102 protein-coding genes, 5 pseudogenes and 1 other annotated feature (1 of these 108 running past the window's edge) are annotated in these 115,343 nt (G+C 48.0%); of the genes and pseudogenes, 62 read left to right on the forward strand and 45 right to left on the reverse strand.

What is annotated here, in order from left to right:
* On the forward strand, positions 1-509 hold a 509-nt coding region (locus ABLU86_RS02550; RefSeq protein ID WP_348795910.1), incomplete at its 5' end, for an MFS transporter.
* Positions 510-543: 34 nt separating this feature from the next.
* Here the strand turns inward: ABLU86_RS02550 and yegS are convergent.
* The 9 genes from yegS to yegD form a co-directional block, all read right to left on the reverse strand.
* Positions 544-1,437: a lipid kinase YegS gene (gene yegS / locus ABLU86_RS02555; protein ID WP_015365779.1), complete on the reverse strand. Its 894-nt coding sequence runs from the start codon at positions 1,435-1,437 to the stop codon at positions 544-546.
* Between the two features lie 257 nt (positions 1,438-1,694).
* Positions 1,695-3,056 carry a tRNA 5-hydroxyuridine modification protein YegQ gene (yegQ, locus tag ABLU86_RS02560; protein ID WP_015365780.1) on the reverse strand — a complete coding sequence of 454 codons (1,362 nt, stop codon included), beginning with the start codon at positions 3,054-3,056 and terminating at the stop codon, positions 1,695-1,697.
* A gap of 145 nt (positions 3,057-3,201) precedes the next feature.
* Positions 3,202-3,924 (reverse strand): two-component system response regulator BaeR, encoded by a 723-nt coding sequence (gene baeR, locus ABLU86_RS02565; RefSeq protein WP_015365781.1) that lies wholly within the window; start codon positions 3,922-3,924, stop codon positions 3,202-3,204.
* Positions 3,921-5,375, reverse strand: coding sequence for a two-component system sensor histidine kinase BaeS (gene baeS, locus ABLU86_RS02570; protein WP_015706068.1), 1,455 nt, complete (start codon positions 5,373-5,375; stop codon positions 3,921-3,923). The genes baeR and baeS overlap by 4 nt, the downstream gene beginning before the upstream one ends.
* Positions 5,372-6,787: an MFS transporter gene (locus ABLU86_RS02575; RefSeq protein WP_348795911.1), complete on the reverse strand. Its 1,416-nt coding sequence runs from the start codon at positions 6,785-6,787 to the stop codon at positions 5,372-5,374. The genes baeS and ABLU86_RS02575 overlap by 4 nt, the downstream gene beginning before the upstream one ends.
* A gap of 1 nt (position 6,788) precedes the next feature.
* Complete coding sequence (gene mdtC / locus ABLU86_RS02580) at positions 6,789-9,866, reverse strand: multidrug efflux RND transporter permease subunit MdtC (protein ID WP_108684148.1); 3,078 nt, start codon at positions 9,864-9,866, stop codon at positions 6,789-6,791.
* Positions 9,867-12,989 carry an MdtB/MuxB family multidrug efflux RND transporter permease subunit gene (locus ABLU86_RS02585; protein WP_015365785.1) on the reverse strand — a complete coding sequence of 1,041 codons (3,123 nt, stop codon included), beginning with the start codon at positions 12,987-12,989 and terminating at the stop codon, positions 9,867-9,869.
* Positions 12,989-14,233, reverse strand: a complete 1,245-nt coding sequence (locus ABLU86_RS02590; RefSeq protein ID WP_032708719.1) for an MdtA/MuxA family multidrug efflux RND transporter periplasmic adaptor subunit — start codon at positions 14,231-14,233, stop codon at positions 12,989-12,991. Before ABLU86_RS02590 ends, ABLU86_RS02585 begins: the two co-directional genes overlap by 1 nt.
* A 415-nt stretch (positions 14,234-14,648) precedes the next feature.
* Positions 14,649-16,001 carry a molecular chaperone gene (yegD, locus tag ABLU86_RS02595; protein WP_032710019.1) on the reverse strand — a complete coding sequence of 451 codons (1,353 nt, stop codon included), beginning with the start codon at positions 15,999-16,001 and terminating at the stop codon, positions 14,649-14,651.
* 136 nt (positions 16,002-16,137) lie between these two features.
* On the opposite strand from yegD, the gene alkA reads away from it, so the two are divergent.
* The 4 genes from alkA (at position 16,138) to asmA (ending at position 20,289) form a co-directional block, all read left to right on the forward strand.
* Positions 16,138-16,986 (forward strand): DNA-3-methyladenine glycosylase 2, encoded by an 849-nt coding sequence (gene alkA, locus ABLU86_RS02600; RefSeq protein WP_046883246.1) that lies wholly within the window; start codon positions 16,138-16,140, stop codon positions 16,984-16,986.
* 114 nt (positions 16,987-17,100) lie between these two features.
* The gene (gene udk, locus ABLU86_RS02605; RefSeq protein WP_015365789.1) at positions 17,101-17,742 is read left to right on the forward strand and encodes a uridine kinase; all 642 of its coding nucleotides are present in this window, start codon (positions 17,101-17,103) and stop codon (positions 17,740-17,742) included.
* A 90-nt stretch (positions 17,743-17,832) separates the two neighbouring features.
* A complete protein-coding gene (gene dcd / locus ABLU86_RS02610; RefSeq protein WP_015365790.1) occupies positions 17,833-18,414 on the forward strand; it encodes a dCTP deaminase in 582 nt (193 codons plus the stop codon).
* A 27-nt stretch (positions 18,415-18,441) separates the two neighbouring features.
* Entirely contained in the window at positions 18,442-20,289 is a 1,848-nt protein-coding gene (asmA, locus tag ABLU86_RS02615) for an outer membrane assembly protein AsmA (RefSeq protein ID WP_032714938.1), read from the forward strand.
* Between the two features lie 49 nt (positions 20,290-20,338).
* Here the strand turns inward: asmA and ABLU86_RS02620 are convergent, their stop codons facing one another.
* Positions 20,339-21,925, reverse strand: coding sequence for a TerC family protein (locus ABLU86_RS02620; RefSeq protein WP_032708715.1), 1,587 nt, complete (start codon positions 21,923-21,925; stop codon positions 20,339-20,341).
* Between the two features lie 855 nt (positions 21,926-22,780).
* Between ABLU86_RS02620 and galF the strand changes: the two genes are divergently transcribed.
* The 21 genes from galF (at position 22,781) to ugd (ending at position 48,789) form a co-directional block, all read left to right on the forward strand.
* The gene (gene galF / locus ABLU86_RS02625) at positions 22,781-23,671 is read left to right on the forward strand and encodes a UTP--glucose-1-phosphate uridylyltransferase GalF (RefSeq protein WP_015706060.1); all 891 of its coding nucleotides are present in this window, start codon (positions 22,781-22,783) and stop codon (positions 23,669-23,671) included.
* A gap of 446 nt (positions 23,672-24,117) precedes the next feature.
* Positions 24,118-24,747, forward strand: a complete 630-nt coding sequence (locus ABLU86_RS02630) for a phosphatase PAP2 family protein (RefSeq protein ID WP_045361559.1) — start codon at positions 24,118-24,120, stop codon at positions 24,745-24,747.
* A 932-nt stretch (positions 24,748-25,679) separates the two neighbouring features.
* Positions 25,680-27,113, forward strand: coding sequence for a capsule assembly Wzi family protein (locus ABLU86_RS02635; RefSeq protein WP_348795912.1), 1,434 nt, complete (start codon positions 25,680-25,682; stop codon positions 27,111-27,113).
* 111 nt (positions 27,114-27,224) lie between these two features.
* Positions 27,225-28,361: a polysaccharide export protein gene (locus ABLU86_RS02640; RefSeq protein WP_045361553.1), complete on the forward strand. Its 1,137-nt coding sequence runs from the start codon at positions 27,225-27,227 to the stop codon at positions 28,359-28,361.
* A gap of 2 nt (positions 28,362-28,363) precedes the next feature.
* Positions 28,364-28,798, forward strand: coding sequence for a protein-tyrosine-phosphatase (locus tag ABLU86_RS02645; RefSeq protein WP_045361550.1), 435 nt, complete (start codon positions 28,364-28,366; stop codon positions 28,796-28,798).
* A 15-nt stretch (positions 28,799-28,813) separates the two neighbouring features.
* Positions 28,814-30,979: a polysaccharide biosynthesis tyrosine autokinase gene (locus ABLU86_RS02650; RefSeq protein WP_046883245.1), complete on the forward strand. Its 2,166-nt coding sequence runs from the start codon at positions 28,814-28,816 to the stop codon at positions 30,977-30,979.
* A gap of 98 nt (positions 30,980-31,077) precedes the next feature.
* The gene (gene wbaP, locus ABLU86_RS02655) at positions 31,078-32,502 is read left to right on the forward strand and encodes an undecaprenyl-phosphate galactose phosphotransferase WbaP (protein WP_046883244.1); all 1,425 of its coding nucleotides are present in this window, start codon (positions 31,078-31,080) and stop codon (positions 32,500-32,502) included.
* A 12-nt stretch (positions 32,503-32,514) separates the two neighbouring features.
* On the forward strand, positions 32,515-33,678 hold the full coding sequence (locus tag ABLU86_RS02660; RefSeq protein ID WP_045361541.1) for a glycosyltransferase: 1,164 nt from the start codon (positions 32,515-32,517) through the stop codon (positions 33,676-33,678).
* Positions 33,665-34,672 carry a glycosyltransferase family 1 protein gene (locus ABLU86_RS02665; RefSeq protein WP_225526373.1) on the forward strand — a complete coding sequence of 336 codons (1,008 nt, stop codon included), beginning with the start codon at positions 33,665-33,667 and terminating at the stop codon, positions 34,670-34,672. Before ABLU86_RS02660 ends, ABLU86_RS02665 begins: the two co-directional genes overlap by 14 nt.
* Positions 34,673-34,717: 45 nt before the next feature.
* Positions 34,718-35,857, forward strand: coding sequence for a glycosyltransferase family 4 protein (locus tag ABLU86_RS02670; protein ID WP_045361538.1), 1,140 nt, complete (start codon positions 34,718-34,720; stop codon positions 35,855-35,857).
* Between the two features lie 339 nt (positions 35,858-36,196).
* On the forward strand, positions 36,197-37,060 hold the full coding sequence (locus ABLU86_RS02675) for an O-antigen ligase family protein (RefSeq protein ID WP_045361535.1): 864 nt from the start codon (positions 36,197-36,199) through the stop codon (positions 37,058-37,060).
* Positions 37,061-37,100: 40 nt separating this feature from the next.
* Complete coding sequence (locus ABLU86_RS02680) at positions 37,101-37,361, forward strand: hypothetical protein (RefSeq protein WP_155959290.1); 261 nt, start codon at positions 37,101-37,103, stop codon at positions 37,359-37,361.
* On the forward strand, positions 37,348-38,100 hold the full coding sequence (locus tag ABLU86_RS02685) for a hypothetical protein (RefSeq protein WP_052673312.1): 753 nt from the start codon (positions 37,348-37,350) through the stop codon (positions 38,098-38,100). Before ABLU86_RS02680 ends, ABLU86_RS02685 begins: the two co-directional genes overlap by 14 nt.
* A gap of 32 nt (positions 38,101-38,132) precedes the next feature.
* Positions 38,133-39,350, forward strand: a complete 1,218-nt coding sequence (locus tag ABLU86_RS02690) for a glycosyltransferase (RefSeq protein WP_045361532.1) — start codon at positions 38,133-38,135, stop codon at positions 39,348-39,350.
* A gap of 13 nt (positions 39,351-39,363) precedes the next feature.
* Positions 39,364-40,380, forward strand: a complete 1,017-nt coding sequence (locus ABLU86_RS02695; protein ID WP_045361529.1) for a polysaccharide pyruvyl transferase family protein — start codon at positions 39,364-39,366, stop codon at positions 40,378-40,380.
* A 14-nt stretch (positions 40,381-40,394) separates the two neighbouring features.
* Complete coding sequence (locus ABLU86_RS02700) at positions 40,395-41,864, forward strand: lipopolysaccharide biosynthesis protein (RefSeq protein ID WP_225526372.1); 1,470 nt, start codon at positions 40,395-40,397, stop codon at positions 41,862-41,864.
* A gap of 1 nt (position 41,865) precedes the next feature.
* Positions 41,866-42,858 (forward strand): glycosyltransferase family 2 protein, encoded by a 993-nt coding sequence (locus ABLU86_RS02705; protein ID WP_052673311.1) that lies wholly within the window; start codon positions 41,866-41,868, stop codon positions 42,856-42,858.
* Between the two features lie 170 nt (positions 42,859-43,028).
* Complete coding sequence (gene gndA, locus ABLU86_RS02710; protein ID WP_045361523.1) at positions 43,029-44,435, forward strand: NADP-dependent phosphogluconate dehydrogenase; 1,407 nt, start codon at positions 43,029-43,031, stop codon at positions 44,433-44,435.
* 215 nt (positions 44,436-44,650) lie between these two features.
* Positions 44,651-46,066, forward strand: coding sequence for a mannose-1-phosphate guanylyltransferase/mannose-6-phosphate isomerase (locus ABLU86_RS02715; protein WP_045361520.1), 1,416 nt, complete (start codon positions 44,651-44,653; stop codon positions 46,064-46,066).
* Positions 46,067-46,089: 23 nt separating this feature from the next.
* The gene (gene rfbK / locus ABLU86_RS02720; RefSeq protein ID WP_348795914.1) at positions 46,090-47,460 is read left to right on the forward strand and encodes an O9 family phosphomannomutase RfbK; all 1,371 of its coding nucleotides are present in this window, start codon (positions 46,090-46,092) and stop codon (positions 47,458-47,460) included.
* A 162-nt stretch (positions 47,461-47,622) separates the two neighbouring features.
* Positions 47,623-48,789: a UDP-glucose 6-dehydrogenase gene (gene ugd / locus ABLU86_RS02725; RefSeq protein WP_045361590.1), complete on the forward strand. Its 1,167-nt coding sequence runs from the start codon at positions 47,623-47,625 to the stop codon at positions 48,787-48,789.
* A 318-nt stretch (positions 48,790-49,107) separates the two neighbouring features.
* Here ugd and ABLU86_RS02730 read toward each other — a convergent pair whose 3' ends face one another.
* Positions 49,108-50,112: an NAD-dependent epimerase gene (locus ABLU86_RS02730; protein ID WP_045361515.1), complete on the reverse strand. Its 1,005-nt coding sequence runs from the start codon at positions 50,110-50,112 to the stop codon at positions 49,108-49,110.
* A 945-nt stretch (positions 50,113-51,057) separates the two neighbouring features.
* On the opposite strand from ABLU86_RS02730, the gene ABLU86_RS02735 reads away from it, so the two are divergent.
* The 8 genes from ABLU86_RS02735 to ABLU86_RS02770 all read left to right on the forward strand — a co-directional run bounded on the left by ABLU86_RS02735 (position 51,058) and on the right by ABLU86_RS02770 (position 58,555).
* The gene (locus ABLU86_RS02735; RefSeq protein WP_045361512.1) at positions 51,058-51,825 is read left to right on the forward strand and encodes an ABC transporter permease; all 768 of its coding nucleotides are present in this window, start codon (positions 51,058-51,060) and stop codon (positions 51,823-51,825) included.
* Positions 51,825-52,565 (forward strand): ABC transporter ATP-binding protein, encoded by a 741-nt coding sequence (locus ABLU86_RS02740; RefSeq protein ID WP_042896047.1) that lies wholly within the window; start codon positions 51,825-51,827, stop codon positions 52,563-52,565. The genes ABLU86_RS02735 and ABLU86_RS02740 overlap by 1 nt, the downstream gene beginning before the upstream one ends.
* An 11-nt stretch (positions 52,566-52,576) precedes the next feature.
* Positions 52,577-53,728, forward strand: a complete 1,152-nt coding sequence (gene glf / locus ABLU86_RS02745; protein WP_045361509.1) for a UDP-galactopyranose mutase — start codon at positions 52,577-52,579, stop codon at positions 53,726-53,728.
* A complete protein-coding gene (locus ABLU86_RS02750; RefSeq protein ID WP_045361505.1) occupies positions 53,725-54,615 on the forward strand; it encodes a glycosyltransferase in 891 nt (296 codons plus the stop codon). The genes glf and ABLU86_RS02750 overlap by 4 nt, the downstream gene beginning before the upstream one ends.
* Positions 54,616-54,620: 5 nt before the next feature.
* Complete coding sequence (locus ABLU86_RS02755; RefSeq protein ID WP_045361502.1) at positions 54,621-55,757, forward strand: glycosyltransferase family 4 protein; 1,137 nt, start codon at positions 54,621-54,623, stop codon at positions 55,755-55,757.
* A gap of 136 nt (positions 55,758-55,893) precedes the next feature.
* Entirely contained in the window at positions 55,894-57,645 is a 1,752-nt protein-coding gene (locus ABLU86_RS02760; RefSeq protein ID WP_045361587.1) for a glycosyltransferase, read from the forward strand.
* Positions 57,646-57,706: 61 nt separating this feature from the next.
* Positions 57,707-58,357, forward strand: coding sequence for a sulfatase-like hydrolase/transferase (locus ABLU86_RS02765; RefSeq protein WP_159082603.1), 651 nt, complete (start codon positions 57,707-57,709; stop codon positions 58,355-58,357).
* A gap of 66 nt (positions 58,358-58,423) precedes the next feature.
* Positions 58,424-58,555: a hypothetical protein gene (locus tag ABLU86_RS02770; RefSeq protein ID WP_262853835.1), complete on the forward strand. Its 132-nt coding sequence runs from the start codon at positions 58,424-58,426 to the stop codon at positions 58,553-58,555.
* A gap of 74 nt (positions 58,556-58,629) precedes the next feature.
* Here ABLU86_RS02770 and hisIE read toward each other — a convergent pair whose 3' ends face one another.
* From hisIE to hisL, 9 genes are all read right to left on the reverse strand, one after another.
* On the reverse strand, positions 58,630-59,229 hold the full coding sequence (hisIE, locus tag ABLU86_RS02775; protein ID WP_046883239.1) for a bifunctional phosphoribosyl-AMP cyclohydrolase/phosphoribosyl-ATP diphosphatase HisIE: 600 nt from the start codon (positions 59,227-59,229) through the stop codon (positions 58,630-58,632).
* A complete protein-coding gene (hisF, locus tag ABLU86_RS02780) occupies positions 59,223-59,999 on the reverse strand; it encodes an imidazole glycerol phosphate synthase subunit HisF (RefSeq protein ID WP_015365818.1) in 777 nt (258 codons plus the stop codon). Before hisF ends, hisIE begins: the two co-directional genes overlap by 7 nt.
* Positions 59,981-60,718, reverse strand: coding sequence for a 1-(5-phosphoribosyl)-5-[(5-phosphoribosylamino)methylideneamino]imidazole-4-carboxamide isomerase (hisA, locus tag ABLU86_RS02785; RefSeq protein ID WP_015365819.1), 738 nt, complete (start codon positions 60,716-60,718; stop codon positions 59,981-59,983). The genes hisF and hisA overlap by 19 nt, the downstream gene beginning before the upstream one ends.
* Positions 60,718-61,308, reverse strand: a complete 591-nt coding sequence (hisH, locus tag ABLU86_RS02790) for an imidazole glycerol phosphate synthase subunit HisH (protein WP_045412962.1) — start codon at positions 61,306-61,308, stop codon at positions 60,718-60,720. The genes hisA and hisH overlap by 1 nt, the downstream gene beginning before the upstream one ends.
* Positions 61,308-62,375 carry a bifunctional histidinol-phosphatase/imidazoleglycerol-phosphate dehydratase HisB gene (hisB, locus tag ABLU86_RS02795; RefSeq protein WP_047466033.1) on the reverse strand — a complete coding sequence of 356 codons (1,068 nt, stop codon included), beginning with the start codon at positions 62,373-62,375 and terminating at the stop codon, positions 61,308-61,310. Before hisB ends, hisH begins: the two co-directional genes overlap by 1 nt.
* Positions 62,372-63,433 carry a histidinol-phosphate transaminase gene (gene hisC / locus ABLU86_RS02800; RefSeq protein ID WP_348795915.1) on the reverse strand — a complete coding sequence of 354 codons (1,062 nt, stop codon included), beginning with the start codon at positions 63,431-63,433 and terminating at the stop codon, positions 62,372-62,374. The genes hisB and hisC overlap by 4 nt, the downstream gene beginning before the upstream one ends.
* Positions 63,430-64,734 carry a histidinol dehydrogenase gene (gene hisD, locus ABLU86_RS02805; RefSeq protein ID WP_348795916.1) on the reverse strand — a complete coding sequence of 435 codons (1,305 nt, stop codon included), beginning with the start codon at positions 64,732-64,734 and terminating at the stop codon, positions 63,430-63,432. Before hisD ends, hisC begins: the two co-directional genes overlap by 4 nt.
* 39 nt (positions 64,735-64,773) lie before the next feature.
* Positions 64,774-65,673 (reverse strand): ATP phosphoribosyltransferase, encoded by a 900-nt coding sequence (gene hisG, locus ABLU86_RS02810; RefSeq protein WP_015365824.1) that lies wholly within the window; start codon positions 65,671-65,673, stop codon positions 64,774-64,776.
* Between the two features lie 47 nt (positions 65,674-65,720).
* Positions 65,721-65,843, reverse strand: a sequence feature (His leader region).
* Positions 65,819-65,869, reverse strand: coding sequence for a his operon leader peptide (hisL, locus tag ABLU86_RS02815; RefSeq protein ID WP_009654477.1), 51 nt, complete (start codon positions 65,867-65,869; stop codon positions 65,819-65,821). It overlaps the preceding feature by 25 nt.
* 176 nt (positions 65,870-66,045) lie before the next feature.
* Between hisL and ABLU86_RS02820 the strand changes: the two genes are divergently transcribed.
* The 3 genes from ABLU86_RS02820 (at position 66,046) to plaP (ending at position 69,435) form a co-directional block, all read left to right on the forward strand.
* Complete coding sequence (locus tag ABLU86_RS02820) at positions 66,046-66,870, forward strand: SDR family oxidoreductase (protein ID WP_015365825.1); 825 nt, start codon at positions 66,046-66,048, stop codon at positions 66,868-66,870.
* Positions 66,871-66,906: 36 nt separating this feature from the next.
* Positions 66,907-67,788 (forward strand): LysR substrate-binding domain-containing protein, encoded by an 882-nt coding sequence (locus tag ABLU86_RS02825; RefSeq protein WP_045361488.1) that lies wholly within the window; start codon positions 66,907-66,909, stop codon positions 67,786-67,788.
* Between the two features lie 288 nt (positions 67,789-68,076).
* On the forward strand, positions 68,077-69,435 hold the full coding sequence (plaP, locus tag ABLU86_RS02830) for a putrescine/proton symporter PlaP (protein WP_015365827.1): 1,359 nt from the start codon (positions 68,077-68,079) through the stop codon (positions 69,433-69,435).
* Positions 69,436-69,546: 111 nt separating this feature from the next.
* Here the strand turns inward: plaP and ABLU86_RS02835 are convergent, their stop codons facing one another.
* The gene (locus ABLU86_RS02835; protein ID WP_015365828.1) at positions 69,547-69,858 is read right to left on the reverse strand and encodes a helix-turn-helix domain-containing protein; all 312 of its coding nucleotides are present in this window, start codon (positions 69,856-69,858) and stop codon (positions 69,547-69,549) included.
* 238 nt (positions 69,859-70,096) lie between these two features.
* On the opposite strand from ABLU86_RS02835, the gene fusA reads away from it, so the two are divergent.
* Complete coding sequence (gene fusA, locus ABLU86_RS02840) at positions 70,097-72,199, forward strand: elongation factor G (protein WP_042895686.1); 2,103 nt, start codon at positions 70,097-70,099, stop codon at positions 72,197-72,199.
* Between the two features lie 38 nt (positions 72,200-72,237).
* On the opposite strand, the gene sbcB is transcribed toward fusA, so the two are convergent.
* Positions 72,238-73,668 carry an exodeoxyribonuclease I gene (sbcB, locus tag ABLU86_RS02845; protein WP_046883234.1) on the reverse strand — a complete coding sequence of 477 codons (1,431 nt, stop codon included), beginning with the start codon at positions 73,666-73,668 and terminating at the stop codon, positions 72,238-72,240.
* A 173-nt stretch (positions 73,669-73,841) separates the two neighbouring features.
* Here sbcB and ABLU86_RS02850 point away from each other — a divergent pair, with 173 nt between their 5' ends.
* The gene (locus tag ABLU86_RS02850) at positions 73,842-75,023 is read left to right on the forward strand and encodes a site-specific integrase (RefSeq protein WP_108684154.1); all 1,182 of its coding nucleotides are present in this window, start codon (positions 73,842-73,844) and stop codon (positions 75,021-75,023) included.
* Here the strand turns inward: ABLU86_RS02850 and ABLU86_RS02855 are convergent.
* From ABLU86_RS02855 to ABLU86_RS02865, 3 genes are all read right to left on the reverse strand, one after another.
* Positions 75,004-75,180: an AlpA family phage regulatory protein gene (locus ABLU86_RS02855; protein ID WP_046883226.1), complete on the reverse strand. Its 177-nt coding sequence runs from the start codon at positions 75,178-75,180 to the stop codon at positions 75,004-75,006. The genes ABLU86_RS02850 and ABLU86_RS02855 overlap by 20 nt on opposite strands.
* 32 nt (positions 75,181-75,212) lie before the next feature.
* Positions 75,213-76,604 carry a DEAD/DEAH box helicase gene (locus tag ABLU86_RS02860; protein WP_046883125.1) on the reverse strand — a complete coding sequence of 464 codons (1,392 nt, stop codon included), beginning with the start codon at positions 76,602-76,604 and terminating at the stop codon, positions 75,213-75,215.
* 292 nt (positions 76,605-76,896) lie between these two features.
* A complete protein-coding gene (locus ABLU86_RS02865; protein ID WP_045361474.1) occupies positions 76,897-77,214 on the reverse strand; it encodes a VRR-NUC domain-containing protein in 318 nt (105 codons plus the stop codon).
* A 71-nt stretch (positions 77,215-77,285) separates the two neighbouring features.
* Here ABLU86_RS02865 and ABLU86_RS02870 point away from each other — a divergent pair.
* Positions 77,286-77,570 (forward strand): annotated as a pseudogene (locus tag ABLU86_RS02870) (replication protein); the annotation flags it as partial.
* A pseudogene (locus tag ABLU86_RS02875) lies at positions 77,567-77,686 on the forward strand (lysis system i-spanin subunit Rz); the annotation flags it as partial. The pseudogenes ABLU86_RS02870 and ABLU86_RS02875, both read left to right, overlap by 4 nt.
* Positions 77,687-77,725: 39 nt before the next feature.
* On the opposite strand, the gene ABLU86_RS02880 reads toward ABLU86_RS02875, so the two are convergent.
* Entirely contained in the window at positions 77,726-77,929 is a 204-nt protein-coding gene (locus tag ABLU86_RS02880) for a DUF6173 family protein (RefSeq protein WP_241866224.1), read from the reverse strand.
* Positions 77,930-78,307: 378 nt separating this feature from the next.
* On the opposite strand from ABLU86_RS02880, the gene ABLU86_RS02885 reads away from it, so the two are divergent.
* Positions 78,308-78,457, forward strand: a complete 150-nt coding sequence (locus tag ABLU86_RS02885; RefSeq protein WP_155959287.1) for a hypothetical protein — start codon at positions 78,308-78,310, stop codon at positions 78,455-78,457.
* A gap of 41 nt (positions 78,458-78,498) precedes the next feature.
* Here ABLU86_RS02885 and ABLU86_RS02890 read toward each other — a convergent pair whose 3' ends face one another.
* Complete coding sequence (locus tag ABLU86_RS02890; RefSeq protein ID WP_045361468.1) at positions 78,499-79,722, reverse strand: hypothetical protein; 1,224 nt, start codon at positions 79,720-79,722, stop codon at positions 78,499-78,501.
* A 106-nt stretch (positions 79,723-79,828) separates the two neighbouring features.
* Here ABLU86_RS02890 and ABLU86_RS02895 point away from each other — a divergent pair, with 106 nt between their 5' ends.
* Positions 79,829-81,199, forward strand: coding sequence for a right-handed parallel beta-helix repeat-containing protein (locus tag ABLU86_RS02895; protein WP_045361466.1), 1,371 nt, complete (start codon positions 79,829-79,831; stop codon positions 81,197-81,199).
* Positions 81,200-81,428: 229 nt separating this feature from the next.
* On the opposite strand, the pseudogene ABLU86_RS02900 reads toward ABLU86_RS02895, so the two are convergent.
* Positions 81,429-81,530, reverse strand: a pseudogene (locus tag ABLU86_RS02900) (DinI-like family protein); the annotation flags it as partial.
* Positions 81,517-81,675, reverse strand: a pseudogene (locus ABLU86_RS02905) (SOS response-associated peptidase); the annotation flags it as partial. The pseudogenes ABLU86_RS02905 and ABLU86_RS02900, both read right to left, overlap by 14 nt.
* 375 nt (positions 81,676-82,050) lie before the next feature.
* On the opposite strand from ABLU86_RS02905, the gene dacD reads away from it, so the two are divergent.
* From dacD to cobT, 7 genes are all read left to right on the forward strand, one after another.
* A complete protein-coding gene (gene dacD, locus ABLU86_RS02910) occupies positions 82,051-83,217 on the forward strand; it encodes a serine-type D-Ala-D-Ala carboxypeptidase DacD (protein WP_032715591.1) in 1,167 nt (388 codons plus the stop codon).
* Positions 83,218-83,368: 151 nt separating this feature from the next.
* A complete protein-coding gene (gene sbmC / locus ABLU86_RS02915) occupies positions 83,369-83,842 on the forward strand; it encodes a DNA gyrase inhibitor SbmC (protein WP_020078368.1) in 474 nt (157 codons plus the stop codon).
* 98 nt (positions 83,843-83,940) lie between these two features.
* Positions 83,941-84,999, forward strand: a complete 1,059-nt coding sequence (locus tag ABLU86_RS02920; RefSeq protein ID WP_020078369.1) for an FUSC family protein — start codon at positions 83,941-83,943, stop codon at positions 84,997-84,999.
* A 168-nt stretch (positions 85,000-85,167) separates the two neighbouring features.
* On the forward strand, positions 85,168-85,491 hold the full coding sequence (locus ABLU86_RS02925; protein WP_015365834.1) for a DUF496 family protein: 324 nt from the start codon (positions 85,168-85,170) through the stop codon (positions 85,489-85,491).
* 172 nt (positions 85,492-85,663) lie between these two features.
* A complete protein-coding gene (cobU, locus tag ABLU86_RS02930; protein ID WP_125992507.1) occupies positions 85,664-86,206 on the forward strand; it encodes a bifunctional adenosylcobinamide kinase/adenosylcobinamide-phosphate guanylyltransferase in 543 nt (180 codons plus the stop codon).
* Positions 86,203-86,943, forward strand: coding sequence for an adenosylcobinamide-GDP ribazoletransferase (cobS, locus tag ABLU86_RS02935; protein ID WP_059444281.1), 741 nt, complete (start codon positions 86,203-86,205; stop codon positions 86,941-86,943). Before cobU ends, cobS begins: the two co-directional genes overlap by 4 nt.
* A 27-nt stretch (positions 86,944-86,970) precedes the next feature.
* Complete coding sequence (gene cobT, locus ABLU86_RS02940; protein ID WP_348795917.1) at positions 86,971-88,029, forward strand: nicotinate-nucleotide--dimethylbenzimidazole phosphoribosyltransferase; 1,059 nt, start codon at positions 86,971-86,973, stop codon at positions 88,027-88,029.
* Between the two features lie 38 nt (positions 88,030-88,067).
* On the opposite strand, the gene ABLU86_RS02945 is transcribed toward cobT, so the two are convergent.
* Positions 88,068-89,177 carry an adenosylhomocysteinase gene (locus ABLU86_RS02945; RefSeq protein WP_032708694.1) on the reverse strand — a complete coding sequence of 370 codons (1,110 nt, stop codon included), beginning with the start codon at positions 89,175-89,177 and terminating at the stop codon, positions 88,068-88,070.
* Positions 89,178-89,376: 199 nt separating this feature from the next.
* Here ABLU86_RS02945 and ABLU86_RS02950 point away from each other — a divergent pair, with 199 nt between their 5' ends.
* Positions 89,377-90,114 carry an HPP family protein gene (locus ABLU86_RS02950; protein ID WP_015365839.1) on the forward strand — a complete coding sequence of 246 codons (738 nt, stop codon included), beginning with the start codon at positions 89,377-89,379 and terminating at the stop codon, positions 90,112-90,114.
* A 5-nt stretch (positions 90,115-90,119) separates the two neighbouring features.
* On the opposite strand, the gene ABLU86_RS02955 is transcribed toward ABLU86_RS02950, so the two are convergent.
* The gene (locus ABLU86_RS02955) at positions 90,120-90,860 is read right to left on the reverse strand and encodes a lipoate--protein ligase family protein (RefSeq protein ID WP_348795918.1); all 741 of its coding nucleotides are present in this window, start codon (positions 90,858-90,860) and stop codon (positions 90,120-90,122) included.
* A 13-nt stretch (positions 90,861-90,873) separates the two neighbouring features.
* Positions 90,874-92,193, reverse strand: a complete 1,320-nt coding sequence (shiA, locus tag ABLU86_RS02960) for a shikimate transporter (protein ID WP_020078374.1) — start codon at positions 92,191-92,193, stop codon at positions 90,874-90,876.
* 287 nt (positions 92,194-92,480) lie between these two features.
* Here shiA and ABLU86_RS02965 point away from each other — a divergent pair, with 287 nt between their 5' ends.
* The 4 genes from ABLU86_RS02965 to ABLU86_RS02980 all read left to right on the forward strand — a co-directional run bounded on the left by ABLU86_RS02965 (position 92,481) and on the right by ABLU86_RS02980 (position 95,800).
* The gene (locus ABLU86_RS02965; RefSeq protein ID WP_026612259.1) at positions 92,481-92,978 is read left to right on the forward strand and encodes a molybdopterin-dependent oxidoreductase; all 498 of its coding nucleotides are present in this window, start codon (positions 92,481-92,483) and stop codon (positions 92,976-92,978) included.
* A 10-nt stretch (positions 92,979-92,988) separates the two neighbouring features.
* Complete coding sequence (locus ABLU86_RS02970; RefSeq protein WP_020078376.1) at positions 92,989-94,905, forward strand: EAL domain-containing protein; 1,917 nt, start codon at positions 92,989-92,991, stop codon at positions 94,903-94,905.
* Between the two features lie 214 nt (positions 94,906-95,119).
* Positions 95,120-95,452, forward strand: coding sequence for a DUF1971 domain-containing protein (locus ABLU86_RS02975; RefSeq protein ID WP_015706013.1), 333 nt, complete (start codon positions 95,120-95,122; stop codon positions 95,450-95,452).
* A 9-nt stretch (positions 95,453-95,461) separates the two neighbouring features.
* Complete coding sequence (locus tag ABLU86_RS02980; RefSeq protein WP_015706012.1) at positions 95,462-95,800, forward strand: DUF1869 domain-containing protein; 339 nt, start codon at positions 95,462-95,464, stop codon at positions 95,798-95,800.
* Positions 95,801-95,848: 48 nt separating this feature from the next.
* Here ABLU86_RS02980 and ABLU86_RS02985 read toward each other — a convergent pair whose 3' ends face one another.
* Positions 95,849-96,739, reverse strand: coding sequence for a LysR substrate-binding domain-containing protein (locus ABLU86_RS02985; protein WP_020078378.1), 891 nt, complete (start codon positions 96,737-96,739; stop codon positions 95,849-95,851).
* A gap of 131 nt (positions 96,740-96,870) precedes the next feature.
* Here ABLU86_RS02985 and ABLU86_RS02990 point away from each other — a divergent pair, with 131 nt between their 5' ends.
* From ABLU86_RS02990 to ABLU86_RS03015, 6 genes are all read left to right on the forward strand, one after another.
* Positions 96,871-97,458: a hypothetical protein gene (locus ABLU86_RS02990; protein ID WP_046883130.1), complete on the forward strand. Its 588-nt coding sequence runs from the start codon at positions 96,871-96,873 to the stop codon at positions 97,456-97,458.
* A 575-nt stretch (positions 97,459-98,033) separates the two neighbouring features.
* The gene (locus ABLU86_RS02995; protein WP_032454839.1) at positions 98,034-98,762 is read left to right on the forward strand and encodes a hypothetical protein; all 729 of its coding nucleotides are present in this window, start codon (positions 98,034-98,036) and stop codon (positions 98,760-98,762) included.
* The gene (locus ABLU86_RS03000) at positions 98,762-99,373 is read left to right on the forward strand and encodes a TIR domain-containing protein (RefSeq protein ID WP_061069973.1); all 612 of its coding nucleotides are present in this window, start codon (positions 98,762-98,764) and stop codon (positions 99,371-99,373) included. The genes ABLU86_RS02995 and ABLU86_RS03000 overlap by 1 nt, the downstream gene beginning before the upstream one ends.
* Positions 99,374-99,414: 41 nt before the next feature.
* Positions 99,415-99,927 (forward strand): TIR domain-containing protein, encoded by a 513-nt coding sequence (locus ABLU86_RS03005; protein WP_071888387.1) that lies wholly within the window; start codon positions 99,415-99,417, stop codon positions 99,925-99,927.
* Position 99,928: 1 nt separating this feature from the next.
* On the forward strand, positions 99,929-101,122 hold the full coding sequence (locus ABLU86_RS03010) for a toll/interleukin-1 receptor domain-containing protein (RefSeq protein WP_094948193.1): 1,194 nt from the start codon (positions 99,929-99,931) through the stop codon (positions 101,120-101,122).
* Entirely contained in the window at positions 101,119-101,937 is an 819-nt protein-coding gene (locus ABLU86_RS03015) for a hypothetical protein (RefSeq protein ID WP_032454852.1), read from the forward strand. The genes ABLU86_RS03010 and ABLU86_RS03015 overlap by 4 nt, the downstream gene beginning before the upstream one ends.
* A 151-nt stretch (positions 101,938-102,088) precedes the next feature.
* Here the strand turns inward: ABLU86_RS03015 and ABLU86_RS03020 are convergent, their stop codons facing one another.
* The 7 genes and pseudogenes from ABLU86_RS03020 to ABLU86_RS03050 form a co-directional block, all read right to left on the reverse strand.
* Positions 102,089-102,973, reverse strand: coding sequence for a restriction endonuclease (locus ABLU86_RS03020; RefSeq protein ID WP_022065025.1), 885 nt, complete (start codon positions 102,971-102,973; stop codon positions 102,089-102,091).
* 16 nt (positions 102,974-102,989) lie between these two features.
* Positions 102,990-103,133 (reverse strand): annotated as a pseudogene (locus ABLU86_RS03025) (IS30 family transposase); the annotation flags it as partial.
* 426 nt (positions 103,134-103,559) lie between these two features.
* Positions 103,560-104,222, reverse strand: coding sequence for a hypothetical protein (locus ABLU86_RS03030; RefSeq protein WP_071888388.1), 663 nt, complete (start codon positions 104,220-104,222; stop codon positions 103,560-103,562).
* On the reverse strand, positions 104,216-104,707 hold the full coding sequence (locus ABLU86_RS03035) for a TIR domain-containing protein (protein ID WP_022065023.1): 492 nt from the start codon (positions 104,705-104,707) through the stop codon (positions 104,216-104,218). The genes ABLU86_RS03030 and ABLU86_RS03035 overlap by 7 nt, the downstream gene beginning before the upstream one ends.
* 21 nt (positions 104,708-104,728) lie before the next feature.
* Positions 104,729-105,760 carry a nucleotide kinase domain-containing protein gene (locus tag ABLU86_RS03040; RefSeq protein WP_032454841.1) on the reverse strand — a complete coding sequence of 344 codons (1,032 nt, stop codon included), beginning with the start codon at positions 105,758-105,760 and terminating at the stop codon, positions 104,729-104,731.
* Entirely contained in the window at positions 105,750-106,307 is a 558-nt protein-coding gene (locus ABLU86_RS03045) for a hypothetical protein (protein ID WP_032454842.1), read from the reverse strand. The genes ABLU86_RS03040 and ABLU86_RS03045 overlap by 11 nt, the downstream gene beginning before the upstream one ends.
* A complete protein-coding gene (locus tag ABLU86_RS03050; RefSeq protein ID WP_348795919.1) occupies positions 106,304-107,350 on the reverse strand; it encodes a thymidylate synthase in 1,047 nt (348 codons plus the stop codon). The genes ABLU86_RS03045 and ABLU86_RS03050 overlap by 4 nt, the downstream gene beginning before the upstream one ends.
* 958 nt (positions 107,351-108,308) lie before the next feature.
* Here ABLU86_RS03050 and ABLU86_RS03055 point away from each other — a divergent pair.
* Complete coding sequence (locus tag ABLU86_RS03055; RefSeq protein WP_032454844.1) at positions 108,309-109,256, forward strand: zincin-like metallopeptidase domain-containing protein; 948 nt, start codon at positions 108,309-108,311, stop codon at positions 109,254-109,256.
* A gap of 195 nt (positions 109,257-109,451) precedes the next feature.
* Here ABLU86_RS03055 and mobC read toward each other — a convergent pair whose 3' ends face one another.
* From mobC to virB10, 5 genes are all read right to left on the reverse strand, one after another.
* The gene (gene mobC, locus ABLU86_RS03060) at positions 109,452-110,198 is read right to left on the reverse strand and encodes a MobC family replication-relaxation protein (protein WP_032454845.1); all 747 of its coding nucleotides are present in this window, start codon (positions 110,196-110,198) and stop codon (positions 109,452-109,454) included.
* A gap of 9 nt (positions 110,199-110,207) precedes the next feature.
* On the reverse strand, positions 110,208-112,067 hold the full coding sequence (locus ABLU86_RS03065; RefSeq protein WP_032454846.1) for a type IV secretion system DNA-binding domain-containing protein: 1,860 nt from the start codon (positions 112,065-112,067) through the stop codon (positions 110,208-110,210).
* Positions 112,068-112,765: 698 nt separating this feature from the next.
* Positions 112,766-113,068 carry a TrbM/KikA/MpfK family conjugal transfer protein gene (locus tag ABLU86_RS03070; protein WP_061069977.1) on the reverse strand — a complete coding sequence of 101 codons (303 nt, stop codon included), beginning with the start codon at positions 113,066-113,068 and terminating at the stop codon, positions 112,766-112,768.
* Positions 113,069-113,127: 59 nt separating this feature from the next.
* Complete coding sequence (gene virB11 / locus ABLU86_RS03075) at positions 113,128-114,147, reverse strand: P-type DNA transfer ATPase VirB11 (RefSeq protein WP_032454847.1); 1,020 nt, start codon at positions 114,145-114,147, stop codon at positions 113,128-113,130.
* Positions 114,137-115,343, reverse strand: partial view of a VirB10/TraB/TrbI family type IV secretion system protein gene (gene virB10 / locus ABLU86_RS03080; RefSeq protein ID WP_032454848.1) — the 3' portion only. 101 nt of this gene lie beyond the right edge of the window; 1,207 of the gene's 1,308 nt are visible here — the last part of the coding sequence; the start codon falls outside the window, past its right edge; its stop codon occupies positions 114,137-114,139. Before virB10 ends, virB11 begins: the two co-directional genes overlap by 11 nt.

Consider the following 115,343-nt stretch of genomic DNA (forward strand, 5'->3'; position numbering starts at 1 on the left):
GCTTCACCACTTCCGAATGGCTGCAGGTGTGGGCGGCGTTCTTCTTCACCACCATTTTCTCCAACGTCTTCTGGGGTATCGTGGCGGAGAAACTGGGCTGGATGAAAGTGGTGCGCTGGTTCGGCTGTATCGGCATGGCGCTGTCGAGCCTGGCGTTTTACTACCTGCCGCAGCACTTCGGCCATAACTTCGCCATGGCGCTGGTGCCGGCCATCGCGCTGGGGATTTTTGTCGCGGCGTTCGTGCCGATGGCGGCGGTGTTCCCGGCGCTGGAGCCAGAGCATAAAGGGGCGGCGATTTCGGTCTACAACCTGTCGGCCGGGCTGTCGAACTTCCTCGCACCGGCGATTGCGGTGGTGCTGCTGCCGTATTTCAGCACCATCGGCGTGGTGGTGGCCTATACCGCGCTCTATCTGCTGGCGTTTTGTCTGTGCCCGTTTATTCGCGTCGATCAGCCGGGCTTTGCCCGTAAGGCAAGCGGCGTCAGGGAAGGGGTAGAATATTCATAACGTTGTCAGGGCGGGTATATCCCGCCCTGATGTTTTAACGCAGTAACATACAGTCCGGCGGCAGACGGCAGCGTAGCGCCTCGCCGAGGATTTCCATACGGAAAGATTTGCCGCTCAGCGGTTCGCCATCCAGGTTGAAGGTCATTTCATGGGCGGCGGTGACTTCAAACCACGGCGATACGCCGTCGATCAGATTTGGCGAATTATCGGGATTAGCGAGGGTGCTAAACAGCGCAGGCAGCAACTCTTCGCCGGTGAAAATGCGCAGATGCAGTAGCCCGTCGTTAATTAATGCCTCAGGACACAGTTGCTGGCCGCCGCCGGCCTGACGGCCATTGCCGATGCCGATAACCAGCGCGTCACCCTGCCAGTGAAAGTTCTCGCCGCGAATTTCGCAGCGGTCCGGCTTCAGGGTATCCATGCGGGTCAGGCCGTGAATCAGATAGGAGACGCCGCCGAGCGCGGCTTTCAGTTTTTCCGGCGTTTCGGTGGTGATACGGGTGCCAAAGCCGCCGGTGGCCATATTGATAAAACCGGCCTCGTTGTTAACGCGTACCACATCAATAGGGACGTCGCGCCCGGCTATCGCCAGCTTCAGCGCGCTGGCTAAATCCTGCGGGATGCCGACGCTGGTGGCAAAATCATTGGCTGTGCCGAGGGGGAGTAATCCCAGCGCCATGTTGCTGCCGCGCTGAACCAGCGCGGTGGCGACTTCATTAATCGTACCGTCGCCGCCGCCGGCAATTACCGTCGCCACCTTGAGCGTTTCGGCTTCCTCGACAAAACGAATCGCATCGCCTTTTTCCCAGGTTACGCGGACATGTATCTCGATACCTTCTTCGCGCAGAAGATTAACGGCTTCGCGCAGTTGTGGCTCATTCGCGCCTTTACCGTTGAGAATTAATAAGCTGGCTGGAAATTGGGTCATCCTTTATCGCCTCATTCTTTGTCGTCATCCTCAGTGTATCGCATGAATGGCATCATGGAATAAGAAAGTCGGGAAAATGGGATGCATAAAAAATAAGCCCGCGTAAGGGAGATTACGCAGGCTAAGGAGGTGGTTCCTGGTACAGCTAGCATTTATGGGTTATGTTTTTCAGCGAAATGGATGATACCTGCTTCGAACGAAACGGTATGTGATCCGATTCTAATATCCATACATAATGAAAAAATAACGCCAATAAACTAATTTTTATGCGGATTGCGCGTCGACTCGCCGTTAAAATTACGCATCAGCAACCCATACTCCAGCGCCATATCCTCCGGCAGCGGCAGCCAGACGATATAACCGTCTCCCGGCGCGACCGGCATTGCTTCGCCTTTGGCGTTCTCCATATGTTCGAGCGTAAAATTGACATTACCTTGCGGAGTCATGACCTCCAGGCTGTCGCCGACCGAGAACTTATTTTTCACCGCCACTTCGGCCAGATGACCCTGACGCTTGCCGGTGAATTCGCCGACAAACTGCTGGCGTTCGGAAACCGAATAGCCGTATTCATAATTCTGATAGTCGTCGTGGGTGTGGCGGCGCAGGAAGCCTTCGGTATAGCCGCGGTGGGCCAGACCTTCCAGCGTCTCCAGCAGACTGGTGTCGAACGGTTTACCGGCGGCGGCGTCGTCGATCGCTTTACGGTACACCTGGGCGGTGCGGGCGCAGTAGTAGAAGGATTTGGTGCGGCCTTCAATCTTCAGCGAGTGAACGCCCATCTGGGTCAGACGCTCAACGTGGGCAATAGCGCGCAGATCTTTGGAGTTCATGATGTAGGTGCCATGCTCATCCTCAAAGGCGGTCATATACTCGCCCGGACGTTTGGCTTCCTCAATCATAAATACCTGGTCGGTTGGCGCGCCGATACCGAGAGTCGGTTCAACGTTCTGCACCGGGATAGGTTCATGCTTGTGGACGATATTACCCACGTCATCTTCTTTGCCTTCCTGGACGTTGTACTCCCAGCGGCAGGCGTTGGTACAGGTGCCCTGGTTAGGGTCACGCTTATTGATATAGCCGGAGAGCAGGCAGCGGCCGGAGTAGGCCATGCACAGCGCGCCATGGACGAAAATCTCGATTTCCATCTCCGGCACCTGGCTGCGAATTTCGGCGATCTCGTCCAGCGACAATTCGCGGGAGAGGATCACGCGGGTCAACCCCATTTGCTGCCAGAATTTCACCGTCGCCCAGTTGACGGCGTTGGCCTGTACCGACAGGTGGATCGGCATATCAGGGAAGTTTTCCCGCACCAGCATGATTAAACCAGGATCGGACATAATCAGCGCGTCCGGGCCCATTTCCACTACCGGTTTGAGATCGCGAATGAACGTTTTCAGCTTGGCGTTATGCGGCGCGATGTTAACCACCACATAGAATTTTTTCCCCAGCTCATGGGCCTCATTGATGCCGAGCTGCAGGTTTTCGTGGTTGAATTCGTTGTTGCGGACGCGCAGTGAGTAACGCGGCTGGCCGGCGTAGACCGCATCGGCGCCATAAGCGAAAGCGTAACGCATATTTTTCAGCGTTCCCGCCGGGGAAAGAAGTTCCGGTTTAAACATGATTTTCTCGTTCTGATGACAGGTCAGACTCGCCGCACCAGGTACGGCGATTCGGGGGAGTGTCCCCACATTAAGGGCGGGCATTGTAGCGCTGTGGAAAGAGGGAGTAAACCTTCGCGCCTCTCTGCGCTAAGAGGCGCGATGATCAAGCCATTCTACAGGCGTCGGCTTCCCAGCGATAGCCAACGCCGTAGACGGCGCGAATAAACGACTGCTCCGCGTCCAGCGACTCCAGCTTACGGCGCAGGTTTTTAATATGGCTGTCGATGGTACGGTCGGTAACTACGCGATAATCGTCGTACAGATGATTGAGCAGTTGTTCGCGGGAGAAGACTTTACCCGGCTCCTGCGACAGCGTTTTTAATAGCCGAAACTCGGCGGGAGTCAGGTCCAGCATTTTTTCGCGCCACGAGGCCTGGAAGCGACTTTCGTCAACAATTAGCGGACTTTGCGCATCCAGAGCCTGCAGATCGCGCTGTGGTTTACAGCGACGCAGGATCGTCTTCACGCGGGCCACGACTTCACGCGGGCTGTACGGTTTGCAGATATAGTCATCGGCGCCGATTTCCAGCCCCAGCAGGCGATCGATCTCCTCGATTTTGGCAGTGACCATCACAATCGGTATCTCGGAAAATCGGCGGATCTCGCGGCACAGGGTCAGGCCGTCGGTGCCCGGCAGCATTAAATCCAGCAGGATCAAATGCGGGGGCGTCTGGCGGACGTAGGGTAGTACCTGATCGCCATGCGCAATGAGCGTTGGCGCATAGCTCGCAGCTTGCAAATAGTCGATCAACAACTGACCGAGTTTGGGCTCGTCTTCCACGATTAAAATGCGCGGCGTGTTTTCATCAATAGGTAATTCGCTCATACATCCCTCGATAAATCCTGTTCCAGAGGTAACTCTACTTTAATGCTAACCCCGCCAAAAGGCGAATGACCGGCGTTCAGGCTGCCGCCGTGGGCGGCGACGATATTCATACAGATTGCCAGCCCAAGACCGGATCCACCGCTGGCCCGGTTGCGTGAGCCCTCGGTGCGATAAAAACGCTCGCAGAGCCGCGCCAGCTGCTCGTCGCTAACGCCGGGGCCGCTATCGGCGAAATCGAGCGTCAACATGCGACCATTTTGTTTGGCGTCAATCTGCAGGCGGCCGCCGCTGTCGGTATAGCGTAGGCTGTTTTCCAGCAGGTTATTGAACAGCTGCATCAGACGATCGCGATCGCCGAAAACGATAGCGTTATCCGGCAGCGAGACGCCGATGGTCAAGCCGCGGCTGGCGAAACGTTCGCGGAACGCCCCTGCGGCGACCTCCAGCAGCGCAATTAAATCCACCGACTCTTTCTGGTAGGCTAACGCGCCTTCATCGGACATCGACAACTGATGCAGATCGTCCACCAGCTTGGTAAGCGTGCCGACTTCCGCCTGCAGCGAAGAGATCGAATCCGGGGTGAATTTACGCACTCCGTCCTGAATAGCCTCCAGCTCGCCGCGCAGGACCGCTAGCGGCGTGCGGAGTTCATGCGAAATATCGGCCATTAAATCGCGGCGCATCTGTTGGTTACGCTCAAGCGTACTGGCAAGCTGGTTAAAATCCTGCGCCAGACGGCCCAGTTCATCCCCGCCGGTGACCGTGACGCGGGTAGAGAAATCGCCCGCCGCCAGCTTATGGGTGCCTTCCACCAGCCGTTTGACCGGCGCCAGCAGCCCGCGGGCCAGCGGGAAGGTGGCCAGCGCGGCGAGGAGGGTGGCAAGGGCGACAATCAGCCAACTGGTGCGTTTTTGCTGGCGGTCGAAATTAATATCCGTGTTGCGCGTGAGCCGCTCAACCGGCGAGGCGATCACCGCCCCGACGGTCACGCCGTCGACGACAATGTTTCGGCGGGTACCGTCCTGCGGGACCGGCGCCCGCGGGCCTACCAGCACGCGCCCTTGTTGATCGACAACCCAAAATTGCGTGCGCCAGCCGTGCGGCGGCATATCGGGCCGCGGGCCAGGGCCGGGCATTGGCCCTGGCTCGCCATGCGGACCCGGCCCACCCGGTGGACGTTCGTCGTTATCGCGCTCGAAGGTGCGCAGTAACTGGAAGATAAAACGATCATTGTTGCGCAAAAATTTCCAGTCGCCGTGCTGCTCGTACTGTTCACTCAGCGCGTCGCCGAGCATCGTTAGTCGTTGTTCATTACCGCGTTTAATATAGTCGATAAAGCCGCGCTCAAAGCTGATGCGCACCGCCCAGTGCATGCTAATCAGCAGCACGATACAGGTGGCGAAAATAGCCAGGAACAGCTTACCGGTGATACCCGGGCGCCAAAGTTTCACGATTCACTCCTTTTGCGTCGGCGGATGACGGTATTGCTGCCGACATCGTTCGGTACACGGGAAAAGATGAGCGCCGGGAGAGCGATAATCACCGCCATGCTCAGATAGGTGTAGAGGAAAATCTGATCGACAGCTGGCGCATCGGCGCTGATATGCTGCTGGCCGTACATGCCGAGCAGTAGCCCGGCGATGGTCACGCCGATGCTCATCGAGAGTTGCATGACCATTGAGAGCAGGCTGTTACCGCTGCTGGCCAACTCATCAGGCAGGTCTTTTAGCGTCAGAGTATTCATCGACGAGAAACGGCTGGAGTTAATCATGCCCTGCAGGAACAGCACCAGCGGCAGCAGCCAGTACCAGCCGGCCAGTGCGACGGCCATGAACAGTAAACTCACCAGCGCCAGGCCGAGCGTCGCGAAAACCAGCACGCGGCGATAGCCAAAGCGATTCACTACCTGCACCACGATGCGTTTCATCCCCATGCTGCCCAGCACCATGGGGATGATCATCAGCCCGGCGTGGAACGGCGAGAAGCCGAGGCCAATTTGCAGGAATACCGGGGTCATAAACGGTAACATCCCGCTACCGATACGCCCGGCGAAGCTGCCGCCAAGACCGAGCGAGAAGGTTTTGTTGCGAAACAGATTGAGGCTAAATAAGGCGTTAACGTTGCCACGGGCGTGCCACAAATAAAAAACTATCGCCATTAGGCCAGCGGTGACCAGCACAGCGAGCAGCAGCGGCGAGATTCCGAGCCCTTTTTTGCCGTCAAGCGCCAGCGTCAGGGCGGCCATTCCCACCGCCAGCAGAATAAAACCAAGAATATCAAAACGCCGGGTCTGCAGGGTGTAGTTCGGCATCAGGCATAATGTGGCGATAGCGCCGATGATGCCAACCGGGATGTTAATCAAGAAAATCCAGTGCCAGGAGGCATATTCGACCAGTACCCCGCCAAGCGCCGGGCCGAGCAGCGGTCCAACCTGGCCGGGCAGGGTGACGAAGGTCATCGCCGCCATATACTGATCGCGTGGAACGATTTTCATCACCGTTAGCCGCCCGACCGGCACCATCATCGCGCCGCCGACACCCTGCAGCACCCGGGATATCACTAACTGATCGAGAGTGCTGGCCTGGGCGCAGAACAGCGAACCGGCGGTAAACAACACAATGGCGCTGAAAAAGATATTGCGCACGCCAACCCGGTCCGCCAGCCAGCCGCTGGCCGGCAGCATGACCGCCACCGTAAGCACATACGAGACCACTACCATATGCATGTGCAGCGGGCTTTCCCCAAGGCTTTTGGCCATCGAGGGCAGGGCGGTGTTGACGATGGTGGTATCCAGCGACTGCATAAAGAAGCCGAAGGCCACAATCCATAACTGCCAGCGTACGCTGGCGGGCAGATCTGTCATCTTATTCGCTTACCGGTTGAGCAGGCTTGCGCGTAAAACGCAGCCGCAGACGATCAAAGAACAAATAGACCACCGGGGTGGTGTACAGCGTCAGCAACTGGCTCATGACCAGACCACCGACAATGGTGATCCCCAACGGCTGCCGCAGCTCTGAACCATCCCCGCCCGATAGCACCAGCGGCAGCGCGCCGAATAGCGCCGCCAGGGTGGTCATCATGATCGGGCGAAAACGCAGCAAACAGGCCTGGAATATCGCTTCTTCCGGCGGAAGATTGCCGGTACGCTGCGCTTCAAGGGCGAAATCGACCATCATGATGGCGTTTTTCTTTACGATGCCAATTAATAGCATGATCCCTATCAGGGCGATTAGGCTGAATGGGGCGCCAAATAATTCCAGCGCCAGCAGCGCGCCAACCCCCGCTGACGGTAGGGTTGAGAGAATGGTTAACGGATGCACGTAGCTTTCATAGAGGATCCCCAGCACGATATACACCGTGGCGATGGCGGCGATAATCAGGATCACCTGTGAGTTCATCGTCTGCTGGAATACCTGTGCGGTGCCGGCAAACGATCCTCGCACGCTCGACGGCACGCCAAGCTGGGTCATCGCCCGGTCAATGGCGTCGCTGGCTTCCGACAGCGATTTGCCGGTCGGCAGGTTGAAGGAGATGGTCGAGGCGGCCGATAGCCCCTGGTGGTTGACCGAAAGCGGTGCGTTCGCCGGTTGCCATTTGGCGAAGTATGACAGCGGGATGGGTTTACCGTCGTTACTAATGACAAACATTTTCTCCAGCGCGCTAACGTCCTGGGTATAAAGCGGATCGACTTCCATCACCACTTTGTACTGGTTCAAAGGTTGATAGATGGTCGAGATCTGCCGCTGGCCGAAAGCGTTGTTTAACAGGCTGTTGGCATCCTGCACGCTGACGCCCAGGCGTGACATGGTGTCGCGGTCGTAGACCAGATCCATCTCCGCGCCGTTATCTTGCTGATCCGAGTTAACGTCAGCCAGTTCCGGCAGTGCCGCTAGCGCCTTGCGGATTTTTGGCTCCCATTCACGCAGCGCCGACAGATCGTCCGATAACAGGGTGTACTGATAGCTGGCGTTCGACTGACGTCCGCCAACGCGGATATCCTGCACCGCCATCAGGAACAGATTAGCGCCGGGCTCTTTCGCCAGTTTTTTCCGCAGCCGGTCGATGATTTGCTGCGCCGTTTCGTGGCGTTGGTCGCGCGGTTTCAGGGTGATAAACATCATACCGCTATTCACCCGCGAGCCGCCGGTAAAACCGGTCACGTTATCGACCGCCGGATCCTCGCGGATGATCTTCATAAAGTCCTGCAGTTTGCCGCGCATCGCCTGGAACGAAATACTCTGATCCGCCTGAATGCCGCCCATCAGCACCCCGGTGTCCTGCTCCGGGAAGAAGGTTTTCGGAATGGCGATATACAGCCACACGCTGAGCGCCATCGTACCGAGCAGCACCAGGCCAGTCAGGCGACTATGCTTCAGCACCCATTTTAACGATTTGCCATAGCCGCCCTGAATAGTGACCAGCAGGCGGCCAAAGCCACGCTTGCGCGTTGGTTCATGAGGTTTGCCGCTTTTCAGCAGCCAGCCGCACATCATTGGCGTCAGCGTGAGCGACACGGCGAGCGAAATACCGATCGCTACCGATAGCGTGACGGCGAACTCGCGCAGCAGACGACCCGGCAGGCCGCCCATCAGCAGCAGCGGTAAGAACACCGCCACCAGCGACAGGCTCATCGACAGCACGGTAAAGCCGACTTCACGGCTGCCCTGTAACGCGGCCTGCAGCGGTTTCATTCCCGCCTCAAGATGGCGGGAAATATTCTCCAGCACCACGATGGCGTCATCGACAACGAAACCGGTGGCGATGGTCAGCGCCATTAACGACAGATTATTGAGGCTGAAGCCGCACAAATACATCGCGGCAAAGGTACCGATTAACGATACCGGCACGGCGACGGCCGGGATGAGCGTTGCGCGCCCGGAGCGCAAAAACAGAAAGACCACCAGAATCACCAGCGCGACCGAAATCACCAGCGTTTGTTCGACCTCTTCCAGCGAAGCGCGGATGGTGGGCGAACGATCCTGCGCAATCTGTAAATCAATGGCGGCGGGGATGGTACGCTGTAGTTCCGGCAGGCGGGCGCGAATGCTATCAACCGTCTGAATGATGTTGGCTTCCGGCAGCTTGCGGATCATCAACAGGATCGCCGGTTTGGCGTTGGTCATCCCGGCGTTACGCACGTCCTGCACTGAATCCGTCACTTTTGCCACGTCGCCAAGGCGTACCGCCGCGCCGTTGTTGTAGTGGACGATCACCGGCAAATATTCCGCCGCGGTTTTCAATTCATCGTTGGTCTGCACCTGCCAGCGGTGGGTCTTATCTTCCAGCGCGCCCTGCGGGCGACGCACGTTGGCGTTATCAATGGCGCTGCGCACGGCGTCCAGTGAGACGCCCTGGTTAAATAGCGCCTGCGGGTTAAGGTCGACGCGCACCGCCGGCAGTGAGCTGCCGCCGACGTCGACATCGCCGACGCCGTCAATCTGCGCGATGGTTTGCGCCAGCTGGGTTGACGCGAAATCGTACAACTCGCCTTGCGAATAGGTATCCGAGGTGAGCGTCAGGATCATGATCGGCGCATCGGACGGGTTAGCTTTGCGATACGTGGGGCGGCTGGGCATCCCGCTCGGCAGCAGACTTTGCGCGGCATTAATCGCCGCCTGCACGTCGCGGGCGGCGCCATTAATATCGCGATCGAAATTAAACTCCATGATGATGCGGGTACTGCCAAGCGAGCTCGACGAGGTCATTTCATTGACCCCGGCAATGCGCCCCAGCGAGCGTTCCAGCGGTGTTGCCACCGACGAGGCCATGGTTTCCGGCGAGGCGCCGGGCAGCGAGGCGCTAATCATGATCACCGGGAAATCCACCTGCGGCAGCGGTGCGACCGGCAGCAGGCGGAATCCGAGGATCCCGCATAGAGTAATCGCCAACGAGATAAGAATCGTCGCCACCGGCCGATAAATGAAGAGAGCGAAGAACTTCACTTACGCCTCCTCTTCACGGCGCGGGAAGCGGCTCTTCATATACAGCGATAGCCGGTCGAACAGCAGATAAATCACCGGCGTGGTGAATAACGTCAGTACCTGGCTGAGCATCAGACCGCCAACCATACCAATCCCCAATGGGCGACGCAGCTCGGCGCCGACGCCGGTACTGAGCATCAAGGGCAGCGCACCAAGCAGGGCGGCGAGGGTGGTCATCAGAATCGGACGGAAGCGCAGCAGGCAGGCCTGATAAATGGCTTCGCGCGGCGGCATTCCCTGCTCGCGCTCGGCGGCGAGGGCAAAGTCAATCATCATGATGGCGTTTTTCTTCACGATACCAATCAGCAGAATGATGCCGATGATGGCAATCACATCCAGCTCGCTACCGGCCAGCCATAGCGCCAGCAGCGCCCCGACGCCAGCGGTCGGCAGGGTGGAAAGAATGGTGATGGGATGAATGAAGCTTTCGTACAGCACGCCGAGGACGATATACATGGCGACGACCGCCGCGACGACCAGCCAGACGGTGCTACCGAGCGCCGACTGGAACGCGAGCGAACTGCCCTGGAACTGGGTGCGGATGTCGCTTGGAAAATCCAGCGACTGCTCGGCTGACAAAATAGCCTCTACCGCTTCGCCGAGGGAGTAGTTATCCGGCACGTTGAATGAAATGGTGGTCACCGGGAACTGATCGAGATGGTTCACCGACAGCGGGGTAAAACGCTGCTCGACGCTGGCGATGGATTTCAGAGGCACGATACCGCCATCGCTGCTGGTGAGGCGGATATTATCAAGAGCCGCTAGCCCCGGCGTCGCCTGGGTGTCGTGCTCCAGTACCACACGATATTGGTTGGCCTGGGTATAAATTGTCGAGATCAGCCTTTGGCCAAAGGCGTTATACAGCGCGTTATCGACATCCGCCATGGAAATACCCAGCCGGCTGGCGCTATCGCGATCGACATTAATATAAGCCGCGAGCCCTTTATCCTGCCAGTCGCTGCTGACGTCGGCAAGCTGGGGTAAGGATTGCAGGCGCGACAGCAATTGCGGCACCCAGTTGCTCAGCGCATCAAGCGAGTTAGCCTGCAGGGTAAACTGATACTGAGTGCGACTGACGGTGGTATCGATAGTCAGATCCTGCGTTGGCTGGAGATAAAGCTCAATACCCGGTACGCTAGCCACCGATTGCTGCAGACGGCTGATGACCGTTTGCACGCGATCGTCGCGTTCATCCAGTGGTTTGAGGTTAATCTGCAGACGCGCGCTGTTCAGCGCCGGATTGGTGCCATCAACACCGACGAACGACGTCAGGCTTTCAACCGCCGGATCTTTCAGAATCAGATCGGATACCTGCTGCTGGCGTTGCGCCATACTGGCGAACGACACCGACTGCGGGGCCTGTAACGTGCCCTGAATAATGCCGTTATCCTGGATTGGGAAGAAGCCTTTCGGGATAAAGACCCACAGCAGAATCGATAACGCCAGGGTGCTTAACGCCACGCTCAACGTTAGCCATGGGTGGTTTAGTACCCGGCTTAGCCAGCGGCCATAGACGGCAATCACCCGCTCGAAGAAACGCTCGCTGGCCCGCGAAAAGCGGTTTTGTTTGCGCAGCGATTCGTGGCTTAACATCCGCGCGCACATCATCGGCGTCAGGGTCAGCGAGACCACCGCCGAAATCAGAATCGCCACCGCCAGGGTAATGGCGAATTCACGGAACAATCGCCCAACGATATCACCCATAAACAGCAGCGGAATCAGTACGGCAATCAGCGAGAACGTTAATGAAATAATCGTGAAGCCGATTTCCCCCGCGCCTTTCAGCGCGGCGGCAAGCGGTTTCTCACCTTTTTCAATGTAGCGGGAGATGTTTTCGATGACTACGATGGCGTCATCGACCACGAAGCCGGTGGCGATGGTCAGCGCCATTAGCGTCAGGTTGTTAATCGAAAAATCGAGGAACACCATAACCGCGAAGGTGCCGACCAGCGACAGCGGCACGGCGACGCCGGGGATGATAGTCGCCGGGACATTGCGTAAGAAGAGATAAATGATCATCACCACCAGCGCGATGGCCAGCAGCAATTCGAACTGGGTATCGCTGACCGACGCGCGAATATTGGTGGTGCGGTCAGAAAGCACCTGTACCTTAACGGATTTAGGCAAGCTCTCGGTCAGTTGCGGTAGCATCTGGCGGATGCTGTCGGCAGTGGCGATGATGTTCGCTCCCGGCTGACGTTGGACGTTCATCACTATCGCCCGCTGCTTATTGGCCCACGCCCCCAGCCAGGCGTTCTCGGCGCCCTGTTCGATGGTCGCGATATCGCCAAGACGGATCGGCGCGCCGTTCTGATAGGCGATAATCAGCCGACGGTAATCTTCCGCCGACTGCATCTGATCGTTGGCGGAAAGGGTGACCGCGCGGGCCGGGCCGTCAAGGCTACCTTTTGCTGAATTCACGTTGGCGCTGGTAATGGCGGTACGCACGGTTTCGCTGGTCAAACCTAACGCGGCGATCGCCTGGGCATTGAGCTTAACGCGCACCGCAGGACGTTGGCCGCCGGCCAGCGTCACCAGGCCGACCCCGGAAACCTGAGATATCTTCTGCGCTACCCGAGTTTCCACCATATCTTCAACCTGCGTCATCGGCATCGCGCTGGAGGTCACGGCCAGGGTCATGATCGGCGGATCCGCCGGGTTCACTTTGCTGTAAACCGGCGGGTTGGGTAAATCAGACGGCAGCAGGTTGGTCGCGGCGTTGATGGCCGCCTGCACTTCCTGTTCGGCGACATCCAGCGCCAGGGTCAACTGGAACTGCAGAGTAATGACCGACGCGCCGCCCGAGCTTTGTGAAGACATCTGCTTAAGGCCGGACATCTGGCCAAACTGGCGTTCCAGCGGCGCGGTAATCGATGACGTCACCACATCCGGGCTGGCGCCGGGGTAGAGCGTTACTACCTGAATGGTTGGGTAGTCAACTTCCGGCAGCGCAGAGACCGGCAGGAAGCGATAGCCGATGATACCGGCCAGCAGAATGGCGACCATCAATAGCGTTGTCGCCACCGGACGCATAATAAACAGTCGGGAAGGGCCGCCCGTACTGCTTGGGGGTAATACTTGCATCAGGCGCCCGCTCCGTTTTTACCACTCGGGCGGGTGGTAGGTTGTTCCTGCACGGCGCTGTGAGCTTCGACGACTTCGACCTTAGCGCCTTCCGTCAGGCGATCGATACCATCGGTCACCACCCGGTCGCCCGCTGACAGCCCGGCGTTAATCACCACTTTTTGGCTATCCTGAATACCCGGCGTGACCGTATGTTTACTGACTTTATTCTCACTGTTCAGCACCCACACGAAGTGCCCCTCGTTGCCCATTTGTAGCGCGGCGGTGGGGATCACTACCGCATCCTGCTCGGTATCCACCAGCATTCTGGCATTGACGAACTGATTCGGGAACAGCGCGTCATCGAGGTTATTAAAGCGCGCTTTAAGCTTAATGGTGCCGGTGGTGGCATCGATTTGGTTATCGAGGCTCAGCAGGCTGCCTGTACTGATCTTCTGTTTATTGGTTCGGTCCCAGGCCTCGACGCTCAGCGTTTTACCGGCTTTCTGCGCCTGTACCACGGTGGCGATATCGCTTTCCGGCAGGGTAAAGACCAAATCGATAGGGTGGGTTTGCGTGAGTACGACAATGCCGGTGGTGTCGCCACTGGAGATTTGGTTGCCGATGTCGACCTGTTTCAGGCCCACGCGGCCGTCAATCGGCGCGGTGATGCGGGTCCAGTCCAGCTGCAGTTGCGCACTGGCGACGGCGGCCTGATCGGCTTTAACCGTACCGGCGGATTCGACCACCAGCGACTGCTGGGTATCGAGCTCCTGACGGGAGATAAGATTGGTTTTCACCAGTTGTTGATAGCGAGCGAGATCGCGGCGTGCGTTTGCGAGGGTAGCGTTATCTTTGGCAAGCTGCCCCTGCGCCTGGGCCAGCGCGACCTTGAACTGGCTGGGATCGATTTGCGCCAGCAGATCGCCGGCTTTTACCTGCTGACCTTCCTGGAAATGGATACTCAGTAACTGGCCGTCAACCCGACTGCGCACGGTCACGGTGTTCGCCGCGGTGATAGTCCCCAGGCCAGTAAGGTAGCGGGGGACGGATTCGCTGGTGGCGGTCGCCGCCTGCACCGGGGCCAGCGCCGCGCCGAAGCGGCCATGGCGCGCCCCGGCAGGCGCTTTTGCTCCTTGTTGACTTGCGCCAGCAGCGCCTGCGGTTGTCTCTTCGGAACGATCGTGCCAGAACCAATAGGCGGCTCCCGCCGCCAAAATTACCGTCAGGACCATTCCCCAACGAAGTGTGTTACTGCTTTTCATTATTTTGCTATCTCATTCTGAAGCTTTCGCTGAATGATACTAGTTTAGTAACGGAACGCCCCGCAAAAATGGAGGAATTATGAAAAGCGCGTATGGAAAGGTCTGAATTGGCGGGCTTTCACGAGGAGGCTCGCAAAGCCGAACGCTGAAAAGAAATGTGTCAGACGCGGCATGGTAACGTCAGCTTGATTTAGCGGAGGCTAAATACAGGAAAGCCCCTCCTGAGGAAGGGGCCTTAAATAAGGAAAGGGTTATGATGAATCTACTCATCATACTGATAGTGCTGTTACTGATAAGTTTCCCGACTTACTAACAGTGTATCAGGGGGAGGAGAAATCCTCCCTTACCCTTCATCCTGCAAGTTAGGACGAAAAAGCGGCAAAGTCAACTCAGGTTACCGAATGGCGCTCGCGTTTCAGGCGAAAACCACCTGCGCCCAGCGGGCAAGCCCGGCGGTAACGGAACCAAAATCATCGCCGCCGGCGATCGGTATTCCCGGCAGCTGTGCGGCCAGCGCCTTTTTAATTAACGGCGATCGTGCGCTACCGCCGGTGAGATAGATAACGTCCGGGGTTTCATGGCTGCTTTCCAGCGCTAACTTTACCTGCTCCATGATGCGAGCCAGCGGTTGATTGAGCGCCTCTTCCAGCCCCTGCTGGCTGATAGCGGTAGCCAGCTCATCGCTAATAAACGGCAGTTCGGCGTTGAAATCCGGCTGAGCGGAAAGGGCGATTTTGCTCTCTTCCGCGCTGCGTACCAGGCGATAGCTCAGGCGCTGGCGCCAGACTTTAAGCAGCAGTGCGACCTTGTCGGCATCGCGAGCGTCGCGCAGCAGGTCATTGAGCATACGTCCGTTGGCGGCGCTGTAAAAATCGCTCTGCGCCGGGACGTCGTTAATCGCCACCGCATTCCACCAGGGCAGTACCGGCAGCGCAATGCCTTTTTCTGTTTCACCGCCCATGCCGAGTAACGGCATCAGGCATTTGAAGGCCAGGGCGATATCCAAATCGTTACCGCCGATACGGCAGCCGCTGTGGCCCAGCAGGCTATCCTGACGGTCGGCTTTCTGCCGCCATTGCGGCCCCATCAACAGCAGTGAGCAGTCGGTGGTGCCGCCGCCGATATCGACGACCAGCACGCGTTTTTCATCATTGAGCGTGGCTTCAAAATCTAACCCCGCCGCAACGGGTTCAAACTGAAACACGACATCGTTGAATCCTGCTCGCGTCGCCGCGCGTTCGAGAATACCCTGTGCCTGAGCGTTAGCGTCATCGCCGCCAAGACCCTGGAAGTTAATTGGTCGACCAATAACCGCCTGGGTAATCTGTTCACTAAGCTGCGACTGCGCCTGCTGTTTAATATGTAGCATCATCGCGCAGACCAGATCTTCAAATAACGCGACCTGCTGGGGTTTCAGGCCATTGGCGCCAAGAAACGATTTTGGCGACTTAACGAAGTAGACCTCTTCCGGATCGTCAACGTATTGATGCAATGAGGCGAGGCCGAACTGGACGCTGTTGCCCAGGACTTCGATATCTTCATCACGGTTATAATTAATGGCGCGTCGTAGTAGCGCCTGATTTTCTGCGCCGTCGGCCGGGACATTATGATGGCGGTATAGCCATTCGCTGACCGCTTCGCGCGTCGGGGCGCAAAGCATTGATGGCAGCAGCGGGCTACCGTTTTCCAGCGTTAAAAGCCGTGGCGCATTATCCTGCATGACGGCGACCGAACAGTTGGCGGTACCATAGTCAAAACCAATAAACATGACCTGAAAAATCCCCATGCCAGTGAAGAAGGGGGGCGACTTTAGCGGATTGCCGCCATGCCGACAACTGGAATTTAAAAGCAAGGCGCAGCAGGCTTAGAGCATCTATGCTTGTCGCGATTAATAAGGAGAGTGCATGACATTATTATCCTGGCGAGCGCCCTATGACTGGCAATGGATGTTCGCGTTTCTCAGCGCGCGTGCGGTGGCGGGAATTGAAACCTTCCATGAAGATCAATATACCCGCAGCTTCAGTTTAGATGGGCATCGTGGATTGATTACCGTTAAACCGGATGAACGCAGCCAGGGGTTCCAGGTTACGCTTTCTCATGGGCTGTTACCGGTAGCAGACCAGTGCCTGGCGCGTGTAGCGCAACTGTTTGATTTAGCATGCGATCCATTTGAGGTCACGCAAACCTTAGGCAAACTGGCGCAGCCGCGACCAGGACTTCGCTTGCCGGGGGCGCTGGATGCGTTTGAACAGGCGGTGCGCGCGGTATTGGGGCAACTGGTGAGCGTAGCGATGGCGGCGAAGCTGACGGCGAAAGTGGCCGCGATCTATGGGGAAGCGTTAAGCGAAGCGCCTGGTTATGTTATTTTTCCCGAACCGCAGAAACTGGCGCAAGCCGACCCTTTGGCGCTTAAGGCGTTAGGGATGCCGCTTCGCCGCGCGGAAGCGTTAATTCACCTTGGCAAAGCGGCATTGAGCGGAGAATTGCCGTTGACGGCGCCTGCTGATATGGCAAGCGGCATGAAACAATTGCAGAGTCTGCCGGGCATCGGTCGCTGGACGGCGAATTACTATGCGCTGCGCGGTTGGCAGGCAAAAGATATTTTTCTGCCCGATGACTATCTGATTAAACAGCGTTTTCCCGGAATGACGCCTGCGCGTATCGCGCGCTATGCCAGCCGCTGGCAACCCTGGCGCTCCTATGCTTTGTTGCATATCTGGTACACCGAAGGCTGGGCGCCGGACGAGGAATAGGCGTACAGGGCGCATATCACTGGTATCGCCGCCCTGAAATCCCTATAATTGCCGCGTTTGACGGTCAACCGTCACCCTCCATCTACATCCAGGTTAATCAGGTCGCAAAAATTTATGACTGATACGTCTCATCAGTGCGTCATTGTAGGCATCGCCGGCGCATCGGCTTCGGGCAAAAGCCTTATCGCCAGCACACTTTATCGTGAATTACGTGAACAAGTTGGCGATGAGCATATTGGCGTTATTCCAGAAGACAGCTATTACAAAGATCAAAGCCATCTGTCGATGGAAGAGCGTGTAAAAACCAACTATGACCATCCAAGCTCAATGGATCATAGCTTGCTGTTCCAGCATTTACAGACGCTGAAAAGCGGCCAGCCAATTGAATTGCCCGTGTATAGCTACGTTGAACATACGCGTATGCCGGAAACTATTCATATTCAACCGAAGAAAGTGATCATTCTCGAAGGGATCCTGCTGTTGACGGATGCCAGACTGCGCAATGAATTAAACTTCTCTATTTTCGTCGATACCCCGCTGGATATCTGTCTGATGCGCCGCATCAAGCGTGATGTTAACGAGCGTGGCCGTTCCATGGACTCGGTGATGGCGCAGTATCAGAAGACGGTGCGGCCAATGTTCCTGCAATTTATTGAACCTTCCAAGCAATATGCTGACATCATTGTCCCGCGCGGCGGTAAAAACCGTATTGCCATCGATATTCTGAAGGCCAAAATCAGTCAGTTCTTTGAATAACACGTACTAATTGTGTAACGTGCAAAGAGAATTCCAATTGCCCTTATTCCCGGAAAGCGTAAGGGCTAGATGCCTTAAAGGAGAAAGCTCATGCGTCTGTGTGACCGAGATATAGAAGCCTGGTTGGATGAAGGGCGCCTGGCAATCAGCCCGCGCCCGCCGGTGGATCGAATTAACGGCGCCACCGTTGACGTTCGCTTAGGCAATAAATTCCGTACCTTCCGCGGTCATACGGCGCCGTTTATTGACCTGAGCGGCCCGAAGGCGGAAGTGAGCGCGGCGCTGGACCGGGTAATGAGCGAAGAGATCGTACTGCCGGAAGGCGAGGCTTTCTATCTTCATCCAGGAGAATTAGCGCTGGCTGTGACTTATGAGTCAGTAACGCTTCCGGCTGACCTCGTCGGCTGGCTTGATGGCCGTTCGTCACTGGCGCGCCTTGGGCTGATGGTACACGTCACTGCGCACCGTATTGATCCGGGTTGGTCTGGCTGCATCGTGCTGGAATTCTATAATTCCGGCAAGCTGCCGTTGGCGTTGCGCCCGGGAATGCCCATTGGCGCGCTGAGCTTTGAGCCGCTTTCGGGCCCGGCGGCGCGGCCATATAACCGCCGTGAAGATGCCAAATATCGCGACCAGCAGGGCGCGGTAGCGAGTCGAATCGACAAGGATTGATAAAGTTAGCGGCTTATCGAGGATGCCATGAGACGAATTCTGACCACGCTGATGATCTTGTTGACCGTCATTGTTGCGGGGCTCGCTGCGCTGGTGCTACTGGTCAACCCTAATGACTTCCGCAACTATATGGTGCAGGAAGTGGCGGAGCGTAGCGGCTATCAACTGAAGCTTGACGGGCCGCTGCGTTGGCATGTTTGGCCGCAGCTGAGTATTCTCTCCGGTCGTATGGCGCTGACGGCGCCAGGTGCTTCCGAACCGGTTGTGCGTGCCGATAACATGCGGCTGGATGTTGCGCTGATGCCGCTACTTTCTCACCAACTGCAGGTGAAGCAGGTGATGTTGAAAGGCGCGGTAATTCAGCTTACCGCGAAAACGGAAGCGGTGCGTAACCAGAACGCGCCGGTGGTGCCACATGACAATACGTTGCCGCAGGCGCCGCAAGATCGCGGATGGTCCTACGATGTCCGTAAACTGCAGGTGGCCGATAGCGTCCTGTTCTTCCAGCATGAAAATGGCGAACAGGTCACCGTGCGCGATATACGCTTACAGATGGAGCAGGATGACAACCATCTGGCGACGGTAGATTTCTCCGGCAGGGTCAATCGCGATCAACGTGACTTAACGTTGTCCTTTACCGCCCAGGTTCAGGGCGGCGATTACCCTCACTCTTTGAAAGCGGATTTTTCGCAGCTTAACTGGCAGGTACGTGGGGCGGAGCTGCCGCCGGACGGCCTGAGCGGGCAGGGAAGTCTGCAAGCCAGCTGGATCGAAGAAGCGAAAAAACTCGATTTCAACAATCTCAATCTCACTGCTAATGGCAGCGCAATTACCGGCAGCGGTAGTGTCGTACTGGGGGAGAAACCTGACTGGGCGCTAAACCTGCAGGCGACCACCCTGAATCTGGATAGTTTGCTTGCGCAAAGTGCGACGGCCAATGAAGGGAATGTCGATCAGCGTGGACAAAGCCAGCCGAGACAGCTACGCCCTGTGATTGCTGATAGCGATATTCAGCAGGATTATCATAGTTTGCTTGGCTTTAACGGCCAACTGGCGCTGTCGGCGGACCAGGTGCAGTGGCGTGGTATGCGATTCAGTCAGGTGAAGAGTGATATCACTAACCAGCAGGGGCTGCTGACGGTGAAACAGCTGGAGGGTAGTCTGGGAGAGGGACGTCTCTCGTTACCAGGGATGCTGGATGTCAGAGGCAACACTTCGCATGCCGCTTTCCAGCCGCAACTGGATAATGTGGAAATAGGTACCATTTTGCAGGCGTTTAACTACCCAATTAACCTGACGGGGAAATTATCCCTGAAAGGTGATTTCTCGGGGCCGCGCATTGATGCAGAAGACTTCCGTCGCAACTGGCAGGGGCAGGCACAGCTGCAGATGAAGGACACGCGGACCGAAGGGCTCAATTTCCAGCAGTTAGTACAGCAGGCCGTGGCGAGGAGCACTAATGTACAGGCGCAGGAAAACTTCGATAACGCGACCCAGCTTGACGCATTAAGCAGTGATTTGACCCTGAATAATGGCCAAATCACGCTTAACGGCTTGCAGGGACAGTCGGCAATGATGGCGTTGACGGGGCAAGGTAATCTGAATCTGCAAGCAGAGGATTGCGACATGCATTTCAACGTGCGGGTGTTAGGCGGTTGGAAAGGCGAAAGCAAGCTTATTGACCGTCTCAAGCAGACGGCAATCCCGCTACGTATCTATGGCAAGTGGCAGTCGCTAAGCTATAGCCTACAGGTAGATCAGATCCTGCGTAAGCAGTTGCAGGACGAAGCCAGACAGCGTTTGAATGAGTGGGCGGAACGCAACAGTAATAGCCAGAACGGCAAAGATGTCAAGAAACTGCTTGATAAGCTGTAATCATTAAGGCGCCGCGAGCAACTCGCGGCGCCTTAATCCTCAACTTCATTCACACTTCATAATCTAATTCATCTTCTACTTCAACCGGCGGGATAATCTGTACTTTCTGCACCCTGTGGCTTTCCACCTCCAGAGTACGCAGCGTATAACCGCCGATTTTCACTTCTTCGCCAGCGGCAGGAATGTGCTGCAAATATTCCATCAATAATCCGGCTATTGTGTGATATTCACGTTTATCATCCAACGGCAGCGGAACGTACTGAACCAGATCTTCCAGCGGCATATGGCCGTTAGCGGTCCAGCTGCCATCGGCGTTTTTGTGAATGTCATGACGAGCATCGATCTCCTCGACTTCATTAGGCAGATTACCCGCAATGGTTTCCATAACATCGCTGATGGTTACCAGGCCTTCAACGGAGCCAAATTCGTCAACCACAAAAGCAAAGTGCGTCCGCGCCTGGCGAAACTGCTCCAGCGCCGGGAGCAACGGCAAGGTTTCCGGAAAAATAAGCGGTTGGCGTAGCAGAACGTGTAAATCCAGCGGCTCATTGCGTAACGACTGCTGTAGCAGGTCGATAACATGAACAACCCCCAACAGATCTTCGTTATCGTTGCCGCCGGTGACGACAATACGGGTATGCTGGTTTTTCTCCAGCAGCGCGCGAACTTCCTCTTCAGGCGCGCTTAAGTCGATGTGCTCAATATCATGACGTGAAGTCATAATGCTGCTGACGGTACGTTGATTCAGATTCAGTACGCGCTCAATCATTAAGCGTTCCTGCGGATTAAACAACGGACTTTCGCCCTGGTCGGCGACCATGGTTGCCGTCTCGGCATCAAGCTCAGCATTCTCTTTGCGCCCGCTTAGCAGATTCATCACGGCTTCAGTCGTCCGCTGTCGCATGGTCAGATTGGCTGAGAGGAAACGGCGGCGATTGAAGATGGCCAACTGGTTGAACGATTCGATCATCACCGAGAAACCAATAGCGGCATACAGATAGCCTTTCGGGATTGGGAAGCCAAATCCTTCGGCGATCAGGCTAAAACCGATCATCAGCAGGAAACTCAGGCACAGAATGACGATCGTGGGGTGGCTGTTGACAAAGCGTGTGAGAGCTTTGCTGGCCATTAGCATCAGCGTAATGGCAATGATGACCGCAGCCATCATCACCGCCAGATGATCAACCATACCCACTGCGGTAATGACCGAATCCAGCGAGAAAATAGCATCAAGTACAACTATTTGCGCCACCACGCCCCAGAACTTCGCGCCTTTACGCTGGGTGGGGTTATTACTGTCTTTTCCTTCCAGTCGCTCATTAAGCTCAACGGTGGCTTTAAATAACAGGAACAATCCACCGAATAACATGATCAAATCGCGGGCGCTGAAGCTTAAGTCATGCCAGCTGAAGAGCGGTGTCGTGAGGGTGACTAGCCAGGAAATTGACGCCAGCAGAACCAGACGCATCACCATTGCGAGGAGCAGGCCGGTAACGCGAGCGCGATCGCGCTGTGCCGGGGGCAGCTTTTCGGCAAGGATCGCAATAAATACCAGGTTATCTATCCCCAGAACCAGTTCGATAACCACCAGCGTAATGAGACCAGCCCAGATCGAGGGATCGGCAATCCATTCCATAATCACTTAGAACCTTTACAACATAATCGTATGATCTATCGATCATGGATAAGCGCCAGGTAAAATGCAACGATTTATCGCGGCAACGCGCACCAGTCTGGCATATCAAACGAAAGCGGTAACGTAATTAACCACTGCTAAATATCGGGTGTTTAAGATCGATCTGGGCTGATTTGGAATTAATAAGAAATCCCTGTAATTACTGTGCGGTAATAGCAGGGATAAGGAGGGGTTATTAACAGCGGGTAAAGTCAAAATATTGTCGTATTTTTCACCAAAATGTTATTAAGGGGAATATTCCTACTGAATTCCGTAGCTTGTCAGGACCTGCGTTTAATAAGACCCTTAACATGGCTCAATGTTGCATAAAATCAGCAGTATCAGCGATGGTCAAGGGGTTAATCCACGGGTAAGAAGGTTAGTTAGCGAAGCTTTTGTCCAAAGTTTAGACGATTTTGCTGATTGCTATCGCCAAATTGCTCGTTCGCATGGGATTTGACTTTTTCTGTAGTGGCTTACCACGGTGATTTTTAAGAAAGAAGGTGTTAAATCTGCAAAGTAAGTAGCTTATCGCCAAGAGCATTGGTCAATTATTATTGTTTAATAACAATGGATTAAGCGTTTTTCTTGCTCTGTTTATTCGAAGGCCGATTGACCAGGACAAATACGTGAGAATTTTCTTAAAGCGACCTGTCAGCTAGCATTTTTTGCGTGTATTCTTGGACTAAGAGAGTAATTTAGGATTTTGGTTAAAGTCGTGCGCGACACGATGCTGTACCATCACAAACAAATGCCAGTGACATCAACGTTCTGACAAAAATTCGAAAGTTTATAACCATATAGGTGGATGAAATAATGGTGAGTTTGAAAGCAATTATTCCGGTAGCAGGGTTAGGGATGCATATGTTGCCTGCTACTAAAGCGATACCGAAAGAGATGCTGCCGATCGTTGATAAGCCGATGGTTCAGTATATCGTCGATGAGATTGTCGCCGCCGGAATCAAAGAAATTGTGCTGGTCACCCATTCATCTAAGAATGCTGTAGAAAACCATTTTGATACCTCCTATGAGCTGGAAGCGCTACTCGAGCAGCGTGTTAAGCGTCAACTATTAGCCGAAGTTCAGGCGATTTGTCCGCCAGGCGTAACGATAATGAACGTTCGTCAGGGCCAGCAACTGGGCCTGGGGCATTCTATCCTCTGTGCGCGCCCGGCCGTTGGCAATAATCCGTTTGTTGTGGTGTTACCAGATATCATTCTTGATGGCGCAAGCGCCGATCCGCTACGTTATAACCTGGCGGCAATGGTCGCGCGTTTCAATGAAACCGGGCGCAGCCAGGTTCTGGCCAAACGAATGCCTGGCGATCTCTCAGAATATTCCGTCATTCAAACCAAAGATGGCTTGAAAGTGGAAGGAGAGATTGGCCGTATTGTTGAATTTATTGAAAAACCAGACGAACCACAAACGCTCGACTCTGACCTGATGGCCGTAGGACGTTATGTGCTGTCTGCTGATATCTGGGAAGAACTCGAGCGTACTGAACCTGGCGCCTGGGGTCGTATTCAATTAACGGACGCTATTGCGGCACTGGCAAAGAAACAGTCCGTCGATGCCATGTTGATGACCGGTGAGAGCTACGACTGCGGTAAAAAAATGGGTTACATGCAGGCTTTTGTGAGTTACGGCTTACGTAACCATAAAGAAGGGACCAAATTCCGCGAGAGCATCAAGAAGCTGCTGGCGTGAAACTGAGCGCTTAATTCGAGCGAGAGCTGGCGTGCAGATAACAGCAAGATGTTTGGTGTCGCGCCAGCGTAACAAGATCCAACTGAAATGAGACCGAGGTTATTAGCATTCGGTGCGGTAAATGCAATGAGATTTTCATCTCAGTTGAATCTTATCAAGTATGTGGATTTGATGGCTTATCGATGATGGGCAGGGCGTGAGCCGGGCATTTGGTCAGATGAGTTAAAATAATGCTTAGCTGATAGTTGCTTAGTGTGAGCTTTCTTAACGAAATGTACGCAACAAAAGCTAGCGATGCGAAATAAAACTTGACTGAGATCATGTTTACCCATTAAACAACGGTGATACATGCATAAAAACGTAATGTTAATGGATGAATATGCCCATAGGGAGATCATGGATAAGATACAGGGAAAAGGGATGTATCGTCAGAGGATGAAGCGTAAATGAACTGGCAATTAGTCTCTTTTTTTGGCGATAGTACCGTGCTACTGCCTAGTGCAGTGGTGCTGTTTGCGGTGCTGGCGCTGCGTAAAGCATCCCGGACGCTGGCCTGGCAATGGGCGTTGCTTTTTGGCATTACGGGTACTGTCGTGTGTATTTCAAAGCTGGCTTTTATGGGCTGGGGTATTGGCATACGGGAAATCGATTTTACCGGTTTCAGCGGACATACCGCACTTTCTACCGCTTTTTGGCCAATCCTTTTATGGCTGTTAACCTCACGGGCGCCTTTCTCCGTCCGCTGTAGCGCCGTATTCGTAGGTTATGCCCTTGCTGTCATAGTTGGCTATTCCCGTTTGATGATTCATGCACATTCGGTATCGGAAGTGGTGAGTGGATTTATCCTCGGAGCCTGCGGGAGCTTGATTTTTCTGCTGTTGCAATGGCGTGCGCATTCATCGCGCACTGCGCAGATCTCATGGACAGGCGTGCTGAGTATGGCAATCATTCCCCTCGTGCTGTTAAACACCGGGGCTAAAGCGCCAACACAATCGCTGCTGGGGGAAGTTGCAACCATGATCGGCCCATTTGACAAACCGTTCACCAGAGCCGATCTGCATAAGCATATATATTAATCATGCAATTCGACCAAGCTGTACATTATCAGCTTGGGGTGATTGGTATGATAAAATGCCAGACTGCGGACAATTAAGGGATAATAGAATCGTGGCTTTCATAAAGATGAAACATAATAATGTTAACAGAATACTTGAAAGCACGAACTATCATGATATTGCGGCTAGGATGATTCTTAAATCAAAACGGAATTTCGGAAATCAGAGTTATCTTTCTGGAACCCATAAACGAAGTGGGTAATGATGGCTATCATATTTTGTAGTTGACTGTTCTATAGTTGTTTTTTTGCATTAAACATGCGGATTATTTTATTTTCTTTATAATCATGTGGTTACGTATCCATACTGTTGCGGTGGTAATATCATGCCGGATGGGGAAAGAATCCATCAAATAATCTTATTAACGGATGAAATCCTGCCGGGGAAAATGAAAAATATCATCTTAACAGGTCTGTGTGGTTAAATTTATACTGCCATTTGCAGGAAGAATCTCGTAAACTCGGGGCGGTAAAAATAATAGTTGTGGTTAATTAACCAACAACAGGACGTAAAGAAAATTGCTGGATAAGAGGTACAGTGCGTTGGTAGCTGTTAAGCCAAGGGCGGTAGCGTATCCAGTTCCCCGGTCCTCCTCGTATTGAAAAGGCCTGAGTCAATCAGCCCTACGCCGAGCTACGTCATCGACATCTGATCATGTGCACATTATTGAGGCCGTGAAAGTAGCCTTGGCAACCAATATCGCTTACATTATGAATGCGTTAAGTTCACATCCGTTTACAGCAAACCGCTCGTACTTTGAGGATGTTGTCTATCGAGGCAATGGATCGCTGTTGTAAAAAATAGGCTTGTCGAACTCATAAGCTCCTGATTCTTAAAAATCCCCATTGCCGTACCCACCTGGTGGGAAGGGACTCGTAAATGGAACTTGAACAATGATGAAAATTGCTCGTATCGCACTTGCTTTGGGTCTGGTTGCATCAGTTAGCTCACAGGTATATGCAGCTGGATTGGTGCAAAATGATAATGAACTGCGTAACGATCTGGCATGGCTTTCCGATCGTGGGGTCATTCATCTCAGTCTTTCCACCTGGCCGCTCAGTCAGGAAGAAATCACTCGAGCGTTGAAAAAAGCAAAACCTTCATATTCCTCTGAACAAGTCGTACTGGCGCGCATTAATCAGCGGCTTTCTAATCTGAAGGCGGATTTTCGCGTTAGCGGCTATACATCGACTGACCAACCAGGCACGCCACAGGGCTTTGGTCAAAGCCAGCCGGCAGATAACTCGCTATCTCTTGCTTTTAATAACAGCGGTGAGTGGTGGGATGTGCATCTGCAGGGCAATGTTGAAGGCGGCGAACGTATTAGCAACGGTTCACGTTTTAATGCCAATGGCGCATATGGCGCCGTCAAGTTCTGGAACCAGTGGTTATCATTCGGTCAGGTGCCGCAATGGTGGGGGCCGGGTTATGAAGGCAGTCTAATCCGCGGCGATGCAGCCAGACCGATGACCGGTTTTTTAATGCAGCGCGCAGAGCAAGCTGCTCCGGAGACATGGTGGCTACGCTGGATTGGTCCGTGGCAGTATCAAATTTCCGCCAGCCAGATGAACCAGTATACGGCAGTGTCGCATACCAAAATCATCGGTGGTCGTTTGACCTTCTCACCATTCCAGTCGCTGGAACTTGGTGCCTCACGCATTATGCAGTGGGGTGGGGAAGGGCGACCAGAATCGTTTAGCAGTTTCTGGGATGGGTTTACCGGACAGGATAATACCGGTACTGACAATGAACCAGGTAACCAACTTGCAGGCTTCGACTTTAAATTTAAGCTTGAACCTACATTAGGGTGGCCTGTCAGCTTCTATGGCCAGATGATTGGTGAGGATGAAGCAGGTGGTTTACCTTCGGCAAATATGTATCTGGGCGGTATCGAAGGTCATCATGGCTGGGGCAAAAATGCGATTAACTGGTATGTGGAAGGTCATGATACCCGTTCCAATATGAATCGGACCAATTACAGCTATACCCACCACATTTATAAAGATGGTTATTATCAGCAAGGCTATCCTCTAGGCGATGCCATGGGAGGGGATGGGCAGCTGTTTGCAGGTAAAATCGAATTGGTTACTGAAGATAATCAGCGCTGGAGTACCCGTCTGGTGTATGCAAAGGTGAATCCGGAAAATCAGTCTATCAATAAAGCGTTTCCTAACTCAGATACGCTAAAAGGTATACAGTTGGGTTGGAGTGGCGATGTTTATAAATCTGTTAGATTGAATACTAATCTTTGGTACACGAATGCCGATAACAGCGATAGCGACGATGTTGGTGCCAGCGCAGGGATAGAGATTCCATTTAGTTTATAGGCTTGATGCTGAGAAGAATGCAGAATCTATTGATTATTAACGACTAATCAATAAGTACTCATACAGCGAATCAGTAATTGACATAATTTGGTTTATTGATGATGTGACATTATGAAGAAAAAAATTGTTAGGGTTTCAGCAGTGGCGGTGGCAATCAGCTTTTTGACAGCTTGTACTATTGTTCCGGGTCAGGGGTTGAACAGCTTACGCAAAAATGTAGTTGAACTTCCGGATAGCGATTACGATTTGGATAAATTGGTTAATGTATATCCGATGACACCGGGTCTTGTAGAGAAGCTTAGACCTGAAACTGTTCTTGCGCGGCCAAACCCGCAGTTAGATCAATTACTTAATAGCTATGAGTATCGAATTGGAGTAGGTGATGTATTGATGGTCACCGTTTGGGATCACCCTGAGTTAACAACGCCCGCTGGCCAGTACCGTAGCGCAAGTGATACCGGTAACTGGGTGAATTCAGACGGTACTATTTTCTATCCTTATATTGGTAAAGTTCAAGTTGCTGGAAAAACGCTCAGTCAGGTAAGGCAGGAAATTGCTAATAGACTGACAACTTATATTGAAAGCCCGCAAGTAGATGTCAGCATTGCCGCTTTTAGATCACAAAAAGCCTACGTGACAGGTGAAGTTACAAAATCCGGTCAGCAGCCGATTACAAATATACCGCTCACTGTAATGGATGCGATCAACGCTGCAGGTGGCTTAGCTGCAGATGCAGACTGGCGTAACGTAGTTCTTACTCATAATGGTAAGGACACAAAAATTTCATTGTATGCGTTAATGCAAAAAGGCGATCTCACTCAAAACCATCTTCTTTATCCTGGGGATATTCTGTTTGTCCCACGTAATGACGACCTGAAAGTGTTCGTGATGGGAGAGGTTGGCAAACAGAGTACGATGAAGATGGATCGCAGTGGCATGACATTGGCTGAAGCTTTAGGTAATGCTGAAGGGATGTCACAATCATTAAGTGATGCTACCGGTGTCTTCGTAGTACGGCAGTTAAAGGGTGATAAAGAAGGCAAGATCGCAAATATATATCAGCTAAATGCTCAGGATGCTTCCGCTATGGTCCTTGGCACTGAATTCCAGCTGCAACCCTATGATATTGTTTATGTCACAACAGCACCATTGGTGAGATGGAATCGTGTCATTTCACAGCTTGTCCCTACTATCTCCGGGGTACATGATATGACAGAAACTGTTCGATATATCAAGACTTGGCCATAATTATGTTTGATTCAATATTAATTGTTTGTACAGGAAATATATGCCGCTCGCCAATAGGTGAACGTTATTTACAAAAGGCATTCCCTGATAAAAAAATAGGCTCTGCAGGCACAGGGGCTCTAATTGACCACGAAGCTGATAGTAGTGCTATAAAAATTGCTGCTGAAAATGGTTTGTCTTTAGAAGGACATAAAGGAAGACAATTTACTTCTTCACTTAGCCGTCAATACGATTTAATTCTAGTAATGGAAAAAGAACATATAGAGCAAATCGATCGTATTGCACCAGAGGCAAGAGGGAAAACTATGCTTTTTGGGCAATGGATTGGGCAAAAAGAAATCCCTGACCCGTATCGTAAAAGTGAAGAAGCATTCTCTTCAGTGTATCAATTGATAGCGCAAGCCGGTTTAAGCTGGGTTGAAAAGCTAGGCAAATAATTCAGGAATTATTACATGTCTCCAGTAATAAATAAAACCAATACAAAGGATGCAGATGAGGTAGACTTAGGCCGTTTGATTGGCGAGTTTATTGATCATCGGAAGCTAATAGTATCTATTACAGCATTATTTACTCTCATAGCTTTACTTTATGCCTTATTTGCAACTCCTATTTATCAGGCTGATTCACTTATTCAAGTTGAGCAAAAACAAGGTAACGCGATTTTAAGTAGCTTAAGTCAAGTTCTACCTAATAGCCAGCCAAGTTCTGCACCAGAAATTACTTTGCTTCAATCTAGAATGATTCTAGGGAAAACAGTCAATGATCTGAACTTACAAGCGAAAATAGTTCAGAACTATTTCCCTATTTTTGGGAAAGGCTGGGCAAGACTGATGGGAGAGAAAACAGGGACGATTTCAATTAGTCGTTTGTATATTCCGAATGGAATTGAAGATTCTGTATCGGAATTGGAATTGAAAGTTGAAGATAAATCACATTATATTGTGGATTTCGAAGGTAAAAAAATTAGAGGTGAAGTCGGGAAACTTCTAAATGAGGATGGAATTTCGCTTAAAATTGACAATATAGATGCGCAGCCGAATTCTGAATTCACGATATCGTATATTAGTAGATTAAAAGCAATATCAGAAATTCTAAATACTTTCACAGTAACCGATGAAGGTAAAGATACAGGCATGCTAAGTCTGTCAATGACAGGTGAAGACTCTACTCAAATTGTAAAAATATTAGATAGCATCAGTAATAACTATCTGGCACAAAATATCTCGCGCCAAGCGGCGCAAGATGCTAAAAGTTTAGAATTTCTTAATTTACAACTGCCAAAAGTTAGAGCTGAGCTTGATGTTGCCGAAGATAAATTAAATTTATACCGGCGTCAAAAAGATTCTGTTGATCTGTCGCTGGAAGCAAAATCAGTACTTGAGCAAATCGTTAATGTAGATAATCAGTTAAATGAATTAACATTTCGTGAGTCTGAAATATCTCAGCTTTATACCAAAGAACATCCAACATATAAGGCTTTGATGGAAAAACGGAAGACATTAAAAGATGAACGAAATAAGTTAAATGAGCGAGTGTCTGCAATGCCGAAAACGCAACAAGAAATATTGCGGCTAAGTAGGGATGTGGATTCTGGACAAGCCGTATATATGCAGTTGCTCAACAGGCAGCAGGAACTAAACATAGCAAAATCAAGTGCTATTGGTAATGTTAGAATTATTGATAATGCGGTCTCCTTGCCTAAGCCTGTAAAACCTAAAAAAGTAATTGTATTATTATTAGGATTCATAGCGGGATTAATGGTGTCTGCTGGCATCGTACTCCTCAAAGTGTATTTAAGAAGAGGGATTGAAAGTCCTGAACAATTAGAGGAGATTGGCATTAATGTTTATGCTAGCATTCCGGTATCAGAGACATTTTCACGATCGATTAGCTCTAAAGCTATCCTGAAAAAAACACAAAGAACTGAAAATACAAAATTTCTTGCAGTCGAGAATCCTGCTGATCTTGCAATAGAGGCAATACGAGGATTAAGAACGAGTTTACATTTTGCGATGTTAGAGGCAAGAAATAATGTGTTAATGATTTCTGGGGCAAGTCCTAATGCAGGTAAAACCTTTGTTAGTTCAAATTTGGCTGCAGTGGTTGCGCAAACAGGTAAAAAAGTATTATTTATCGATACTGATATGCGAAAGGGATATGCGCATAAATTATTTGATGTAAATAACGATAGTGGCTTATCTGATTTTCTTTCAGGACGAAATGAAATAGAGAAAATAATTAAAACAATTCCTGCAGGTGGGTTTGATTTCATATCAAGGGGAGTAACTCCACCAAATCCTGCTGAATTACTGATGCACCGTAATTTTGGTGCACTTATTGATTGGGTCAGTAAAAAATATGATATTGTAATATTAGATACACCTCCAATCTTGGCTGTTACGGATGCGGCAATTATTGGGAACTATGCAGGAACAACACTTTTAGTGGCTCGTTTTGAACAGAACACTGTTAAAGAAATTGATATAAGTTCCAAACGTTTCGAACAAAGTGGAGTTCAGGTTAAAGGGTGCATATTAAATGGTGTAGTCAAAAAAGCTAGTAGCTATTATGGTTATGGCTATAACCATTATGGATATTCTTATAAAGAAAATAAATGATAAACTTAAGGAGTCGGACTAATGGTCCGGCTTTCTTAATATTTACCAGAATGATTATTTATTAATTGAAAATTGCGTTATATACATGAGAGGGAATTATGGCGCTTCTCAGTAAAAATCTTCTAGTTAGTTTTACATTGGCAATATCAGATTTCATAAGTTTCACTATATCAATATACTTGGCTTTAGGTGTTATGATGTTAACATCTAATTCTGGGGGGGGGATCGTTAATGAGCAAATTGAAGGCTGGTTGTTACTTCATTTTATTTTGGCATTATGCTGTATAGCATGGTATTCAATGCGTCTAAGACATTATTTTTATCGAAAAACGTTTTGGTTCGAGTTGAAAGAAATACTTAGAACGTTAATTATATTTGCAATCATAGAGATTGCAGTACTGGCTTTCACTTCATGGTCTTTCTCAAGATATCTTTGGGTATTTACTTGGGCCTTAATACTTTTTCTTGTGCCAACTTGTAGAATGTTAACTAAAAGAATACTTGATACTTTTGGTTACTGGAAGCGTGATACTTGGATTATAGGAACTGGACCAAATGCTAAGGAGGCGTATAAAGCAATAAGCAGCGAACGCAATCTGGGGTTAGTAATTGTTGGATTTATTGAGTGCTCAGGTAATTATAATATGAGAAACACCATTGATGGCATCGTTGTATTGCCAGATGACCTCAAATGGCTTGAGACTAAAGATAAGAAAACACAATTTATTGTTGCTGTTGAGTCTAATCAAAGCGATATAAGAAATACCTGGCTACGTAATTTCATGATAAAAGGTTATCGATACGTATCCGTTATCCCAACATTGCGAGGGGTGCCGTTAGATAGCACTGACATGTCATTTATTTTTAGTCATGAAGTGATGATATTTCGTGTGCAGCAGAATTTAGCCAAATGGTCATCAAGAGTATTAAAACGTGCATTTGATATAATTGGTTCGATAATCATAATAACGATTCTATCGCCACTATTAATTTATATTTGTCAGCGAGTTAGAAGAGATGGAGGACCAGCAATATACGGGCATGAACGTATTGGTAAGGGTGGTCAGTCTTTTAAATGCTTAAAATTTAGATCTATGGTGATAAACTCAAAAGAAGTTCTAAAAGAATTACTTGAAAGCGATCCACTCGCAAGAGAAGAATGGGATGCAACATTTAAGCTAAAAAATGATCCAAGAATTACAAAAATAGGAAGTTTTTTAAGAAGGACTAGCCTTGACGAATTGCCTCAACTTTTTAATGTATTAAAAGGGGAGATGAGTTTGGTCGGTCCGCGGCCAATTATCATGGACGAGCTTGAAAGATACAATGATGAAGTTGAATATTATCTGTTAAGCAAACCGGGAATGACAGGCCTCTGGCAAGTAAGTGGACGTAGCAATGTTGATTATGAAACAAGAGTGTATCTTGATGCTTGGTATGTGAAAAATTGGTCCATGTGGAATGATATAGCTATATTGTTTAAAACAGTAACGGTTGTCCTAAAAAAAGATGGTGCATATTAAGTACAGAACATTATGAAGAAAATCCTAATCGCATGTCGCGGATATTATCCTCATATTGCTGGTGGCGGAGAGATATCTACAAAAAAACTGGCTGAAGAATTATCCAGTCTTGGATATGATGTTCATGTTCTAGCCGTTGATTGCAAAGACAAGGATGATTTGATAGAAAATGTTAAAGTTAGTAGAGTAAAGTTTAAAAATATTTACTGGTCTATGGGAAAGGAAAAGCATAACCCACTCGCAAAGTTAATTTGGCACATAATAGATTCTAACAATATTTTCTTTGAAAGCAAACTGACAGAATTATTAGAACGAATAAAACCTGATGTCTTAATAACTAGTACAATCGAGGATGTATCCTCAATTATCTGGCGGGTAGCGTATGACCTTCGTATTCGGACATTACATATACTTCGCAGTTACTCTTTACTTTGCAAAAATGCGAATATGTATAAAGAAGATAATTGTATCTCCCAATGTGCCAGTTGCAGAACATTAACTTTGATGAAAAAGACCAATTCACAGTATGTTAATGATGTAGTTGGAATCAGCAAATATGTACTAGAAAAACATATTGAAAATGGTTATTTTCGAAATGCAAAATCTCATATAATATATAATATGTGCATAGATGAGATTGTCGAAAAAAGGAAGTTGAATGGTTTTCAATCACCACCAATTAAACTTGGGTATTTAGGGCGAATTCATAAAACAAAAGGCATAGAACTTATCATAACGGCAGTTAGTAAGCTAAAAAAAGAACAAAAAGATAAAATAATAATATGTATAGCTGGTACTGGAGAACCTGACTATATAAATGAACTTAATATGTTATCAGTGAATTTCGGTTTGAATATTAAATTTTATGGGAATGTAAAACCTACACTGTTTCTAGATGACATGGATATGCTTATTGTTCCATCGAAATGGAACGAACCATTTGGAAGAGTTATTGTTGAAAGTTTAGGTCGAGGGGTCCCTGTAGCCGGGAAAAAGGTAGGTGGCATTCCTGAGTTATTAAATGATAATAAAGATTTTTTATTTGACATAGCGGAAGAATTAACTGAAATAATAAATTTATATTTAATTGGAAATATTGAGTTCAATTTTCAGTTAGAAAAATTTGAAACGAAGAATATACTTGAAATATGGGGGCAGGTCCTTGATAAAGATTAAATTTAAAGACCAATTTTTATATGATGAAAGATGGATTGGCGAACATGGAATTGGCAGGTATGCCTATGAAATACAGAATAGAATAAAATTTAATAACACGATTAAAAGTAAAGTGAAACCAACCAGTCCGCTAGATATTTTTGTGACACCTTGGTATTTACTGTTCAATAGTTTGATATATATTACCCCCGGTTTTAATGCCCCTTGGTTTTTCGCCAAAAGAACAATTATAACAATACATGATTTAAATCATATTGATATTAAGGGTAATGATAGTGTTTTGAAATCACTATATTATAACTTAATACTAAAAAGGGCATGTAAAAAGTGCATCGCCATTTTTACTGTTTCTGAATTTTCAAAAAAACGAATCGTAGACTGGAGCGGCATATCACCTAAGAAGGTGGTAGTAGCAGGCAATGGAGTATCAAAGGGGTTTATTCCAACGGGAGAGAAGTATTTACCAGGCTATAAATATTTTTTATGTGTGAGTAATAGAAAAGAGCATAAAAACGAAAAGCGTTTAATTGATGCATACTGTCGATTAGAAAATAAACATGATGTGAAGTTATTATTTACAGGTAATCCAACCGATGAGATGATTGATTATATTAAATCAAATAATGCACAAGAAAATATAATATTTACTGGATATATTGACGAAGCCGATTTCCCAAAATACTATCGTGGTTCGATTGCTTTACTCATGCCATCGTTATATGAAGGGTTTGGATTGCCTGTCATTGAAGCAATGGCATGTGGGGTTCCGGTTTTGGCGTCTAACACTACCGCATTGAATGAATTGGCGAGAGGTTATGCCATTACAGTGGACCCATTTTCTATCGGAGAAATCACGGCGGGGCTTAACTCACTTATAACTGATGATGTTTTGAGGGAGGAGTTGGTTATAAAAGGATTGCAAAGAGCAAAAGAATATTCATGGGATAATACAGTCGAAATAATTATTGACGAGATTAATAAAATTAATTATTAAGGTTGTTAGAATAGTATTGATTTTATAAAATAGGTGGTTAGTACAATGATAAATAACATCAGCATCGGCATTGTTGCCGATTGGTTTGTAACTTATGCTGGCTCGGAAAAGGTTGTTGCAGAATTTTTAAAGGTATTTCCTGATTCCGATTTATATGCTGTTGTAGATTTTTTAAGCGCTGAAAATAAGACGCGATTTAACAATAAACCTATTCAAACGACCTTTATTCAAAACCTACCAAAAGCAAAAAAATATTATCAAAAATATCTTCCCTTGATGCCTTTGGCAATTGAACAATTAGATGTATCTCAACATGACATTATTCTTTCAAGCAGTCATGCTGTTGCGAAAGGTATCCTTACAGGACCAGATCAACTGCATATCAGCTATGTCCATTCTCCGATCAGATATGCATGGGATTTACAGCATCAATATTTAAGAGAAGCTGGTCTTGAGTCCGGTGCTAAAGCCATGTTGGCAAGATGGATGCTACATAAGATTAGGATGTGGGATACTCGGACATCGAATGGCGTGGATCATTTTATTGCCAATTCAAATTTTATTGCTAAGCGAATTAAAAAGGTATACGGAAGGGATGCAGATGTCATTTATCCTCCGGTCGATGTTGATTCGTTTGAATTAGAGCAGTTCAAAGAAAACTATTATATGACAGCATCACGATTGGTACCCTATAAGAGAATTGATTTAATTGTTGAAGCATTTGGGTACATGCCAGAAAAGAAATTAATTGTTGTAGGTGATGGGCCAGAAATGGCGAAGATTAAAAGAAAAGCACAAAAAAACGTTGAGATCTTAGGGTATCAAAGCGATTTAGAAATGCAAAACCTAATGCGTAAGGCTAAAGCTTTTGTTTTTGCCGCTGAGGAGGATTTTGGTATAACTCCTGTGGAGGCACAAGCATGTGGTACACCGGTAATAGCATATGGTAAAGGAGGTGCACTTGAGACTGTGCTGGATGTTAATCATTCAAAAACTCCAACTGGTATTCTTTTTGATAAACAGAATTGTGATTCGATCATTGAAGCTGTAGAAAATTTTGAAAATAGCAAAGACTGTTACCATCCGGAAGATTGTCGTAGGAATGCTATGAGGTTTTCTGTTGAGAGGTTTAGAATGGAAATAGAAAATTATGTGATGTCTAAGCATTCTGCATTTATAAAGTAATTGTGGGATTTATGATGAAAATCAATAAAGTTCAAGTTATTTCCTTTATATTCTCTCTATGTACCAGTGATTGATCTAATCAGTGTGATGGGGTTCCGGTTAACTTTAATACCATTGATCATTTATGGCATACTTATTTTAATTAATAAACGGACGATTGATAAAAATATTTGGTATGTACTGTTTTTTTTCCTATTGTGCACCCCTTCTTTATTTTATACTTATGACATAGGGAAATCAGTAGGTTATCTTTTTTTGATTATCTTTAATTTTATTTTTATATCATGCGTATTTAAGTCTCTAGCACAGGAAGATTATTATCAAACTTTACAGGGGGTTATGAATTCATATCGAGTTCAGATTGTCATTGGTGCAATTCTCAATATTTTACATATTCAGGAACGAGCTCATGTTTTGTACTATGAGCCATCCTATTTTGCAATTTCATTAATTCCCTATGTGGTTTTAGTATTAGCATCACTATTAAAACAGAATCATTCGTTGCCAACTCCTGCGGCAAGACCATTAGATTTGTTTTCATGCTTAGTCGCAATTGTTACAACTAAAAGCGCGAATTTGATACTGATTTTTCTGATCGGGTTTTTAATTTTATCATTGTATGGTAGACGAAAATTATTAAAAGTGGTGGTAACCTTAGTATTTGCCAGTATTGCATTTATGTGTCTATACTTTTATGCGAAAGAGAATAATGATTTAATTGCAATTACATTTAAAAACATTTTTATGTCGGATAATGTCACTCAGGCTCTAATCGAACGCGCAGGAAACCATTGGTATAGAGTTGAAATGGCTTATGATGTAGCTTTGCAACATTTTTGGGGGGTTGGGATTGGAGCATATACGGAGTTCACGCTTAATAACAAAAGCTCATACCCGTACTATAGTTCACTTCCTTGGTATCTGAATCCATTTGGGTTGCCTGCGATAAGTCTGTATATTGAAATGGCAGCTACGTGTGGATGGCTAGCGTTAATAGTGTGGCTTGCATGGCATTATAAAATGCTTTTTTCTAAACATGTATCTTCAGCAAAGGGAAGTGTAATATTTTTTTCTCTCATTATCTCCATGTTAATCTTAATCATAGAGTCAAGTTTCATGCGTCCCTACTATTGGGCATTGATTGGGATTTGTTTAGCCCATTCAGACAAAAAATACTTTCCTCGACGTATGAGAAATGACTGAATAAATGTGCAAATTGTTTAGGTATTTATTAGGATTGAATATGAATAAAGTCTGGTCTTTTATACTTCTCTTGCCTTCTTTATTGTTTATTTCAAAATTTAGCATGGCATATGAAGTTGGAGTGGAAATTCATCCTGATGGCTACTATGGAAATTCTGATTCAATATTGAAGCTTATACAAAAGTATCATTTCACTTCGTTTCGAGTTGATTATAGATGGGATGTGATTGAAAAGGAAAAAGGAGTGTTTACTCCTCCTCAGAATAAAACAGAAAAAATCATAATGGATGCAAAAGTATAATATCAAACCCCTCGTTATATTAGGTTCCGGGAATCGCTTATATGGAGGAGGTAAACCGAAAACAGAGGAGAGTATTGCAGCTTACTGCAATTTTGCAGGCTGGACAGCCAGGCATTTTAAAGGACAAGGTGTTATTTATGAAATTTGGAATGAATGGTCTAATCGTAAAGATAAAGGTGCGAATGACATCGATTCGGCAAAGGCCTATGTTAAATTGGTAAAGTATGCGTCTGCATGTATAAAGCGTTCTGATCAGTCTGCAACTATTATTGCTGGTTCCTTCAATCCACTTGATTATATTGACTTGGATTGGGGGGTTGAGATCGTTAAAGAAGGTATTTTAAATTATGTTGATGGGCTTTCAATCCATCCTTATACTTGGGGAAGCAAGAGAGCCTCTCGAGCAGAATTTAATATTCATCTACTAGATAAGACACATGATGATCTGTTGAGAATTTCTGGTTCTAACAAGAATATTGATTTTTATATTACAGAAATTGGATTCCCAACCAATAGTGGCAAGCCTGAATATAGTGAGGAGTTTGTGGCGTCCTTTGCGTATAAATATATTATCATGGAAAAAAGAATGAATTATATTAAAGGCGTGTGGTGGTATGATTTTATTAATGATGGGAATAATATAAAATATAGAGAGTATAACTTTGGTATTCTTAATCGAGATCTCTCAGAAAAAAGTATTGCACCAGCGATACGCAGTGCTAATCAACAAATAAGATAAAATTCTTATTTTCTTCTGTAATAGGAATTTATATGAAAGTCGTTTTTTTTGTTTTAAAATTTCCAGTATCTTCTGAAACTTTTATTCTTAATCAAATTGATTACTTTATCAATAGAGGTATTCAGGTCGAGATTATATCCGTATTTCCTGGCGATGTAGGAGTTAATCATGCAGTCATGAAGAATAATGACCTTATGTCAAGGGTAAGGTATCTATTACCAGCCGAACCAAAAGGGAAAAGTAAGCGGATTTTATCTAGACTTTCGGCATTAAAGAATATATTAAAAAAACGAACAATAGTGAAGAGTTTAAATTTCAATAAGTATGGTTATTATTCTAAAACTTTATTAATCCCTCTAATACTTTCGCATAACAATCAAAATATCACTGCTGACTATATTATTTCTCATTTTGGCACAACTGCATCTCTACTTAATCAACTCAAACGCCTTGGATTTGTTTCCGGTAAAACCGCGGCGGTTTTTCATGGTAATGAGATCTCACAATTACGTGTTTTAAAATTATTTAATAAAGACTATGTACAGTTGTTTAAGTACGCCGATTTTATTTTTCCAGTTAGCAATTTATGGGCAACCAAAATAAATAAAGAATTTAAAGTCTCTTCTAAGTTATCTGTTGTTCGCATGGGGATTGATATAAATAAATTTACCTATAAACAACATCAACCTATTGGAGATAAACTTAAGTTAGTTACTATCGCACGTTTAACGGAAAAAAAAGGAATTGAAACTTGCATTAAGGCCTGTTCAGTTTTATTAAGCATGGGTGTTGATTTTGAATATCATATTATCGGTGATGGTCCTGAAAAATCAAAACTAACGAACCTATCCCATTCCATGGGTCTTGGGAATAGTATCTTTTATCATGGCTTGCAATCTCAGGAGGTAATATCTAAATTCCTTGATGAGTCTGATATATTTTTATTGCCCTCTATAACTGCTTCTGATGGGGATATGGAAGGCATACCTGTTGCCTTAATGGAAGCTATGGCAGTAGGACTTCCTGTGATTTCGAGTTATCATAGTGGCATTCCCGAGTTAATCGATGATGAAATATCCGGATATCTAATTGATGAAAGAGATTATAAATCGTTAGCTAGTAAAGTAATAAAAATTAAAATGCTCGATCATGAGCACATTCTTAGAATCACCCGAAATGCCAGAAGTAAAATAGAACGCGAATACAATCGCGATAATTGTTATTCTGAGTTGGTCTCATATCTCAAGTAATTATAGGAAAAACATGAAGCTTTATTATTATTATTCGTCAAAAGGAAACTTTGGAGATGATTTGAATTCATGGCTCTGGGATGCCTTGATACCAGACTTCTTCGATAATGATGAATCTGTTAGATTGTCTGGTATAGGAACTATTATTACATCAAATATGCCAGTGGCAAAACAATGGATTATTTTTTCTAGTGGTGTTGGTTATGATTACCCCCCGATAGGATTTGGGTCGGATTCATGGGATACTATTTGTGTCCGAGGCCCCTTGAGTGCTCGTGTGCTTGGGCTTAATCAGGATAAGTACATCACTGATGGAGCTGCTTTACTACAAACACTTAGTGAGTTTACACCTCTTACTGAAAAAGAGAGATCAGGAATTATTTTTATTCCACACCATCACGCTTTAATTACCGGAAAATGGGAAGAAGTATGCAAACGTGCAGGGATAGAATTTGTTAGTCCTGAATGGGACTCTAAGCTAGTTATTCACAAAATTCGAAGTGCTAAGCTTGTCTTGGCTGATGCTATGCATGCTGCAATAATTGCCGACGCTATGCGGGTACCTTGGGTCCCATTAATTACATCTAATCAGATAAATACATTTAAATGGCTTGATTGGACCCAAACGATTAAATTACCTTATCTACCGACTGTTTTGGGCTCAAGTTCATTGAGAGAATCCATTCGTGACAAAGGGCTGCGGTTATATGGTGAAAAATATTATCAATCTGATGCAGATGTTGAAACCGCAATCAAATGCTTCTTAGCTCAACGCGATTTAAAAAATAAACGATGGTGGAAACATTACCATAATGCTACCCGTTTACTTATCTATCGCATTCCTAATAAAACAGTAGAATTGGTAGAAAATAATTTCAAATTTAATTTGAATGATAAATTTATGGAGCATGCAGTTGATGTACTATCAAAGGCATCAGCTCAGCAAGGTTTTTTAAGCAGTGAATGTGTTTTTAATGAAAATCTATCCAGACTCGTCGAAGGTTTAGATAAGATTCAAAAGTATCGCTAATTGGAGTCTTTAGGTTGAATAAAGAAAACGCTCAACGCCGTCCATCCGTGATGACTGGTGCAATATGGTCGGTGTTAGATAACATGGCTGGGCAAGCCATTACTTTTGTCATCTTTATAATTTTGGCAAAAATGCTTACACCCGATATTTACGGAATGTTGAGCGTTTCTTTGCTTGTAACTCAGTTTTTTAAAATGACCATATTTGATAGTATTGCAACATCTATAGTTAGGAAAAGTAATCCGTCAAATATTGATTATAATTCTGCCTTTTTCCTTTGTTTTGTTATTTCCATCCCTTCTTTTACTGTCGTTTATTTTATATCACCAATAATTGAACAATATATGCATATAGAAGGGTTAACTACTGTCATAAGATGCACTGCAGTAATAATTATTTTAAGTGGAGCGAGCCGTATTCATGAAGCTTGGCTCTCGCATAATATGCTTTTTAAATCTCTAGCATTAAGATCGATTTTATCGATTACAGTTGGTGGATGCGTAGGGTTGTATTTGGCGTATCAAGGATATGCTGTTATGAGTTTAGTGGCACAACAAATAGTAACTGCATCTATCTCTCTTGTTATCTTATGGTGGAAAACCCCATGGAAGCCGGAATTTAAGATTTCAAAAAAATCTTTTAAAGAATCTTTTGATTTTTCCAAACATGTTGCATTGAGTAACTTTACGAATTTTTCAAATCAAAATAGCGACGTTTTTTTTATCACGTATTTTCTTGGTCCCGCAGCCGCGGGAATATATTCCGCAGGTAAAAGGATTGTAAATACTTTAAATCTTGTCTTATCATCAGCTTTAATGAGAGTATCTCTTCCAGCATTTTCAAGATTCAAGGATGATATTGACGTTTTGTCTAAAAAATATATAAAAATGTCATATTTTACTGTGGTGATCACGGCACCTGCATTTATAGGATTGGCTGTTTTAGCAAAAGATATTACCATTCTCCTTTTAGGGGATAAGTGGATAGCCTCAGTCGAAATTATGCAAATCGTCAGTGCGGTAGGTTTCGTTACTTCGATTGGTTATTACAATCATTCCATTATGTTCGCCCGTGACAGACCTGACAGGCAAGCTAGGCTAACAATGCTTTATGCTATAAGTAATATAATAGTGTTTTTTATTTTCGTAAGGTATGGCTTGATTGCAACGGCCTTGGCCTTTTCAATAAGGACAATAGCGCTTTATCCATTATCAGTATGGTGTGCATGTGATTTACTTAACATAAAACTAAGAATGTATGTAAAAGAGTTAGCGCTCCCGGTAATCTGTGCATTGTTAATGGGTGGGATTATGGTGTGGTTAAATGATAATTATTTCCAGATAGTCGGTTGGGGAACATTGATTCTAAAAATAATCATCGGCTTTGTTATTTACTTGTCTTTTACTTTGCTTCTCTCTCCGAAGTCAAAAAAACAAGAAGTTTTAAATCTTTTTAAATCAATAGGCTCAAGAAAAGGAATGTGAGATGGTTGGTTCATTAGATAACCCTTTGATTAGTGTATTGATTCCTTGTTATAATGCCGCTTCATTTATCAGCAAGGCTCTTTTGTCTGTGAAGAATCAGACATATAAGAATATTGAATTGATAGTTGTGGATGATTTTTCAAGTGATGATTCCGTTGTTATTGTTGAGAAATTCATAAACAATTACCCTGAGCTAAATATAAAACTATTTACTAATGAAAATAACAAAGGTGTTTCTTATACTCGTAATAAACTAATCTCTAAGTCCTTAGGCGATTATATATTATTTTTAGATTCTGATGATTTTATTGATGATGATGCTGTGGAATATTTATATAATATTATACGTGATAATGACACAGATATCGCTCAATGCTTGTATTATAGCGAGGATGTATCTGGGGCACCTTCAGGTATAACTAATGATTTTTATATGGATGGTTTTCTTACAGGAAGGGATGCTGCGTTTGCTATGCTTCAAAATAATATTACGGGGTATTTATGGCACAAAATGTTCCGTAGTGAAATAATTAGAACGGTTCATTTTGATGCTAATCTCAAAGTTTTCGAAGATTATGAATTTATTATGACTGTATTTTTGAATGGCGCGAGTATCGCATTCGGTAGTCAAAAAAAATACCATTATATTCAAAGAAGTGGTTCACTAACCAAACAGTCGCTCCAAAAATATTTTGACCGTGTGGAGTATCTTGACAGAACAGATGCGTTAATAAGATCTCATTTAACATCAGAAAATGATAGGGTTATACTAACGAATCATAAAATAACGGTTCTTTCTAATGTTTATATCAATTTAATAAAGAATGGAGCCTCTAAAGAAACAATCCATATGCTATTAATGAGATTTAAGAGTTTCAGCATACATCATATACTAAATCTCAAAGGAACTAAGTCGAAGTTTATTTTCTTCCTATGTAAGTACTTTCCTGCGGGCTTGTCTTGTTTGGTTAATGCTAAGAATTCCATTAAATAAAAATATATTTTTTTGATTTTGTTTGATATTTAATGAATGAGATGTTCTATTTAATCTCTAAAAATTACCATTTATATTAATAACTAGTGATCGCATTGCCATTAAGTTAGTATTAGAATGTATCTAATCTGTGAACTTGTCGCAGTGATCATATAAGACAGGAGTATGTAATGTCCAAGCAACAGATCGGGGTTGTCGGTATGGCAGTGATGGGGCGCAACCTTGCGCTGAACATCGAAAGCCGCGGTTATACCGTCTCCGTTTTCAACCGCTCACGTGAAAAGACTGAAGAAGTGATTGCCGAAAATCCCGGCAAGAAACTAGTTCCTTACTACACAGTACAAGAGTTCGTTGAATCCCTCGAAACGCCTCGCCGTATCCTGTTGATGGTTAAGGCTGGAGCTGGCACTGACAGCGCTATTGATTCGCTGAAGCCTTATCTTGATAAAGGCGACATCATTATCGACGGTGGTAACACATTCTTCCAGGACACCATCCGTCGTAACCGTGAGCTGTCTGCTGAAGGTTTTAACTTCATTGGTACTGGTGTTTCCGGTGGCGAAGAGGGGGCTCTTAAAGGACCTTCCATCATGCCTGGTGGCCAGAAAGAAGCCTATGAACTGGTTGCTCCGATACTGAAGCAGATTGCTGCGGTTGCTGAGGATGGCGAACCTTGTGTCACTTATATCGGGGCTGACGGTGCTGGCCATTATGTGAAAATGGTTCATAACGGCATCGAGTATGGCGATATGCAACTGATTGCAGAAGCCTATGCGCTGCTGAAAGGTGGTCTGGTGCTGTCCAATGAAGAGCTAGCGCAAACCTTCACCGAATGGAACGAAGGTGAGCTGAGTAGCTACCTAATCGACATCACTAAAGATATTTTCACCAAGAAAGATGATGAGGGTAAATATCTCGTTGATGTTATTCTTGATGAAGCTGCGAACAAGGGGACCGGTAAGTGGACCAGTCAGAGCTCTCTGGATCTCGGAGAACCTCTGTCTCTGATCACGGAGTCTGTATTTGCTCGCTATATCTCTTCTCTTAAAGACCAGCGTGTAGCGGCATCGAAAGTGCTGAGCGGCCCGCAGGCTCAGCCGGCTGGTGATAAAGCGGAATTTATCGAGAAAGTGCGTCGCGCGTTGTACCTCGGTAAGATTGTCTCCTATGCTCAGGGTTTCTCACAGTTACGTGCCGCCTCTGATGAATATCACTGGGATCTCAACTACGGTGAGATCGCTAAGATTTTCCGTGCTGGTTGTATCATTCGTGCGCAGTTCCTGCAGAAAATTACCGATGCATACGAGCAAAATGCCGGGATTGCTAACCTGCTGCTGGCACCATACTTTAAACAGATTGCTGATGATTATCAGCAGGCTCTCCGTGATGTGGTTGCTTATGCTGTGCAGAATGGTATTCCGGTACCGACCTTCTCTGCAGCAATTGCCTACTACGATAGCTATCGCTCCGCAGTTCTGCCAGCTAATCTGATTCAGGCTCAGCGTGATTACTTTGGTGCTCACACCTACAAGCGTACAGACAAAGAAGGTATTTTCCATACTGAATGGTTGGAATAATATTATCTGTTACAGTCAGGCCATTTGGCCTGACTGCTTTAAATATATCTTCCATTTTATTAATTGATTAAAATATTCCCTTTCTAAAAACATATCTAATCTTTAATTTTAAATAATTACCGTACTTATTAACTCGTACACCTATATCAGTCTGCTTCTGGCCTCGGTAATTTACTGAGCGTTAAATAACTGAGCTTTAACTAAAGGATATTAATATGTTACTTCCGGTGATAATGGCTGGTGGTACCGGCAGTCGTCTCTGGCCGATGTCCCGCGAGCTTTACCCGAAACAGTTCCTTCGTCTGTACGGGAGGAATTCCATGCTGCAGGAAACCATCACCCGACTCTCGGGCCTTGAAATTCATGAGCCGATGGTTATCTGTAACGAAGAGCATCGCTTCCTGGTGGCAGAACAGTTGCGCCAGCTGAACAAACTGACGAATAACATCATCCTTGAGCCCGTCGGTCGCAATACCGCCCCGGCCATCGCGCTCGCGGCTCTTCAGGCTATGCGAAATGGTGACGACCCGTTGATGCTGGTGCTGGCGGCTGACCATATTATCAATAACCAATCGGTTTTCCACGATGCTATCCGTGTTGCCGAACAGTATGCCGATGCAGGCCATCTGGTAACTTTCGGCATTGTGCCGAATGCGCCTGAAACCGGTTACGGCTATATCCAACGTGGTACGGCGCTAAATGAAGGTGAGCATACGCCTTACCAGGTTGCCCGTTTTGTGGAAAAGCCTGACATGGAGCGTGCTCAGGCTTATCTTGCCTCTGGTGAATACTACTGGAATAGCGGCATGTTTATGTTCCGGGCGAAAAAGTATATCTCTGAGTTGGCCAAGTTTCGTCCGGATATCCTGGAAGCCTGCCAGGCCGCTGTGAGTGCAGCCGACAACGGCAGTGATTTCATTAACATCCCGCATGACATTTTCTGCGAATGTCCTGATGAGTCAGTTGACTACGCGGTGATGGAGAAAACTGCCGACGCGGTGGTGGTCGGTCTCGATGCCGACTGGAGCGACGTCGGCTCGTGGTCCGCCCTGTGGGACGTCAGTCCAAAAGATGAACAGGGTAACGTACTTAGCGGCGACGCGTGGGTGCACAACAGTCAGAACTGCTACATCAACAGTGATGAAAAACTGGTGGCCGCTATTGGTGTGGAGAATCTGGTGATTGTCAGTACCAAGGACGCGGTGCTGGTGATGAACCGCGATCGCTCTCAGGACGTTAAGAAGGCTGTTGAATTCCTGAAAGAAAACCAGCGCAGCGAGTACAAGCGACACCGCGAGATTTACCGTCCCTGGGGCCGCTCCGACGTTGTGGTCCAAACACCCCGTTTTAACGTTAATCGCATCACAGTGAAACCGGGCGGCGCCTTCTCGATGCAGATGCACCACCACCGCGCCGAGCACTGGGTGATCCTCGCCGGTACCGGGCAGGTGACGGTTAACGGCAAGCAGTTCCTGCTGACCGAGAACCAGTCCACCTTTATTCCCATCGGCGCTGAGCATTGCCTGGAGAATCCGGGACGCATTCCGCTGGAAGTACTGGAGATCCAGTCGGGGTCTTACCTCGGTGAGGACGACATTATCCGTATTAAAGATCAGTATGGTCGTTGCTAATTTTTTTCGGGACAAGATGCAGAATGACACAGTTAACATGCTTTAAGGCTTATGACATCCGTGGTGAGCTTGGTGATGAGCTAAACGAGGACATTGCCTACCGTATTGGCCGCGCCTACGGCGAATTTCTGAAACCCGGGAAGATAGTGGTGGGGGGCGATGTGCGCCTCACCAGCGAGTCGCTGAAGTTGGCGCTGGCCCGAGGGCTGATGGACGCCGGCACCGATGTGCTGGATATCGGTCTGAGCGGTACCGAAGAGATCTACTTTGCCACCTTCCACCTCGGGGTGGACGGAGGTATCGAGGTGACGGCGAGCCACAACCCGATGAACTACAACGGTATGAAACTGGTGCGCGAGAACGCGAAGCCCATCAGCGGCGATTCCGGGCTGCGCAATATTCAGCGCCTGGCGGAGGAAAACCAGTTCCCGCCGGTGGCCCCGGCACGTCGCGGGACCCTGCGCCAGATTTCGGTGCTGAAGGAGTACGTTGACCACCTGATGGGTTACGTGGACCTGGCGAACTTCACCCGTCCGCTGAAGCTGGTGGTGAACTCCGGCAACGGGGCGGCGGGGCATGTGATTGATGAGGTGGAGAAACGCTTCGCGGCGGCCGGGGCGCCAGTGACCTTTATCAAGGTGCATCACCAGCCGGACGGCCATTTCCCGAACGGTATCCCGAATCCGCTGCTGCCGGAGTGCCGTCAGGACACCGCCGACGCAGTGCGCGCGCATCAGGCGGATATGGGGATTGCTTTTGACGGCGACTTCGACCGCTGCTTCCTGTTCGATGACGAGGGGGCGTTTATTGAGGGGTACTACATTGTCGGCCTGCTTGCGGAAGCGTTCCTGCAGAAGCAGCCGGGGGCGAAAATCATTCACGACCCGCGCCTGACGTGGAACACGGTGGACATCGTGACCCGTAGCGGCGGCCAGCCGGTGATGTCGAAGACCGGGCATGCGTTCATCAAAGAGCGGATGCGCCAGGAAGACGCCATCTACGGCGGCGAGATGAGTGCGCACCACTACTTCCGCGACTTCGCCTACTGCGACAGCGGGATGATCCCGTGGCTGCTGGTGGCGGAGCTGCTGTGCCTGAAGAACAGTTCGCTGAAATCGCTGGTAGCGGACCGCCAGGCGGCGTTCCCGGCGTCGGGGGAGATCAACCGCAAGCTGGGGAATGCGGCGGAAGCGATCGCCCGCATCCGGGCGCAGTATGAGCCGGCGGCCATCGACATCGACACAACGGACGGGATCAGTATTGAATATCCTGAGTGGCGCTTTAACCTGCGAACGTCCAACACGGAGCCGGTGGTGCGTCTGAACGTTGAGTCCAGAGCAGATGACACGTTAATGAAGGTAAAAACTGAAGAGATCTTAGCACTACTCAAATAATGCGCGAGCTGTGATAGAAGCCATAAGGTTAGACTTTTAATGTATTATTGACCTTATGGCTTATTCTTGACATCCCTCTGGTCAGAGCGTAAAAACGCCAGCAGCATTTTTAATTTTGTGGCTTTCCGCCATTATCCAGTTAACTTATTTAAGTGTGATCGAATGAAAATTACTATTTCCGGTACAGGTTATGTTGGTCTTTCGAACGGTATCCTGATCGCTCAGCACCACGAAGTGGTCGCATTGGATATCGTACAAGCTAAAGTTGATATGCTTAACCAGAAGATCTCCCCGATTGTTGATAAAGAAATCCAGGAGTATCTTACAGATAAACCACTTAACTTCCGCGCCACTACGGATAAGTATGATGCTTATCGTGATGCTGATTATGTTATTATCGCTACCCCGACCGACTATGATCCCAAGACAAACTATTTCAATACGTCTACTGTCGAAGCTGTTATTCGCGATGTTACTGAGATCAATCCTCAGGCGGTAATGATTATAAAATCAACAATACCGGTTGGTTTTACTCGCGACATCAAGGAGCGTTTTGGTATCGACAACGTCATCTTCTCTCCGGAGTTTTTGCGGGAGGGGAGGGCTCTATATGACAATCTGCATCCGTCGCGCATTGTTATCGGTGAGCGCTCTGCACGTGCCGAGCGTTTCGCTGAACTTTTAAAAGAAGGGGCGATCAAGCAGGAAATTCCGACTCTGTTTACCGACTCCACGGAAGCTGAAGCGATCAAACTGTTCGCTAACACCTACCTGGCGCTGCGGGTGGCCTATTTCAATGAGCTTGACAGCTATGCTGAAAGTCAGGGGCTGAATAGCAAACAGATCATTGAAGGGGTTTGCCTGGATCCACGTATCGGTAACCACTACAACAATCCGTCCTTTGGTTATGGTGGTTACTGCTTACCGAAAGATACCAAGCAGCTGTTGGCGAACTATGAGTCCGTACCGAACAATATTATTTCTGCAATTGTCGATGCCAACCGTACTCGTAAAGATTTCATTGCTGATTCTATTCTGGCTCGGAAACCAAAAGTTGTCGGTGTATACCGCTTAATTATGAAGAGTGGTTCTGATAACTTCCGGGCATCTTCCATCCAGGGAATCATGAAACGAATTAAAGCTAAAGGGATTCCTGTTATTATTTATGAACCTGTGATGAAAGAAGAAGATTTCTTTAATTCGCGGGTAGTACGTGATCTGGATGCTTTCAAACAAGAAGCCGATGTCATCATCTCTAACCGAATGGCCGATGAGTTGATGGATGTACAAGACAAAGTGTATACTCGTGATCTCTTTGGTAATGACTGATTAACCTTCTTTAAGATGGTAGAACGCTCAATGGTACAACTTAGCGTTCTGCCATCACATCCTCTTCCTTTGTGACCTTTCCTGTGTCCTCCTGGCAACAATCCTGAATTGCAAAAAGAAATGAGTAGTAATGTCGAAAAGTTCTGCTGAACGACATCGAAATAGCATAATTCGCGGCATTCTGACTAAAAAATTACATGCTTGCTATCTGCAAAGAATTTAAGGAAGGGCAATGAAGGCCAAATGAATATTGCATGAATCATTCTTATGTAACAAAGCCGCTAATTGAATAGAGCGACTTTGTTACTGAAACGGTCCTCAGGATTTATAGTAAGCTTTATACCACTCGACAAAGTTCTTCACGCCTTCCTTTACTGATGTTTGCGGTTTAAAGCCAACCAGATCATACAGCGGCTGCGTTTCAGCGCTTGTCTCCAGTACATCGCCCGGTTGCATTGGCATCATATTTTTCTTCGCTTCCATTCCCATAGCCTCTTCCAGGGCAGTAATGTAATCCATTAACTCGACCGGCGAACTATTCCCAATGTTATATACGCGGTAAGGTGCTGAGCTGGTTGCCGGTGAGCCAGCTTCAACCGTCCAGTTTGGATCTGGCTGCGGAATGACATCCTGAATACGAACAATAGCTTCGACGATGTCATCAATATAGGTGAAGTCTCGCTTCATTTTTCCGTAGTTGTAGACGTCGATACTTTGACCTTCGAGCATGGCTTTCGTAAATTTGAACAATGCCATGTCCGGGCGCCCCCAGGGACCATAGACGGTAAAGAAACGTAGCCCGGTTGTCGGAATACCATACAGGTGCGCATAAGTATGTGCCATCAACTCGTTGGCTTTTTTAGTCGCCGCGTACAGCGATACCGGATGATCCACCGAGTCGTCAGTTGAGAACGGCATCTTACGATTTAAGCCATAAACAGAACTGGATGATGCGTAGACCAGATGCTCAACTTTAGTATGACGACAACCTTCGAGGATATTCAGGAACCCCATCAGATTAGCGTCAGCATAGGCATGTGGGTTTTCCAGCGAATAACGTACCCCTGCTTGCGCAGCGAGGTGAATGACTCGATTAAACTTCTCTGACGCAAAAAGTTGCTCCATGTTTACCCGGTCAGCGAGATCAATTTTATAAAAACTGAACAAAGGTGTTTTCAGGAGATCCAGACGCGCTTGTTTGAGGCTAACATCGTAATAGTCATTCATGTTGTCGATGCCAACAACCTCATGACCAGACTCCAGCAGGCGCTGACATACATGGAAGCCGATGAAGCCTGCAGCTCCAGTGACTAAAAATTTCATTCATATCCTCCAGGAACGTTATGTCCCACTACTTATAAGCACCTATTGTACACAGGGCGGATGCATGGATCACCTTGTTTACTTGATGCTTAGGAAAGGGCCTGGAGGAAAACGTTAAAAGCCAAACATCAGGGGATTGTGGTCTTATATGAGAGTGAAAATCACTCACATTGGTGTACGTATGTATTTAGTTGTAGCTGGATGTTTAAATAGAGTTGGACATAACGGTAGTAAGCATCTCCTTTACCTGTTGATAGTGCTTTTTCTCTTTTATTCTCATAGCCCGGGGGTATACTATGCTGCTGTTTCATTCACATGGTGTCCGTTTAAGAAGCTTACATTGCAACTTTCTGATTCTATTACCATAATAGGCTGATATACAGCCAAGGGTGATGCTGGGTTCCAGTAGGATAACTCAAGTGGAGTTACGCCTCTAAGAGGGTGTTATGTGGCCTGAAATGAGACAAACCTGATGGAATGTCGACTCTAAAACATAGAGAGTGACTGCTTTCTGAGTGGGAGTAAAATTTCTGCTTGGGATGGAGTGAAACCATGAACTTCTGCTACAGCATTTTAGATGTAAGCCTATGAGGTTTATGGTTTTTTTTAAAATCAAACTTATTCTACGCGTTTTGGTTGCGATAGCCAATGGCGGTAGCGTGTCCCTGATTAGCTGAATAGATAGCCATAGGCGTTCATGATGATACATCGTAGCCAAATAGTTTACTCCGTAACATATACAAAGTAGTGCCTGGTACTATCGCAGGTTGTTGAGTGGTCTATAGCTAGCGAGAAGTGTTTATCTATACCATAGATATAAACACTGCACTGTGCCAGGGTACTTTGTTATGATTATGTTGATATGATAGCTATGCACTTTTTCCTTCTGAAGTGACAGAGGAAATTATGGTTGCGTGGTAAATTTCTAAAAAATGAGTGCAAATAATGAAGTTTAATTTAGGATATTTATTTGATTTACTTATTGTAATTACCAATAAAGATTTAAAAGTGCGCTACAAAAGTAGCATTTTTGGATATTTATGGTCTATTGCAAACCCTTTATTGTTTGCGATGATTTACTATTTTATATTTAAAATGGTAATGAGAGTTCAAATTCCAAATTATACCGTTTTCCTCATTACCGGTTTGTTCCCATGGCAATGGTTTGCAAGTTCGGCAACAAATTCATTATTTTCTTTTATATCAAACGCACAGATTATTAAGAAGACGGTATTCCCGCGGTCAGTTATTCCTCTAAGTAATGTGATGATGGAAGGGTTACATTTTTTATGTACAATTCCTGTGATTGCAGTTTTTCTCTATATTTACGGGATGTCACCATCTCTTAGTTGGCTTTGGGGTATTCCTGTTTTGGCTGTCGGACAGATTATTTTTACATTTGGATTTGCACTGATCTTATCCACCTTAAATTTGTTCTTCCGTGACCTGGAGCGATTTGTCGCCTTAGGTATTATGCTGATGTTCTATTGTACTCCGATACTCTATAATTCTGACATGATTCCGCAGCAGTTTAGCTGGATTATTGATTATAACCCACTGGCAAGCATGATCATAGCCTGGCGGGATCTTCTTATGAATGGTAATCTGGATTACATGCATATTACTTATCTATATTCTTCTGGCATTGTTGTTTTGATGCTCGGAGTGTGGGTCTTTAATAAATTAAAATACCGATTTGCAGAGATTTTGTGATGACAACCGTTATTGAATTTTGCAATGTAACCAAAGAGTACCCCCTTTATCATCATATTGGCTCTGGCATTAAAGATTTATTTTTTCACCCTCGTCGGGCATTTAACTTACTTAAAGGGCGTAAGTATCTGGCGATAGAAAACGTATCATTCAGTGTGAACAAAGGTGAGTCTGTCGCATTGATTGGTAGGAATGGAGCCGGTAAAAGTACTACCCTTGGTCTCGTTGCTGGCGTGCTAAAGCCAAGCAAGGGTGAAGTAAAAGTTGTTGGGCGAGTGGCTTCGATGCTTGAACTGGGAGGTGGTTTTCATCCGGAACTTACTGGCCGTGAAAATATCAAATTAAATGCCACGTTGTTGGGGTTGCGTAGAGCAGAAGTTAACAAGAGGCTCGATAAGATTATCGAGTTTTCAGAGTTAGGTGAGTTCATTGATGAGCCTATACGTGTATACTCCAGTGGCATGCTGGCGAAACTGGGTTTTTCTGTTATAAGTCAGGTTGACCCGGATGTATTGATTATTGACGAAGTTCTGGCAGTTGGTGATATTGCATTTCAACGTAAATGTATTGAAACAATCAATGAATTTAGAAAACGTGGGGTAACGATCCTGTTTGTTAGCCACAGCATGAACGACGTTATGAAAATTTGCGATAAAGTAGTGTGGGTGGAAAATCACCGGTTGAAAGCTATCGGTGAGGCAAGCTCGATTGTTGATGAATATGTAGCCTCGATGGCTTGATGGAAAAACGAATGCAGAAGAATGTTCTTATTGTAGGCGCAGGATTTTCTGGCGCGGTTATTGGTCGCTTATTGGCTGAAGCTGGTCATAAGGTCACAATCATTGACAGCCGGCCACATGTCGCTGGTAACTGCTATAGTGAGCGGGATACTGAAACCGACGTTATGGTTCATACATATGGCCCTCATATTTTCCATACTGACAATGCTGAAGTATGGGAGTACATCAACCAATACACCGAAATGATGCCTTATGTGAACCGTGTGAAAACGACGGTAAATGGGCAAGTATTTTCCTTACCAATCAACCTACATACCATCAACCAATTCTTCCACACCACTTGTTCTCCAACTGAAGCTCGCAAATTGATTGATGAGAAAAGTGATAAAACAATTAAAGAGCCAGCAACATTTGAAGAGCAGGCGTTGCGTTTTGTGGGCAAAGAATTATATGAAGCCTTTTTTAAAGGTTACACCATAAAACAGTGGGGAATGTCACCATCCGAACTCCCTGCTTCAATTCTTAAGCGCTTGCCTGTCCGCTTTAATTATGATGATAACTACTTTAATCATAAATATCAGGGCATGCCAAAAGACGGCTATACGGTGATCGTAGATAAGATACTGGCTCACGAGAATATTTCAGTGTCTCTAAATACACGGTTTAATGAACAGTCCCGTAATGAATATGACCATGTCTTTTATAGTGGTGCTTTGGATGGTTTCTATAACTATGATATGGGGCGCTTGGGTTATCGCACGTTAGATTTTGATGCATTCCGCACCGAAGGTGATTATCAAGGCTGTGCAGTCATGAATTATGGTGAGCAAGAGGTTCCTTATACTCGTATAACCGAGCATAAATACTTTGCTCCATGGGAAAATCATGATAAATCAATCTGTTACCGTGAATTCAGCCGCTCATGTGAACCCGAGGATATCCCGTACTACCCAATTCGCCAGGTAGGGGAAATGGAGATGTTACAAAATTATCTCGATCGTGCTGAACAAGAAGCAAACATTACTTTTGTTGGTCGTCTGGGTACTTACCGTTATCTGGATATGGATGTGACAATTGCCGAAGCTCTGGAAACTGGTCGTACTTATCTTAAGTCTTTAGAGCAGAATTCAGTTATGCCTGTATTTACGGTTAAAGTCAGATGAATGTTGTTGCTCTAATCGTCACTTATAATCGGTTAGATAAGTTAAAAACAACAATTGAGGCAACGCTGGCGTTGCCTTTTCAATATATCGTTGTGGTTAACAATGCGTCAACTGATGATACTCAATCCTATCTTGATTCTTTTTGTGATGAACGGATAATAGTTTTACATCGCGAGATAAACAGTGGTGGGGCTGGCGGTTTTAAATACGGAGCGCGATGGATAACCGAAAACCTGAGTAGTGATTGGGTTCTTTTTTACGATGATGATGCTTACCCATATACTGATTTTTATGATAATTTAATTGGATGGCAAGTGCAGCAAGGAACGGTGTACTGCTGTAAGGTATTAGATACAGAAAATAACGTTTGCAAGATGAATGTACCATGGAAAAAATATCCACATGGGATTCTTGAGAACATTGCCTATCTACGACAGCCTGAAAAATTCATTCCAAATGGTCAATCCAAAGAAAACGTATCGAGTGTATCATTTGTCGGAATGCTAATCGATGTTAAACTGCTAAAGTCGTCAATTGATTATATTTATGATGATCTGTTTATCTATTTTGACGATGTTTATTTTAGCTATCAATTAAGGCTCAATGATATACCAATAATATATGTTCCTGAGTTGATCATAACACATGATGTAGATACTAGCACTAAGCCTGTACCCTCCTGGAAATTATATTATTTAGTAAGAAATCTAATCCTTTCGAGAGTACTGTTCCCAAAAAAATCACCATTTTCGAGGATTGATATTTTATTGAGGGTGTTTAAGTACATCTTGATAGGAATCAAAAATCCTGACCCTAAAAAAGCCATCGGTGGTATAATAAAAGGGATTAGTGATGGAGTTAAAGGACGCAGAGGTCAAGGTATTTAACTTATATGAAAAGAAAACTTTGCTACTTTGTTAACTCTGCCTGGTATTTCGAACTCCATTGGGTTGATAGAGGTGTTGCAGCAATTAAAAGTGGTTATGAAGTATATGTGATTGCTAACTTTTCTGATGCTGCAACAGTTCAAAGATTGAGTTCTTTGGGCTTTCACTGCATCAATACTTATATTGATGAGAAAAATATTAATCCATTAGTTTTTATAAAAGATTTTTTGGTAGCTAAAAAAATTCTTGATAAAGTAAAACCAGACATATTACATTGTATAACAATAAAGCCTGGGGTCATCAGTTGCCTATGGGCTAAATATAATAATGTTGGTTTGGTTTATAGTTTTGTTGGCTTAGGGCGTGTATTCGAAAGTAATAGAATTATTTTTAGAACTTTAAAAGTAATAGTTACAAAATTATATCGCTATCTTTTCAATAATATAAATTATAAATTGGTGTTTGAACACCGAAACGATCAACATAAAATGCTATCGTTGCTGCACTTACCTAAAAATAACAGCATTGTAATTGATGGTGCAGGCATAGATATATCTTATTTTAATTTTAAAACCCAAAAAAAAGATAGCCCAGCAACTATTTTTTTTGCTGGACGAATGCTTAAAAGCAAAGGTTTGAATGATCTAATCCAAGCAAAAAATTTATTAAAGCAACGGGGAATCGATTGTATTCTAAAAGTGGCAGGAATCTTGGTAGATAATGATGAAGATGCCATTAGTCGTAAACAAATTCAGCAATGGCAAGATCAAGATGATATCGAATGGTTGGGAACTCGAACAGATATCAAAGAATTGCTTGAAGCGGCGCATGTTGTTGCATTACCATCACTTTACCCAGAAGGAATCCCGCGAATATTATTAGAAGCCGGGGCCGTAGGTCGGCCTTGTGTCGTCTATGATAATGATGGTTGCAATGCTTTGATAGTAGACAACTATAATGGATTCGTTGTAGAGCGAAGCAATGTCAGCAAACTGGCTGATAAAATTAGTTTATTGATCACAAATCCCGATGAGCGAAATCGCATGGGGAAAAATGCCAGGCAAAATATCGAAGACCGTTTTACGTCAACAATGGTTATTGAGAAAACGCTCAAAGTCTATCAGGAAATATATAATGAGTAATCACTTTTCGATATTAAATGTTGCGTATGTATTTAGAAGCGGAATACATTTAACACCATTATATAATTTGTTCTAGAATGATTTAATTGTTTTATTTTAATTTATGAAACAAGGCAATGAGATAATAAGAGGCATCATGAGATTATTGGTTCAGGATATTATAGTTCCTAGCATTGGGTTGTGTACTGATGAGTCGTTATATTACCGTGCAGGAGAGCGGGTTTTTGCTGACTTAAACAGTAAAGAAATTCACGTTCCTAAAAATGCGGTGATTAGTTTTGATTCCTTCTTTAACTCTCTTAGTGTGAAGAAATGGAAAGAAAACACAACCATTGATAATCTTTTAGTAACATATAAAGTTCGTGGGAAAGGTTGCCTTTACATCAATCACTTTAACGATAGTAAAGATGAAGTTTTAGAGCAAATTATTATCGATAATGATGAAGGCGAAGTGCAATTTTCACTGAGTGGATTACATACCGGCTATATCTACTTAAGATGGCGAGCATTTGAAGAAAGCGTAATTGAATCCTTTTCATTTTATACCTCTTCACCTTGTAAAGACGTCAAACTCGGGTTAGTTATAACAACGTTTAATCGTGAAGAACAAGTTGTTAAGTCGGTCAAACGTATTCGTGATGAATTGTTAACTGATCCACGCTATGTAAATAAAATACAACTATATTTAATTAACAATGGTAATGATGTTGATGGTATCGATTATCCTGAAGTAAATATAGTCAAAAATAAAAACCTTGGCGGTGCCGGTGGGTTTTCTCGAGGCTTGTGTGAGTTAACGGACGAAGGCACTTTTACACATTGTATATTTATGGATGATGATGCAGCATGTGAAATCGATTCAATTCGACGTACATTTGCACTTCTTTCTCTGTCTAATGATGATAATCTGGCTGTATCGGCTGCTATGCTCTATGAAGAAAGGCCAAGAATTGTGCATGAAGCCGGTGCTGTAGTTTTCTGCGATGGTATTTTTCATCGCCCGGCAAAGATAGGCTTAAATGTCTCTGAGCGCTCAGGTATTATTAGTTTTGATGAAGAAGAGGCTTTGGGATATGGAGCCTGGTGGTTTTATGCGTTTAATATAAAGAATACTAAATACTATCCATTCCCTTTCTTTGTCCGGGGTGATGATATGCTATTTGGGCTAATGAACGATAATCATAAGATTATCACTCTCAATGGTATCGCATCCTGGCAGATGGATTTCAATAGAAAACTGAACCCGCTAGTCTTTTATCTTAGCTTCCGAGCTATGTTTATGAGTTCCTGCCGAAAAGTTACCTGGCGTAATAGAATTATGCTCTCAGCATTTTTCATGCGTGAAGTTATAATTCTATCGATGGCTAACCGCTACGAAAGTGCGCAGGCTGTTGTACAAGCTTACAAAGACTGCATGAGTGGGATAGATTTTTGGGAAAATAATGTTGATTGCGCTGAAGTACGAAAAAAGATAAATCAACTTACCGTCAATGAGAGATTTAATATACCTTCAAGTGATTTGTTGAGAATTGAAACGGATTCTTTTTTGTATATAAAAGAAAATAAGCTGCATAAAGCCTTGAGATACTTGACATTAAATGGTCATCTTATTCCTCAATGTTTCTTTAATAAAAGAGCGCGTTTAATACCTGAAACACATAAAAACCCGACTAATATGGTATTTATGCGGAATGATGTTTACTATGTTTCGCAAATGAATGGTTCAGCAATGAAATTGTCGCATTCAAAAGCGAAATTTTTCCGTGTCGTTTTAAATGCAAGTTTACTTAGCTTTAATACGTTATTTTCCTTAAAGAAACGACTTGAGTCTTATCAGTCTGAAATTACCCGCTTGACGACTAAAGATTTTTGGAAAACTAAGTTTTAAAATATGCCCCAATTGTTTACAATTGGGGCATATTTTTATAGTTAACAGCCACGACCAGTGGGTGTGGCTGTTAACTAACTTAGATCAACCCGATGGAAAAATCTGCGTCGTTAACAATGTGCATTCACCGGCTGCGCAAACACGACTTGCTGTACCAATGCTAGTTTCTTTCGAAACGCCTTTGCAGCGTGGTAATTTATTTAAGTATAAGAATCTTATCGAAATGGCAGAGTTGCAGGGGTACCATACATATTGGTTCGACTCTCAAATGCAAAACAATATGTGGAACAAACCCTTTGGCTATCTGGCTAAATACGCGGAAGTATTGCAAACTCCTGAAGAAAATAATACCCGTTTCCCAATTAACGAAGGGCAGGACGAAAAACTATTACCTGCAATCAAGCATTACTTTAAAGAATCACAAGAGAGAAACTTTTACGTCATTCATTTGATGGGCAACCATTTACCTTATTCTACTTGCCGAGGTGATGGGGGTAACCCGATGGTTGATGATTATGATGCGTCTATTTATAACGTAGATGATACCTTAAAAAGTATCTTTACTCTCGCGGATACCTATCTTAAAGATTACAAATTGGTTTATGTTTCTGATCATGGTGAAGTGGTGGGCCAGGGCCATGGCTTCCCTTCCAGCGACAATGAAATGTATAAAATCCCATTGCTGAAGAATGATGCTTCCTGGTGCGCGTAGGCTGAACAATTACGCAATAATAATCATTATTTTTCATCAGATTTAACCAAGCTTCTGGTTTTAGAAATGATGGGTTATTCTGTCTCCGACCAACATTTGCGGGATGCAGTAAAAAACTCTGATTTCGTGCTGAATGAAAAAGAGGATGCTATCCGTTTCTCTGAATTAAGAGATGTGCCTTTACCGCAACATCCTTAATCGTCTGTTAATACATTAACTCTGGTTTAAATGTTGATCATATTAAACCAGAGTAATTTTCTACCTGTTACATTTTACTTATGTCTCGCCCTTAAATTCTCAATCACTTCCCCTAAATTCAGCCCCTGGTCCTGCAACAGCACCAGCAGGTGATACATCAGGTCTGACGCTTCATTCTTCAGTTCAAACTTGTCATTTACCGTCGCGGCCAGCGCGGTCTCCACGCCTTCTTCCCCCACTTTCTGCGCAATACGTTTGGTGCCGCTGGCATACAGTTTCGCAGTGTAGGAACTTTCCGGGTCTGCATGTTTGCGCTCGGCCAGCAGTTGTTCCAGTTGATAGAGGAACAGCCACTGGTGTCCGGTTTCCCCGAAGCAGCTTGACGTTCCTTTGTGGCAGGTCGGGCCTATCGGGTTGACCAATACTAGTAAGGTATCGTTATCGCAATCCGGGGTGATGCTGACCACATTAAGAAAGTTGCCGGAGGTTTCGCCCTTCGTCCACAGGCGCTGTTTGGTGCGCGAGTAGAAGGTCACTTTGCCGCTTTCTTGCGTTTTCACCAGCGCGTCCTCATTCATATATCCCAGCATTAACACTTCGCCAGATTCAGCGTGCTGTATGATGGCCGGCATCATGCCGTCGGTTTTTTGCCAATCCAGCTGTTCACTCAACATACCCTGATCTCCACGCCCTGGGCTGCCAGGAACGTTTTTAATTCGCCAATATTAATAATCTGTTTATGGAATACGGAAGCGGCGAGAGCGCCATCGACGTTGGCGTCGCGGAAGGCCTCAAGGAAGTGCTCCATGGTTCCGGCGCCGCCGGAGGCAATCAACGGAACGTTACACACTTCACGGACCTTTCTGAGCTGATCCAGATCGTAACCGTTGCGCACGCCGTCCTGGTTCATCATGTTGAGGACGATTTCTCCCGCTCCGCGTTTTTGTACTTCCTGCACCCAATCCAGCGTCTCCCATTGGGTGACGCGAGTCCGGCTCTCATCGCCGGTGTACTGATTAACGTGATATTTACCGGTTTGTTCATCAAACCAGGTATCGATACCTACCACGATACACTGCACGCCAAAGCGATCGGCGAGACGGGTGATTAACGTCGGATCCGCAAGCGCAGGCGAGTTAATTGAAATTTTGTCGGCTCCGAAGGAGAGGATCTGCGCTGCGTCTTCCAGAGACTTAATCCCGCCCGCGACGCAGAATGGAATATCAATCACTTCCGCCACGCGCGAAACCCAACTTTTATCGACTACCCGGCCATCGCTGGAGGCGGTGATATCGTAGAACACCAGCTCATCCGCGCCTTCATCGGCATAGCGTTTTGCCAGCGGCACAATATCGCCGATAATTTCGTGATTGCGGAACTGTACGCCTTTCACTACCTGGCCGTCGCGGACGTCAAGGCAGGGGATTATCCGTTTTGCCAGCATTGGATAGCCTCCGTTACGTTGAATTTACCTTCCAGCAGCGCGCGGCCGACGATCACGCCGCGAACGCCGGTTCCGCGCAGCGCGGCAATATCGTTGAGACCGCCGATCCCACCGGAAGACTGGAACGCCACCTGCGGATAACGCGCGCAGACTTCTTCATACAATGAGACGTTGGAACCCGCGAGAGTGCCATCGCGGGAGATATCGGTACACAGCACATGTTGCAAGCCGACCGGCAGATAGCTCTCCACCAGCTCTTCCAGAGTGACGCCAGAGTTTTCCTGCCAGCCGCTCACCGCCACCTGTTTATTGCCATCGGCATCAATGCGTACGTCCAGCGCCAGTACCAGATGTTCGGGGCCAAAGCGTTTAAACCAGGCTTTGACCACCTCCGGCGATTTTACCGCCGTTGAACCGACCACCACGCGCGCCACGCCGGCGTCAAGCAGTGCGGCAACGTCTTCTTCTGTACGTACGCCGCCGCCGACCTGTACCGGTACCGTAACGCCGGCGACTAAGGTCTTAAGCAGCGGAATCTGGCGTTTTGCCGGATCTTTTGCTCCGGTCAGATCGACCAGGTGCAATACTTCCGCGCCCTGATCTGCATAGGATTGCAGGCGTGGTAACGGATCGTTGCCATAGTCGCGTTGCTGGCCGTAGTCCCCCTGATGCAGGCGCACCACGGTACCGTCAATTAAATCTAAAGCTGGAATGATCATTACATCTCCAGGAAATTTTTCAGCAGCTGCGCACCGGCGCTACCTGAGCGCTCAGGGTGGAACTGTACGCCAAAGAAGTTATCTTTCTGCACCGCTGCGGTGAAGGCCTCGCCGTAGTTGCATTGCGCGATAGTGTACGGGTTGACCGGCATGGCGTAGCTATGGACGAAATAGAAATAAGCGCCTTCTTCAATGCCGCGGAACAGGCGATCGCCGGCTTTGGCATACACCCGGTTCCATCCCATATGCGGCAGCGGCAGTCCGTGATCGGTCATTTTCGGCACCTCTTCATCAATAATGCCCAGCAGCTCGACGCCGTTTGTCTCTTCGCTGCGCGCACCGAGTAACTGCATGCCGAGACAGATCCCCAGCACCGGCTGGGTACAAGCTTTAATAAGCTCAATGAGCTCACGTTCGCGCAGCTGATCCATCGCAGCCTGCGCGGTGCCGACGCCGGGCAGAAAAAGTTTATCGGCGCGTAGAACAACATCCGGCTCGCGGCTGACCACTGGCTCATAGCCGTGGCGGCTCACCGCAGATTTCACCGAGTTGAGGTTGGCGCACCCGGTATCGAGGATTACCACGTTCATCACAATACCCCTTTTGACGATGGCAACGTGTCGCCCTGGACCCGAATGGCCTGGCGCAGCGTACGACCGAAGGCTTTGAACAGGCTCTCGACGCGGTGATGATCGTTTTTACCTTTGGTTTTCAGGTGCAGTGTCACCGCCATGGTATAGGAGAGCGAACGGAAGAAGTGTTCGACCATCTCGGTGCTCAGGTCGCCAACGCGCTGATAGGTGAAGTCAGCTTTATATTCGAGGTGCGGACGGCCAGAGATATCCAGCGCGCAGCGCGCCAGGCACTCATCCATCGGCAGCACAAAGCCAAAGCGGTTAATGCCGCGCTTATCACCCAGCGCCAGCTTCAACGCTTCGCCTAACGCCAGGCCGGTATCTTCTACGGTGTGGTGATCGTCGATGTAAAGATCGCCGCCGACGTTAATTTCCAGGCGAAAGCCGCCGTGGGTGGCGATCTGATCGAGCATGTGATCGAAGAAACCAACGCCGGTGTGGATCTTACTGCCGCCTTCACGGTCCAGCCAGACTTTAACGTCAACCTGGGTCTCTTTGGTGATGCGCTCAACGTGAGCATAGCGGTCGCGACGGGTCAGCTGTTCGCAGATGGTCGGCCAGTTCAGCGTTTCACTGTTATAGCGCAGGCCGGTGATGCCCATGTTATCCGCCAACTCGATATCGGTGGCGCGGTCGCCGATGACATAACTGTGGGTTTTATCCATCATGCCGTCTTCCAGCCACGGCAATACCAACTGGGTCTTCGGCTTACGGCAGTCACAGTTATCGCCAGGCATGTGCGGGCAGATCAGGACGTCTTCGAAGTTAACGCCCTGCGAGGAGAAGACCTGCATCATCAGGTTGTGCGGGCCGTCAAATTCCTCCTGCGGCAGGCTTTCGGTACCAAGGCCGTCCTGGTTGGTGATCATCACCAGCTTGTAACCTTCCTGCTGCAGCTTAAGCAGCGCCGGGATCACCTGCGGCTCGAAGGCCAGTTTTTCAAACCGGTCTACCTGAAAATCAACCGGCGGTTCAGAGATAAGCGTACCGTCACGGTCAATAAAGAGAAACTTCTGGGTCATACATTCTCCGCAGTCAAAGCGTCAATCACGCGCTGGCTCTCTGCACGGGTACCGATAGTGATACGCAAACAGCCGCTTAATGAGGGTTGTTTATTTTGGTCACGTAAGATAATGCCCTGATCCCACAAAGATTTAAACACCGCGCTGGAGGCGGTTATCCGCGCCAGCAGGTAGTTGGTCTCGGAATCGAACACCTGCTCGACGCAGGCGATGCCGCGCAGCGCATTGACCAGGTATGCGCGTTCATCCAGGATCTGTGCCACGCGTGCGCGCATAGCGGCAATGCCTGCCGGGCTTAATGCCTGGGCGGCGATATCGGCAACCGGCGTCGAGAGCGGATAAGGTGCGATGACTTTTAGCAGTACATTAATTACCTCTGCGTTAGCCAGCGTAAAACCGCAGCGCAACCCCGCCAGCGCAAAGGCTTTCGATAAGGTGCGCAGGATAACCAGGTGCGGGTATTCATTTAGCCAACCAGCGAGCGACGCCTGCGGGCAGAACTCAATATAGGCTTCATCCGCTACCACGATAGCTTTACCGCGCGTCATTTCCAGCAGGACGCGGAAATCTTGCGGATTGATTATCTGCCCGGTTGGATTATTTGGGCTGCAGACAAACACCACTTTCACGCCGGTGAGATTCGATTCGATACCCGGTAAATCGAGCTGCCAGTCGGCGAGCGTCGGCACCGTGCGGCACTCAACGCCGATAGTTTCGGCGCTGACGCTATACATACCGTAGGTAGGCGGGCAATAAAGGACCGCGTCCTCGCCGGGTTCGCAAAAAGCGCGGATCAATAACTCGATACCTTCGTCAGCCCCGCGGCTCACCAGTACCTGCTCTGGTTTTACGCCGGCATAGTGCGCGTAGTTTTCGATAACCGCTTTCGGCTGCGGCTCCGGATAGCGGTTCAGCGTCTGTTCGGTTAGCTGGAATTCCACGGCGGTGGGGAATTCGTTGGCGTTCAACCACACGTCGCCTTTTCCCCCAAGACGGCGGGCGGATTGATACGGCGTCAGCGCGCGAATATTGGCGCGGGCTAAGTCTTCAATGCTCATGCTTGCTCCTTAAGGGCGGCTACGCGCAGCGTTACGGCGTTTTTGTGGGCGGTCAGCAGTTCGGCTGCGGCCAGGATCTCGATAGTTGGGGCGAGGGCGGCGAAACCTTCGCGCGTCAGCTCCTGTACGGTCATGCGCTTTTGGAAATCCGCCAGACCGAGGCTGGAACAGGTCGCGGTGTAGCCGTAGGTCGGCAGCACGTGGTTGGTGCCGGAGGCGTAATCACCTGCCGATTCTGGCGACCAGTCGCCGAGGAATACCGAACCAGCGCTGGTAATGCCGTCAACCAGTTCACGGGCGTTGCGGGTCTGGATAATCAGGTGCTCCGGACCGTACTGATTTGAGATCTCTACACATTGTTCGAGATCGCGAGCGACAATAATACGGCTGGCGGAAAGCGCTTCACGTGCGGTTTCGGCACGCGGCAGGGCAGCCAACTGACGTTCAACCGCTGCGGCGACCCGGGAGCCCATGTCGGCGTCGGGGGTCAGCAGGATAACCTGGGAATCCGGGCCATGTTCCGCCTGGGAGAGTAAATCGGAGGCGACGAAATCCGGCGTCGCGCCGCCGTCGGCAATCACCAGAACCTCCGACGGGCCGGCAGGCATATCGATAGCCGCGCCGTCGAGGCGCTGGCTGACCTGGCGCTTGGCCTCGGTGACGAAGGCGTTGCCAGGGCCAAAGATTTTTGCGACTTTCGCTACCGATTCGGTGCCGAAGGCCATTGCCGCGATAGCCTGCGCGCCGCCGACGTTAAAGATATTACGCACGCCGCACAGCTGCGCCGCATAAAGAATTTCATCGGCAATCGGCGGCGGCGAACACAGCACCACTTCCTGACAGCCGGCAATGCGCGCCGGCGTTGCCAGCATCAGCACCGTTGAAAACAGCGGCGCCGAGCCGCCCGGAATATATAAGCCGACAGAGGCGATAGGGCGGGTAAGCTGCTGGCAGCGTACGCCGGGCTGGGTCTCAACATCGACAACCTGCAACTGCTGCGCGTTGTGAAAGGTCTCGATATTGTTGACCGCTACCGCCATCGCTTGTTTGAGTTCGTCGCTGAGACGCGAGCCGGCAGCGGCAATTTCTTCGTCAGATACTTTCAGCGCCGTGACGGTGGTTTTATCGAATTTGGCACTATATTCGCGTAAAGCGGCATCGCCATTCTCTTTAACGTTGCCGAGGATCCCGGCTACCGTTTTGCTGATGCTCTCGGAAGCTGAAATCGCCGGGCGCATTAATAGTTGTTGCTGTTGTGCGGCGCTGCAGCTATTCCAGTCGATAATGGTATTGAAGCTCATGGTCATTTCCCCTGTTTGTCCCGTATGCGGATAGCTGGATTACTCCATCATCTTCTCGATCGGCAGCACCAGGATGGAGCTGGCGCCCAGCGCTTTCAGTTTTTCCATGGTTTCCCAGAACAGAGTTTCGCTGCTGACCATGTGCATCGCTACCCGCTGTTTATCGCCCGCCAGCGGCAGAATAGTTGGTCGTTCGGCGCCCGGCAGCAGCGCCACCACTTCCTCCAGCCGTTCGGTCGGCGCGTGCATCATGATGTATTTCGATTCGCGGGCCTGGATAACCCCCTGAATGCGGGTCAGCAGACGGTCGATCAGCTGCTGTTTCGCCTCGTCCATCTCGCCGTCACGCTGGATCAGGCAGGCTTTGGAACGATAAATAACTTCAACTTCGCGCAGGCCGTTAGCTTCAAGGGTTGCGCCGGTAGAAACGAGATCGCAGATGGCGTCTGCAAGGCCTGCGCGCGGGGCGACTTCGACAGAACCGTTTAGCAGACAGGATTTAAAGGAGATACCTTTCTGATCGAGATAGCGTTTTAACAGGTGCGGGTAAGAGGTGGCGATGCGTTTGCCGTCCAGCGCCGCCGGGCCATTCCAGTTTTCATCCACAGGTGTCGCAAGCGACAGACGGCATCCGCCAAAGTCCAGACGACGCAGGGTAAAGTAGCGCGGGTCTTCGCCCTGCGCACGGCGGCTCAGCAGCTCTTCTTCCAGTACGTTCTCGCCGATAATGCCAAGGTCGACAACGCCGTCCATCACCAGCCCCGGAATATCGTCATCGCGAACGCGCAGAATATCGATCGGCATGTTTTCCGCAAGGGCGATCAGACGCTGGGTGTGCAGGTTGACTTTAATGCCGCAGCGGCCAAGCAGTTCGCGTGAATCTTCACTCAAACGGCCGGATTTCTGAATAGCTATGCGTAAACGGGTGTTGTCTAACATTGTTGTTTTCCTCTGAATACCTGTCTGAATCTGTCCGAATTCGGTCCAAAAAAAAGCCCCCGGAAGTGAATCTTCCGGGGGCTCTCTTTGCGTTCATGCACCACTGGAAGATCCAAACGTCTTCCAGCACACATCGCCTGAAAGACTAGTCAGGATGATGGTGATGATGGTGGTTTTTAAATTGAACGCTGTTCATAAAATTCTCTTTGAATGACTATGCATTTGATGTCTTTTAACCTAAACCAGTTGCGGCGCATAAAGCAAGCCCTTTTTTCCATCATTAATTCATTTCATATTCGTCGAACAAATTGTCAGGTCTCGCGGGCTAGCGTAGCCTAGTATCAGCACAGCGAATGAGTCAGGAGCCAGGGTATGAAAAAGGTCGCGATTGTCGGGTTAGGGTGGCTGGGCATGCCGCTTGCGTTGTCATTGCGCGCGCGCGGTTGGCATGTCACCGGCAGTAAAACGACGCAGGACGGCGTGGAGGCGGCGCGGATGTGCGGTATTGAAGGATATCCGCTGCGTCTTGAACCCCAGCTGATCTGTGAGGCTGAGGATCTGGACGCGATGATGAACGTCGATGCGCTGGTTATCACGTTACCTGCGCGGCGCACGGGCCCCGGGGAAGATTTTTATCTACAGGCGGTGCAGGAGATTGTTGATACCGCGCTCTCGCGGCATATTCCACGCATTATTTTTACCAGTTCGACCTCGGTTTATGGCAATACCGAAGGGACGATGAAGGAAAATTCGCCGCGCAATCCACAAACCGCCAGCGGCAGGGTACTGAAAGAGCTGGAAGACTGGCTGCATGCGTTGCCGGGCACCTCGGTGGATATTCTGCGTCTCGCCGGGTTGGTTGGGCCATCGCGCCATCCGGGCCGTTTCTTTGCCGGTAAATCGGCACCGGATGGCCAGCACGGGGTCAACCTGGTGCATCTGCAGGACGTTATTGCCGCGATTGAGCTATTGCTTCAGGCCCCGAAAGGCGGACACATCTATAATATATGTGCGCCGCAGCATCCGGCGCGCGGCGTCTTTTATCCGCAGATGGCCCGTGAACTTGGGCTGCCGTTACCGGTATTTACCGATAACCCGGAAGGCGGTAAAGGCAAAATCATTGATGGCAACCGGATCTGCTATGAGCTTGGCTTTGAATACCAGTACCCCGATCCGCTGGTGATGCCAATGGAGTAATCGCCAGCAGACGATCGCGTACCGTAAGGGGGGGCGATGAAACCACTGCTGGATGTTCTCGTTATTCTTGATGCCTTAGAAAAAGAGGGGAGCTTTGCCGCGGCTTCGGCAAAGCTCTATAAAACCCCCTCGGCGCTGAGCTATACCATCCATAAATTAGAAAGCGATCTGAATATCCAACTGCTGGATCGCAGCGGTCATCGGGCGCGCTTTACTTGCACCGGGCAGATGCTGCTGGAGAAAGGACGTGAGCTACTCCATACCGCTCGCGAACTTGAGCTGCAGGCCATCAGGCTACATCAGGGCTGGGAAAATACCCTGACCATCAGTGTCGATATGACTTTTCCTTTCTCTCTTTTAACTTCACTGATGGAACAGTTTTATCAACAACGCAACGTGACCCGTTTGCAGTTCACTAGCGCTGGTGGTTGGGATGCTCTGGCGGCAGGCGAGGTCGACATGGTGCTGGGCGCGCTTAACGAGCCGCCAACGCTGGTGGGTTATGGTTTTAGTCTGCTTGGCGATGTGGATCTGTGTTTTGTGGTCGCGATTAATCATCCGCTGGCGCAGGCTAAGGAACCGTTGAATTTGCGGGTGTTACAGCGATATCGGGCGATTATTTGCAATGCCGGGTTGCTGCAAAGCGAAAAGCAGGAGAGTGTGACGGTTTATGATATGAATAGCCTGCTGGAGCTGGTATGCGCCGGGCTGGGCTGGGCTTACCTGCCGCGCTATCTGGCAGAGGCCTTGCTGGAGAAGGGAAAATTGGTCGAGAAACGTATTAGCACACCCGCGCGGCTGCATCGGGCATGGATTGGCTGGAATGAAGACGTTTTTGGCCTTGCCGCGCAATGGTGGTTACAAGCGATATTAGCAAATAGTGCTATTCGTCAGATCTACAATACTAAAATAGTATGAATATTAGGCGGTTAGAATTCTTAGCCTATTAATAAACCTTTCAACATCTTGTCATTAAGCCAGAAGTTGTTGCAAAATACGCAGCCTGAAAACCAGAGACTAGCCGACGCTTTTTTTAAAGTGTCGGTTATTTTTTTGGTCGAAAGACACATCATTCAATACCAAGAGGCCGGGCTTCGTACCGGATAGATATTTACTAAAAACCGACAGTCGTTGTCGCTGAGGAATAGAAAGAAATGGGGCAATTTTTTGCTTACGCGCTGGCCTTCGCCGTAAAAGGGGATAACTATGTCGCATAACGCTACTCCAAATACCTCTCGCGTGGAATTACGTAAAACCCTTACGTTAGTTCCGGTTGTAATGATGGGCCTGGCCTATATGCAGCCGATGACGCTGTTCGATACGTTTGGTATCGTCTCTGGTATGACCGACGGTCACGTGCCGACGGCCTACGCCTTTGCGTTAATCGCTATTCTTTTTACTGCGCTGAGCTACGGGAAGCTGGTACGCCGTTATCCTTCCGCGGGTTCCGCGTATACCTACGCCCAGAAATCCATTAGCCCGACCGTAGGCTTCATGGTGGGTTGGTCCTCTCTGCTCGACTACCTGTTCGCGCCGATGATCAACATCCTGCTGGCGAAAATTTACTTTGAAGCGCTGGTGCCTTCGATTCCATCGTGGGTGTTTGTTATCGCGCTGGTCGCGTTCATGACCGCCTTTAACCTGCGCAGCATCAAGTCCGTCGCCAACTTCAACACCGTTATCGTGGTGCTGCAGGTGGTACTGATTGCCGTGATCCTCGGCATGGTGGTGTATGGCGTATTTGAAGGCGAGGGCGCCGGTACGCTGGCCAGCAGTCGTCCGTTCTGGTCCGGCGATGCGCACGTTATCCCGATGATTACCGGGGCGACGATTCTCTGCTTCTCATTTACCGGCTTTGACGGCATCAGCAATCTGTCTGAAGAGACCAAAGATGCAGAACGCGTTATTCCGCGCGCTATCTTCCTGACTGCGCTGATTGGCGGCCTGATCTTCATTTTTGCCACCTACTTCCTGCAGCTGTACTTCCCGGATATCTCGCGCTTTAAGGATCCGGATGCCTCACAGCCTGAAATTATGCTGTATGTGGCAGGTAAAGCCTTCCAGGTAGGCGCGCTGATCTTCTCCACCATCACCGTGCTGGCTTCCGGTATGGCGGCGCATGCTGGCGTTGCGCGTCTGATGTACGTTATGGGCCGTGATGGCGTATTCCCGAAAAGCTTCTTCGGCTACGTGCATCCGACCTGGCGCACCCCGGCGATGAACATCATCCTGGTTGGCGCGATCGCGCTGCTGGCGATTAACTTTGACCTGGTGATGGCGACTGCGCTGATTAACTTCGGTGCGCTGGTGGCGTTCACCTTCGTTAACCTGTCGGTTATCTCGCAGTTCTGGATCCGCGAGAAACGCAACAAGACGCTGAAAGACCACTTCCAGTATCTGTTCCTGCCGATGTGCGGCGCCCTGACCGTTGGCGCGCTGTGGGTTAACCTGGAAGAGAGCTCGATGATCCTGGGTCTGATCTGGGCCGGTATCGGTCTGATTTACCTGGCGTGCGTAACCAAAAGCTTCCGCAACCCGGTACCGCAGTACGAAGACGTTGCGTAATTACGCTTTATGATAAGAAAAGCCGGAGGGAAACCTCCGGCTTTTTTGTTTCTGGCGTCCGCTGCTTTTCCCCGCTGGCGACTGTCGCTTTGCCGGGGGCACAGGGATGGCTTACTTCTCCTGTCGCATCACATTAAGCAGCGTATCCAACAGCCCTGGAAAACGGGCATCCAAATCGTCGCGGCGAAGCGAAATGAGATTTTCCCGCCCCTGAGGACGTTGCCAGATCACGCCGCTGTCGCGCAGCACCCGCCAGTGGTGAGTCATGGTGGATTTCGCGATATCTTCTTTGCGCAATGCGTTACAACTCTGCTCGCTGCCGTCGGAGAGCGTGCGAATGATTTCCAGCCGCAAGGGGTTGCCCAGGGCAAAAAGAACATTTTCGAGGCGAATTTGTTCACGTTCGGGGTGATTGGCGATCATAATATTCCTGTGTCGGCGGTTGTGCTGTTCACGCGAACAGCAACCCGTATCGGCGGCTGGCGGCTACTATACCCAAACTCCTTTTCTTGCGCCACGCGCGCCGTCGCAAGCTGACCGATAGCAGTGATAGTAAAAATAGTTCGAGTATACTCGTACAGTTGTACTATTATAGATGCCGTAAACCTAACCGCGGCAGATTTAGCCGCTCATTGACAGTCAAAATGACTAAGGACGCATCATGCCCCGACCCATCCCCCTCGAACGTTATCGCAACATCGGTATCTCCGCGCATATCGATGCCGGCAAAACCACCACCACTGAGCGCATTCTGTTTTACACCGGAATGAGCCATAAGCTGGGTGAAGTACACGATGGCGCGGCAACTACCGACTGGATGGCGCAGGAGCAGGAGCGTGGGATTACCATTACTTCCGCAGCGGTAAGCTGCTTCTGGCCCGGGATGGACCGCAGCTTTGAGCCCCATCGTATCAATATCATTGATACCCCGGGGCACGTGGACTTTACCATCGAAGTAGAACGTTCGATGCGCGTGCTGGACGGCGCGGTGATGGTCTATGACTCGGTCGGCGGCGTGCAGCCGCAGTCGGAGACCGTCTGGCGGCAGGCTAATAAGTATCACGTCCCGCGGTTGGCGTTCGTTAACAAAATGGACCGCCCGGGCGCCGATTTCTTCCGCGTGGTGCAAATGATGATCGATCGCCTGAAGGCCAATCCGGTGCCGATTGTTATCCCCATTGGCGCCGAAGAGCATTTCACCGGCGTCGTCGACCTGATAAAGATGCGGGCCATTCTGTGGGATGATGCAACGCAGGGGATGACGTTCAGCTATGCGCCTGTGCCTGATGACCTGCTGCCGACGGCTCAGGAGTGGCGGGAAAAAATGGTTTCGGCCGCGGCGGAAGCCAGTGATGAGCTGATGGATAAATATCTCGAAAGCGGCGAACTGAGCGAAGCAGAAATTGTGGCCGGGCTACGTAAACGCACGGTCGGCGGCGAAATCCAGCCGGTGCTCTGCGGCAGCGCCTTTAAAAATAAAGGCGTGCAGCGGATGCTCGATGCGGTCGTTGAGTTAATGCCGTCGCCGCTGGATATTCCGGCGATTCAGGGCATTGATGATAAGGGGCAACCGGCGGAGCGTCACCCGAGCGACGATGAGCCGCTGTCTGCGCTGGCGTTTAAACTCATGACCGATCCCTACGTCGGCCAGTTGACCTTTATTCGCGTCTATTCCGGGACGTTGAAAAAAGGCGATGCGGTCTTTAACCCGGTGAAGGGCAAGAAAGAACGTATCGGGCGCATCGTGCTGATGCATGCCAACGATCGCCACGAAGTCGACGAGCTGCATGCCGGTGATATTGCCGCCTGTGTTGGTCTAAAAGATGTCACGACGGGCGATACGCTGTGCGATCCGGATGCGGTCATCACTCTTGAGCGCATGGAGTTCCCGGAACCGGTCATTTCGCTGGCGATTGAACCGAAGACCAAGGCCGACCAGGAGAAAATGGGCATTGCGCTACAGCGGTTGGCTTCCGAGGATCCGTCGTTCCGCCTGCATACCGATGAAGAGTCCGGGCAGACGATTATCTCCGGGATGGGGGAGTTGCATCTGGAGATTATCGTCGACCGTATGAAACGCGAGTTCGGCGTTGAGGCGAATATTGGCCGTCCGCAGGTTACCTATCGGGAAACCATCCGTAAAACGGTGAAGGATGTGGAAGGTAAATTTGTGCGTCAGTCCGGCGGTAAGGGGCAGTATGGGCACGTCGTGCTGACCCTGGAGCCCTTGGCGGCGGGGAGCGGCTTTGTGTTTGAAGATGCCACTAAAGGCGGGGTCGTACCGCGTGAATACATCCCTTCTGTGGAAAAAGGGCTGCGTGAAGCGATGGGCACCGGCGTGCTGGCGGGCTATCCGGTTGTCGACGTTAAAGCGACCCTGACGTTTGGTTCGTATCATGACGTCGACTCCTCCGAAATGGCTTTCCGTATGGCGGCGATTTTCGGCTTTAAGGAAGGGGCGCGAAAAGCGGACCCGGTGATCCTGGAGCCGGTGATGCACGTCGAGGTGGAGACGCCGGAAGAGTACGCTGGCAATATTATGGGCGATCTCTCTTCCCGTCGCGGAATGGTGCAGGGGATGGAGGAGCGTTTCGGTAGCCAGATTATTCGTGCCGATGTGCCGCTGGCCGAAATGTTCGGTTATTCCACCACGCTGCGCTCGATGTCGCAGGGTCGCGCGACCTATAGCATGGAGTTCCATCATTACGCAGAAGCGCCGCGTAACGTGGCCGACGACATCATCGCCAGCCGCGCGAAAAGTTAAGTCAGTACTCCCGGGCTACGGTGACGGCCTGGCCCGGGTTAAACGATTTCCTGCGCATATTGCCACAGCGCTTTCAACAGGGCTTGTTTTTCACTATCGTCAGCATACTGTTGATACATCACCTGCAGTTCATCGGCATAGGCCTGCAAAAACTCCGGCGTAAAGACGTTACGGCGGTGCTCTAACCAGCGCTGCTGTTCGTTTTCATCAAGCGTACCGGGGAAGTTACGCGCGCGGTAGTTAAACAGCAGGCGCTCAATGCGTTTATCCGCAAACGTAATATCCAGCGCTGGCAGGTTACGCGGTTCGGTTTCCAGCACTATCTTCATCGCCGCGCGATCGGCATCGCTAAAGAATCCGTTGTACAGTTGGGCGTCAACATTATCCGATGGCACGAACGGTTCGGCTTCGGCATACAGTGCTACCACTTTCTCACGTACCTGCGGATTTGCGCGCAGCAGTTGGGCGTTCTCCAGGCAGTGCTGAATATTGATACCTAAACGGTCGGCATCCTGCGGACGCAACGTATTGGCCTGCGCCAGCACCGGGCATTTATTTAAATGCACCAGCTTAATTGGCGCTGCCGGTAAATCGCCGAGTTCGTCTCGCGGAGTATACAGGCGCTCGCGCAATGTATCGGCGTCGAGCTCCAACAACGGCGACATATCCCCCGCCAGGTCAACCATAATCACCGCATTGCGGTTATCCGGATGCCAGGCCAGCGGCGCGACCAGGCTAGTGTTGCCGCGGGCGGCGCCGAACATACCGGAAACGTGGACCAGTGGTTTCAACTGCGGCACGTCGATTAACGTCGCCAGCTTGCGTTTATTTCGATGACTGTACAGATAGTCAAACAGGCGCGGCTGATGGGTCTTCACCAGTTTCGCCATCGCGATAGTGGCGTACACATCGGCCATCGCATCGTGGGCATTGCTATGCTCTATGCCATTCGCGACGGTCAGATGCTCAAGGCGGAAGCTTGGCAGACCATCTTCATTTTCAGGCCAGTTGATACCTTCCGGGCGCAGGGCATAGCAGGCGCGCATCACATCCAGCAGGTCCCAGCGCGAATTATCATGCTGCCAGCTCCAGGCGTACGGATCGTAAAAGTTGCGGTAAAAAATATTACGGCTGACTTCATCATCAAAACGGACATTGTTGTAGCCGACGATACAGGTTTTCGGCACCGTGAACAGATCGTTGATGCGGCGGGCGAAAGCGGCCTCGTTGTCGCCTTTGGCCAGCGCTTCCTGTGGCGTAATTCCGGTAATCATCACCGCCTGTGGTTGCGGCAGGTAGTCGTCCGCAGGCTTGCAGTAGAAGACTTCCGGTTCGCCAATGACATTCAGATCGCTATCGGTACGGATGGCGGCGAACTGCGCCGGCCGGTCGAGCGAAGGGCTGGTACCGAAGGTTTCGTAGTCGTGGAAGAGGAATGTGCTCTGTATGATTTCGTTTTTTACTGTCACCTGATTTATGCGCTCGATGTTATATGTATTTGATTTTGGTTTGTTTTAACGTCTTTATTGCCTTTATTTGATAACTTTTGTACACCGCTAAACATGTCGATTACACCAGTACATGCGATATTGAGTACAGGATAAGTACATAAATCATCATTTAGCTGAGTACAAAATACAGAATAGCAATTAGCGACACAAAACTGCGTTCTCTCTATGGTAAACCATATTCGGGCCCGGCTGAAATCACTGATTCAGACGGGCTTGGGATCCGCATAACGCCTAAAGGGGTAATCAGCTTTCAGTTCCGTTTTCGTTGGGACGGCAAACAGCATCGTCTGGGGCTTGGACGTTACCCATCCTTAACGTTAAGAGACGCACGCAACAAGGTTGCCGATTTGCGCGAGGCAGTTGATAAAGGGATTGACCCCCGGATCATGGCCGGCGGGCCACGCGCCCAAAACAAGCCCACTGTAAAAGAGTGCCTGGACTACTGGAAGGAAAACTACGTTGATATCTCGTTGAGGGAAAAAACGCAGGCGCTCTATAAATCGACTGTCATTAAACATATGAGCGACGCTTTTTCGGGAGTTCCTGTCGAAGATATCCCCGTGCGGTTATGGGTGGAGCGGTTCGCCGAAGAGGAGCGTATTAACCCACGGCGTGCCAGGCAGCTGCTGATTCAGTTACGAACGGCGATAGGGTGGTGCGTTCGTAGGCAGTTTGTCAGCGCGCCTGAGCTGATGCTCCTGCAGCCTAAGGATATCGGTGTTAAGCCCTCAGTCGGTGAGGTGACGCTAAGCTACAATCAGCTTGCAAAAATCTGGCTGACCATTGAGCGCAGCCGTGGTTCAACGTCGAACCGGTTGTTGCATCAGTTATTAATGCTTTATGGCGCAAGAAATAGTGAGATACGGGATTCGGTAAAGGGTGAGTTTAACAGGGAAGAGGGGATTTGGCTGCTTCTAGCCGAAAGGAGTAAGACCAAAAAAGTTGTCAGACGACCGATTTTTGACGCAGCGGATACTTTGCTGAAAAAGGCAGAAATGACCTACGGAAACATTCTTTTTCCCGGGCCTGATCTGACTAAGCCTATGTCCATCGCCGGTGCTAATCGCTTCCTGAAAAGAATCGAGGTTTCACTGGGTATTGGCGAATTTACAGCCCATGACTTTCGTCGCACGCTGGCAACTCGCCTTTCTGAAGAGGGTGTAGCCCCGCATGTTATCGAGAAGATGCTGGGGCATGAGCTTGGTGGCGTCCTGACTGTGTACAATAAGCATGACTGGATAGCAGAACAGAAAGACGCCTACGAGCTGTACGCAGAAAAGATATTCTGGCATATCAAGAAGATTTCGGGTTGATACCGCCATTTAAAATCCACGCTTCCACCTCAGACAGCAGGTATTGTTTGGGGTGGGTGCGTATCGGTTTTGGGAAATTATAACGCTCGGTATATTTCCATATGGTCATACGCGATGAAATGTGCATCATCTGCATCACTTCTTTCTCGGTTATCATTTCAACGCTGGCCACTAACCACCTCCTACGGCCTACTGGCCTCTTTTTTTCATGGCATCGAGCAGGATATCCTGCACTGTACGTTTTGAATTGCGCCGTTCCATCACCATTTCATCCATAGTGCCGGCGGCGATAAGGTGGTGTATGAATACCGGGCGGTTGTGTCCGGCCTGAATTTGCCGGGTTGGCCCGATACGTTCGATAATTTGCTGGTAATGCTCCAGAGCCCACCAGTGCGAGAAAAACACCAGTATGTTGCCGCCGTCCTGCATGTTCAGTCCGTGGCCTGTGCTGGCGGGGTGGGCGAACAGCACCGGTGTTTTTCCGGCGTTCCAGTCGCGCAGCGTCTGCGGATCCTGGTCAAGATGGCGGCTGCGGGGGAACGCTTTGAGTAGCCGCTCTAGGTCGTGCTTCCAGTGGTAGGCAACCAGCACCGGTGCGCCAGCTGCTTCAGCGAGTATGCTGTCCAGCGCCTGCAGCTTAGCGTCGTGAAGTTCTGACCAGTTCCCGGCGTCGTCGGTGTACACCGCGCCGCTGGCGATTTGCAGGCACTTCACCGTCTTTGCCGCAGCGTTCGGCGCTTCGATGCCTTCACCGTTCAGCTCGAGGAACATTTCCTTTTCCATCTCGCGATACTGCTGGCGCGCTTTTGGTGGCATGTCCACGCGGATCACGTTATGGATGGGCTCTTTGATATCGAACCAGTCGGCGGCATCCAGCGAGATAGTCACATCGGCCAGCGCGCGCTGTATTTCGTCCTGCGAATGCGCGAACGGCTCCAGCTTTGTCCAGCTCTGGCCGGGGAACTGTATCGAGTTAAACCAGCGGGAGGTAAACGCGCCGTACGTGCGCCCGAGGCGTTGCCCCTGATCGACAAACCACGCTTGCCCCCACAAATCCACCAGGCCATTCGGCGCCGGCGTGCCGGTGAGGTTCATCCAGCGACCTACATGCTTGTGTGCCACTTTGCCGAGCGCCGCCGCGCGCCTACCTCCGCCACGCAGCCGGAACGATTTAAGCCGGGTGCTTTCGTCAGAGATGATGGTAGCGAACGGCCAATGGCCGCCGAGTTCTTCGGCCAGCCACACCAGATTGTCGTAGTTGATGGTAAACACGCTGGCGTTGCAGTTTGCGAGCGCCGCAGCGCGCGCTTTGGCGGTACCGACAATCGGCTGCACTTCGATGTTACGCAGGTGGCCCCACTTTACAGCCTCATCAGGCCATGTGCTGGCTGCCACGCGCAGTGGCGCCAGTACCAGCGCCGGCTGTGTTTCTGCTCCGCACATGAAGAGATCTTCCAGCGCGGTCAGTGTCGCCACTGTTTTACCCATACCCATACCCGCCCAGATGTTGCAGCGCTCGATATCGATTTCGTGATTGATGATGAGATCTTGGTAGGGGCGTGGCTTAAAAGCTTTTGTCATAATGCTTTTCCACTTTAAAAGGATGTAACCGTATGAAACTGATTACACAGAGCTTAACTCCTGAAGAATTTTTCGCCAACGGGGACGCTTGAATATGAGGTTGATGCCAACGAAGTTGACGAGGGAAATCCTAACTTCCATCAACTACCAACAATTAAACCGCTTTTGTTAAAGGGTTTCGAATTACCTCCGGCGCACGTCTTCCACGACCCGAAAGCCCGTGCACAAATGCTTTTGTATGCGGGTGCTTGGACCAAAATTATCGTTAGGGTTTATGATACCGGCGGGAAAATTATCTATACCCAAATATCTCAAGATTTATATCGAGTTGTTTGTACACTTTAAATAATCCCCTCATATCTTTGCTATCCAGCACCACCACGTTAAAGCCCAGCGCGCGCAGTCGTTCATGCTCGCGCAGCTGGTCGGCATGTGGTGCTTTACCGGGGGCTTTGCATTCTACGAAAACGATACGGCCACCGGGCAGCAGCACGATGCGATCGGGAACCGAACGGCGCCCGGGTGATACAAATTTGTAAGCAATCCCGCCGGCGGCTTTCACCGCAGCGGCGAGGTGCTTTTCGATAATGCTTTCGCGTTCGTAGGCCATCAGCTCTTACCCTGCCCGGTGGCTGGCAGCGGCATCCACTCGCTTACCGGAATCCTGCCATCCTGCGCTAGCTGCTGGGCGACGTTTCACCGCGACGCTGGCGTGCTAACAGCAATAAATGCCTGTACCTGCTGGGTGTGGAAGGTGATTTCCGCAAACGCATTCACCGCCTCGAGGGCGATCTCGGCATTATCGAGCTGCTGGCCAACGGTCAACAATTCGTTGCCTGCGGTACGCACAGCAGCGGCGCCCGTATCGAATGGGATAACGTGCTGCCGGATGATCCGCCGGCGGTGACGACTGACCAGCTCGAAACGCTGTGGCAGCAGCTGGCCGACGTGCTCCCTGTATCGGTCCCCGACTTGCTGACTCCGCTGAGCGGGATTATTTCATCCTCAGAGAGCGAATCGTCACCATCACCGCACAAGTGAACTACTTGCAGGAATACATTCGAACACAGTGCTACCGATAAACTTGCGTGGGAAGGCCTTCTTAGAAGGCCATGTGCACCTTAATTTTTGCTTTTAAATGTGTCGTATTCTGGCCAGTCTGCGAATCCTATAGGTCTCTTTGCTTCATCCGGATTAAGCCTTTTTTTCTTAATAAGCAATATGTTAATCTGATTGACGTGTTGAATTAACTCGACTGGACTTCCATCTTCAAGTTGCCCGATAAAAGAATGTTGATAATGGAATGCAACTCGGACTCTCCACAGTCAGATGGTCAGCGGCTTACTTTAAGCAATTCTCTATTAATAATACCGGGTTGGTTCCAACGTCAGTCGCCACTTTAAACATTGCTTCATCATCATCACCAGTAAACAACATTTATTCACGAAATGCTGTAACCGTGGTATCTGATGAAAATTATAAATCAGACATCCATGAGTTATCAGAGCAGGAAATAAAGTGTGCAATACAGTGCGGAACGCTATACAGGAAGTACAAACTTAAATCAGCAATAATAGAAAAGGGGGGAGGAAAATGCAAGATATCATATCGGTGCAATAGCTCAGGATGTTAAGGATTGCTTTGAAGGGAATGGCCTTGACTGGAGAGCATATGGTGTCATTACATACGAGTCATGGAATAATGTGATTCCACAAGAAGCAGAATATGATGAAAGTGGGAATATAGTTAAAGAAGAAGTGGCAGGACAAAGCGCAGGAGAGATTTATATGCTTAGATATGATGAATTTAACTGCTTTGTTATGGCTGGAATCATTGCTTCTTTGAATAAATAGATACAGAAGGAGGCCAATGGCCTCCCTCTCAGTTGTCATTATTAATTTACCATTCGATCTCTTTCGCCAGTAATATAGGTATAGGAAAATACAAGGCAGAACATAAACGAAGTTGTGAATAGATGAATACTGGAAAGTGTGTAGCTAGTAAAAGCCCACATGACAATTATCGTAAGGAGCAGCAACTTGTTATTATTCTTTTTATTAATAGAGATGAAAGCCATCCATACGAAAGAGATAATGAATGCAGCAAACGAGAATATACCATAAGCTACAAGTGTTAATCTGAATTCGTTTTCAATGTATGCCTCCCCTCCAACACCAAATATCCTGAGCATTGGGTCATGCTTCAATACCTTTTCAAGCATGTCAAATTGCGCAGCTCGCATTTGAAGAGTGTCAAGATTACTGCTTGATGCCATCTCAGGGTGAAGAAGTTGCTCTATCTTAGTATTCAAAACATATAGCATGTCTGTGAAGAACTCAGGATTGGAGTAATATTGCTTTATAACTAGTGCAGCTATGAATGGAATCATAATGGCAACATATGTAAATGTCTTTCCTGGTTTCTTTATTATCGAAAGAGCACCAATGACAACCATCGTTACAATTGCTGTTCCCGTATTCTGTGCAACAAGACCAATTAGCAATGCTGCCATCTTAATGTTAAATAAAAATACACTTTTCTGTTTAACCAAAAAGATCAAACAGAAAATTGAAAAGCATATCATTTGACCGTCCATTGTAGGATAGCCAACCCCCATCCTACCCCAGTCCCTAAAATTCTCTTTAAAAAGAGGGGCCCCATGCAAATAAATTGGAATCGTTATTATTGAATATATTGCAGCCAGGTTAATCATCAGGCCAATTCCTTTAGTGGCCGATTCTTCATCATTTCTGATAAAACATATCATTGATAAGAAAATTATTGAGAATATTATGTGCTTGTATACGGCTGAGTATTTATTCTCAAAAACATTTATAGGGCCAACATTATATGTTGTTATATCTATAGATAATGTTATTGGTATGTTTATTATCGCCAGAGCGGAAATTATTAAGTAAGGAGCGACAAGGGCCACATCTTTTCTTTTGCATAGCCTCAATAAAGGTATAGAACTTAAAATAAAAAGATTTAGGAACAATTCCCTGAATGGAGATATGAATCCAGAGATAACCAGATTACTCCTAACGCCATCAAAGACAATAAAAAATACAAGGAAATAAAATATCCATTTTTGGACTTTTCTTAAACTAATTGTCATTTTAAGAACTCATGAGATCCATTAGTGTCATATCGTGCAATATATGTAATATATAGTAGTATATCAAGAAAAATGCATGGCATGATTGGAACAAGTTGGGGGCTATATGGATGGGTTTACACGTAGACAAGTGGTGATTGGGTTGGCTGCAGGATCTGTAGGGGCACTCATTCCTGCCAGATTCGCGTTAGGTGGCGGTAGGGATGTGGCGTGGCTAAAAGGTATTGATGCTTCTGGTGTGCCGGTAGATGGTGGAGGGGCAACAGTTTTGGTTAATGAGCCGCTAACCCTTAGAGGCGGTCATTTTGTGAACATAAAATTCGTTCCTGCACCGGGGTATTTTGGACCGGGCCCTATTTTTCAAGCCAAAGACGGAACTGTCATTCATGAAAATGTTTCTGTTAATGGCTTTGCTGGTCCTGGGTGTAAGATATTGAGCAATAAGCAAAAAGGTAACAGTTTTATTGCCATTGGTGAATGTTCATACAGTGACAACGGTAGAAAGAGCTTAACCACACTCTCTAACAGCGTAGATTTACGTCTTACTAATCGCCTGGAAGTAGTTGACGCAAGTGCTTTCAAGCCTGGCCAATATATCTGGCTTGGCGATGGTAAGTTTAAGATTAAAAAAATTGATAAAAACTCATTGTTCCTTGAATCTGGAGAGCTTCCTTATCTTATTGGTGCAAAAGTATTCAATGGCGGCTATGATCGCTGCATGCCTGGGCAGAGTGTAATTGGCGATGCAGACGATCGAAATGGAATTAGGATTGGTAATGGTGGTTATGCGTGGAACATAGATACTTCTAACGCAAAAATAACAGCTAGCAATAATGCCTGGTTCGGACTTTTCCATCATTCAAAAAAATACTATGGCAAACAATTAATTGAAAATATCACTTCAGAAATGAATGGATACTGTAATATCGGCATGGGCTTCATGAATGAAGGCACTATAAAAAATTGTATTTCAAAAAATGCAGGAAACAACTGTATAGATGTCTTTGAAAGTAAGGGTGCAGTTGACGTAACAAAAAATGTTGTTTCTGGCGCTGGCGTTGATGGTATTTTTGTTGGTGGTGATGGGCAAGTGGCAAGAGTATATGATAATAATGTTAGTGATTGCCGTAGAATCGGAATCCTGATCAATGCACGACATAACCCAATATCAAATGTCTTTGTTAAAAATAATGCTGTAAAAAATTCGGGGATGAACTCTTTGACTCTAACTGGGGTTGAAGGCGGCGTTGTTGAAGATAATAAATTAGAAGGAAGCAACATTAGACAGGCCATCTTCCTTGAAAAAAAAAAGGGGCTTGAATTAACAGGGCATCTAACAATTGAAAATAATTACATTGTAAACTCAAAGAAAGGTGATATATCTACTAATTACAGTGGGTATGGAGCAGATTCAAATGCTAAAGTTACAATAAAAAATACTAAAAAAACTTTAGTTTCAGGAATAGAAGGTTATTAATAAATGTAATTTATAAACTTAATGTAAATATACATTAAGTTATGCCACCCTAAAGCAATTTTTTTTCAAGGGTAGCAGCTTTAATTCTGTTGGTGATATTCACCATCACCATTATCGACGTTTCACTTGTAGTATTGGAATCCGTCTCTACTGGGTAGGGGTTAAGACGATATATAAATATCTCCCTTCAGGAGCAGAAAAGAGGAGCTGATATGGTTAGCATGAGGTATCACTCATTGACTAACCACATATCTGACTCTTCAAACATCTCTTCAAGCATGCGGTTAAGCCGTTCTTTCTCGGTTTTCGTGCAGTCACTGTTTAACGCGTTCGTTCAGTAGCAAAACTTTGGTACCGGGCGAGACGTTGTATCGACCAATCGGCTCCGGCTCATATGCGATGTCACGATCGGCTTCATCGGACAGGTAAGCAAGATATTCTTCACGGGTTTGGGCTTGTGCAAAACATCCACACATAGAAACCTCCAGTCAGTCAAACTGAAAGTATAGGGCAGGGGGCAAAATCAGCATTCGAGGTACATTATTGGTTGTGTACCAAATTGCGTACCAAATAAAAGTGCGCTGAGATGGGTGGCTTTAATGGCGCGAGTTGCATGGCTACTGCGCGTAGTCGTGGAATAAAAATCCAGGCTGATTGGCGCTGTCTTGCATAATCGATTCGTTATCCATGGTGTAAGACATTCCGTATGGTAAACGATTTGTAGAGCCATCAGAAGGGTAACGGTCAGATGCATCTACTGTCATGTCATATTTTCTTGCAATTTAGCCCTGATCTCTCAGGCGAACTTCCGTAAAAAGGACGGCGAATCTGTAAATCTTGAGGATATGCCGTTGAAAGGCCGTTTTTTATTTGCTGTAACTTTGCTCGCTTCGAGCGTTTCCTGCGCATTTGCTGCCGCTGATTTGCCCGTCACCGTGACGCCGCCATCGATCCAGGCCGGTTCCTGGGTGCTGATGGACTACACTACCGGTCAAATCCTGACCGCCGGTAATGAACACCAACAGCGTAACCCCGCCAGCCTGACCAAACTGATGACCGGTTACGTTGTCGACCGCGCCATCGACAGCCATCGCATTACCTTTGATGATATGGTCACCGTCGGTAAGGATGCCTGGGCCAAGGGCAATCCGGTGTTTAACGGTTCTTCGCTGATGTTCCTTAAAGCGGGCGATCGGGTTAGCGTTCGCGATCTTAGCCGCGGGCTGATCGTCGATTCCGGTAATGACGCCTGCGTCGCGCTCGCTGACTATGTCGCCGGCGGCCAACCGCAATTTGTCGCGTTGATGAATAGCTACGTTGAAAAATTGCATTTGAAAGACACCCATTTTGAAACCGTCCACGGACTCGACGCGCCTGGCCAGCATAGCTCCGCCTATGATTTAGCGGTGTTGTCGCGGGCGATTATTCACGGCGAGCCGGATGTCTATCACATGTATAGCGAAAAAAGCCTGACGTGGAATGGTATCACCCAGCAGAACCGTAACGGTTTGCTGTGGGACAAAACCATGAATGTCGATGGCCTGAAAACCGGCCATACCTCAGGAGCGGGCTTCAATCTTATTGCCTCGGCGGTCGATGGCCAGCGCCGTTTGATTGCCGTGGTGATGGGGGCCGATAGTCCAAAAGGGCGAGAAGAGCAGGCGGCTAAGCTGCTGCACTGGGGTCAACAGAACTTTGACACCGTTCAGGTGCTGCAAAAAGGTAAGCAGGTTGGCGTCGAACATATCTGGTATGGCGACAAAGAGCAGATCAAGCTCGGCACCGATCAGGACTTCTGGCTCGCGATCCCGAAATCAGAAGTTCCACGTATCAAAGCAAAATATGTGCTTGATACCAAGGATCTGGAAGCGCCGATTGCCGCTAACCAACGCGTGGGCGAAATCTCTCTTTACGATGGCGACAAAGTGGTCGGGCATTGGCCGCTGGTGACCCTGGAAAGCGTCGGCAGGGGTGGGATGTTTTCCCGCCTGAGCGATTATCTGCATCACGGCATTTAATCTTATTACCCTCTGCCCCGCCGCACTCTGCGGCGGGCTGTATTCATTTCGCACTTGTGGCGACTCTGTGAATCCGCGCACATACTGTTGTTCATCCGGCTGCTAAATTTGGTGTATATTTATACAGTATTTTATCAACACTGGAGGCGCTATGAACTACAGCATTCAATCTCTCGATGCCCGCAAGATTGCCGGGTTTCATATGGTTGGCCCCTGGGAGCAGACCGTAAAGCAGGGGTTTGAACAACTGGCGGCGTGGGTCAGTCACCACCAGGTGCCTGCGCAGGAGTGGGTCGCGGTATATTATGATAATCCGCAGCAGGTACCGGCGGAAAAACTGCGTTGTGACACCGTTGTTACCGTGGCGGATGATTACGTCATCCCGCCGAATAGTGAAGGGGTCATCCTCACCGCAATTGCCGGTGGCGATTACGCCTGCGCCAGCGCGCGGGTCATTAACCATGATTTCTCCACGCCGTGGCTGCAGTTCTTTGACAGCCTGCTGCAGAGCAGCGAGTTCGAAATCGCGGATAAGCCCTGTTTTGAAATTTATCTTAACGATGGCAACCAGGATGGTCACTGGGATATTGAGATGTATGTGGCGGTGAACCGTATCGGCTCGTAAGTCGTTATCCCTTATCTTGACAAGGTTTTTTACATTAGCGCAGTGCGCTCGTGAAAAAAGCGGCTACAATTGGCCTTTTCTGTTTGCCGGAGCAGGCCGTGCGCGCTGATAAATCACTTAAGCCATTTGAGATCCGTCTGTATCGTCATTACCGAATTGTGCACGGTATCCGCATCGCGCTGGCTTTTGTCCTGACCTTCCTGCTGGTGCGTCTGCTGAACGTGCCGGAGGGCACCTGGCCTCTGATCACCCTGGTGGTGGTGATGGGGCCTATCTCTTTCTGGGGCAATGTGGTGCCGCGGGCCTTCGAACGTATTGGCGGCACTATCCTCGGTTCGGTACTGGGGCTGGTGGCGCTCAAACTCGAGCTTATCTCACTGCCAATCATGGTGCTGTGGTGCGCGGTGGCGATGTTCCTTTGCGGCTGGCTGGCGCTCGGCAAGCGGCCCTATCAGGCGCTGCTGATTGGCATTACGCTGGCGGTGGTGGTGGGCGCGCCGCCGGGCGATATGAACACCGCGCTGTGGCGAAGCGGCGATGTTATCTTCGGTTCACTGTTGGCGATGCTGTTTACCGGTATCTGGCCGCAGCGGGCGTTTTTGCACTGGCGCATCCAGATGGCGAATTACGTCACAACGTTTAATCGGCTGTATCAGGCCGGTTTTTCGCCAAATCTGGTTGAGCGCCCGCGGCTGGAAAAACATCTTCAGAAAGCGCTCAATGATGTGGTGAAAATGCGTGGGTTGATAACCCCGGCCAGCAAAGAAACGCATATTCAGAAAGCAATCTTCGAAGCCATTCAGACCGTCAGCCGTAATCTGGTATGCATGCTGGAACTGCAGATCAACGCTTATTGGGCCTCTCGTCAGGGCCATTTTGTGATGCTTAACGCCCAGACGTTGCGTGAAACCCAACAGATGACTCAGCAAACGTTGCTGACTATCGCCCATGCCCTGTATGAGGGAAACCCGCAGCCGGTACGCGCCAACACCGAGAAGCTCAACGAGATCGTGGTTGAGTTGCGACAGCTTATCAAAGAGCATCAGGGCGATAATCTGTCGGAAACGCCGATTCACGGCTATGTTTGGCTGACCATTGAGCTGGCGCGCCAGCTTGAGCTGCTGTCGCACCTTATTTGCCGCGCGCTGCGCAAATAAAAGACAGATACGTGCGCGAAGTGAACAGGTTGCTTCGATTCAGCAGCATTTAGGGTTATGATAAATGCAAAGGAAAAAACATTGTCATCAGCGACTGCTAGCAGTTATGTTAGCCCTATAGGGCAGTCGCTTTAGCGAATCCGAATCTCAAATATTAGGGGTGTAAAAATGGAAACAACTAAGCCTTCTTTCCAGGACGTTCTGGAGTTTGTTCGTCTGTTCCGTCGTAAGAACAAGCTGCAGCGTGAAATTCAGGACGTTGAGAAAAAGATCCGTGATAACCAGAAGCGTGTCCTGCTGCTGGACAACCTCAGCGACTACATCAAGCCGGGTATGAGCGTTGAAGCCATTCAGGGTATCATCGCCAGCATGAAAACCGATTATGAAGACCGCGTTGACGATTACATCATCAAGAACGCCGAGCTGTCGAAAGAACGTCGCGACATCTCTAAAAAACTCAAAGTGATGGGTGAAGCCAAAGTCGGCGAATAAACCACTCATTAGTTCCGGCGGCAGTGCTTGCCGCCGGGCTCCTCCTCTTCCTGCCGTTAAACCTCCGTATAAGCATCGCCCTTTAAGCCGACAGTTTGTTATACTGCCGCCGTGAACTTATTGATACCGGAAGGGTTTATCACATGCTGTCCCAGCTACAGGTACCGCCGCGATGATACTGATTACCGGCGGCGCGCGTAGCGGCAAAAGCCGTCACGCCGAATCTTTACTCCAATCCTTCGCGTCGGTGCTTTATATCGCCACTTCAACCGCTATTGACGATGAAATGGCCGCACGCATTCAACATCACCGCAATAGCCGCCCACCGCACTGGCGTACTGCAGAGCGCAGCCGTGATCTAACGCCACTCATTACCCCCGATAATGCACCCGATGAAGCCATTTTGCTTGAGTGCGTCACTACACTGGTCACCAATATTCTGTTCGCTGAAGGTGGGGAAACGGATCCTGAAGAATGGGATTACGCTGCGTTGGAAAGGATAGTCACGCAAGAAATCACTCAGCTGATTGCTGCCTGCCGCGCCTGCCCATCGCCGGTGCTGTTGGTTACCAATGAGGTGGGGCTGGGAATCGTGCCGGACAACCGGCTGGCGCGGCATTTTCGTGATATTGCCGGGCGCGTGAATCAGATGCTGGCCGCGGCTGCCGATGAGGTGTGGCTGGTTGTTTCAGGGATAGGAGTCAAAATCAAATGATTAAATCGTTCTTTGCCACGCTTTCTTTTATGAGCCGCTTGCCGGTTCCGGCCCGCTGGTCGCAGGGGCTGGAAATCGATCAATATGAGCGTGGGATTGTTACTTTTCCACTGGTGGGGTTACTACTCGGCGCGATTGCCGGGCTGGTGATGCTGGCGCTTCATGCCTGGTGCGGCCTGCCGTTGGCCGCGCTGTTTGCCGTACTGGCGCTGGCGCTGCTGACCGGCGGTTTTCATCTTGATGGCCTGGCGGATACCTGCGATGGGATCTTTTCCGCCCGCCGCCGCGAACGGATGCTGGAGATCATGCGCGATAGCCGGTTGGGGACGCACGGCGGACTGGCGCTGATCTTTGTGCTGATGGCGAAGGTTCTCGTCATTAGCGAACTGGCGCTGCGCGGTACCTCGATGCTGGCCGCGTTGGCCGCATCTTGTGCCGTGGCGCGAGGGATGTCGGTGCTGTTAATGTACCGCCAGCGCTATGCCCGGGAGCAGGGGCTTGGTAACGTATTTATTGGCAAGGTGACTTTCCGACAGACCGTCATTACCCTGGCGCTATCATTGGCGCTGGCAACGCTGCTGCTGGGCCTGCATGGCCTGCTGGCTGCGGTTATAACGCTGCTGGTAGTATCGGCGCTTGGCCAGGCGCTGAAGCGCACGCTGGGCGGGCAGACCGGCGATACGCTTGGGGCGGCCATTGAACTGGGCGAAGTTATCTTTTTACTGGCGTTGCTATAGAGCACACAGCGCGCTGTCAGGAAGCATATGAATACAATAACTGAATGGTTAGCGGCCATCCCGCGACCGGACGAAAGCGCGATGTCGCGGGCTCGTGAGCATATTGACGGCTTGTTGAAACCTCCCGGCAGCCTGGGGCGTCTGGAAACGCTGGCGGTTCAGCTGGGAGGTATGCCGGGGCTACAGGGCGGGCTACGTTTTGCACGCAAAACTATCGTGGTCATGTGCGCCGACCACGGCGTCTGGCATGAAGGTGTTACCGTCTCGCCACAAGCGGTGACCGCTATCCAGGCGGCCAATATGACCCGTAAGAATACCGGCGTTTGCGTGCTGGCAGCTCAGGCCGGGGCTGATGTTCAGGTAGTTGACATCGGTATTGACGCCGAACCGATCCCAGGGCTGGTAAATATGAAAGTGGCGCGCGGCAGCGGCAATATTGCCTGTACCGCGGCGATGAGCCGGGAGCAGGCCGAAGCGCTGCTGCTGGCGAGCATGCGCTACACCCGCCAGCTTGCGGAGCAGGGCGTGCGTCTGTTTGGCGTGGGCGAGCTGGGGATGGCGAACACTACGCCTGCTGCGGCCGTGGTCAGCGTGCTGACCGGCCATGATGCCGGCGATGTTGTCGGCATCGGCGCAAACCTTCCGCTATCGCAACTGGCGCATAAGGCGGAAGTGGTACGCCTGGCGATAGCGGTTAACCAGCCTTCATCCGAAGACGGCCTCGACGTGCTGGCAAAAGTGGGCGGTTTTGACTTGCTCGGGATGGCTGGGGTTATGCTGGGCGCCGCTTCCTGCGGATTGCCGGTGATACTCGATGGCTTTTTATCGTACGCTTCAGCACTGGCGGCCTGCCGGATCGCGCCACAGTTGCATCCGTACCTGATTCCGTCGCATCTGTCGGCGGAGAAGGGGGCACGTATTGCGCTGGAACACCTGCAGTTGCAACCTTATCTGGAGATGGGCATGCGCTTAGGCGAGGGCAGCGGCGCGGCGTTAGCCATGCATCTGGTCGAGGCGGCAGGGGCAATGTTCAACAATATGGGGACGCTGGCTGAGAGCAATATCGTGCTGCCGGAAACCCGTTAAGCGGCTTCGGGGCGCCGACCGGCCCCCCGAAACAGTGCTTACAGCGCCTGCTGCCACACGCTTTGCGGCAGCAGATAAACATCCGCTTTAGCCTGCATGCCGTCGGTAACGATATGACGAATGCCGCTAGCCATCACCGCAAGGGTGACATCAAACGCATTCAGGCTATCGCCAAAACCGGCGGTAAGGTTGAGCATTGAGCCATCGGCCATTAGATAGATTGTTTTCCCCGGCATCCGATAAGCGTTGATATAGGGCATAACCTCTTCATGCGGGAACTGGCGCAGGTGTTCGCAGTCAATCTCTTCCGCCACGTGGCCGACGTTGAGAATAAACACCCCATCTTTAGCGCTGTCCAGCGCCAGGCTGTTGACCACTTTTTTGCCGCCGGTGGCGGTAGCGACGACGTCGGCTGATGCGATGGCATCCTGTAAATCCACGACATGCCAGCCGTCATAAGCGGCCTGTAAACGGCGCGCGGGATCGATTTCCGCCACCATAACCTGGCCGCCGAAGGCTTTTGCCGCGGCGGCGACGCCTTGCCCGACCAGGCCGTAGCCGATCACCAGCACTTTTTTCTCATGTAGGGTCAGGTGAGTAGTCTGGAAGAATGTGTGCCAGGCCGTCAGGCCAACCATATGGCGGTTATGTAGCCCTTCTTTGACCGGCAGATCATCCCAGTTAAAGATAGGGTAGCCGGGGCGAATATCACCGAGGCGATTGACGCCGGAGCCGGTGGCTTCAAGGCCGGCGACGACATTGCCGAACTCGCCGCGCTGGTGGAGCAGAGTGGTAATATCTGCACCCATTTCACAAAGGTGAGTTGGCCCCCAGGCGATGGCTTTTTCCCATGATTGTTGCCAGTCGGCGTCACTCATATTGCGCCAGGCGCAGGCTTCCGCGCCGCGCTCCACCAGCCAGGAGACAACCTCATCCTGCACGGTGGTTGGATTACAGGTGGTCAGAAAGACTTTCGCCCCTTTCTCAAGGAGCCCCTGCACCAGCGGGATCATTTTCATATCGAGATGCATACAGCAGGCCAGGCGCACTTCGCTGAGGTCAGGAAGGGCCGCCACCTGACGCAGGGTACGCGGCATATTCTGGCTGGCCCATGCCACTTCTTTCGTTAAATTTGTCTTATTATTCACCGTATTGTGACCTTTAATCCGTAGAGTGGGTTTAACCCCGGTGGGGAAGATGATTCTAACGCAGGGTGTAAAAATCACATAACCCACACTGCCCGGTAAAGTTGCAAATAATAGGCATCATAAATACATGGTTGTTAATGAATGGTTAAATAAAGACAATGAAACATCATTTATTCCTATGATGTGAGCGATTCGTTCGATGTTACGCGTTTTACAGCGCCCGCTATTTTCTCGCGCGCGTATTTTTCTTGGCCGTTTAAAACCTCATGCCTTACCCGTTGCTAAAAAGCATATTGTGCTGGGATCGATCGGTGCGGGAACCGGACTGGCGGTGACCAGTATGTTCAGCCACTGGCTGTTGGGTGAGGTAAATCTGTGGTTTATTGCGCCGATGGGGGCCTCGGCGGTATTGCTATTTGGCGTGCCCAGCAGCCCGCTTGCTCAGCCCTGGTCTATCGTTGGCGGCAACGTACTTTCGGCGCTGATCGGCGTCACCGTCGGACTACTGGTGCCGGATACGGCAATCGCCTGCGGCCTGGCGGCGGCGCTGGCGATCGCCGGGATGTACTTTTTGCGTTGTCTGCATCCACCTGGCGGCGCGGTGGCGCTTACGGCCATCCTTGGCGGCGCCGGCGTACACAGTGAAGGCTACCAGTTTGTGCTGACGCCGGTATTATTGAACTCCATGATGTTGGCGCTGCTGGCGATCGTCTTCAACAATCTGGTCGGGCGCCGCTATCCGCATCCGCTGGCGGCGGAAGAGGTGAAGCCGAATGTAGTGCCGATGGGGATTGCAGTCACTCGCGAAGATATTCACGCCGCGCTGATGGAAGGGCAGTTCCTTGATATCGGCGAGGACGATGTGCAGGAACTACTGGAGAATATCGAACAGCAGGCCCGTCTGCGTCTTGCCGCCGGTCAAAAAGCGCGCCAGTGATGCTATTAAGACACCCGTTGCAATGCCTTAGCTAGCGCGAGCCTGAATCGCTCGATGAGGTCGGGTTCACCGGGCAATAATTCGGCGAGCGTAATCGTTTTGTCCGCGCGGTAGACCTTACCGCTGCCGAGCAGCGCCTCGATATCATTGGCCGCCTGATGCGCGGCCTGCAGATCGGCATCCAGTAATATCACGGCGTGAGCCAGGACGATGTGACCCTGGCTTTCGGCTACGGGCCGCCAGTATTGAGCGGTACCGGCAATCTTGCGCGCGTTTTCTCCCTCACCGCAGGCCAGATTATAGCGGCCGTCGCAAAAAGAACCGCTGACGGCCTGAAAATGGCTTTCGACGCCAAGAGTCGAAAGCGTGCGTTGCAATATTCCACATAACAACAGATAGATGGGTTCGGCGGCCTCGCCTAATGGCTGGATTACCGGCCAGGCAAGACTCAGGTTGAGGATCCCCGGTCCCTGCGGCACCAGCCCGCCTCCGGATCGACGCATCCACACCGGCCAGCCACGGGCGGCAAAAGATTCACTGACGGTGGCCAGATTGGCGAATTTCCGGTAATTGCCAGGAACCACGAACCCTTGCGGCGCCTGCCAGAGTTGAGCGACGGCTTCGCCGCGGCGCGCGCGCTCGAACAGAGGCTGTTCGGCGAGCGTGGGATCATCGCATTGGACAATCGGTAATCCGCCGATATTGAAGCGGATGGGCAAACAGCCTGCGTTATGTGGTTCGCGCATAAAGCCTCCGTTTTTATGCCGGATGGCGGGTTTTCATCAACATCGCCGTAACGGCGGAGAGCAGGCAGCCGACCGTCAGATAAATCGCCACGCTATGCCATGACCCGCCAGAGAAGGTGACCAGCGCGGCGGCGATAAATGGCGTAAAACCGCCGCCGACCACGCTGGCCACCTGGTAGCCTACGCCTGCGCCGCTGTAACGATAGCTGGCGCCAAACATTTCGGTAAACATCGGCTGCTGTACGCAGACCACCATATCATGGGCGATGTTGGCCAGCATCAGGGCAAAAAACAGGATCCAGAACAGCGAGTGCTGCTCCAGCGCCATAAAGAAGGGGAAGCCGCTTAATGTTCCGATCAGTGCCCCGGTAATATAGATACGACGGCGGCCAAACCTATCCGCCAGCCACGCAAAGCAGGGAATGGTAATACAGCTAATACCGCCCACCAGCAACCCAATATTGAGGAACAGTTCACGCGGCAGGCCGAGGTTTTGTGTCGAGTAGTTGAGGGCGAAGGCGGTCACGATGTACATCGTTAACAGTTCACACAGGCGCAGGGCGATGATCAATAAGAAGGCGCCGGGATGGCGCGCCAACGCTTCCAGTACCGGCAGGCGTTTTTTCTTCGCGGCTGGCGTTTTCTGCAGCTGTTGTTCAAATTCTGCCGACTCGGTCATGCCGTTGCGGATCCACAATGCCCCCAGTACCAGCACTACGCTAAACAGGAATGGCAGGCGCCAGCCCCAGCTAAGGAACTGCTCATCGGTGGTGAAACTGCTGATAAGCGATACCAGCCCAGTAGAGAGTAACAGACCGACGCCATAACCCACCTGCACGCCGCTGCTATAGAACGCCTTTTTGTTTTTTGGCGCGCTTTCAACCGACAGCAGCGCCGCGCCGCCCCATTCGCCGCCGACGGCGAAACCCTGCACTGCGCGTAAAATAACCAACAAAACCGGCGCCCACCAGCCAATCTGGTTAAAGGAAGGTAGTAGGCCGATGCAGGCGGTGGCGATCCCCATCATCCACACGGTCATCATCAGCATGCGCTTACGGCCTAAACGGTCGCCGAAATGGCCGAAGATAATGCCGCCGAGCGGGCGGAAGAGGAAGCCGACGCCGAAGGTCGCGAAGGCTGCGAGCGTGCCCATCGCCGGGCCAATTTGTGGGAAAAATTCGCGGTTGAACACCAGTGCGGCGGTAATGCCGTACAACAGAAAATCGTACCAGTCGACGACGGCGCCGGCAAAGCTTCCCCATGCCGCGCGACGAGCGCGATGAAGAGAAGCAACCCCCTTGCCGGAGTCGGGAGAAATAAGCGTTGAGTCCATGCCTGTCCTGTTTGTTGTTAACTTGTTATTATTTGAATGAGACGCTTTCTTATCTTCGCGCCGTTAAGGAGATTACCGCGCATAAGCGCAGCTGAAAAGTTTTTTACCAGCATGAAAGACAATAAAGTAAAAAATGTCTAAATCGAACATTTAATTTCCACAACTGGCGTGGGTTAACTGTTGACCATAACTGCTATTTTATTTTTGTTGCCCCATTGGGACTGCTTTTAAGAATTCACGTAAATGGTTTACAATTACTATCTCCAACGCTGGATATGGTGGGTGATATGCGTCTAATTTTTGCAGTTTTATTTTATGTTTTAGTTTTACCCCATGCTTTCGCAGAAAAACTGCCTGCGCCAACAGGTAAACCCGTTTTAACCATTTCAGGAAAGATTACCAATACAAACGAAGGTGATACCGCCGTATTTGACATTGCCGCGCTAGAAAAACTGGGCAATGAGACAGTGATCACAACCACTCCGTGGTATTCAGGGAAAGTGCGCTTTGATGGTATTTCACTTAGCAAACTTATGGACTTAGTGGGTGCGCAAGGTAAGACGGCGAAGGTGATGGCCCTCAACGATTATACCACTGAGGTACCGGTGGAGGATTTTCATAAATTCCCGGTGATCCTGGCGCTGAAGATGAATGGTGAATATATGCGCATTCGTGACAAAGGGCCCCTTTTTATTGTTTATCCTTACGATAGTAGCGCGGAGTTACAGAACCAAATCTATTATTCCCGCTCGGCATGGCAGGTTTCAAAGATTATAATTGAGTAAGGCTCTGATCTTGAATCGAATACTCACTGCCATTATTTTGTCGCTTTTTATCGTCACCGGATACATTACCTATCTGGTGCATGAGCGGCAGAGTGAGCTGCAAAAATTAACACGTTATACCGACTCGTGGTCCGTATCCCAGATGGTCTCTGAATATATGCGTCTGGAGGCTCGTTTAAGCGCCCTGGCGCTGAACGTGAAGGGGACCGACCGCGATGAGGTACGCCTGCGCCTGGAAATAATGATGAGCCAGATCGAGTTGCTGCAACAGGGCGATCTTGGCCAGTTCATCAGAAAAAGCGAGCAGCGACAGGCAACGGTGACCAGTCTGATTCAGGTCCTCGAGCAACTCGATCGGCAACTGGACACCATGACGCCTGAGCAGATGGTGACTCTGCTGCATACCATGAGTAAGTTAGATGGTCCGATGACCTCACTGGCCTCCATGACCCTGGCGCAGGACTTTGATGTCGTCAATCTTACGCACGATAAGATTCAGCATCTCTATTACATCTATTCGGTGATTTCAATCTTGCTGATTACGATGTGTATCACTCTTGGCCTATTGATGCTTAGGCAAAATAACAATTTGCGCCGCGCGCATGTGCGCATGAAATTGCTCGCGAATGATTTGCAGCTGTCGAAAGAGAAACTGCAGGTACAGAACCGTCGGTTGCAATATGATGCTTATCACGATTCGTTAACAGGCATGCCTAATCGCCTCTCTTTCTGGCAGAGGCTACAGGAAGTAGTCAATCATGTGAAACCTTATAATGGTTGCGCAGTGGTTATGTTGTTCGACCTGGATAATTTTAAAGATGTTAACGATACCCTGGGGCATGATGCTGGTGACAAACTGCTGCAGGAGCTCGCCAGCCGCCTGTCGTTCTTCCGTAAAACATCAGAGACGCTGTACCGGCTTGGCGGCGACGAATTTGCCCTGGTATCGCAGGATCTGAGCGAAGAAATGGCGCTGGAGCGGGCGGATGTGATCCGCGAGAAAATCAGCCAGCCGTACCAGATCTACGATTCATTAATTAACATCGGGGCTTGCATTGGCATCGTAATCTCCGATGCTGAAAGCCGCACTGATTACTTATACAAATGTGCCGATCTGGCGTTGTATGAAGCGAAAAAATCCGGTGCGGGACATGTGGAGATTTTCCGTCCCGGCATGTTGCAACGTTTACAGGACAACAAATCCTTTGAGGACGATCTGCTGCATGCGCTGGAAAATGACCAGTTCAAGGTTTACTACCAGCCGATCGCCGACACGGTGTCGCGTGAAATTTATGGTTACGAAGCGCTGGTTCGCTGGTTTCATCCGCTGCGGGGCATGGTACCGCCTACGGAATTTATCCCGGTGGCGGAGAAAACCGGCCTGATTAACCAACTTGGCGAGTGGGTGCTGAAGACCGCCTGTGAGGAAGCGGCCCGCTGGGAGCAACCACTGAAAGTTTCGGTTAACGTCTCACCGATTCAACTTATCAATACCTCACTCACAGACACGGTGGTTGCGGTGCTAAAGAAGACGGGCCTCGACCCGCGGCGCCTTGATCTTGAGATTACGGAATCTGATGTATTTAACGAAAATACGCGCTCGCTGGAGATCCTCAGCCAGTTACGCGAGCAGGGGATTCAGATTTCGATTGACGATTTTGGCACCGGGTATTCGTCATTGTCACGGTTAAGTTATTTCCCCTTTGATAAGATCAAAATTGATCGCTCGTTTGTGGTCAATATACCTATGCAAAAAGATGACCTCGATATTGTGCGCCTGATCATCAGTATGGGGAAAAGCTTACATATGCGCATTGTCGCCGAAGGTGTTGAAACCGAGGAACAATTAACCTCGCTGCAACAATTGGGTTGCGATCTCGTTCAGGGCTATTTAATTGGCAAGCCGGGGCAGTTAAATAACAACTGAAACAAGATAATCCTCAGTCTTTAAACTGGCGCCGGTGAACTATCACTGGCGCTTTTTTATATTTTAAATAACGATAATCCGTAATGGGTATAAATAGTGGTAGGTAAAATAGATTCGAAAAAACAATACCCTTAGCAATTGAAAGGGGTATATGATATGCAATATATCGTTCCATTCGCGGCGCTATTTCACGGCGCGGAAAGAGAGGCAAATCATGCAACGAATCATTATACCTACCCATTATGTTCAGACCCGTTCCACCCCCATGTGGACCAAAGAGACCGCGCCCGCGTCCATCTGGAAGCGCCATCTTGATGCCGGTACGCGACAGGGCGTCTACCCGCGTTTATCGGTGATGCAGGGCGCAATACGCTATTATGGTTATGCCGATGAAACGAGCCCAGACCCTGTTGAAACGATGACTATTGAAGCGGGGCAGTTTGGTGTCTTTCCTCCGGAAAAATGGCACTGCATTGAGGCATTAACTGACGATACTGTATTTAATGTCGATTTTTACGTCGACCCTAAAATTCTGATTGAGGGATAAGTTGAGTCTATGAACAGTGAAAATAAAGGTTACTCATTAGCGATAGTCAATAACAACAATAATGAAAAACGAGAGAAAACTTATCTCAAGCCGATGGCGCTTTATGTCCCTGATATCGCGGTTCAGGCAGTAGCGGAATTGCTTCAGGATCTTTCAACCGATAACGCACAGGGCAAAGGGTTCAGCCTGATGGTGACGAACAATAATAACGGTGTATCGGTAGATAAAGATTTTGCTGCAATCGAGGCGCTTCAGGATCCACTGCATGCCGCTGATGCGGTGAAAGAGCTCATCAATATTGTGCGCGGTTATGAGTCTGACGAAGAGACTAACGTCTGCGGTTGGTAAAAATTCAGTCAGGCAGATATCGTCCGATATCTGCCTCTATCTCTGGTTTCAACTCATCGCTATCTGCTGCAGTAACCAGTCCCGCAAGGCGCTGATATCGGCGCGCTGGGCTAACTCTTGTGTCGCCACCAGATAATAGTTTGCTCCCGGTAAGAACATTTCAAATGGCGCCGTTAATACCCCGCGTTGCAACAGATCGCGCGCCAGCAGTTCGCTGGCAATCACCACGCCTTGTCCCGCCACCGCCGCCTGTAGCGCATGCGTCTCGTCGCTGAAGGTTAACCCTGCGTCGATATTCAGCTGCGGTGGTCCGTAGCGGCGTTGCCAGTTCTCCCAGCCCGGCGAATCTGCCGGAACGTGACGATGTTCAACGTGGAACAGGGTCGCGTGATGCAAATCCTCCAGCCGTGTAATACCCAGCGCGGGGCTGGCGACGACGATAAATCGGTCTTCATGTAGCAAGGTACAGTGCAGTTCGCGCTCCGGCGTTTCACGATAGCGAATCGCGACATCCACGCTGCGCTGGTTGAGATCCACCCGTTCGACGCTGGTATGTAGCCGCAGGTCAATGGCGGGGAATTTCGCTTTAAATGCTGCCAGTCTCGGTACCAGCCAGTGAGTCAGAAAGTTGGAAGTCGTGGTGACGGTGAGCGACGGCGGCTGGTGTGAGCGAACAATTTGCGCGGTAGCCTCTTCCAGCGCGCTAAAGGCGCGCTGGGTTCCGACATAGAGAATTTCGCCGCTTTCGGTAAGGCTGACGCCAAGGGCATTGCGTTCACAGACCCGGCACTCCAGCACAGATTCCAGCAGCTTGATTTGATGACTTACTGCGGTAGCGCTCACCCCGAGCATATCGGCGGCGCGTTTAAAACTGCGGCAGCGGGCAACGGCATGAAAGGCGCGTAGCGCGCCCAGCGGGGGGAGACGGTTTTTTCTCATGGCTGAGTTTTTCTCATCTATGGCTGAAATCTATGCGTTTGTGTGGGTAATTATACAGGCGCTAGTCTACTGAAATGTGAAATAAGAGCTGAATTTAATTCATCATCGTTTGAGAATGTCAGGAGTGAAAAATGAGTATTTTCCTGCACCCGCGTGCTGCGGTAGCGACATCCGGTGCTGAACCGCGTGCGCAAGCTATCGCGCTAAGCAGCTTATTCGCGGCAGGCGCGCTGTTATTGAGCATTTCCGCCATCATCGGCGCTATCGCCAGTTTGGCGTTGCTATTGGCGCTGGCGGGAGCTTTTGCTGTTGGCTATGCAATCGCGCGTTGGCAGCCGTGGCCAGCGCATTATAGCGTGACAATATCGTGTTATGCCTTTGTGCTGTCCGCTATAGGTTGGTTGCTGGTTTTGGTGATATGGAATAGCGAACACGGTTGGCTGGAGCTCATTCCGGGAATCGTCTTTGGTGGATTAGGGCTGGGCATTGTCTGGCAAACCCATGCGGCAGAAAGAGGTTTTTTGGGGATGATGCCGAACATCCCGACGATAGCGAGTATCGTTTTTATTACCCTGGCGATTCTGCTAACCAATCACTATGCCGATTCAGGAAAGGGAGGCTTTGTCTACGCTCTGGCGGTGCTGGCGGATCTGGCGTTGCTGGGTGCGGTGCTGGTGAAAATCAGGCTGCAGGATGAGCACAGCATCAAATACGAATGATCGAACGCGTAGATAATTTCTGAATAGAGATAGATTGAAAGTATTGCGATAAGAAAGCAAAAAGCCTGCTCGTAAGCAGGCTTTTCTGAATCTGGCTCCTCTGACTGGGATCGCCTTTGCCAATAACTGGCTAATAAGTAAGCTAAACCTGAATTCCTTTTCTGTCAAGACCACCAGAATGACCCCCTCTAAGAAATGTATGCACTTGTAAGAAGAAGCAATGCCCATTGGGGGGATAAGGTACAATCGGTACTCTGCCGGTGCATTATGTTTTAGTGATCTGTGACCGTCCTGCATTGCCACAGACAGCTAGCTGATGAAGATATCCACTGCTTGTCTAGAGAAAACTCCAATGCATTCCATCAGATATACGCAAATTTTTAATCAGGCTGCGAAAAGTGAAATTGATATCCTGAAGGATTTCGGAGAAATCCGAATCAGGGTATAGTAATCTCTGAGCATTAATTAGTAATTGTGTTATGTGGCTTTAACTCATTGATAATAGTGAATAATATTTTTTTTCAGTATGTTGATAAAAATGCAACTTGATTGAAATTTTTCATAAGGATTCGCTTATGGTCAGGGGATTGTTACTAGTTGGAATTATTTTAATAGCAATTATTTTAATGGGGTGCTTCTCTTTTTTACCGGCCTCACAATGGTGGTTTATAAAAAATATCATATCAAATTTTGATTTTGTAAAATCGCTCCTTTCAATTCTTATATTATCATTGATTACTATATTTTTGTTTTTCGGTATTTTAGAGAGAAAATATTCATTAAAGTTAGAAAAATTAACTTTCGGTGGGTTAAATATTTTATTTGATAGTTCTGACTTGCTATATAAAAGATCTGTTCGCAATTTTCTTGATACTAAAAGAAGTGTGTTCAAAATTGATCCACATTCTGACTCATTTGAGGAGGTTTTTAACTCTTTATATGATATCTATAATTTCATTCGTGTTGAAATAAGAGTGCTGGATGTTAAGCGGAAAAGAGATATGGAGTTGTATCGTATATCTAATAAAATGCTAAAAAAACTGAATCAATTGCTTACCAAACATCAGAATAATTACAGGCGTTGGCATAAGTACATCTCAACAAACGATATTGTATTGACGAGGGATAAGGATTCTAACGGTGAAAATGTTTCTTTAACTTATCATTTAACACCAATTGGAATAATCCAGACTCATTACTATCATTTCAGCCAATTGATGGCTGATTTTGAATGCATTAATAAATTTTTCTGTGAGGAAGTTAGTGGTATTTTTAACATCGATATTGCTAAGTGGGAGGAGTAATGCATAAAACTTTTCTGAGTTATCATCATGCAAACGAACAAGATTTGAAGGACGGAATCATTGAAGCATTTGGTGGTGCGTCATTTATTGACAAGTCCGTAAGTGACGGGGATATCAGCAGTAATGTCAGTGAAAATTACATTATGCGGAAAATTCGGGAGGACTATCTTGGTGACTCTACCGTAACAGTAGTACTCATAGGTACAGAAACTGCCAACAGACCTTTCATTAACTCAGAAATTCAAGCATCTTTATGGGGGGCGAATCCTGCTGGATTAATCGGTGTAATTAGAGATGAAATATATTCGAGCGTATTTAGCTCTGGTGTATGTAGTGATGTTTTTTGCAATTGCGGCATTGGAATTAGAACCATTGATTGGGGTTATGAACATTATCTCCCTTGGTTAATTAAAAAAAATCATAACTTTTCAAAAGTCGTCCCTCAGTATGAGGATATGGATGTTTATTGCTCACTAGTTAAGTATTCAGATTTTATAGGGAATAGTGAATTTTATATTAACCAGGCATTTGATAAAAGAAATGTTATGGAACCAGCAGCAAAGAAAAATCCCGCGGATGTTCCTGCTATAAGAACTAATTTACTATGGTGATTAGATTGTTTTTACGCTAAGATAAATTTAAGGGGTCAGATATGTATAATAGCGGAATAATTAAAAGAAAGGTTTTTTTAAGTTACCACCATGATGGTGACCAATATTACTATAATGAATTCTCAAAAAAATTTCATGACGAATATGAGGCTGTAACGGATAATTCCCTTGATCGTCGAGTTGATAGTGAGGATATTGACTATGTCATGCGATGTATTCGTGAGTGTTATATCACAGGGACTTCATGTTCTATTGTCTTGGTCGGTAATGAATCATGGGGGAGGAAATATATTGACTGGGAAATTAAAGCGACGCTTGATAAACAACATGGACTTATTGGTGTCCAGTTACCAACATTGTTATCAAATTCTTCTGGACGAGTGAATGTGCCCGCTCGACTCAGTGATAATATTGATTCTGGATATGCACTGTGGGTAAGTTGGGCTAATTTTACAGCTAACATTTCGTCGTGTAGGGGATATATCGAACAAGCCAATTGCCGTAGTAATACTCTGATAAGAAATACTCGTGAACGCCGCTTAAGGAATGCATAATATGCTTGAGACGAATTTAGCAAAACCATTTCTTGTTGTTTATATCATTTGGCACCCGGATTTCGCCGCTGGTGCTGGACTGGCTGAAATATTGCGGGGACACTTTCGTCGGGAACTCTATCAGAACGTTGCTGGAGGAACCGGTTTAAGTGTTATTTTTCGTTCTGAGCCTCTACCTGAAACGGGGAAGCCGTTGCCGATCAATTTTTCAGAATCAGAGACCACCGCAGTCCTTATACTTGCAGAATCATGTATGGCAAATGATCCTGAATGGGGGACTTACCTTCGGGAGCTATCCGCGCAGTCGGAAATAGCTGGACTGGGTACACATCTTTTCCCCATTGCTATTGAAGTAGAAGGATTAAATCTTGGACTGGAAGAGCAGGCATTGCGCTGGGACCAATGGATACAGGATGGGAGTAACAATACTGCAAATCTTCATATACGATTGATTAGTGAGCTTACATACGAATTTTGCAGGATGCTGCGCCATTACCTGGAACATCTGAAACAACCAGAAAAAGATGAAGATGATTTGCTTAATTATCTCAAGAAAGTTCAGATATTTCTTAGCCATTCTAAACATGATGAAGATGGAGAGAGGATTGCTCGTTTGATACGTGAGCAATTACATAGTGGACATGGGTTAAGTTCATTCTTTGATGTCCATGATATCCCTGCTGGGCTTCGGTTTCATCAGGTGCTATTGAAACAGCTGGCGCAAAGCGCAGTTGTTGCCATACATACCGACTCTTATTCCTCGCGTGAGTGGTGTCGCAGAGAGATTATAGAAGCTAAACGTAATAGTGTACCTTTAGTTGTTGCCAACTGTATTAGCGAATTGGATGAAAGGGGATTTCCTTATATGGGAAATGTCCCCATAGTGAGAATGGATCCCCAGCAGGCTGAACGAATTAATATCATTATTGCACGCCTGCTTGATGAGGTTCTGAAAGATTTTCTGTGGCGTTGTCGTATACAATTGGTTAATACTAAACAAAGTGCAGTGCAGTTTGTTCCACGTGCGCCGGAGTTAATTTCACTTGCTGGTTTAAAGTTCCCCGGTATTGGGCAACCTACAATTGTATATCCTGACCCACCCTTAAGTTCGGAAGAAGAGCGATTATTTGAAGAAGTTAAACCCGGTATCAGGCTTAGAAGTTTTACCGAATGGCTGGCAGAGGGAACATCATGACTTATCGTGAAATGCTTAGTCAGCATATTATTGCAATATCTACATCAGATAGCCCAGATATGCCTGTATTGGGGTTAAGTAAACAGCATTTATATGACGCGATGACAGAAATTGCGCGTCATTTATTAGCCTTGGGAGCCAGGATTGTTTATGGCGGAGATCTACGTGCTAATGGTTTTACTGAACTGTTATTTGAGTTAGTAGCACGCCATAGAAGAGATGCCGATGAGGGGGATGAACGTTCCAGTATATTGAACTATCTTGCATGGCCGGTGCATATGCAAAAAGATGCCAGTGACTTGGAAAGGCTCAGTGCGGACCTGAAAGGAATGGCAAGACTTGTTTTGTTCAATCGCGATGGCGAGCCGTTACCAATGGCAGAACGAGCCCATTACATAGCAACTATTCCTTCTGATGAAGATTGGGCAATAGGTTTGACAGCAATGCGACATGCTATGTTACAAGACACACATGCCCGTATTATTCTTGGCGGGCAGGTTGATAAGTATAAGGGGGCAATGCCCGGTATAGCAGAAGAGGCTGTATTATCACTTCGTGCTAAACAACCCCTTTTTATTATGGGAGGCTTTGGTGGATGTGCAAAAGATATCACGGAGTCTCTGAATATTGTGGCATCTGACGGAATGCAGCAACGCAACTGGAGAGGGCGGGAAGAATTTGCCGGTTTTTCTTACAAGGATCTGAACAATGGACTTACTGAGTTGGAAAATGTTGTGCTAGCACAGACTCCTCATGTAGATCAGGCTATCGCTATGATTTTGAGAGGGCTTTTTCGATTAGTAAAACGTGGCTGAAAAAAATCTATCGTCCATTTTATGTATCAGCTTAGACTTAATTTGGAACTCTAATGGCGCAGAGCTAAATCTAATCTTACAGACAGTTCTGTGCCGAGAGCGGACGTGTCTATCAGAACGGCTTGCACTATTGTTCGGATATATCAAACCCTCAATTAATCTTCCGACTTTTTCTGTAGTCTTCTGCCATTTTTTTTTGTGCAATCAAGATTTTCCTTTCCTTTTCAGGAAAGAAACTATAATCTAAAAAGTTATCAATTCTTTCTTTAGTGCAAATTCTAATGATGTCAGGTGTGTAATATTCATATATAGGATCGAAATCTCCGTTGACCTTCATCATTATTTCAGCATCTAGTATTCTACGATCTAACTCATTCAAACTTAAATTCAACCAATGCATTAACTCATGAAAACTGTTAATTGGATCTATTTGTTTCCCTGTGTAGTGAGAAACATCAAATGGATAGGTAATCTCTTCATCGATAATTAAGTCGGTAACAATAATGAGAATTACAGCGCATGAAAGGATTTCTCTATCATCAAACATTTCATATCTAAGTTCATATTTTATCCTTGTTTTCTTTGTATGCCCCCAGTATCTAGTGCTAGTTAAAATAGCACGATTCAAAAAAGATTTTAATATATTAGATTGCACAAGATGGTTTGTTTTTTTCTTAAATTCGTCAAGTGTATACAAACTTATATTTGTATGCTTCGTGGCTTCTATTGCACCTGATTGAAAACCTTTTTTTGAAATGATGAAACCTCTATCGGCACCGGTATTTTGAAGCACTGTAAAAAAAGCATGAACAATTTCTTTTGTGACATTACTATTCCAATACTTAGCCTCTACGAACCATTTGAAATCAGTCCCAAGATATTTGGATTCCACTACCACATCTATATTCGAAATTCCTCTTACACCTTCTACTGTAACATTCGTCTTAGCGTTGGCACCTAAATTTTTAAAATGTTCACAAATCTCTTCTTGGAAATTATACCAATCTGTATCGATATTTTTCTTATGGTTGCTCATTTAAACTTCCTCTTAATGTCTGGTGCATAGTGGGCATGATAGAAGAATGATATCTGTCGAATATTCTGGCGATGTCATACAAGGAATCATCATGCTTATATCTGTCCCAGATAATCGCTTTCTGTTCTGGCTTGTAGTTAATAGACGTTCTTCGTTTCATGGTAACACCCCCCTTGATTAAGGATGGCATTGCATCGATACGTTGAACTCACAGCTCAAAACTGACGATCAGATTTGATTGTACGCTGCCAGAGAAAAGAGTCAGTTCAATTTTGAGCTAATAAATTTTATATGTAACAATTTGTTAAATCAGGCAGGTGTCACTTACATAAATAAACCGTTTATCTTACTGATTATACACCACACTCAATCGAATGTCTTTTTACTGGGCATAACGGTGGAAGCTTTGGGCTTTATTTTTTTTAGAATATTTAATGATGTCTGAGGTACTATTTAACGCCTATCTAAAGAATATAACAGCAAGCTATTTCATGAGTTTTTGTCTAGACTCCCTCCGGGAGAGTAACAGCGATGGTTGAAAAAATGATAGACTAAAAATATATGGAACACAAAATATGTGCACCTATCAATAAAGTTCTCCAGTTCGCTGATCTACACGTTTATAGAAATCAGAAAAATTGCATGGGTCAGATATAACTGAATTTTTATCACTTCTAAAATCAAATTCAATTCTTTTTATAAGGTTAATGGCTGGTATTGTAGAATTTAAAGGAATCTTTTTATAGTTTCTAATTCTATGATATTCAAGAGAGTCTAAGTCTACTTCAATCGCTTTATTACCGAAATAATAAAAATGATCAGAAATCAACACGTTATTAGAACTAGTATCTCGTTCAAGATTTGTCATGTTAAATGAACCATCAGGATTGCTATGATGAGAATCTTCTTGTATCCATTCATTTTTTTCATTTTGATGGTAGATGTTATCGCCCAGAATTTGTACATGACTACCATTTCTAGCAGGCTTTTTGATAGAAAACCTGGTATCCTCCCAATAAGCATTGAAACTAATTTTTTCTGAAACTTTCATTAATAGGATACATTTTTTTTTAGCTGATTTTAAATTAGCTCCACCAACTCCGAGTATCCAATCACCCACTTTAGCAGACTTTCTAATTCCAGGTTTGCATGTTGCCAAGGTACAACTTCCATGAAATGGATTGGGTGCAAAACCAAAGTCTCTCGTTATTGCATAGACATAAAGGTAAGAGTTAGGCTCAATTAGCATACGACATTCCCACCTTGAACTTTATCACGATCCGTACCATCAGGTTTTTCAAATGAAGTTTTACCTTCTAGTGCGTTGATAATGGCGTCACTTCTCCAGGCCACTATAGAGGTTGCATACTTTTCGAGATTCTCTGGTAGTTTTACATCGCCTTTTAAACCATTTTCATATACACCTATGATTGGTTTTCCAAGTTGATGAGCTACTTGAATTTCCCAGTTTACCCAAGGTCTGGTATGCGTTTCTTTCCCGATAACAACTATAACTTGACTAGCCCACCTCATTTTCATTCTAAGTAAACGTGCAATCGTTCTATCACTAAGTTTTTTTTCCTCAACTCGTTGCTGGTTTTCAGGTTTCATTCTGATAGAACTATTACGTAAATGATAACCTTTTGCTGCAGCTAAACGAGAAATCCCATCAACACTAGCGTCATCTTTATGATGATGGCTAACAAAAACATTTTTCTTAATTTCTTTAACCATTTTAAAATCCTTTGTAATTTTCTAATTATAAAATAATTCTATATTATTACTTTGATAATGATACTTTTGTTTCGGTCTTTTATTGTTAAATTTAGTTCGGCATCTTTTATCTATCTCGCATGCACCACTATTTTCCATATCCATTAATGTGTAAACTCTTTCTTCTTTAGGCAGGAAATGGAATATTTCATCCATGTTCCAGTGTTCATTATATTTTTCTGCGATGTTTTTTTGGTTAATAGTGAACCAGAACAAACACTCTTCGCTATTCATTCCATCTCTATTAGAAAAAATCCAATTAATTCCTCTTTCACAACCAGGACCTGAAATAACAAAATTCAACTCTGTAAACGGAAAACTGGCTAAGTATGTCAGATCTATGAAAATTTGATATGCTAGAAAATTCCCAATCCCTGAAAATGATTTTAAATGTTCAAAAACTTCAAGCTGATTTCTTGATGATTTTACACCATTAACGATTTTATCTTGGTTATAATAAACAAATTTGATCATTCTAATTACCATGTCATTTTCCGTTGTGCCCTCTATATTTTCTAAGTATTTCCCGAAATTAAACTTCGGACCTCCTAAAATATAGGCTGCACTAAAAAATACATAGCCTGGTTTTTTTATGGATATATTGAGAGTCTTCTCCCTGATTTTTTCATTAATATCACGAATCGTCATATTTGTGAAATCAAAGGGCGCATCAATTTCATTGAATGTATCGCTTTTATTTACCACTCTAAATAGAAATGAATTGAGTATTTTATTATCATAACTCAATTTATCATTGTTTGTTATATTTGTTAATAACCACTTGGTTTCTTTGTCCCATGTTCTTTTAGTATTTACAAATTTATAGTTTCTCAATATCTTGTCTTCTGTCCAATATGGCGGAAGGTTAAGTATCTCTTTCTTGTAATATATAGAGGTTCTCTCTCGTTGATGATAAAACCATTCCCTGATAACAGCTTCATTTAAGATGGGTTTAGCGGTTTTAATTTTCATTTCTCTGACATTACAAAAAAGTTGATCGTTTTTACTGTTCACTAAATAATACCCTTTCGAAAAAGTTTTTAAAACTATCAATTCCGTTCACACTATTGTTAAAATGATAGTCTGATTTTGTTTTGTTCTCATTTACATACTTGTCAATTTCGTATCTTTTATAATTATTATTTTCCCGTTCTATATGAACTATTGTGAATTGATTGTTCTTACACCATGCGAATTCTTCATTTGATCTTATGTCAGTAATTATTATGTTTTTATTCGTCCCTTCATTTTCCTCTAAAACTTTCAACTCTTCTGATAGCATTCTAATAAATATTTTTTCTTCAATTTCCCTTAGTTTGTCTAAGCTGAGCCATATATCTCTTGGTGAATGGTTGATAAAGTCGCCTGTAGGTAAGGTTATATTGAGTGATAACGTTTTCTTTTCAGGGCTATAATCCTTTTCCATCCAAGGGTAAATATGATTGGCCAATTTTTTGAGTTGATCGCTAAATGATAATCTAACAAATTCATAGTTGGATATTAGATAATTAGCAAGGAAATCTTTTCCACTACCCGATATTCCCATGAATGCAATTTTCATAGGCGCTCCTTATTAGAATTATTGAAGTGATTGGAAGTTACGCTTAGATTGAAATCATCGCTTAACTTAGCTGTTAACACTATTGGTTGTTTAAACCTTTCCTGAAAAATATATGATAAAGCTGCTTCTGCATATCCCCAGAGTAAATTTCTTTCAGTTTCTACAAAATGTTCAATAAATATTTTTTTTAGTTTTTCAGTTTCCTTCTCTATTGTGTCTATTTTATATGCATTTTCTGTTATTATTCTTTCAAGGAATAAGACTATATCACAGAATAATGATTTTATAACTGGTAGTGATGGAGGAAATGATATTTCATCATCGTTTATCAAATCTGTCATTTGTTCTTCTTTTCTTTTGTGTATTTCATTGGCTTGTTCTATTCTATCATCATATATATGAAGATTAGTTACTGAATGATGTAAGTATCCTAGTTTAATCTCGCTATCAACTTCCCTCTGTAACATTGAAAGTACTATCTCTTGAAGTAAACTAAACTCGAAAATGTTTATATTGCTTACTCCAAATATTAGATCGCCACTTCTTTGGACTATTTTAATATTTAAATTTTTTTCAGGAGTGATAAAAAAATGAATTAAGTTATTACAAGGTATATCGACACTATGTTCTATGTTGTATAATTTTATGAGGCTTTCACTTGTATCTCTGTCAGGCATGTATAGGCTAATGACCGCTCTTCTTGTAAATATTCCTTCGTTTTTGAATTGTTGCACGACATTTTCAAGTTGCCCGTGAGCGTATAGTCTTTCTCCATAAGCTGCTCGCCAAGTGACACCATCATCTGAGTATTTAGGCGCTCTTGGTAAAAAAAAAGTTAGATATGGTTTAATTCGGTTATCGCCTGCAAATACCCATATAGCTTCAGCAAATGTGGAGAATATGTTGTTTTTTCGACCCGCTAAACTTAAATGTCTTGATCTAGGGTTTCGCAAGATCATACTAACATCATAAATAGTTATAGCATCCCCATTCCTTGTCGAAACACGAACTCCTTCATTAAGCACTTTTTCCAAGAGTTTCATTATTACATCGTTAATAGTTTCTCCGTAAATGACGTGCATAAACAAAACCTCATGCTATTAAAAATATTTTTCTAGTTGATATAGTTTATTGGACCTAATCCAGAATTTGGTCCAGCCATAGTCTGGACTAACCGGATAGCACGTATCAATCTCTTGCTGCTAAGAACAGGCTCGAACGTGATAGCCAATTGGCTTCCAATGTAGAAAGTGAGACCTCGACCCACGCTACCGCCCTCAGTTGCCTAGGCACTGCACTTGTATGAATATTTACAAATGTTACTCATGTTATGGGTTTGGTCAATCTGGCAATCAGATAATTACGAAACTTTAGACTTATTACTTAAGTGGGGGGGGCGAGTAGCTAGCTAGTAAGATCGCCTCTTATATGTACTAGAAGCACAACTGACAATGTTGGTTACTACCAAAACCATAGTCACACCTGCGTAGCAAGCTGGGGCCGCTCGTTACGCCCGGCTGCCCCGGTTAAGGCGCTGTGGCCTGTTTCAATAAATCTCTAACCCCGGGTCCGGGAGGTGTTAGATAGACTCTATGCCGCGTTCAATACGTAGACAGCCCAGAACAGGTAGTGATTGATGCCGGAACGAGACAATTTAACAACAAACCGCCCCCAGTTAGCAGAACCGTCTCGTCCGGCAGGAAAGCATGCTAACACCTACATGAAGTTCCTGTCAGTGCCAGTCTCCGGCTCAACATCACCAAATCTGCTTTTCACCACTGCGGAGTAAGGGGTGCTACGCCCGGCTATGCAGGGGCAATTTTTTTCTCCTGTGTGCTTTCCGTTCCCCGTATTCGCTTCCGGTTAATCGTTTCCCAACACAACCCGTCCCGCAAGGGTAAATGGCACGCATTCTGCGCCCTTGCAGGACAGAACGATGCCGGGAAAGCGAACCGTCAGGCGATACGAAGACGAAAATCACACACTGGCGGAGAAAAAACCATGACGAATTCCCTGCATACCTCCCTGACAAGAGCCCCTAACGCCGCAGCGGCGACCAGCGTATCCCCGCTGGACCCGTCAGGCTCCTCAAAAACGAAATTTTCTAAAACCAGAACCGACATTTATCAGACCGTCACCGACAACATCATTGCAGCGCTGGAAGCCGGTGTTAAACCCTGGTCCTGCCCGTGGCAGCGTGTATCCGGCATGTCTGGATTGCCATCTAATTACGCCACCGGCGTAGCCTACAGTGGCATGAATATCATGTTGCTGTGGAGCAGTGCATCAAAACAGGGGTTCAGTGATTCACGCTGGTTGACCTATAAACAGGCGCAGATGGCAGGTGGACAGGTTCGCACGCGTGAACGTGGCACAACAGCCATTTTCTATACCACCCTGGAGAAGGAAAACAACGCCGGAGACATTGAGCATATCCCGATGCTTAAAACTTTCACCGTGTTTAACGTTCAGCAAATCGATGGCTTGCCCCTGACGACTGAAACGGTCAGTCCGGAAGCAACCTTTGACCCGTTGCCGCAGGCTGAAAACCTGTTCAGGAAGAGCAGCGCAAACATCATCGAGAAAGGACAAAATGCTTTTTTCAGCCCATCAACAGATGAAGTCTGGCTACCAGAGCGCCATCTGTTTTCGGATGCGGCCAATTTCTACGCTACCGGCCTGCATGAGCTTGTCCACTGGAGTGGGGATAAAAAACGCCTGAACCGTGAAATGAAAGGGAAGTTTGGCAGTGCGGATTATGCAGAGGAAGAACTGGTGGCGGAGCTGGGAAGTGCTTTTCTGATGGCGGACCTGGGGATTGAGGGAGAGGTACAACATGAAAGCTACATTGCTTCCTGGCTGAAAGCACTGAAAAACGACAAGCGCTATATTTTCAAAGCGGCCAGCGCCGCCTCTAAAGCGCATCGTTATCTGATGGATAAGCTCTGAGGCCGGAGCCGGACAACCGCAAGGGAATGCGGTTACAGGGTTTTTAACCGGCAACGCTGCAAGGCGCAGACTGAGGCGGAACGCAGCACAGCGAGTACCGGAAAGTCTGTGTCTGGCAGTGGGATAAAAAAATGCCCGGCCTGGCGAGTATCGCCGCCAGGCCGATGAGGCCATCACGATGGCCTGAGTAAAAGCTTACGTATAGCTGCCTAGTGACAGGTATTTCAGTTCATCAAAGGTATAAATGCGAAACACCCGGCGGTGGCGTTCTTCCAGCGGGACGTGCTGATGGTTGATGATGACATGCCTGATGCTGTCAAACAGCAGTTCAAGCGCACGCTTCTTCTGTGGATCGGGCACAACATAAAAAACATAAATCCAGTGCCTGCTGGTACGGGCCAGCAGGTGGCTGGCAATGATCGACTGATAACGGGCTCGGGTTTTCAGGCGGCGCTCGGTTTCAATGGCAATAACGTTACCGTCAGGCAGGGTCAGTAACCCGTCCGGGCGATGTTTCACCTGATACTGGCTGAGAAAGGTGGTCCGGTCGCCGTTAACCCATCCCGAAGCGCCTTTTTTCTCCAGAATAAGCCTGGCGGCCTGATTATCAAGATGATGCTCCAGCGTCCAGCCGGTAATTCTGGACGGTTCAAACCTCGCGGGAAAGATTTTATCATTCGGGGTTAGCACCACCGCCAGCCCGTCGCTGGTGATCCCCCATAATGAAATCCTGATTGTCCGTGATTCAAGTACATGCTTCTGGATTAACCCCATTCGCTCCGTTTTTGCCAGCAGCGAATAAAGCGATTTATGATCCCTGAAACCAAATAACTGCATCAGCGTTTTAAAATCACTGTAGGTTTCTTCTTTCAGGAAGTTCAGCAGTTGTTTTATTTTTTCGTTGTTACGCGTCTGGCGCTCGTGAAAGGACGAAATCAGCATAACCGCTCCTTAAAAATCCAGCGGGGACAGGTGTTCTTCATCATCAGGTTTCGGCTTTACCGGTTTTACTTCGATTTCGTCGAAGAAAAGAGCCGGATGCGTTGTCATCACATCCGGCATGGCTGGTCTATCATCCTCGCCAAAATCCAGCACGATCTTCACCGGGGCTGCCACTGCGGCAATATCGGGGGAAACCGAAAAGATTTTTAGCTGTCGTTTTCTGACCTTTATCGGCGAGATCAGTGAAGCAGAAGGTAGCGTTTTTGTCGTAAAGATAAAGCTGACAAAATCGGGCAGGTTCAGGATCATATTGCTGTCAATAAAGAAACGTTCGGCCTGGCGGATTGTGCGCTCACTGTCGATGGTTTCCGTCAGCATATTATCCGTCTTGGCCTTACGGAGTTCGTCATCCACCAGGATCGTGCCTGACATTCTCGCCACCCAGTCCGCTGTATCCGGGTCCATAACCCGGTAAACCAGTTTGAATTTGGCATTTTCCACGACCGCACCGACAACGGCGTCACCTTTCAAATCTGCCGGGCAGTCTTTTAAATCGGCGATGGACTGGTGGTCCATAATAATGTGTACGCCTTTATCCCGCGCCGCGCCTAAACCTTCCAGCGCTGGCCTGGATAAATGGTATTTCAGTTCGGAAAGATAAATAGCAATGGGGCGGGGGACGTCTGTTACTCGATCGCGCCTTTCTGCCAACTGGTAAAGGCGAACCAGCAGCATGCGCTGGGCGGTAATAATTTTGCTGTTTCGCATGGAGCCGATAACATAACAGCAGCCACCTTCATCAAATATTTTTTTGAGTGAAAAACCCTCCGGTGAATTAATGGCATTGAGTAAGGCCAGTTCCTCAATCTTACCGAAAAAGGCTTTGATTTTTTCGGCAATGCTCTGAACGTAGTCACCGTTATAAACATCACGGATTGTTGCCGATGTGTTATCACTGACAAATTGCGCGGCCATACGCGCGGCTTTTCGGTCATCTATACGATAGAAGTCCGATTCCTGTCCTTTTTCCGCCAGACTGAACCCTGCAACAAACAGTTCTTCCAGTTCATCTGGCGTAATATCTTCAATCAGGTTTAACTGGTATTGCTGTTTCCGCAGGTCAATTAAGGCAAAGTGTTTTCCTGCATCCTCGCAGGCTTTGCGGTAAAGGTGGGGTGCCCATTCATCATCCTTGGGGTCCATAACAAACACACCTTCACCGGCCAGAATACTTTGATAAAGCAATATCCCGGTGGCAACCCCTTTACCGGCTCCGGTGGTGCCGATAATATCCGCGTGCTGTTTCTGCCAGTCTTTTAACGGGAGATACATTGGTTCGTTCTCCCTGTCCATGCCGATAAATAGCCCTTTACTCAGGTCGATATAATGCAGCGGGTCATAATGCAGTGTTTCCGGTAGCAGGGATTTTACGGTGCGGACATCAGTACGTAATTCCCGTTCAAGGGTGGTCTTTTTAACAAGGCGTTTCTTTATTTTGTCCAGTTCCGGCGTGAATACCCGGCGAAGCATAATATGAAAAATAATCCCGGTTACAGTGAAAGCAATCCGTACTGACCACGCCAGTGCTGAGTTATCACTGGTGAGTCTGATTTTATACAGCCACTGAAAGGATCCGATAACTATCGGAGCCAGTGTGCCGGAGAGAAAACACAGCAGGGAAAAAGCAATAATCAGCTTTTTCCAGAGTGGAGCTTTCTGCCGTTCATCGCTTTTCATTGATGCAAAAAACGGCATCGTCAGCCCCGCTAATAACGCCAGCATCAGTTGTTGCTGTTGCACAAAAGCGAGCAGCACCAGCATCTCGTTCACTATCGGGGACAGTGAAGCGGCAAGCTTATTTAAAATCATGATGCCTCCTTCGTCAGCTATTCGCCCCATGACATCGCCCCGTCAATTCGCCCCGTGGTGTCGGGCGAAAAGGCGGGGCGAGCGTATGGGGTAAAGAAGGTGGCCGCTGCGCGGCCATGTGCCGGAAAGCATGCTTCCCTGCACGAAACGGCGTGCGCCAGTACATGCGGGCTGGACGCCCTTATTGCCTGTCACATGGGGGTAATGTCGTGGCTGGACGCCCGGCCAAAACCCCCAGGGTCAACGGCGGCACACCGTCGCCCGCTACGCGCGACCACCCCCTTTAAGACGGTCGCTTTCGCCTTTTTCTTCCCTTTACTCGTTCCTCGCAGCGGGAATAAAAGGGAAGCTGACCTTTAAAGAGGGTGGTCGCGCCACGCTACCGGCTTTGGGCCGGAGACTTAGCCGCGACGGTGTGCGGGGCTGTGCCCCCCGGGTAAACCGCTGTCGTGGGCGACAGCTTTTCGCTCGCTGGGGCGGCGAAATTTATCCGGCTCCCCCCGGCCTGCAAAATCCGCGTGGGCGCGGCTGTTTGCAGGTGAGGCGCGGTGCCTGAATTATTTTCGCTCCTTAACCCGCGAAAATATTTCTGTCCGCTGCCTCATTTTTACGGCCCCTGTTTCTTCGCTCCTTATTCCGCGAAAAACAGAAGCCGTAAAAACCTGAAAACCGTCATGCTCTGTGCCGTCTCGCCAGTATTAACCACGAACGCGGCCATATTTACTGATGATTTGACCGATAGCCGCCGGGTCTGCCAAATAACATTCACTTAAAAATAATTGTCTGGCATCGGCCGTATGGTCAGGAAGAAAGCCGTGTTTATTCTTTTTCACGATATTAAAGAACGCACGTTCAGCGGAATGACATTCACTGCCGCCGCCATTTCCGGTTGCTTTACCGTACATACATAACACCACTTCGCAGGCATCAGCAGCCATTACAGATGTTGAACATAACGCCATAACGCAGAGCAATAAGACGGAGGATATTGCTTTTTTCATTTCAGTCACCGTTATGATTAATGAAAGGTTGCGTATTTTGATAATGTTATTTATCGGATTTATTTTCTGAATGTCTCTTTCATGCTATTTAAATGAACTGGCTTAAAGTAAATATCATGCATCCGGCGAACATCGCCGTGTATATCAATACTGACGATGACATCAATGCTTTTAAGTACCTTGCGTAACAACACATCAAAAGGAATGTTCCGGCAGTCAGGGTTTTCATAGCAGCGGTCAATGATCCCTTCAATGCATTCTTCCGGGCTGCCCGCATGCAGGGAGGTGATTAACCCCTCATGCCCGGAGCCGACAATTTTCAGCGCGTCCCACGCTTCCTGCCCACGAATTTCCGCCAGTAATATCCGGTCAGGGTTCATACGATAATTAGCCCGGATCAGTCTGCCAGGGGTGATAATGGCGTTATCCCCGGCATCCGCCGGGTAAAAAAGATGCACATAATTGGCATGGTGATAAAAACGGATTTCGGGATTATCCTCAATCGTTACCAGCCGGAGATGCAGCGGAATATAATGCAGCAGCGTTTTCATATAGGTGGTTTTGCCGGAGCCGGTTTCACCCACAATAAAAATCGTTTTGCCGTATTCCACCGCCTTTTCCATAAAGCGGGGAATATTCCCGCTGTGATATAACCGGACCAGTGCATTATCCTGGCTTTTCGTTTTTTCCTGACCGGCCACGCGCTGATAAAATCCCGCATCAATCCATGACTGATGTGTTTTCTGCTCAAACGAGGGTTTGCGCAGCGTAATGGACACCGTATTACGTTCGCAGGCCGGGGGAATAATCGCCTGAACACGTTCGCCGGATCCTAATGTTGCAGAAAGGATGGGTGATGTATCGTCAATATTATCGTCATGCCAGGACGCCAGCGCTCTGGCAAAAGCATGACACTGACGCAACGTGATGGGGGATGCCTGTTTTTGCCATTTTCCCCGAATTTTTGTATGCAGCTCACCCGGTCGGTTAACCGCAATTTCTGTCAGGCCATCCTGAGCAAGAAAATCACCAAACAGACGGTTTTTCATAAAATCCAGTGACAGGTTTTCAGCGCTCATACCATTTCTTTTTCAGCCGTAGTTGATAAACAGAGGAAAAATCAATATCCGTGCCGGTCATGATGCCGATCACATCGCCCTGGTTCAGGTACATCGTGGGCGGGATACTGATGCTGTTTTCCAGTGTCGTTTTCGCCATTTCCGCCGTGGCGGCGCGGGTGTTTTCGGTATAGTCAGTATTGCGGTCTTTACCCGGCGCGGCATCTGATGCCGCTGCCGCCACGTCCTGCACGGTACTGAGCATCAGGGCGTTGCCGAAACGCTCCCAGAAATGGCTGTCGATCCAGCCCGCGATCCCCGCCTCACCGAGGGGGCCGGTGGCCTGCGTATCGGTGAGCGGGATTTGCAGGCTGCCGGGCTCCGGCGTGCGCAGCTCCGTCCACAGCACAAACATCCGGCTGCGCCCATGTTGCAGTGCGCCGGTGCGGTAGACGCCACGGGCGACCGTTCCTGCCGGGATCAGCTTCACATGGTTACTGGCGCTCCAGACATTCTCACCGATCAGGCAGGAGATATGACCGCCAACATCGGATACGAAGCGCCGCATCATCGAACACGGAATATAACGATCCACGGGGATATAGAGATCAGGATCGAGGCCCAGCCGCCTGACACCAGTGACACGGGCAACGCCTGGATTGCCATTGTTATTGCTGTCTCCCGGTGCTGTCGTATCCGGGCAGCGCAGACGTCCATTTTCGCCACTGACCAGTACAGACTGACAGGATGTGTACGCCGTGGAGGCAGACGGGCTGCCCGACGTTCCCGCGTTGCTGCGCGATCCGCTTCGGAACGTGCGTGTATCGTCGCCTGACCCTGTGCTGCCGCTGTTCAGCCCGTTTGCCAGTGCTGCCGCCTTGTTCAGGGCGGGCGGCCCGGGCGGCAGAGCTGGTGTGGCCGGGGCGCTCTGACTGGCAGGGCCTGCGCTTTCCTGCCTCCCTGGCCCGAACAGGCCAAACGGGTTACTGTCCATGCCCAGATTCTTACGCTCCTGCTGCACCGCCCCGGAGGAGGGCGGCGGTGCGGTGTCAGATTCTTTCTCATCACCCCTTTTCAGGGCGCTGAGAAGACGATCGCCACCGGATGCCAGGGCGATGACCAGGACCAGACTCAGCAGGCTGACTATCAGTGTACGGTGACCGGACGTCTTACGGAAACGGGTCACTTCCGGCTGGCCGGGCGGCGTTTTCTGCTCC

It is taken from the genome of Klebsiella sp. JN_Kp121, assembly GCF_040062145.1.
Taxonomy (GTDB): Bacteria; Pseudomonadota; Gammaproteobacteria; order Enterobacterales; family Enterobacteriaceae; genus Klebsiella; species Klebsiella aerogenes.

Bases quoted from the DNA above. Each gene is read 5' to 3' on its own strand.
- ABLU86_RS02645 (WP_045361550.1), top strand. From the start codon at position 28,364: ATGTTTGATTCAATATTAATTGTTTGTACAGGAAATATATGCCGCTCG.
- hisIE (WP_046883239.1), bottom strand. From the start codon at position 59,229: ATGTTGAGTGAACAGCTGGATTGGCAAAAAACCGACGGCATGATGCCG.
- ABLU86_RS02685 (WP_052673312.1), top strand. From the start codon at position 37,348: ATGCAAAAGTATAATATCAAACCCCTCGTTATATTAGGTTCCGGGAAT.
- ABLU86_RS02950 (WP_015365839.1), top strand. From the start codon at position 89,377: ATGTTACGCGTTTTACAGCGCCCGCTATTTTCTCGCGCGCGTATTTTT.
- plaP (WP_015365827.1), top strand. From the start codon at position 68,077: ATGTCGCATAACGCTACTCCAAATACCTCTCGCGTGGAATTACGTAAA.
- ABLU86_RS02755 (WP_045361502.1), top strand. From the start codon at position 54,621: ATGAAAAGAAAACTTTGCTACTTTGTTAACTCTGCCTGGTATTTCGAA.
- ABLU86_RS02635 (WP_348795912.1), top strand. From the start codon at position 25,680: ATGATGAAAATTGCTCGTATCGCACTTGCTTTGGGTCTGGTTGCATCA.
- virB11 (WP_032454847.1), bottom strand. From the start codon at position 114,147: ATGAGCGCTGAAAACCTGTCACTGGATTTTATGAAAAACCGTCTGTTT.
- ABLU86_RS02975 (WP_015706013.1), top strand. From the start codon at position 95,120: ATGCAACGAATCATTATACCTACCCATTATGTTCAGACCCGTTCCACC.
- ABLU86_RS02740 (WP_042896047.1), top strand. From the start codon at position 51,825: ATGACAACCGTTATTGAATTTTGCAATGTAACCAAAGAGTACCCCCTT.
- ugd (WP_045361590.1), top strand. From the start codon at position 47,623: ATGAAAATTACTATTTCCGGTACAGGTTATGTTGGTCTTTCGAACGGT.
- ABLU86_RS02660 (WP_045361541.1), top strand. From the start codon at position 32,515: ATGAAGAAAATCCTAATCGCATGTCGCGGATATTATCCTCATATTGCT.
- ABLU86_RS02985 (WP_020078378.1), bottom strand. From the start codon at position 96,739: ATGAGAAAAAACCGTCTCCCCCCGCTGGGCGCGCTACGCGCCTTTCAT.
- hisC (WP_348795915.1), bottom strand. From the start codon at position 63,433: ATGAGCATTGAAGACTTAGCCCGCGCCAATATTCGCGCGCTGACGCCG.
- hisB (WP_047466033.1), bottom strand. From the start codon at position 62,375: ATGACCCAGAAGTTTCTCTTTATTGACCGTGACGGTACGCTTATCTCT.
- ABLU86_RS02730 (WP_045361515.1), bottom strand. From the start codon at position 50,112: ATGAAATTTTTAGTCACTGGAGCTGCAGGCTTCATCGGCTTCCATGTA.
- ABLU86_RS02835 (WP_015365828.1), bottom strand. From the start codon at position 69,858: ATGATCGCCAATCACCCCGAACGTGAACAAATTCGCCTCGAAAATGTT.
- ABLU86_RS03000 (WP_061069973.1), top strand. From the start codon at position 98,762: ATGCATAAAACTTTTCTGAGTTATCATCATGCAAACGAACAAGATTTG.
- ABLU86_RS03045 (WP_032454842.1), bottom strand. From the start codon at position 106,307: ATGAAAATTGCATTCATGGGAATATCGGGTAGTGGAAAAGATTTCCTT.
- ABLU86_RS02750 (WP_045361505.1), top strand. From the start codon at position 53,725: ATGAATGTTGTTGCTCTAATCGTCACTTATAATCGGTTAGATAAGTTA.
- ABLU86_RS02620 (WP_032708715.1), bottom strand. From the start codon at position 21,925: ATGGAATGGATTGCCGATCCCTCGATCTGGGCTGGTCTCATTACGCTG.
- ABLU86_RS03050 (WP_348795919.1), bottom strand. From the start codon at position 107,350: ATGAAACTCTTGGAAAAAGTGCTTAATGAAGGAGTTCGTGTTTCGACA.
- ABLU86_RS02855 (WP_046883226.1), bottom strand. From the start codon at position 75,180: ATGATAACCGAGAAAGAAGTGATGCAGATGATGCACATTTCATCGCGT.
- ABLU86_RS03070 (WP_061069977.1), bottom strand. From the start codon at position 113,068: ATGAAAAAAGCAATATCCTCCGTCTTATTGCTCTGCGTTATGGCGTTA.
- ABLU86_RS02895 (WP_045361466.1), top strand. From the start codon at position 79,829: ATGGATGGGTTTACACGTAGACAAGTGGTGATTGGGTTGGCTGCAGGA.
- mobC (WP_032454845.1), bottom strand. From the start codon at position 110,198: ATGCTGATTTCGTCCTTTCACGAGCGCCAGACGCGTAACAACGAAAAA.
- gndA (WP_045361523.1), top strand. From the start codon at position 43,029: ATGTCCAAGCAACAGATCGGGGTTGTCGGTATGGCAGTGATGGGGCGC.
- baeR (WP_015365781.1), bottom strand. From the start codon at position 3,924: ATGAGCGAATTACCTATTGATGAAAACACGCCGCGCATTTTAATCGTG.
- ABLU86_RS02980 (WP_015706012.1), top strand. From the start codon at position 95,462: ATGAACAGTGAAAATAAAGGTTACTCATTAGCGATAGTCAATAACAAC.
- ABLU86_RS02820 (WP_015365825.1), top strand. From the start codon at position 66,046: ATGAAAAAGGTCGCGATTGTCGGGTTAGGGTGGCTGGGCATGCCGCTT.
- ABLU86_RS02860 (WP_046883125.1), bottom strand. From the start codon at position 76,604: ATGACAAAAGCTTTTAAGCCACGCCCCTACCAAGATCTCATCATCAAT.
- ABLU86_RS03005 (WP_071888387.1), top strand. From the start codon at position 99,415: ATGTATAATAGCGGAATAATTAAAAGAAAGGTTTTTTTAAGTTACCAC.
- cobU (WP_125992507.1), top strand. From the start codon at position 85,664: ATGATACTGATTACCGGCGGCGCGCGTAGCGGCAAAAGCCGTCACGCC.
- yegD (WP_032710019.1), bottom strand. From the start codon at position 16,001: ATGTTTATTGGTTTTGACTATGGTACCGCCAACTGTTCGGTCGCCGTC.
- cobT (WP_348795917.1), top strand. From the start codon at position 86,971: ATGAATACAATAACTGAATGGTTAGCGGCCATCCCGCGACCGGACGAA.
- ABLU86_RS02925 (WP_015365834.1), top strand. From the start codon at position 85,168: ATGGAAACAACTAAGCCTTCTTTCCAGGACGTTCTGGAGTTTGTTCGT.
- ABLU86_RS02670 (WP_045361538.1), top strand. From the start codon at position 34,718: ATGATAAATAACATCAGCATCGGCATTGTTGCCGATTGGTTTGTAACT.
- sbmC (WP_020078368.1), top strand. From the start codon at position 83,369: ATGAACTACAGCATTCAATCTCTCGATGCCCGCAAGATTGCCGGGTTT.
- shiA (WP_020078374.1), bottom strand. From the start codon at position 92,193: ATGGACTCAACGCTTATTTCTCCCGACTCCGGCAAGGGGGTTGCTTCT.
- ABLU86_RS02590 (WP_032708719.1), bottom strand. From the start codon at position 14,233: ATGAAAAGCAGTAACACACTTCGTTGGGGAATGGTCCTGACGGTAATT.
- ABLU86_RS02760 (WP_045361587.1), top strand. From the start codon at position 55,894: ATGAGATTATTGGTTCAGGATATTATAGTTCCTAGCATTGGGTTGTGT.
- hisF (WP_015365818.1), bottom strand. From the start codon at position 59,999: ATGCTGGCAAAACGGATAATCCCCTGCCTTGACGTCCGCGACGGCCAG.
- fusA (WP_042895686.1), top strand. From the start codon at position 70,097: ATGCCCCGACCCATCCCCCTCGAACGTTATCGCAACATCGGTATCTCC.
- ABLU86_RS02890 (WP_045361468.1), bottom strand. From the start codon at position 79,722: ATGACAATTAGTTTAAGAAAAGTCCAAAAATGGATATTTTATTTCCTT.
- ABLU86_RS02715 (WP_045361520.1), top strand. From the start codon at position 44,651: ATGTTACTTCCGGTGATAATGGCTGGTGGTACCGGCAGTCGTCTCTGG.
- alkA (WP_046883246.1), top strand. From the start codon at position 16,138: ATGACATTATTATCCTGGCGAGCGCCCTATGACTGGCAATGGATGTTC.
- ABLU86_RS03065 (WP_032454846.1), bottom strand. From the start codon at position 112,067: ATGATTTTAAATAAGCTTGCCGCTTCACTGTCCCCGATAGTGAACGAG.
- yegS (WP_015365779.1), bottom strand. From the start codon at position 1,437: ATGACCCAATTTCCAGCCAGCTTATTAATTCTCAACGGTAAAGGCGCG.
- wbaP (WP_046883244.1), top strand. From the start codon at position 31,078: ATGGCGCTTCTCAGTAAAAATCTTCTAGTTAGTTTTACATTGGCAATA.
- glf (WP_045361509.1), top strand. From the start codon at position 52,577: ATGCAGAAGAATGTTCTTATTGTAGGCGCAGGATTTTCTGGCGCGGTT.
- hisG (WP_015365824.1), bottom strand. From the start codon at position 65,673: ATGTTAGACAACACCCGTTTACGCATAGCTATTCAGAAATCCGGCCGT.
- ABLU86_RS02825 (WP_045361488.1), top strand. From the start codon at position 66,907: ATGAAACCACTGCTGGATGTTCTCGTTATTCTTGATGCCTTAGAAAAA.
- hisH (WP_045412962.1), bottom strand. From the start codon at position 61,308: ATGAACGTGGTAATCCTCGATACCGGGTGCGCCAACCTCAACTCGGTG.
- ABLU86_RS02965 (WP_026612259.1), top strand. From the start codon at position 92,481: ATGCGTCTAATTTTTGCAGTTTTATTTTATGTTTTAGTTTTACCCCAT.
- ABLU86_RS03020 (WP_022065025.1), bottom strand. From the start codon at position 102,973: ATGAGCAACCATAAGAAAAATATCGATACAGATTGGTATAATTTCCAA.
- ABLU86_RS02650 (WP_046883245.1), top strand. From the start codon at position 28,814: ATGTCTCCAGTAATAAATAAAACCAATACAAAGGATGCAGATGAGGTA.
- ABLU86_RS02990 (WP_046883130.1), top strand. From the start codon at position 96,871: ATGAGTATTTTCCTGCACCCGCGTGCTGCGGTAGCGACATCCGGTGCT.
- ABLU86_RS02705 (WP_052673311.1), top strand. From the start codon at position 41,866: ATGGTTGGTTCATTAGATAACCCTTTGATTAGTGTATTGATTCCTTGT.
- ABLU86_RS02770 (WP_262853835.1), top strand. From the start codon at position 58,424: ATGATGGGTTATTCTGTCTCCGACCAACATTTGCGGGATGCAGTAAAA.
- ABLU86_RS02675 (WP_045361535.1), top strand. From the start codon at position 36,197: ATGAATTCATATCGAGTTCAGATTGTCATTGGTGCAATTCTCAATATT.
- ABLU86_RS02690 (WP_045361532.1), top strand. From the start codon at position 38,133: ATGAAAGTCGTTTTTTTTGTTTTAAAATTTCCAGTATCTTCTGAAACT.
- hisD (WP_348795916.1), bottom strand. From the start codon at position 64,734: ATGAGCTTCAATACCATTATCGACTGGAATAGCTGCAGCGCCGCACAA.
- ABLU86_RS02585 (WP_015365785.1), bottom strand. From the start codon at position 12,989: ATGCAAGTATTACCCCCAAGCAGTACGGGCGGCCCTTCCCGACTGTTT.
- asmA (WP_032714938.1), top strand. From the start codon at position 18,442: ATGAGACGAATTCTGACCACGCTGATGATCTTGTTGACCGTCATTGTT.
- ABLU86_RS02680 (WP_155959290.1), top strand. From the start codon at position 37,101: ATGAATAAAGTCTGGTCTTTTATACTTCTCTTGCCTTCTTTATTGTTT.
- ABLU86_RS03030 (WP_071888388.1), bottom strand. From the start codon at position 104,222: ATGCTAATTGAGCCTAACTCTTACCTTTATGTCTATGCAATAACGAGA.
- galF (WP_015706060.1), top strand. From the start codon at position 22,781: ATGGTGAGTTTGAAAGCAATTATTCCGGTAGCAGGGTTAGGGATGCAT.
- ABLU86_RS03055 (WP_032454844.1), top strand. From the start codon at position 108,309: ATGACGAATTCCCTGCATACCTCCCTGACAAGAGCCCCTAACGCCGCA.
- ABLU86_RS03010 (WP_094948193.1), top strand. From the start codon at position 99,929: ATGCTTGAGACGAATTTAGCAAAACCATTTCTTGTTGTTTATATCATT.
- rfbK (WP_348795914.1), top strand. From the start codon at position 46,090: ATGACACAGTTAACATGCTTTAAGGCTTATGACATCCGTGGTGAGCTT.
- ABLU86_RS02575 (WP_348795911.1), bottom strand. From the start codon at position 6,787: ATGACAGATCTGCCCGCCAGCGTACGCTGGCAGTTATGGATTGTGGCC.
- ABLU86_RS02865 (WP_045361474.1), bottom strand. From the start codon at position 77,214: ATGGCCTACGAACGCGAAAGCATTATCGAAAAGCACCTCGCCGCTGCG.
- cobS (WP_059444281.1), top strand. From the start codon at position 86,203: ATGATTAAATCGTTCTTTGCCACGCTTTCTTTTATGAGCCGCTTGCCG.
- ABLU86_RS02640 (WP_045361553.1), top strand. From the start codon at position 27,225: ATGAAGAAAAAAATTGTTAGGGTTTCAGCAGTGGCGGTGGCAATCAGC.
- dcd (WP_015365790.1), top strand. From the start codon at position 17,833: ATGCGTCTGTGTGACCGAGATATAGAAGCCTGGTTGGATGAAGGGCGC.
- hisA (WP_015365819.1), bottom strand. From the start codon at position 60,718: ATGATCATTCCAGCTTTAGATTTAATTGACGGTACCGTGGTGCGCCTG.
- ABLU86_RS03035 (WP_022065023.1), bottom strand. From the start codon at position 104,707: ATGGTTAAAGAAATTAAGAAAAATGTTTTTGTTAGCCATCATCATAAA.
- ABLU86_RS03015 (WP_032454852.1), top strand. From the start codon at position 101,119: ATGACTTATCGTGAAATGCTTAGTCAGCATATTATTGCAATATCTACA.
- ABLU86_RS02695 (WP_045361529.1), top strand. From the start codon at position 39,364: ATGAAGCTTTATTATTATTATTCGTCAAAAGGAAACTTTGGAGATGAT.
- ABLU86_RS02955 (WP_348795918.1), bottom strand. From the start codon at position 90,860: ATGCGCGAACCACATAACGCAGGCTGTTTGCCCATCCGCTTCAATATC.
- ABLU86_RS02630 (WP_045361559.1), top strand. From the start codon at position 24,118: ATGAACTGGCAATTAGTCTCTTTTTTTGGCGATAGTACCGTGCTACTG.
- yegQ (WP_015365780.1), bottom strand. From the start codon at position 3,056: ATGTTTAAACCGGAACTTCTTTCCCCGGCGGGAACGCTGAAAAATATG.
- ABLU86_RS02735 (WP_045361512.1), top strand. From the start codon at position 51,058: ATGAAGTTTAATTTAGGATATTTATTTGATTTACTTATTGTAATTACC.
- ABLU86_RS02995 (WP_032454839.1), top strand. From the start codon at position 98,034: ATGGTCAGGGGATTGTTACTAGTTGGAATTATTTTAATAGCAATTATT.
- udk (WP_015365789.1), top strand. From the start codon at position 17,101: ATGACTGATACGTCTCATCAGTGCGTCATTGTAGGCATCGCCGGCGCA.